Annotated in this window: 90 protein-coding genes; 32 read left to right on the top strand and 58 right to left on the bottom strand. The window is 70.1% G+C overall.

The window, feature by feature from the left end:
- Positions 1–116: 116 nt before the first annotated feature.
- The 5 genes from HMPREF3165_RS08755 to HMPREF3165_RS08735 all read right to left on the bottom strand — a co-directional run bounded on the left by HMPREF3165_RS08755 (position 117) and on the right by HMPREF3165_RS08735 (position 4,860).
- A complete protein-coding gene (locus HMPREF3165_RS08755; protein ID WP_070512528.1) occupies positions 117–758 on the bottom strand; it encodes a histidine phosphatase family protein in 642 nt (213 codons plus the stop codon).
- On the bottom strand, positions 755–1,174 hold the full coding sequence (rsfS, locus tag HMPREF3165_RS08750) for a ribosome silencing factor (RefSeq protein WP_004565156.1): 420 nt from the start codon (positions 1,172–1,174) through the stop codon (positions 755–757). The genes HMPREF3165_RS08755 and rsfS overlap by 4 nt, the downstream gene beginning before the upstream one ends.
- Before the next feature lie 66 nt (positions 1,175–1,240).
- Entirely contained in the window at positions 1,241–2,929 is a 1,689-nt protein-coding gene (locus HMPREF3165_RS08745) for a hypothetical protein (RefSeq protein WP_070512525.1), read from the bottom strand.
- Complete coding sequence (gene nadD, locus HMPREF3165_RS08740) at positions 2,919–3,602, bottom strand: nicotinate-nucleotide adenylyltransferase (protein ID WP_004565158.1); 684 nt, start codon at positions 3,600–3,602, stop codon at positions 2,919–2,921. The genes HMPREF3165_RS08745 and nadD overlap by 11 nt, the downstream gene beginning before the upstream one ends.
- Positions 3,603–3,780: 178 nt before the next feature.
- The gene (locus HMPREF3165_RS08735) at positions 3,781–4,860 is read right to left on the bottom strand and encodes an ROK family protein (protein ID WP_070512522.1); all 1,080 of its coding nucleotides are present in this window, start codon (positions 4,858–4,860) and stop codon (positions 3,781–3,783) included.
- A 283-nt stretch (positions 4,861–5,143) separates the two neighbouring features.
- Here HMPREF3165_RS08735 and HMPREF3165_RS08730 point away from each other — a divergent pair, with 283 nt between their 5' ends.
- From HMPREF3165_RS08730 to HMPREF3165_RS08685, 10 genes are all read left to right on the top strand, one after another.
- Positions 5,144–5,920 carry a DeoR/GlpR family DNA-binding transcription regulator gene (locus HMPREF3165_RS08730; RefSeq protein WP_070512521.1) on the top strand — a complete coding sequence of 259 codons (777 nt, stop codon included), beginning with the start codon at positions 5,144–5,146 and terminating at the stop codon, positions 5,918–5,920.
- 112 nt (positions 5,921–6,032) lie between these two features.
- The gene (locus HMPREF3165_RS08725) at positions 6,033–7,325 is read left to right on the top strand and encodes a glycosyltransferase family protein (protein ID WP_070512518.1); all 1,293 of its coding nucleotides are present in this window, start codon (positions 6,033–6,035) and stop codon (positions 7,323–7,325) included.
- Positions 7,322–8,617: a glycosyltransferase gene (locus tag HMPREF3165_RS08720; RefSeq protein WP_070512515.1), complete on the top strand. Its 1,296-nt coding sequence runs from the start codon at positions 7,322–7,324 to the stop codon at positions 8,615–8,617. The genes HMPREF3165_RS08725 and HMPREF3165_RS08720 overlap by 4 nt, the downstream gene beginning before the upstream one ends.
- Positions 8,617–9,786: a glycosyltransferase family 4 protein gene (locus tag HMPREF3165_RS08715; RefSeq protein ID WP_070512512.1), complete on the top strand. Its 1,170-nt coding sequence runs from the start codon at positions 8,617–8,619 to the stop codon at positions 9,784–9,786. Before HMPREF3165_RS08720 ends, HMPREF3165_RS08715 begins: the two co-directional genes overlap by 1 nt.
- Before the next feature lie 50 nt (positions 9,787–9,836).
- A complete protein-coding gene (locus tag HMPREF3165_RS08710; protein ID WP_070512510.1) occupies positions 9,837–11,612 on the top strand; it encodes an ABC transporter ATP-binding protein in 1,776 nt (591 codons plus the stop codon).
- Positions 11,609–12,826 (top strand): aminoglycoside phosphotransferase family protein, encoded by a 1,218-nt coding sequence (locus tag HMPREF3165_RS08705; protein ID WP_070512507.1) that lies wholly within the window; start codon positions 11,609–11,611, stop codon positions 12,824–12,826. Before HMPREF3165_RS08710 ends, HMPREF3165_RS08705 begins: the two co-directional genes overlap by 4 nt.
- A gap of 32 nt (positions 12,827–12,858) precedes the next feature.
- Complete coding sequence (locus tag HMPREF3165_RS08700) at positions 12,859–13,920, top strand: phosphotransferase (protein ID WP_070512505.1); 1,062 nt, start codon at positions 12,859–12,861, stop codon at positions 13,918–13,920.
- A complete protein-coding gene (locus tag HMPREF3165_RS08695) occupies positions 13,917–15,245 on the top strand; it encodes a UDP-glucose dehydrogenase family protein (RefSeq protein ID WP_070512503.1) in 1,329 nt (442 codons plus the stop codon). Before HMPREF3165_RS08700 ends, HMPREF3165_RS08695 begins: the two co-directional genes overlap by 4 nt.
- Before the next feature lie 74 nt (positions 15,246–15,319).
- Positions 15,320–16,849 (top strand): sensor histidine kinase, encoded by a 1,530-nt coding sequence (locus tag HMPREF3165_RS08690; protein WP_070512500.1) that lies wholly within the window; start codon positions 15,320–15,322, stop codon positions 16,847–16,849.
- Positions 16,846–17,505 (top strand): response regulator transcription factor, encoded by a 660-nt coding sequence (locus HMPREF3165_RS08685; RefSeq protein WP_070512497.1) that lies wholly within the window; start codon positions 16,846–16,848, stop codon positions 17,503–17,505. Before HMPREF3165_RS08690 ends, HMPREF3165_RS08685 begins: the two co-directional genes overlap by 4 nt.
- Positions 17,506–17,538: 33 nt before the next feature.
- On the opposite strand, the gene HMPREF3165_RS08680 is transcribed toward HMPREF3165_RS08685, so the two are convergent.
- From HMPREF3165_RS08680 to HMPREF3165_RS08650, 7 genes are all read right to left on the bottom strand, one after another.
- Complete coding sequence (locus tag HMPREF3165_RS08680) at positions 17,539–18,036, bottom strand: ubiquitin carboxyl-hydrolase (RefSeq protein WP_070512494.1); 498 nt, start codon at positions 18,034–18,036, stop codon at positions 17,539–17,541.
- A 182-nt stretch (positions 18,037–18,218) separates the two neighbouring features.
- A complete protein-coding gene (locus tag HMPREF3165_RS08675) occupies positions 18,219–19,514 on the bottom strand; it encodes a glutamate-5-semialdehyde dehydrogenase (protein ID WP_070512492.1) in 1,296 nt (431 codons plus the stop codon).
- 34 nt (positions 19,515–19,548) lie between these two features.
- Entirely contained in the window at positions 19,549–20,718 is a 1,170-nt protein-coding gene (gene proB, locus HMPREF3165_RS08670) for a glutamate 5-kinase (RefSeq protein ID WP_070512490.1), read from the bottom strand.
- An 11-nt stretch (positions 20,719–20,729) separates the two neighbouring features.
- Entirely contained in the window at positions 20,730–22,337 is a 1,608-nt protein-coding gene (gene obgE / locus HMPREF3165_RS08665) for a GTPase ObgE (RefSeq protein WP_070512488.1), read from the bottom strand.
- A gap of 86 nt (positions 22,338–22,423) precedes the next feature.
- A complete protein-coding gene (gene rpmA / locus HMPREF3165_RS08660) occupies positions 22,424–22,681 on the bottom strand; it encodes a 50S ribosomal protein L27 (RefSeq protein ID WP_003785909.1) in 258 nt (85 codons plus the stop codon).
- Positions 22,682–22,750: 69 nt separating this feature from the next.
- On the bottom strand, positions 22,751–23,071 hold the full coding sequence (rplU, locus tag HMPREF3165_RS08655; RefSeq protein WP_004565174.1) for a 50S ribosomal protein L21: 321 nt from the start codon (positions 23,069–23,071) through the stop codon (positions 22,751–22,753).
- A gap of 176 nt (positions 23,072–23,247) precedes the next feature.
- The gene (locus tag HMPREF3165_RS08650; protein ID WP_070512485.1) at positions 23,248–26,520 is read right to left on the bottom strand and encodes an Rne/Rng family ribonuclease; all 3,273 of its coding nucleotides are present in this window, start codon (positions 26,518–26,520) and stop codon (positions 23,248–23,250) included.
- 619 nt (positions 26,521–27,139) lie between these two features.
- Here HMPREF3165_RS08650 and HMPREF3165_RS08645 point away from each other — a divergent pair.
- From HMPREF3165_RS08645 to HMPREF3165_RS08625, 5 genes are all read left to right on the top strand, one after another.
- Complete coding sequence (locus tag HMPREF3165_RS08645; protein ID WP_004565176.1) at positions 27,140–28,699, top strand: cytochrome ubiquinol oxidase subunit I; 1,560 nt, start codon at positions 27,140–27,142, stop codon at positions 28,697–28,699.
- 21 nt (positions 28,700–28,720) lie between these two features.
- Entirely contained in the window at positions 28,721–29,854 is a 1,134-nt protein-coding gene (gene cydB, locus HMPREF3165_RS08640; protein ID WP_004565177.1) for a cytochrome d ubiquinol oxidase subunit II, read from the top strand.
- 66 nt (positions 29,855–29,920) lie between these two features.
- Positions 29,921–31,708, top strand: coding sequence for a thiol reductant ABC exporter subunit CydD (gene cydD, locus HMPREF3165_RS08635; RefSeq protein ID WP_070512482.1), 1,788 nt, complete (start codon positions 29,921–29,923; stop codon positions 31,706–31,708).
- On the top strand, positions 31,705–33,618 hold the full coding sequence (gene cydC / locus HMPREF3165_RS08630; RefSeq protein ID WP_070512481.1) for a thiol reductant ABC exporter subunit CydC: 1,914 nt from the start codon (positions 31,705–31,707) through the stop codon (positions 33,616–33,618). Before cydD ends, cydC begins: the two co-directional genes overlap by 4 nt.
- Positions 33,619–33,632: 14 nt before the next feature.
- Positions 33,633–35,726: a GAF domain-containing sensor histidine kinase gene (locus HMPREF3165_RS08625; RefSeq protein ID WP_004565180.1), complete on the top strand. Its 2,094-nt coding sequence runs from the start codon at positions 33,633–33,635 to the stop codon at positions 35,724–35,726.
- A 47-nt stretch (positions 35,727–35,773) separates the two neighbouring features.
- Here HMPREF3165_RS08625 and HMPREF3165_RS08620 read toward each other — a convergent pair whose 3' ends face one another.
- From HMPREF3165_RS08620 to coaD, 6 genes are all read right to left on the bottom strand, one after another.
- Positions 35,774–36,433, bottom strand: a complete 660-nt coding sequence (locus tag HMPREF3165_RS08620; RefSeq protein WP_020991587.1) for a response regulator — start codon at positions 36,431–36,433, stop codon at positions 35,774–35,776.
- 90 nt (positions 36,434–36,523) lie between these two features.
- Complete coding sequence (gene mutM, locus HMPREF3165_RS08615) at positions 36,524–37,600, bottom strand: bifunctional DNA-formamidopyrimidine glycosylase/DNA-(apurinic or apyrimidinic site) lyase (protein ID WP_004565182.1); 1,077 nt, start codon at positions 37,598–37,600, stop codon at positions 36,524–36,526.
- Entirely contained in the window at positions 37,600–38,394 is a 795-nt protein-coding gene (gene rnc / locus HMPREF3165_RS08610; RefSeq protein WP_004565183.1) for a ribonuclease III, read from the bottom strand. The genes mutM and rnc overlap by 1 nt, the downstream gene beginning before the upstream one ends.
- The gene (locus tag HMPREF3165_RS08605; protein WP_004565184.1) at positions 38,394–38,984 is read right to left on the bottom strand and encodes a YceD family protein; all 591 of its coding nucleotides are present in this window, start codon (positions 38,982–38,984) and stop codon (positions 38,394–38,396) included. Before HMPREF3165_RS08605 ends, rnc begins: the two co-directional genes overlap by 1 nt.
- Positions 38,985–39,172: 188 nt before the next feature.
- Positions 39,173–39,724, bottom strand: a complete 552-nt coding sequence (locus HMPREF3165_RS08600; protein WP_009406330.1) for an ATP synthase subunit B family protein — start codon at positions 39,722–39,724, stop codon at positions 39,173–39,175.
- The gene (gene coaD / locus HMPREF3165_RS08595; protein WP_004565186.1) at positions 39,721–40,308 is read right to left on the bottom strand and encodes a pantetheine-phosphate adenylyltransferase; all 588 of its coding nucleotides are present in this window, start codon (positions 40,306–40,308) and stop codon (positions 39,721–39,723) included. Before coaD ends, HMPREF3165_RS08600 begins: the two co-directional genes overlap by 4 nt.
- A gap of 114 nt (positions 40,309–40,422) precedes the next feature.
- On the opposite strand from coaD, the gene HMPREF3165_RS08590 reads away from it, so the two are divergent.
- Positions 40,423–41,430, top strand: a complete 1,008-nt coding sequence (locus HMPREF3165_RS08590) for a LacI family DNA-binding transcriptional regulator (protein ID WP_004565187.1) — start codon at positions 40,423–40,425, stop codon at positions 41,428–41,430.
- 112 nt (positions 41,431–41,542) lie between these two features.
- Here HMPREF3165_RS08590 and fucP read toward each other — a convergent pair whose 3' ends face one another.
- The 4 genes from fucP to HMPREF3165_RS08570 form a co-directional block, all read right to left on the bottom strand.
- Positions 41,543–42,889 (bottom strand): L-fucose:H+ symporter permease, encoded by a 1,347-nt coding sequence (gene fucP / locus HMPREF3165_RS08585; protein ID WP_020991589.1) that lies wholly within the window; start codon positions 42,887–42,889, stop codon positions 41,543–41,545.
- The gene (locus HMPREF3165_RS08580) at positions 42,889–43,317 is read right to left on the bottom strand and encodes an RbsD/FucU family protein (protein ID WP_003781586.1); all 429 of its coding nucleotides are present in this window, start codon (positions 43,315–43,317) and stop codon (positions 42,889–42,891) included. Before HMPREF3165_RS08580 ends, fucP begins: the two co-directional genes overlap by 1 nt.
- Before the next feature lie 64 nt (positions 43,318–43,381).
- Positions 43,382–44,851 carry a rhamnulokinase gene (locus HMPREF3165_RS08575; RefSeq protein WP_004565189.1) on the bottom strand — a complete coding sequence of 490 codons (1,470 nt, stop codon included), beginning with the start codon at positions 44,849–44,851 and terminating at the stop codon, positions 43,382–43,384.
- Between the two features lie 12 nt (positions 44,852–44,863).
- A complete protein-coding gene (locus HMPREF3165_RS08570) occupies positions 44,864–46,639 on the bottom strand; it encodes an L-fucose isomerase (protein ID WP_004565190.1) in 1,776 nt (591 codons plus the stop codon).
- A gap of 208 nt (positions 46,640–46,847) precedes the next feature.
- Here HMPREF3165_RS08570 and HMPREF3165_RS08565 point away from each other — a divergent pair, with 208 nt between their 5' ends.
- Positions 46,848–47,516 carry a class II aldolase/adducin family protein gene (locus tag HMPREF3165_RS08565; protein ID WP_004565191.1) on the top strand — a complete coding sequence of 223 codons (669 nt, stop codon included), beginning with the start codon at positions 46,848–46,850 and terminating at the stop codon, positions 47,514–47,516.
- A gap of 50 nt (positions 47,517–47,566) precedes the next feature.
- Positions 47,567–48,127: a 16S rRNA (guanine(966)-N(2))-methyltransferase RsmD gene (gene rsmD, locus HMPREF3165_RS08560; RefSeq protein WP_083303262.1), complete on the top strand. Its 561-nt coding sequence runs from the start codon at positions 47,567–47,569 to the stop codon at positions 48,125–48,127.
- A gap of 34 nt (positions 48,128–48,161) precedes the next feature.
- Here the strand turns inward: rsmD and HMPREF3165_RS08555 are convergent, their stop codons facing one another.
- Positions 48,162–50,420 carry an ATP-dependent DNA helicase RecG gene (locus HMPREF3165_RS08555; protein WP_070512704.1) on the bottom strand — a complete coding sequence of 753 codons (2,259 nt, stop codon included), beginning with the start codon at positions 50,418–50,420 and terminating at the stop codon, positions 48,162–48,164.
- Between the two features lie 164 nt (positions 50,421–50,584).
- Complete coding sequence (locus tag HMPREF3165_RS08550; RefSeq protein ID WP_070512478.1) at positions 50,585–52,537, bottom strand: DAK2 domain-containing protein; 1,953 nt, start codon at positions 52,535–52,537, stop codon at positions 50,585–50,587.
- Between the two features lie 516 nt (positions 52,538–53,053).
- Here HMPREF3165_RS08550 and rpmB point away from each other — a divergent pair.
- Complete coding sequence (gene rpmB / locus HMPREF3165_RS08545; protein ID WP_003785965.1) at positions 53,054–53,245, top strand: 50S ribosomal protein L28; 192 nt, start codon at positions 53,054–53,056, stop codon at positions 53,243–53,245.
- A 108-nt stretch (positions 53,246–53,353) separates the two neighbouring features.
- Here rpmB and HMPREF3165_RS08540 read toward each other — a convergent pair whose 3' ends face one another.
- The 7 genes from HMPREF3165_RS08540 to leuC all read right to left on the bottom strand — a co-directional run bounded on the left by HMPREF3165_RS08540 (position 53,354) and on the right by leuC (position 61,445).
- On the bottom strand, positions 53,354–54,463 hold the full coding sequence (locus HMPREF3165_RS08540) for a thiamine-phosphate kinase (protein ID WP_070512475.1): 1,110 nt from the start codon (positions 54,461–54,463) through the stop codon (positions 53,354–53,356).
- A complete protein-coding gene (locus HMPREF3165_RS08535) occupies positions 54,450–55,616 on the bottom strand; it encodes a D-alanine--D-alanine ligase family protein (RefSeq protein WP_070512473.1) in 1,167 nt (388 codons plus the stop codon). Before HMPREF3165_RS08535 ends, HMPREF3165_RS08540 begins: the two co-directional genes overlap by 14 nt.
- A gap of 85 nt (positions 55,617–55,701) precedes the next feature.
- The gene (locus tag HMPREF3165_RS08530) at positions 55,702–56,757 is read right to left on the bottom strand and encodes an NAD(P)H-dependent glycerol-3-phosphate dehydrogenase (protein WP_070512470.1); all 1,056 of its coding nucleotides are present in this window, start codon (positions 56,755–56,757) and stop codon (positions 55,702–55,704) included.
- Positions 56,754–57,521 (bottom strand): lysophospholipid acyltransferase family protein, encoded by a 768-nt coding sequence (locus tag HMPREF3165_RS08525; protein ID WP_070512468.1) that lies wholly within the window; start codon positions 57,519–57,521, stop codon positions 56,754–56,756. The genes HMPREF3165_RS08530 and HMPREF3165_RS08525 overlap by 4 nt, the downstream gene beginning before the upstream one ends.
- A gap of 126 nt (positions 57,522–57,647) precedes the next feature.
- Positions 57,648–58,970 (bottom strand): UDP-N-acetylglucosamine 1-carboxyvinyltransferase, encoded by a 1,323-nt coding sequence (gene murA, locus HMPREF3165_RS08520; RefSeq protein WP_009747258.1) that lies wholly within the window; start codon positions 58,968–58,970, stop codon positions 57,648–57,650.
- Positions 58,971–59,216: 246 nt separating this feature from the next.
- Positions 59,217–59,870, bottom strand: coding sequence for a 3-isopropylmalate dehydratase small subunit (gene leuD / locus HMPREF3165_RS08515; RefSeq protein ID WP_004565201.1), 654 nt, complete (start codon positions 59,868–59,870; stop codon positions 59,217–59,219).
- A gap of 81 nt (positions 59,871–59,951) precedes the next feature.
- Positions 59,952–61,445: a 3-isopropylmalate dehydratase large subunit gene (leuC, locus tag HMPREF3165_RS08510; RefSeq protein ID WP_009405579.1), complete on the bottom strand. Its 1,494-nt coding sequence runs from the start codon at positions 61,443–61,445 to the stop codon at positions 59,952–59,954.
- A gap of 202 nt (positions 61,446–61,647) precedes the next feature.
- Here leuC and HMPREF3165_RS08505 point away from each other — a divergent pair, with 202 nt between their 5' ends.
- Complete coding sequence (locus HMPREF3165_RS08505) at positions 61,648–62,397, top strand: IclR family transcriptional regulator (RefSeq protein ID WP_004565203.1); 750 nt, start codon at positions 61,648–61,650, stop codon at positions 62,395–62,397.
- A gap of 62 nt (positions 62,398–62,459) precedes the next feature.
- On the opposite strand, the gene HMPREF3165_RS08500 is transcribed toward HMPREF3165_RS08505, so the two are convergent.
- The 3 genes from HMPREF3165_RS08500 to HMPREF3165_RS08490 all read right to left on the bottom strand — a co-directional run bounded on the left by HMPREF3165_RS08500 (position 62,460) and on the right by HMPREF3165_RS08490 (position 64,998).
- Positions 62,460–63,602: a glycosyltransferase gene (locus tag HMPREF3165_RS08500; RefSeq protein WP_070512465.1), complete on the bottom strand. Its 1,143-nt coding sequence runs from the start codon at positions 63,600–63,602 to the stop codon at positions 62,460–62,462.
- Positions 63,603–63,685: 83 nt separating this feature from the next.
- The gene (gene nrdR, locus HMPREF3165_RS08495; RefSeq protein WP_020991593.1) at positions 63,686–64,141 is read right to left on the bottom strand and encodes a transcriptional regulator NrdR; all 456 of its coding nucleotides are present in this window, start codon (positions 64,139–64,141) and stop codon (positions 63,686–63,688) included.
- A 107-nt stretch (positions 64,142–64,248) separates the two neighbouring features.
- Positions 64,249–64,998, bottom strand: coding sequence for a LysM peptidoglycan-binding domain-containing protein (locus HMPREF3165_RS08490; RefSeq protein WP_070512463.1), 750 nt, complete (start codon positions 64,996–64,998; stop codon positions 64,249–64,251).
- A gap of 213 nt (positions 64,999–65,211) precedes the next feature.
- Between HMPREF3165_RS08490 and lexA the strand changes: the two genes are divergently transcribed.
- The gene (gene lexA / locus HMPREF3165_RS08485; RefSeq protein WP_020991594.1) at positions 65,212–66,000 is read left to right on the top strand and encodes a transcriptional repressor LexA; all 789 of its coding nucleotides are present in this window, start codon (positions 65,212–65,214) and stop codon (positions 65,998–66,000) included.
- Positions 66,001–66,073: 73 nt separating this feature from the next.
- Here lexA and HMPREF3165_RS08480 read toward each other — a convergent pair whose 3' ends face one another.
- The 5 genes from HMPREF3165_RS08480 to HMPREF3165_RS08460 form a co-directional block, all read right to left on the bottom strand.
- The gene (locus HMPREF3165_RS08480; protein WP_004565208.1) at positions 66,074–67,075 is read right to left on the bottom strand and encodes an L-lactate dehydrogenase; all 1,002 of its coding nucleotides are present in this window, start codon (positions 67,073–67,075) and stop codon (positions 66,074–66,076) included.
- A gap of 118 nt (positions 67,076–67,193) precedes the next feature.
- The gene (locus tag HMPREF3165_RS08475) at positions 67,194–69,254 is read right to left on the bottom strand and encodes an ATP-dependent DNA helicase (protein WP_070512458.1); all 2,061 of its coding nucleotides are present in this window, start codon (positions 69,252–69,254) and stop codon (positions 67,194–67,196) included.
- An 8-nt stretch (positions 69,255–69,262) separates the two neighbouring features.
- Complete coding sequence (gene hflX, locus HMPREF3165_RS08470; protein WP_070512455.1) at positions 69,263–70,894, bottom strand: GTPase HflX; 1,632 nt, start codon at positions 70,892–70,894, stop codon at positions 69,263–69,265.
- A gap of 78 nt (positions 70,895–70,972) precedes the next feature.
- Positions 70,973–71,518, bottom strand: coding sequence for a hypothetical protein (locus HMPREF3165_RS08465; RefSeq protein ID WP_070512452.1), 546 nt, complete (start codon positions 71,516–71,518; stop codon positions 70,973–70,975).
- 165 nt (positions 71,519–71,683) lie between these two features.
- Positions 71,684–72,574, bottom strand: a complete 891-nt coding sequence (locus HMPREF3165_RS08460) for a hypothetical protein (RefSeq protein ID WP_070512450.1) — start codon at positions 72,572–72,574, stop codon at positions 71,684–71,686.
- Between the two features lie 168 nt (positions 72,575–72,742).
- On the opposite strand from HMPREF3165_RS08460, the gene HMPREF3165_RS08455 reads away from it, so the two are divergent.
- Complete coding sequence (locus tag HMPREF3165_RS08455) at positions 72,743–73,360, top strand: class I SAM-dependent methyltransferase (RefSeq protein WP_070512447.1); 618 nt, start codon at positions 72,743–72,745, stop codon at positions 73,358–73,360.
- Between the two features lie 37 nt (positions 73,361–73,397).
- Here HMPREF3165_RS08455 and HMPREF3165_RS08450 read toward each other — a convergent pair whose 3' ends face one another.
- From HMPREF3165_RS08450 to miaB, 7 genes are all read right to left on the bottom strand, one after another.
- Positions 73,398–74,897 carry an MFS transporter gene (locus HMPREF3165_RS08450; RefSeq protein WP_070512444.1) on the bottom strand — a complete coding sequence of 500 codons (1,500 nt, stop codon included), beginning with the start codon at positions 74,895–74,897 and terminating at the stop codon, positions 73,398–73,400.
- A gap of 28 nt (positions 74,898–74,925) precedes the next feature.
- Positions 74,926–76,329, bottom strand: a complete 1,404-nt coding sequence (gene brnQ / locus HMPREF3165_RS08445; protein ID WP_070512441.1) for a branched-chain amino acid transport system II carrier protein — start codon at positions 76,327–76,329, stop codon at positions 74,926–74,928.
- 82 nt (positions 76,330–76,411) lie between these two features.
- Positions 76,412–77,362 (bottom strand): diaminopimelate epimerase, encoded by a 951-nt coding sequence (locus HMPREF3165_RS08440; protein ID WP_070512438.1) that lies wholly within the window; start codon positions 77,360–77,362, stop codon positions 76,412–76,414.
- A 10-nt stretch (positions 77,363–77,372) separates the two neighbouring features.
- The gene (miaA, locus tag HMPREF3165_RS08435) at positions 77,373–78,368 is read right to left on the bottom strand and encodes a tRNA (adenosine(37)-N6)-dimethylallyltransferase MiaA (RefSeq protein WP_070512435.1); all 996 of its coding nucleotides are present in this window, start codon (positions 78,366–78,368) and stop codon (positions 77,373–77,375) included.
- A gap of 5 nt (positions 78,369–78,373) precedes the next feature.
- Positions 78,374–79,162, bottom strand: coding sequence for a type III secretion system chaperone family protein (locus tag HMPREF3165_RS08430; protein WP_070512433.1), 789 nt, complete (start codon positions 79,160–79,162; stop codon positions 78,374–78,376).
- Positions 79,162–79,632 (bottom strand): YbjN domain-containing protein, encoded by a 471-nt coding sequence (locus tag HMPREF3165_RS08425; protein WP_004565218.1) that lies wholly within the window; start codon positions 79,630–79,632, stop codon positions 79,162–79,164. The genes HMPREF3165_RS08430 and HMPREF3165_RS08425 overlap by 1 nt, the downstream gene beginning before the upstream one ends.
- A gap of 85 nt (positions 79,633–79,717) precedes the next feature.
- Positions 79,718–81,379 carry a tRNA (N6-isopentenyl adenosine(37)-C2)-methylthiotransferase MiaB gene (miaB, locus tag HMPREF3165_RS08420; protein ID WP_070512430.1) on the bottom strand — a complete coding sequence of 554 codons (1,662 nt, stop codon included), beginning with the start codon at positions 81,377–81,379 and terminating at the stop codon, positions 79,718–79,720.
- A gap of 175 nt (positions 81,380–81,554) precedes the next feature.
- Here miaB and gcvP point away from each other — a divergent pair, with 175 nt between their 5' ends.
- Genes gcvP through gcvH form a run of 3 tightly spaced genes read left to right on the top strand, consistent with a single transcriptional unit; the run spans position 81,555 to position 86,204 of the window.
- The gene (gcvP, locus tag HMPREF3165_RS08415) at positions 81,555–84,476 is read left to right on the top strand and encodes an aminomethyl-transferring glycine dehydrogenase (protein WP_070512428.1); all 2,922 of its coding nucleotides are present in this window, start codon (positions 81,555–81,557) and stop codon (positions 84,474–84,476) included.
- A 30-nt stretch (positions 84,477–84,506) separates the two neighbouring features.
- The gene (locus tag HMPREF3165_RS08410) at positions 84,507–85,772 is read left to right on the top strand and encodes a glycine cleavage system aminomethyltransferase GcvT (protein ID WP_070512425.1); all 1,266 of its coding nucleotides are present in this window, start codon (positions 84,507–84,509) and stop codon (positions 85,770–85,772) included.
- Positions 85,773–85,817: 45 nt separating this feature from the next.
- Positions 85,818–86,204, top strand: coding sequence for a glycine cleavage system protein GcvH (gene gcvH / locus HMPREF3165_RS08405; protein ID WP_070512422.1), 387 nt, complete (start codon positions 85,818–85,820; stop codon positions 86,202–86,204).
- Positions 86,205–86,208: 4 nt separating this feature from the next.
- Here the strand turns inward: gcvH and HMPREF3165_RS08400 are convergent, their stop codons facing one another.
- Together HMPREF3165_RS08400 and HMPREF3165_RS08395 are read right to left on the bottom strand one after the other, a co-directional pair.
- Positions 86,209–87,732: an NAD(P)/FAD-dependent oxidoreductase gene (locus HMPREF3165_RS08400; RefSeq protein WP_070512420.1), complete on the bottom strand. Its 1,524-nt coding sequence runs from the start codon at positions 87,730–87,732 to the stop codon at positions 86,209–86,211.
- Between the two features lie 98 nt (positions 87,733–87,830).
- Positions 87,831–88,973 carry an ROK family transcriptional regulator gene (locus HMPREF3165_RS08395; protein ID WP_070512417.1) on the bottom strand — a complete coding sequence of 381 codons (1,143 nt, stop codon included), beginning with the start codon at positions 88,971–88,973 and terminating at the stop codon, positions 87,831–87,833.
- 190 nt (positions 88,974–89,163) lie between these two features.
- Between HMPREF3165_RS08395 and HMPREF3165_RS08390 the strand changes: the two genes are divergently transcribed.
- The 4 genes from HMPREF3165_RS08390 to HMPREF3165_RS08375 all read left to right on the top strand — a co-directional run bounded on the left by HMPREF3165_RS08390 (position 89,164) and on the right by HMPREF3165_RS08375 (position 94,738).
- Positions 89,164–91,344: an alpha-galactosidase gene (locus tag HMPREF3165_RS08390; protein ID WP_070512414.1), complete on the top strand. Its 2,181-nt coding sequence runs from the start codon at positions 89,164–89,166 to the stop codon at positions 91,342–91,344.
- Between the two features lie 112 nt (positions 91,345–91,456).
- Positions 91,457–92,368: a carbohydrate ABC transporter permease gene (locus HMPREF3165_RS08385; RefSeq protein ID WP_070512411.1), complete on the top strand. Its 912-nt coding sequence runs from the start codon at positions 91,457–91,459 to the stop codon at positions 92,366–92,368.
- Between the two features lie 13 nt (positions 92,369–92,381).
- Positions 92,382–93,335 (top strand): carbohydrate ABC transporter permease, encoded by a 954-nt coding sequence (locus HMPREF3165_RS08380; RefSeq protein WP_004565229.1) that lies wholly within the window; start codon positions 92,382–92,384, stop codon positions 93,333–93,335.
- An 8-nt stretch (positions 93,336–93,343) separates the two neighbouring features.
- Positions 93,344–94,738: an ABC transporter substrate-binding protein gene (locus tag HMPREF3165_RS08375; protein WP_083303261.1), complete on the top strand. Its 1,395-nt coding sequence runs from the start codon at positions 93,344–93,346 to the stop codon at positions 94,736–94,738.
- Positions 94,739–94,803: 65 nt separating this feature from the next.
- Here the strand turns inward: HMPREF3165_RS08375 and HMPREF3165_RS08370 are convergent, their stop codons facing one another.
- Positions 94,804–96,531: a formate--tetrahydrofolate ligase gene (locus HMPREF3165_RS08370; protein WP_070512408.1), complete on the bottom strand. Its 1,728-nt coding sequence runs from the start codon at positions 96,529–96,531 to the stop codon at positions 94,804–94,806.
- A 162-nt stretch (positions 96,532–96,693) separates the two neighbouring features.
- Between HMPREF3165_RS08370 and HMPREF3165_RS08365 the strand changes: the two genes are divergently transcribed.
- Positions 96,694–97,962: a hypothetical protein gene (locus tag HMPREF3165_RS08365; RefSeq protein WP_256275240.1), complete on the top strand. Its 1,269-nt coding sequence runs from the start codon at positions 96,694–96,696 to the stop codon at positions 97,960–97,962.
- Positions 97,963–97,982: 20 nt separating this feature from the next.
- On the opposite strand, the gene HMPREF3165_RS08360 is transcribed toward HMPREF3165_RS08365, so the two are convergent.
- The 6 genes from HMPREF3165_RS08360 to pgsA all read right to left on the bottom strand — a co-directional run bounded on the left by HMPREF3165_RS08360 (position 97,983) and on the right by pgsA (position 102,070).
- Positions 97,983–98,474, bottom strand: a complete 492-nt coding sequence (locus HMPREF3165_RS08360; protein WP_070512404.1) for a regulatory protein RecX — start codon at positions 98,472–98,474, stop codon at positions 97,983–97,985.
- Positions 98,474–99,715, bottom strand: coding sequence for a recombinase RecA (gene recA / locus HMPREF3165_RS08355; RefSeq protein ID WP_070512401.1), 1,242 nt, complete (start codon positions 99,713–99,715; stop codon positions 98,474–98,476). The genes HMPREF3165_RS08360 and recA overlap by 1 nt, the downstream gene beginning before the upstream one ends.
- Before the next feature lie 267 nt (positions 99,716–99,982).
- A complete protein-coding gene (locus HMPREF3165_RS08350) occupies positions 99,983–100,204 on the bottom strand; it encodes a DUF3046 domain-containing protein (RefSeq protein ID WP_081296298.1) in 222 nt (73 codons plus the stop codon).
- A gap of 126 nt (positions 100,205–100,330) precedes the next feature.
- Positions 100,331–100,741 carry a helix-turn-helix domain-containing protein gene (locus HMPREF3165_RS08345; RefSeq protein ID WP_004565236.1) on the bottom strand — a complete coding sequence of 137 codons (411 nt, stop codon included), beginning with the start codon at positions 100,739–100,741 and terminating at the stop codon, positions 100,331–100,333.
- 161 nt (positions 100,742–100,902) lie between these two features.
- Positions 100,903–101,424 (bottom strand): CinA family protein, encoded by a 522-nt coding sequence (locus HMPREF3165_RS08340; protein WP_070512399.1) that lies wholly within the window; start codon positions 101,422–101,424, stop codon positions 100,903–100,905.
- A gap of 22 nt (positions 101,425–101,446) precedes the next feature.
- On the bottom strand, positions 101,447–102,070 hold the full coding sequence (pgsA, locus tag HMPREF3165_RS08335; protein ID WP_141110842.1) for a CDP-diacylglycerol--glycerol-3-phosphate 3-phosphatidyltransferase: 624 nt from the start codon (positions 102,068–102,070) through the stop codon (positions 101,447–101,449).
- 240 nt (positions 102,071–102,310) lie between these two features.
- Here pgsA and HMPREF3165_RS08330 point away from each other — a divergent pair, with 240 nt between their 5' ends.
- The gene (locus tag HMPREF3165_RS08330) at positions 102,311–103,654 is read left to right on the top strand and encodes a CapA family protein (protein ID WP_070512396.1); all 1,344 of its coding nucleotides are present in this window, start codon (positions 102,311–102,313) and stop codon (positions 103,652–103,654) included.
- On the opposite strand, the gene HMPREF3165_RS08325 is transcribed toward HMPREF3165_RS08330, so the two are convergent.
- The 3 genes from HMPREF3165_RS08325 to HMPREF3165_RS08315 form a co-directional block, all read right to left on the bottom strand.
- Positions 103,643–106,558 carry an FtsK/SpoIIIE family DNA translocase gene (locus HMPREF3165_RS08325; RefSeq protein WP_070512393.1) on the bottom strand — a complete coding sequence of 972 codons (2,916 nt, stop codon included), beginning with the start codon at positions 106,556–106,558 and terminating at the stop codon, positions 103,643–103,645. The genes HMPREF3165_RS08330 and HMPREF3165_RS08325 overlap by 12 nt on opposite strands.
- Before the next feature lie 146 nt (positions 106,559–106,704).
- Positions 106,705–107,640, bottom strand: a complete 936-nt coding sequence (locus HMPREF3165_RS08320; RefSeq protein ID WP_070512390.1) for a PfkB family carbohydrate kinase — start codon at positions 107,638–107,640, stop codon at positions 106,705–106,707.
- Positions 107,641–107,658: 18 nt separating this feature from the next.
- Positions 107,659–109,293 (bottom strand): ribonuclease J, encoded by a 1,635-nt coding sequence (locus HMPREF3165_RS08315; RefSeq protein WP_070512699.1) that lies wholly within the window; start codon positions 109,291–109,293, stop codon positions 107,659–107,661.
- 173 nt (positions 109,294–109,466) lie between these two features.
- Here HMPREF3165_RS08315 and HMPREF3165_RS08310 point away from each other — a divergent pair, with 173 nt between their 5' ends.
- Positions 109,467–110,309, top strand: a complete 843-nt coding sequence (locus HMPREF3165_RS08310; RefSeq protein ID WP_370991903.1) for a polysaccharide deacetylase family protein — start codon at positions 109,467–109,469, stop codon at positions 110,307–110,309.
- Positions 110,310–110,421 lie beyond the last annotated feature (112 nt).

Genomic DNA, 110,421 nt, shown 5'->3' with positions numbered 1-110,421 from the left:
GCTACCAACTGCGCCATAGCCCCGTTCGGGCGTCGCTCGCGTGCGGCGACGCGGATAACTGTATGAAGTTCGGACCCGTCAGGGCAAATCCGCACCACGTGCGCTACCTCACCTGCTCAGCCCAGGATTCTGCCCAGCGGACTGGAGTCCACCGGTGGTCCGGCATTCCACGCCACCACTGCCCAGCCCGGAGGCCGTTTGTTGGTCCGCAGGAGTGCGTGGCAGCAGTTGCTCATGCCACGCAGGCCGAACCACTGCTGGGCGTCCATCCCCAGCAGGTAGGTGGCCCCCAGGTTGGTAGCCGCTCCGTGGGAGACGGCCACGATGACGTCGTCCTTCTGGGAACCTGCGACGATGGCCTTGAGCGCCTCCCCCACTCTCTCGGCGGTTTGGCGGCGCCCCTCGATCCGGAACTGGGGGAGGTCTCCCCCGGCCCGCCAGGTGGCGTAGTGCTCCGGCCACTGCTCCTTGATGTCAGCGGCCTTGAGGCCCTCCCAGTCCCCGAAGGACTTCTCCGCCAGACCCTCATCGATCTCGACGCTCAGTCCGGTCAGCGACGCCAGCGCCTCGGCCGTGTCCCGCGCCCGAATCAGCGGAGAGGAGACGATGCGAGTGGGCCCCAGGGCCGCGATGTCCTCGGCGGCACGCCGAGCCTGGTCACGACCGGTCTCATTAAGAGGGACGTCAACCCGGCCCTGAATACGCCCTTGACTGTTGTAGTCGGTCTGACCGTGGCGCCACAGAATGAGATCCGTCATGACGCGGTGGTCTCCCGACCGCCGAGGGAATCACCGTCCTGGCTGCCCTCATGTGCCAGGTCCGCCGGCAGCTCGATGGCGGGGCAGTCCTTCCACAGGCGTTCGAGCGAGTAGAACTCCCGGTCCTCGTTCTGCAGGACGTGAACGACGACGTCGCCGTAGTCCACCAGGACCCAGTGGGCGTCGGCGAAGCCCTCCCGAGTACGGCGCTTGGCCCCGGCTCGGTGCATGGCCTCATCGACTGCATCGACGATGGCGTGGACGTGGCGGTCGTTCGCCCCAGAGGCCAGCAGGAAGACATCGGTGAGTCCCAGTCGCTCGGAGACGTCGATGGCGGCGAGGTGCTCAGCCTTCTTATCGGCCGCCGCGCGAGCGGCAGCGATCGCCAGGCCGGTGGCGTGTTCAGTGGCGGACACGGATCTCCTTCGGGAGGGTCAGTCGGACATCATGTGGCAGCGGCGACTGTACCGTGCCCACCTCCGTCAAACGAGCTGACGGATCCACTCCCCCGCACCGACGCTGGCTGCCATGGCGCTCGTACCACCGCCGAGCTTGCCGTTGGAGATCAGCAGCGCCAGGACAACAGCGATGATAATCAGCAGCAGGACGATGATGAGCGCGGCCATGAGGATCTTGCCGGTGCGCGAGGAGGCGCCGGGCTGCTCCATCGGCAGGACGTGATCCGGGGTGGGAACCCTTCCGGTCACCTCGTTGACGGGAGCCAGGTAAGGCTCCTCAGGGACCTCGGCAGCCGGGGCCGCCACGGAGTCCCACTCGGAGGCCCCCATCGGACCGTTGCCGTTCTCGGCCTCGTCGCTGTAGAAGGCGTAGGGGCTGACGGCCTCGCCGGAGACGGCTGCGGTCTCTGCCGTCCCGTCGACGATCGCCTCCTGGAAGCTACCCGCCTGCGGGGGCTGATGCAGCGACCTCCACTGCGGGGCCCCGGGCGCACCGAACTCGGAGTCCTGTGCCCCCTGAGTCGAGGGCGCCGACGTCGACACCACCATGGTCTGTGCCTCAATGTCGACCTCGACCTCGGCGTCGTCCTGCACCATCGGTTCCTCGATGGAGGGAGCGCCGTAGACATCCTGCACGTCGGCGGCCTCCTGGGCGGACGGCGAGCTGTCCACGGGCTGGACCGAGCTGAGCTCTCCCGTGGAGGCGTTCACGGTGCGCACACCCTGAGCAGCGGCCGGAATCCGCACGATGGGTCGGCGCACCGAGCCGGCGGAGGACGCCGAGCCGGCGCTGACCCCGCTGCGGGAGGTCTCGGCGCTCCGCATGGCCCCGGCCTGCCCGTAGGCGGCGACGTCGGCAGCACCGGGGGCGGTTGCGGAGATGGCGGGAACAGCGGAGGCGGCGCTCACGGCCTCGACCGCCGAGGAGGACTGCGAGGAGGCGTCCGCGTCGTCCTGAGCCACCGGCTCGAGACCCTCCCGGTAGTCGTAGGGGCTGGTGGCGGGCTCCTCGGTCTCAGCGCCGCCACTCACCTCGACGGCGCCCTGAGGCTCATTGTCCTGTGGGCTCTCCGGCTCCTCCGCCTCGGCGACGGAGCCTCCTTCAAGACGGTCCTTGAGTGAGAAGCGGGTGGGGACCGGCGCCGGCTCGGAGCTGGCGTTCGCGGCCCAGTGAGCGTCGTAGTCAAGGGTGGCCACCGGCAGGTCGACGGCCTCCATCAGGCCCGTCTCGATCTCGGAGATCGCCACGGCCTCGGCCGCCGACAGCGAGCGCCAGCTCGGAGCAGAGGCGGCCGACCCCTCGGGGACGGACATGCTCAGGGGCGGGTTCTGCCCGCCCTGCTCGAGATAGTCACCCCCGTCCAGGGCGGTGGGCTCGGCCGGCTCCACCGGCGCGGACTCGGCCTCGTCACCGGAGGTGGCGGAGGAACGGGAGGTGACCGACGAGGGATCGGCAAGAGGATCCTGGAGCGCCTGCGCCTGCTCAGGGGTGATCTCGCCCGCCTCGACGGCAGCCCTGAGCGCCTTGGCCTCCTCGCGCAGACGCCGCATCTCACGCCGGGTCAGGAGCGGCTGCTGACCGGTCAGGATCGCCTCGCGCTCCGCGGCGCGCTCCGCCTGCCGGATCGCACGACGACTACCGCGTGGAGCGTGCTCATCTGGCGTCGGCTCCTCGGACGTGGGGGCATTGACGCCGGTCTGCTCAGTGCTCACCGTCGTTCTCCTTCCTCAGGGACTGCTCGCGGGCCACTCTCGCCGTCATCGACGTCGCCGACGCCGGCCGCAAGGCCATACGATAGAGCCCGTACTTGCGTATGTACTGCACGACACCGTCAGGGACCAGGTACCACACCGGAGACCCCTCCCCGACCCGCTGGCGGCAGTCAGTCGACGAGATCGCCATGGCCGGCACCTCGACCAGCGAGATCCGGTCACGGGGAACCCCGGAGTCACTGAGTACGTGCCCGGGACGCGTCACCCCCACCAGATGAGCCAGGTCGAAGATCCCCTCACTGTCCTTCCAGGTGAGGATCTGCGCCAGCGCGTCGGCTCCAGTGATGAAGTACAGCTCCGCGCCCGGGTACTCGGCCGCGATGTCATGCAGGGTGTCGATCGTGTAAGTCGTCCCACCTCGGTCGATATCGACCCGGGAGACCGTGAACCTCGGGTTGGAGGCCGTGGCGATCACCGTCATGAGGTACCGGTGCTCAGCCGGGGAGACCTTGCGCTCCTTCTTGAAGGGCTGGGCCCAGGTGGGCACGAAGATGACCTCGTCGAGAGCGAAGACGTTCTGCACCTCACTGGCTGCGACCAGGTGCCCATGGTGGATCGGATCAAAGGTTCCACCCATGATGCCGATGCGAAGCGGACGAGCAGACAGGGTCACGCGCTGCGCCTCGCTTCTCTCCTGGGGGACACGTTTGGTTCTCCTCAACCGGCTTGGACAACTACAGTTGGCGAACATACTGCCACGGCCTGCCCCCATTGTGGGTCTCCGCAACGCCATAAGCGAGTTATCAGCCAAGGGCGCAGAGACGCGAGGCGACATTCGGGCTGCTGTCAGGCTACTTCCAGTCGGCCAGTGCGCGCCCCGCCGCCCCCAGCGCCGGCGCGGTCGCCCCGAGCCGGGCCGCCACCAGTCGCGGTGCCGGCAGGTCGCCCACGAGATCCGCCACTCGGCCTCGCAGAGGCTCCAGGAACGCAGCCTCGTCCGCCCGCATCAGCTCGGAGTTGACGACGACGTCGAGGGGGCCGAGCAGGCCCACACCCTGAGCAATGAGCTCAGCCAGGCAGTCCAGGCCGGTGTCCCAGACGCGGCGCGCCTCCCGGTCCCCCGAGGCGATCGCGCCCAGGAGGGACTCCAGCCCCGTGGCGCACTGGGCGAATGACTCATCGGAAGCGTCCTCGCAGCCGCCCGGCTCCGGCGCGGCGGAGCCGAGGGAGCCGGCAGAGTCATCGAGCATGCCGGCGGTGTGCCGCCTGACCATTGCGCACACGGAGGCGACATCCTCCAGGCGGGCCCTCTCCCCGCTCCAGTCCGGATCGGGAACCAGGATCCGACCGACCTGACCGGCCCAGCCCTCACCGAGCACCGGGGCGCCGCCCAGCAGGACGGCGGAGGAGATCCGCTCACCGACCGCCAGATAGAGGCAGTTCCTCCCGGCCGCACCCCACTGGCTCTCGGCCCAGGCGCCGCAACCGGCATCCTGATAGAGCCTCACCTCAAGGCCTCCGGAGAGTCCGGGTGACCCGGAGGCCTGAGACGACAGCGACCGTCTCACCAGACTCACCAACGGGGCGTCCTGCAACCCAAGAGTCTCGCTGCGGCGCACACGCCCCTCGTCCTCGTCGACAACACCGGGCACACTGACCCCGACGACGAGGGCCGCCGCCCCGGACACCTCACCACTGAGGTCATCGGCGAGGCCCGCGCACAAGGACTGGATCGCGCTCCCGATCTCCTGGGCCAGCCGATCGGCGTCTGCACGGCACTGTCTGGGGACCGGCCGCTCCACGGAGGAGATGACACTCCCCCGGCCGTCAGCGACAACCGCGGTGACGGCGTCGGCACTGACATCGACCCCTATGGCGACGACGCCCTCCCCACGGCGGAGGGGCTCGGCAAGGTCAGCGGGACAACCCATATCTTCTCTGTTCTCGGAGGCGGGATGGCGAGCCCACGGGGTCACCACTCCACACAATGACGTGATTGATGTCGACGACAGTAGCAAGGTTTACATCGCGATGTGTCGCCCTCAGGAGGCAACTGGGGACATCCCTGAACTATGCTGACATCGGTACACCGACTACCTGCCGCACGGTCACTAGAATACGGCAAGTGGTTGATGCACAAATCAACCGTGCACCCCCTCCCAGCCCATCCCCTCTCCGTCCCGCACCACCCCCTTGACCCCCAGGAGGATCGAGATGTCTCGGCATGATCGCCATTCGGCCATCCTCGACATCGTCATGGACGAGGGCAGCGTCCATATCGACGACATCATCACGCGGCTGGGGGTCTCAGCGGCCACCGCGCGACGCGACCTCGACCACCTGGCTGACCAGCAGCTGGTCAGCCGTACCCGCGGCGGCGCCATTGCCAACCCCACCTCCACCGAGCCTCCTCTGCGCTACCGCACCTCCAAGATGGCCGATGAGAAGACCCGTATCGCCAAGGCGGCGGCTGCTCTGGTGCACCCGGGCGACTCCATCGGTCTCAACGGCGGCACCACGACCACCGAGGTGGCTCGCGAGATCGCGCTCCTACCGGAGCTGACCGATCCGGAGGTGCCGGTCACCCTGGTCACCAATGCCGTCAACATCGCCAACGAGATGGCCGTGCGCCAGTGCGTGCGCGTTGTCGTCACCGGGGGGATCGCACGAGCCCGTTCCTTCGAGCTCACCGGTCCTCTGGCCTCTCTCATCCTTCCCTCGATCAGTGTGGGCACGCTCTTCCTGGGAGTCGAGGGACTTGATGAGAGAGGCGCCTACGCCCAGCACGACGGGGAGGCGGCCATCAACGCCGCACTGGTCGAGGCCGCCGAGCACGTCGTCATCGTGTGTGACAGCTCCAAGCTCGGCAGGACGGCCTTCGCCCTCATCTGCCCCACCTCCGGGATCGACACGGTCATCACCGACGACGGCGCCTGCGCCGACCAGGTCGAGGCCCTGCGGCGAGCCGGAGTCCAGGTGCAACTGGTCTAGCATCCGACAAACCTGAGAGCTTTCTCATCCGCCCCTAATCGTCATCTTCTTCTGGCCGGTCAGGATCGTTTCAGAACGATCCAGAACCGACACCGGGAGAAGAGAGACGATCATGACGAGCGCTCCCCTACGCGTGGCCCTCTACAGCCACGATGCCAAGGGGTTGGGACACCTTCGCCGCAACCTCGCTCTGGCCCACCACCTGGCCCGAGCACTACCGGGGCTCACCGGCCGTGACGTCACCGGCCTGGTCATCACCGGTTTGCCCCCGGGCCAGGAGTACCGCCTCCCCGACGGCTTCGACTGGCTGGTGCTGCCGGGGATCAAGAAGTCCGAAGGCATCTACCAGCCCCAGCGCCTGCGCATCACCCACGAGGACCTGGGCGAGGTCCGTAGCGCTCTGCTGAACGGCGTCCTGGGCACCTTCGCCCCGGATCTGCTCATCATCGACCGACACGCCTACGGGGTGCACCAGGAGCTGCGCGAGCCCCTGACTCACCTGCGCCGCACTCACCCCGGCGCGCGCGTGGTGCTCGGTCTGCGCGAGGTCCTGGACACCCCCGCAACCGTGCAGCGCGAATGGGATGAGCTCGGCGAGGCCGACACTCTGCGCCGGCTCATCGACGAGGTCTGGGTCTACGGGGACGCCGCGGTCCACGACCTGAGCGCCACCGGCGAGGCCCCGCCTGCGCTGGAGGAGCGGATGCACTACACCGGTTACCTCGCCCACGGTCGCGACATCGCCGAGCCCAGGGACGGTTCCGAGGCCTCACCCGCTCTGGCCGGTAACGCCCTGGACCCCGTGCCCTTCATCCTGACGACCGCCGGTGGCGGCTGCGACGGCATCAACCTGCTGCGTGCCGCCGCGCAGGTACGCGTCCCTGACGGCTACCGGCATGTCGTGGTCACCGGCCCCCAGCTCGACGCCGCCCTGTTCCACCAGGTCGCTCAGGCGGCCGGTCCCCGCACCGTGGTACGCCGGTCCTGGCCCGGCATGAGTCGCCACATCCAGCAGGCCGCTGCGGTCATCGCGATGGCCGGCTACAACACGGTCACCGAGATCCTCGCCTCCGAGACCCCGGCCCTCCTCATCCCGCGCGAGACGCCTCGCCTGGAGCAGTTCATCCGGGCCTCCGGCCTGAAGAAGGCAGGCGCCGTCGACCTGCTGAGATTCACGGATCTGAGTGCCGCAGCGCTGGAGGACCGGCTCTCCGAGCTGCTGGGTGACCAGGAGGCCTCCCGTCGCCAGCTGACGGGGCGACGTCGTCTGCGTCTGAACGGCCTGGCCACGGTCCCCCTGCTGGCCGCCGAGCTCATGGATCACCGACATGACGCACCCACCACGAGCCCGACCTACCTCACCAGCCACGCCACCAGCCTCACCAGGATGGAGATCCCCGCATGAATCCCCCACTCGACACCCACCAGCCCCACCAGGGCGCCCCCCGTATCGGATACGTCCTCAAGGTCTACCCCCGCTTCTCGGAGACCTTCATCGTCACCGAGATCCTGGCCCGCGAGGCCCAGGGCGAGGACCTGAGCATCTATGCACTGCGCCCCACCACGGATGCGCGCTTCCACCCCGAGATCGCCCGGGTCGCCGCCCGCGTCAACTGGGTGGGCCGACCGAACCGGGCCATCGACCTGTGGAGCCAGCTCACCGAGGGCCTGACTTGCCAGGAGGACCGCAAGCGCTTCGCCGCCATCATGCCGGTCCTGGCCGAGCTGCCCGGTGACGTGGTGGCCCAGGGCGTGGAGCTGGCGCGTCAGGCACGCCGGGACTCCATCACCCACCTGCACGCGCACTTCGCGTCCCTGGCGGGGCGGGTGGCGTGGATCGCCTCGGCCCTCACCGGCATCCCCTACACCGTGACCACCCATGCCAAGGACATCTTCCACGAGTCGGTGGACCCGGTGTGGCTGCGCCGGATCTGCGCCGATGCCCAGCGGGTCATCGCCATCAGCCGTTACAACGAGGACTACCTGGGAACTGTGCTGGCGGGCACGGGGGCCAAGGTGTCGCTGCGTTACAACGCCCTGGAGCTGGATCGCTTCTCCTACCGTGCCCCGCAGCCGGTGTCCGCCACGAGGGCAGAGCCGCTGCGGGTGTGCGCCGTGGGTCGCCTGGTGCCCAAGAAGGGCTTCGCCGACCTGGTCGAGGCGGTGAGGATCCTGGTGAGCTCGGGGATCGATGTCGAGGTGGAGCTGGCCGGTGACGGCGATGAGCGTGAGCGCCTGACCGAGCAGATCGAGCGCCTGGGACTGGCCGACAGGATCCGTCTGCTGGGTCCGCTCACGCAGGCGGAGGTGCGCGAGCTGCTGGCGCGCTCGGACGTGTTCGCGGCGCCGTGCATCGAGGCGGCCGATGGCAATATCGACGGTCTGCCCACGGTGGTCCTGGAGGCGATGGCCTGCGGGACGCCGGTGGTGGCCACGGCGGTGTCGGGACTTCCGGAGGTGGTTCACGACGGCGTCACCGGGATTCTTCTTCCTCCGGGTGACCCGGCCTCGCTGGCCGTGGCCCTGCGCGGGATCGCACAGGGCGAGGTGGACATCGTCGCGCTGTCGCGCGGTGCGCGGGCACTGATTGAGGAGCAGTTCGACTCTCGGGCCCAGGCCGCGGTGCTGGCCGCCTGGCAGTCGGGTCCCGTCCCGGCTTCCGGCGTGCGCCTGGCCGATCAGGAAGGAGCCGCCTGATGCGCATCGCCTACATCTGCTGCGACCCGGGCATCCCGGTGTTCGGGACCAAGGGCGCCTCGGTGCACATTCAGGAGGTCGTTCGCGAGCTGCGGGCCGCCGGCCACGAGGTGGTGCTCTACGCCCTGCGCTCAGGCGAGCACGTGCCCGCCGACCTGGCCGATCTCGAGCTGCACCTGGAGGCGGTCGCCGACGTCGCCCCCGCTGAGCGGGAGCAGGCGCAGGTGCGTGCCGCCCAGAGGATTGCTTCGCGGGTCATCACCGACGGCGCTGACCTGGTTTACGAGCGCTACTCCCTGTTCTCCACGGCTCTGGCCGACATCACGGCGGCCACCGAGGTGCCGGGGGTCCTGGAGGTCAACGCTCCGCTGATTGACGAGCAGCATCGTCACCGCTCGCTGGTGGACGCCTCCGGTGCTGAGCAGGCGCTGCGCCGTCAGGTCGGGGCGGCGCGGGTCACGGTGTGCGTCTCGGACCCGGTGGCCGACTGGGTTCGCCGTCGCACCGCCGATATGCCGGACGCGGAGGCTGTTGCCGCCAGGGTCCACACGGTTCCCAACGGTGTGAGCGTGCGCCGCATCCAGCCTCAGCCGGCGGACCCCGAGCGGGTGGTCGTCACCTTCGTGGGGACGCTCAAGCCCTGGCACGGGGTGGCCGACCTCATCACGGCGGCGGCCCTGGCGCGTCAGCGGTGGAGCCTGCGGATCATCGGCGACGGACCCGAGATGGAGACGCTCCGTGCGCAGGCCGAGCGCCTGGGGGTGGAGGCGGACTTCCGTGGGGCGGTCGCCCCTGAGGAGATTCCCACTCACATGGCGGGTTCAGCGATCGGGGTGGCTCCCTATCCGGATCTGGGGGGTCTGGAGCAGCAGTACTTCTCCCCCATGAAGGTCCTGGAGTACCTGGCCGCGGGGCTGGCGGTCGTGGCCTCCGACGTCGGTCAGATCCCCCAGCTGCTTGAGGAGGGATCGCAGCGCCACGGCGTGCTCGTGGCGCCCTCGGACCCCACGGCGCTGGCCGCGGCCCTGGATGATCTGGCGGCCTCCCCCCAGCGGCGGGCCCGGATGGGGCGTCATGGTCGTCTTCTGGCTGAGGAGCGCCACTCCTGGAATCGGGTCGTCACCCGGATCCTGGGGCTGGCCGGCATCGCTGAGGGTGGTGGGCGGTAATGGCTCCGCTTCCTCGTCGTCACGGGCGCAGTCGAATGCGCCACTCCCCCATGCGACAGACCCTGCGGCTGGTGGGCCCTGATGCCGCACCGCAGTGGCGCCTCATGGCCGGCGGCACCGCGGTGCTTCTGGCGGAGGTGGTCTTCCGGGTGCTGGAGCCCTGGCCGCTGAAGGTCACCATCGACTCACTGGTGGCGGCGCTGGGCCGCCACACGGGCAGCGCCCCCGCCACGGTCTCCTCCCTGGTGGGTCTCGGTATCGCCCTGCTGGCGATCGTGGCCGGGCGGGCGGTGTGCAACTACCTGGCCACCGTGGCCTTCGCCCTGGTGGGCTCGCGCACCGCGGCCTCCCTGCGCAGCCGGGCCTTCCACCACGTCCAGGGCCTGTCCCAGCAGTTCCACGCCCGCAACCGCAGCGCGGACACGGTTCAGCGACTCATCGCCGACGTCAACCGCATGCAGGAGGTGGCTGTCACCGCCGGCCTGCCGATGGCCGCCAACACCTTGACCCTGCTGGTCATGGTCGTGGTCATGGTGTTCCTGGACCCGCTGCTGGCCATGATCGTGCTCCTGGCGGTGGTGGCCTTCATGCTCGCCTCCTCGGGCAACTCGCGGCGGATCTCCGCGGCCTCCCTGCGCAGCCGCAAGTCCGAGGGGAACCTGGCCAACACCGCCCAGGAGGCGCTCGGCGCCATCAAGGTGGTCCAGGCCTACGGTCTGGAGCCACTGCTGCATGAGCGTTTCACAGGCGCCAACACGGTGTCCCTCAGTGAGGGGGTGCGCTCGCGCCGTATCGCCGCGCGCCTGGAGCGCTCCACGGACGTCATCGTCGGCGTGGCCACCGCCGTGGTCATGGTCGGCGGGGGCATCCGGGTCCTGAACGGCGCCATGTCCCCGGGGGATCTGGTGCTCTTCACGACCTACCTGCGCACCACCATGAAGCCGCTTCGGGACATGGCCAAGTACACCGGCCGCATCGCACGGGCGACGGCCTCGGGTGAGCGGGTGGCCGACCTCATGGCGGTCAAGCCCGACATCGTCTCCCCTGCTGACGCCATCGTGCTGGACCGGGTCCACGGCATGATCCACTTCGACCACGTGCACGCCGCCTACGAGGGCCGCCCGGTGCTGCACGGGGTGAACCTGACAGTGGTCCCCGGAGAGCACGTGGCCCTCGTGGGGCCGTCGGGCTCGGGCAAGTCCACCCTGGTGTCCCTGGTAGTGCGGGCCCTGGATCCGACGTCGGGCACGGTGAGCCTGGACGGGCACAGCCTGAACGAGCTCGATCTGCGCTTCCTGCGCTCGCAGGCCTCGGTCCTGCACCAGGAGGCGGTGCTGCTGACCGGCACGATCCGGGAGAACATCCGTCTGGGCCGGCCCAATGCCTCCGACGAGGAGGTGGAGGCGGCCGCACGTGCGGCCCACGCCCACGAGTTCATCACCCAGATGCCCGGCGGCTACGACACGACCGTGGGCGAGCGAGGAGGCACCCTCTCCGGCGGCCAGCGCCAGCGCATCGCCATCGCTCGGGCGCTACTGCGTGACTCGCCGATCGTCATCCTGGATGAGGCGACCACCGGACTGGATCCGGCCTCGACGTCGGCAGTGCTGGAGGCGATCGATGAGCTGGTGGCCGGACGCACGACCCTGACCGTCACCCACGACCCGCAGGCCGCCATGCGCGCCGACCGGGTGGTGTGGATCCAGGACGGGCGCATCCACCTGGAGGGCAGCCCTCAGGACCTCATGGACTCCTCGGCCGACTTCCGTCGGTGGGCGAACAGCCACCTGGCGGACTCCTTCACCCTGGTGGGGAGCGGATCATGACTCCTTCGCTCATCAACGCGACGACCACGGCCGACGCCGTCGCCGCGGTCCTCGACGCCGATCGGCTCAGTAAGCTCCTCGGGCGCCCGGTGCGGGCCGCCAGGCTGCGCATCAAGCCTGAGGTCTCGGTCCTGGTCTCTCTGACGGACCGGAGCACCGGGCTCACCGCGGGCTGGGCCCGCCTGCTCTGGCCGGTCTCGCACTCCAAGGCCGCTCAGGCCGAGCGCCTGGCCGCCTCCCTGGGGCTGCAGCCCCCCGTCACCCGGTCCCTGGACGAGGGCCTGCTGCTGCAGTGCGGTGCGGTCCTCACCGACCCCAAGCTGGCTGAGCCTCTCGCCCAGGCCACGGAGCTGGGGGTGCTGGGCAGCTGGGAGGCCCGGGACGTGCTGCGCTACAACCCCTCACGGCGCCTGGTCCTCCGGGACGGCTCCACGGTTCTGCGGCTGCGAACCGGTGGCAGGGGACCTGCCGACGACGTCCACCGCACCCTGTCCGGGCTCCTCCCGGTCCCCGGTCTGCTCGACTCACAGGCCGTGGCCCAGTGCGAGGGCCGCGTCAGCGTGCAGCAGTGGTGCGGAGACACGAACCTGGCTGACGTCTATGCGGACAACGTTGATGGTCCGGCCACTGCTCAGGGCCTGAAGGAGGCCACCAGGCGTGTGGGGGCTCTGCTGGCCGAACTGCACTCCTGCGCCGGGCAGCTGCCGGCGGACCTCATCGACCGGCTGCCGCATCAGCCTGCCGGCTCCCGGGAGCTGGCCGAGGTCCACGCTCGTCAGCTCGATGTCCTGGCCCCTGAGCTGGCACGCCGGGTACGGGCGGTGAGCGACATGCTGCCCTCCCACCTCCCCGGGACACCGGTTCTCACCCACGGTGATGCCTCCCCCGACCAGGTGCTCTACGAGTACTCGACCGGGCGGATCTGGCTGACCGACTTCGACCGGGTGTGCCTGGCGCCGGCGGCGACGGACCTGGGCTCCTACCTGGCGGAGGCACCGTCCTGTCAGCGGCATGCGCTGCTGGAGGGTTACGCCGTGCACCGGCTGGTACCGAGCGACGAGGAACTGGGGTGGGCGATCGCACTGTCCCGGCTGGCGCGACTGGCCGACCCCCTGCGACGGGCCCACCCGTCCTGGCGTGAGCGCATCAGCGCGGACCTGGCCGCCATCGAGCGCATCGCCCGGTCGCCGGAGAAGGAGGCCAGCTGGGCATGACGGACACGACGAGCACAACACCAAGGACTGAGATGACACAGACGACGGAGGCGGCCGACATGCTCAGCACGCTGCGGGCCATCCCCGGGCTGCGACGGGCCTGGCCCGCCGGCCGGGAATCGGAGCCGGCGAGCGTGAGCATCGAGTGCGTCGACGGCCAGGGCCGCCTGCGCGCCGGGCACGTCACCGTGGGGGGCGCCCCCGACCTGCTGCCCTACGCCAGTGACCCGGCCCTGCCGGCCCTGTCCAGGCAGCTGACCGGGAGACTCGTCGTCCACCGCGCCGGCCGCCGCGCCGTCGTCATGGAGACCTCCCGGGTCCGCAAGATCGTGCGGCCCCACAAGGCCGCCTCCCTGGTGCGGGCCCACACGACCGCCGCCTCGGTGCTGCGGGTCACCGGTCTGCGCACCCCCAGGATCCTCGGCAACGGGGACGACGTCGTTGACCTCGAGCTGCTGCCGGGCCGCAGTCTCGACGAGCTCGGTGACGCCGGCCTGCCCGGGTGGAAGCGGTTCACGGAGGCCTGGTCGCTCCTGGGCGATCGTGAGGCGGACCTGCCCGTCCACGGGCCGCATCAGGAGGCCCAGGTGCTGCAGCGCTGGCTGGCCTCCGCCCGCCGCTGCGGCCTCATCGACCAGCAGGATCTTCTGCACGAGCAGGTGGTGGACACCTGCCTGAGCCTGACAGAGGCGAGCGGGGTGCACGTCATCACCCACCGCGACCTCCACGACGGCCAGCTCCTGTGGGACGGAACCGACCTGTCCCTGCTCGACCTGGACACCGCGGCCATGGCCGAGGCGGCCCTCGACCTGGGCAACCTCTGGGCCCACGCGGATCTCATGGCGGTTCGCAGCCGGATCGGCCCCGAGGCCCACGCCCGGGTCCGCGGGCTGCTCGACGACCTGGCCCGCGCACTGCCCGTGACGGAGCAGCGCCTGGAGACCTACTACCGCTCCTCAGCGCTGCGGCTCGTCTTCGTCCACGCCTTCCGGCCCGCCGCCCACCGGTGGCTGCCGATCTGGGTGCGCCACTGCCTGGGAGACGCCTCTCCCTTCATGTCCCTGGACCTCACCAACGATTGGAACGACTCATGACCACCCCTCTTAAGCTCACCGTCATCGGCTGCGGATACCTCGGTGCCGTCCATGCCGCTGCCATGGCCCACCTGGGACATCACGTCCTGGGGATCGATACGCGACCCGAGCAGGTCGAGGCCCTCTCCCAGGGCCGCGCCCCCTTCTATGAGCCCGGGCTGCCCGAGCTGCTGGTCACCGGGGCCCAGCAGGGAGACCTGCGCTTCACCTCAACGCCGACGCCGGCCGAGCTGGCCGAGGCCGACGTCCACTTCATCGCCGTGGGGACCCCGCAGTCCACCACTGGCGGGGAGGCCGACCTGAGCCAGCTGTGGAGCGTGGTCGACATGCTTCACGATGCCCTGCCCGAGGGTGGGCGCAGCCTGGTGGTGGGCAAGTCCACCGTCCCGGTGGGTACCGCCCAGCAGGTGGCCGAGCGCCTGGCAGGACGCGCCCTGGTGCTGTGGAACCCCGAGTTCCTGCGTGAGGGCTTCGCCGTGGCCGACACCCTCCACCCCGACCGCATCGTCTACGGGGTCCCTGCCGATCCCGCCGACGCCCAGGAGGTCCAGGCCGTGCTCGACGCCGTCTACCAGGACCTGTTGGAGGAGGGCATCCCCCGGATCGTCACCGACTACCCCACCGCCGAGCTAGTCAAGACCGCGGCGAACTCCTTCCTGGCCACCAAGATCAGCTTCATCAACGCCATGGCCCACCTGTGCGACACCGCCGGGGCCGACGTCACCGTCGTGGCCGACGCCATCGGCCACGACCCGCGCATCGGCAGGCGCTTCCTCCAGGCCGGCGTCGGCTTCGGCGGAGGCTGCCTGCCCAAGGACATCCGGGCGCTGCGGGCCAGCGCCGACCTCCACGGCGCCGTGCACCTGGCGGACCTGCTGGGCCGGGTCGACTCCATCAACCGCGAGCAGCGCGACCGGATCGTCGAGCTGGCCCGCACCCACGTGGGCGGCGACCTGTCCGGTCGGGCGATCACCATCCTGGGGGCGGCCTTCAAGCCCCTGAGCGACGACGTACGCGACTCCCCCGCCCTGGACGTCGCCTCCCGTCTGGCCGACCTCGGGGCCGAGGTCACCGTCTGCGACCCACAGGCCCTGCCCGTGGTGGCCCGCTCCCACCCCCACCTCACCCTGGAGGACGACCCCCGCGCCGCGCTCAAGGGAGCCGAGCTCGTCCTGCTGCTGACCGAGTGGGACCAGTTCGTGGCCCTCGACCCCGCTGAGGCCGCCACCGGCGTCGCCGAGCGCGTCATCATCGACGGACGCAACGCCCTGGACCCGGTGGCCTGGCGCGAGGCCGGGTGGACCTACGCGGGAGTGGGACGCTGAATCGGGCCGCTCCCGGCTCCGCCCGCGCCCGGATCCATGGGGCGGAGCCCAGTGGATCCGGGCACAATGGCGAGGTGACCTCACTGCTGCCCACTCGTACCGTCACCATCGGAACCCGCGTCATGTGGGCGATCGTGCTGGTGTCGAGCATCGCGCTAGTCATGTGCGGGGCGATCGTGTGGGCGCTGGGGCTCTCCAGCGTGTCGGCCGATGCCACCAACCGGCTCGAGCACAGCCGCGACCGGATCCGCCAGCTGGCCGCCGACAGGCAGGACCCCTCCAGCGGTCAGCCCCTGGAGGACGTCTCCGCGGTTCTGCGCACCCACATCCAGCGCACTGCCGAGGGGCGCGGTGAGGCCGAGCTCGGCTTCGTGGGCACCGACGCCGGCACGGAGCTGACCTGGGTCTCCGCGGACAACGTCTCCTTCCGCCCCGAGCAGGACAAGGAGCTGCTCACTCGGGTCTCCTCCCAGGCCGCCGCCTCGGAGTCCGTCATCGAGACGGTGCGCACCCCCACCTCGAGCTACCGGGTCCTCGTTGTCCCGTTGCAGGGCGGCGCCCAGCGCGGCGCACTCGTGCACGTCATCGACCTCAAGGTCGCCGAGTCCCAGCTCCGGCGCACCATGGCCTTCTACGCGGCCGCAGCCGTGTTCACCGTCGCCCTGGTGACGGGGCTGGCCTGGTTCGCCGTCGAGCGGCTCCTGCGCCCCATCGAGCAGCTGCGCCGAGCCACCGAGTCCATCGGCGAGGAGGACCTGACCACCCGGGTACCGGTCAAGGGCCGGGATGACCTGACGGCCCTGGCTGCGGCCGTCAACCGGATGCTCGACCGGGTCCAGACCTCGGTGGAGGCCCAGCGCAACCTGCTGGACGACGTCGGCCACGAGCTGCGCACCCCGATCGCCGTGGTCCGCGGTCACCTCGAGCTCACCGACCCCGCGGACCCCGAGGACGTGCGCCAGACCCAGCTGCTGGCCCTTGACGAGCTCGACCGGATGGGAATGCTCGTGGGCGACCTGATCCTGCTGGCCAAGAGCGTCCAGAGCGACTTCGTCACCCCAGTGGACACGGATGTCGCCGAGCTGACCGAGCTGGTCTTCGACAAGTCCCTCGCCCTGGGTGAGCGCCGCTGGAAGATCGAGTCGGCGGCCTTCACCCGGGCCATGGTCGACCCCACCCGGATCACCCAGGCCTGGCTCCAGCTGGTGGCCAACGCGGTGAGGTACTCCGAGCACTGCTCCACCGTGTCCCTGGGCTCGGCCGTTCGCGACGGCCACCTGCAGATGTGGGTCAGGGACGAGGGCATCGGGATCGCCCCCGAGGACATCGACCTGGTGCGCCAGCGCTTCAAGCGCACCGCCGGCGCTCAGAAGCTCGCCTCCGGAACGGGACTGGGGCTCAGTATCGTCGAGACGATCGTCGCAGCTCACGGCGGGAGGCTGGACATACTCTCTGAGGTGGGCCGAGGATCGGTGTTCACCATGGTGATCCCTCTCAGGCCCCCCGCCGCCGTGGCCTCCTCCCGAGGCGACGCCCTCGCACCTGCCGGGGACTCGCTCCCCGCTCAGCCCCCGACAGCCTCCCGAAGGAGTCACTCACCATGAGCCGCATCCTCATCGTTGAGGACGAGCCCCGCATCGTCGCCTTCCTCACCAAGGGCCTCAAGGCGGCCGGGTTCACCCCCCACACCACCGCCGAGGGCGGGCGGGCCGTGGCCCTGGCGGTCCAGGAGGACTTCGACCTCATCATCCTGGATGTGGGCCTGCCCGACATCGACGGCTTCGAGGTGCTCCAGCAGCTGCGCGGCCAAGGAGTGGGAACGCCGGTCATCATGCTCACGGCGCGCTCCTCGGTGGCCGATCGCGTCGCCGGTCTGGAGGGCGGCGCGGACGACTACATGCCCAAGCCCTTCTCCTTCGAAGAGCTCCTGGCCCGCATTCGGGTACGGCTGCGCCCGGATGCCACCGGCCCCGACCAGATGCGCCTGACTCACCGCGACATGGTTCTGGACCTGCGCACCCGCACCCTGACGCTGGAGGGGAGGACCGTGGAGCTCTCCGCCCGGGAGTTCGCCCTGGCCGAGACCTTCATGCGCCACCCCGGTCAGGTTCTCAGCCGCGAACAGCTGCTGAGCGCCGTGTGGGGGCTGGACTTCGACCCCGGCTCCAACGTGGTGGAGGTCTATGTCTCCTACCTGCGCAACAAGCTGGGAAGGCAGCGGGTGGAGACCGTGCGCGGCATGGGCTACCGGCTCATCTGATCCGCGGCGCCGGCCGTCTCGTCAGCCGTCCGCTCAGTCATCGTCGCGGTCGTCGTCATCGGGTTCCTTCACACCGTTCCTGGCCGGCTTCTTGTCGTCGTCATCATCGTCCACCTCGGTGCGTCCGGGGGCGGCCGGTGCGGCGGTCCCGGCCGGGACAGCCGGTGCGGCGGGGGCCGGCTGGCGATGGCCGTGGTCGACGGCGACAGGCGGGTCGGGCTCCACCGCCTGAGGCGCGTGGCCCTGCGTCGAGGAGTCCGATGAGGTCCAGGAGTCCGCCGCGGAGCCGCCGGACTCGTGCTGGGTGGAGCTGGCACCACCGCCGGCAGTCGACCTCTGCGTGGCCGTCACAGAGGACTGGGACGAGGTGACCCGTGGGGTTGCTGTCAGGACGATTCCCGGCTCCTTGGCGGACTCGGCGGGGTGGGAGAAGACCATGCGGGTGACTGCGAGCAGGAGACCCGCGGTCACGATGACAACGGTGGTGGCCACGACGCGGCCACGTCCGAAACGATGCAGCAGACTCGCCATTCCAGCGTCCCCCTTCTGCCCGGCTCTGGCGTGACGGGACCTGCCCGACTTTTGTCGACCGTAACATGAATAAGAGGACAAAGCACCGGAGCACGACGCCGGGGAGTGACAGAACTGATCCGCGGGCTTGTCGCAATCAGCACAACTCCGCGGCGCCCGGCATCACTCGCGGGCGCGAGGGGTCAGGGACGGATGTGGCCGTCTCCCTCGACGATCCAGGTCGTCGTCGTCAGCTCGCTCAATCCCATGGGGCCGCGGGCGTGGAGCTTCTGGGTGGAGATGCCCAGCTCGGCCCCCAGCCCCAGCTGTCCGCCGTCGGTGAAGCGGGTCGAGGCGTTGACCATGACGGCCGCCGAGTCCATGCCGGCGATGAAGTCGTTGATGACGCTCACGTCCTGGGCGAGGACCGCCTCGGTGTGCCCGGTGGTGTGGGCGCGGATGTGGTCGATGGCCTCCTCCAGGCTCTTCACGACGCGCACGGCCAGGTCCAGCGAGCCGTACTCGGTGTCCCAGTCGGCCTCAGTGGCCTGGGTCAGGAGGACATCACGTCCAGCGGTCGTCGCAGCCTCGGTCAGGATCCGGTGGGCGGTGGGGTCAGCGTGCAGGACGGTGTCCTTGTCCCACAGGGCGCGGGCGGCGGCCGGCAGGTAGGTGGCGGCGACATCGGCGTGGACCAGGAGCGTCTCGGCGGCGTTGCACACGCCGACGCGCTGGGTCTTGGCGTTGACGATGATGTCCACCGCGGCCTCCAGGTCGGCGCTGGCGTCGACGTAGACGTGGCAGTTGCCCGATCCGGTCTCGATGACGGGGACGGTGGACTGCTCGACAACGGTGCGGATGAGCCCGGCCCCTCCCCGCGGCACCAGGGCGTCGACCAGGCCGTGGGCGCGCATGAGGGCGCGGGCCCCGTCCCGACCGGCGGCATCGACGCTGGTGACGAGGTCTGCGGGCAGTCCCTGCGCCTCCAGGGCGCTGCGCAGGGCCGCGACGATGGCGGCGTTGGAGTCCTGGGCGGCACTGCCCCCGCGCAGGATGATGGCGTTGCCGGACTTGACGGCCAGGGCGGCGGTGTCGACGGTGACGTTGGGGCGGGCCTCGTAGATCATGCCGACGACGCCCAGTGGCACCCGGACCCGGCGCACTCGCAGCCCGTTGGGCATGACCGAGCCGTCAACGACCTGGCCCACGGGGTCGGGCAGGGCGGCCACCTCGCGCAGGGAGTCGGCGATGGCCGACAGCCGCCCACTGTCCAGGGCCAGGCGGTCAAGGAGGCCGGGCTTCATCCCGCCTTGGCGTCCGCGCTCCAGGTCGGCGGCGTTGGCCGCAAGGATCGCTTCGCCGTGCTCGATCAGGCTGTGGGCCATGGCCTCCAGGGCGGCGTCCTTGACAGCGCGTGGGGCCCTGGCCAGGCTCCGTTGCGCCACCCGGGCGGAGCGGGCGGTTGCGGTGACGAGCTCGTGGGCCTCAACGTCGTTCATGGGGACACCTTAGAAGACGAGGCCGATGGTGTCCTCAGACTCCGGCGATGCGGGGCAGCTCAGCCAGATCGTCGCGGTGGATCACGGGAGCCACGTGGTCGGGGGCGGGGGCGCCCTCGGCCCGGGCCGCCAGGACCTCGCGCAGCTCGGCTGCGGCGTAGCGGCATATCCCCCGGGCCAGGACGCCCTCGGGGCCGACGACGTCCACGACGGAACCCGACTCGAAGTCACCCTCGAGGCCGGTCAGGCCCGGCAGCAGGAGCGACTTCTTCCCCACGGTCAGGGCCCGGGCCGCCCCGGCGTCGATGAGAACGCGCCCGTCGGGCTGGGAGGCGTGGGCCATCCACAGCCGGCGGCTGGGGCGGTGGGGACCGGTGGGCTCGAACCAGGTGCCCAGGTCGGTAGGAACCTGTTCCTGGCCCAGGAGCGCTGCGGCGTCGTCGGCCCGGGCGATGAGGGTGGTGGTGCCCGAGGCGCAGGCGATGGTGGCGGCCTGGAGCTTGGTGGTCATGCCACCGGTTCCCACGAAGGAACCGCGCCCGGAGACACTGACCCCCGCCAGGTCCGCCGAGGAGCGCACGTGGCGGATGGGAGTGGCGCCGGGGGTTCCGGGGCGCGCGGTCCACAGGCCGTCGACGTCGGTGAGTAGCACCAGGACGTCGGCGGTCACCAGGTGGGCCACGAGGGCGGCGAGGCGGTCGTTGTCGCCGAGGCTGAACTCGCTGGTGGCCACCGCGTCGTTCTCGTTGATGATGGGGACGGCTCCCAGTGAGAGCAGGGAGTCGAAGGTGGCGCGCACCGTGCGGTAGTGGCTGCGGATGGCGACGTCGTGGGCGGTCAGCAGGACCTGGGCGGTCACCAGTCCGTAGGCGCTCATCGCGGTCTCCCAGCGGGCGGCGAGCCGCCCCTGTCCCACGGAGGCGGCCGCCTGCAGGAGGCTGAGCTCGTCGGGGCGCCGGCTCAGTCCCAGGGGCACCAGCCCTGAGGCGACGGCCCCGGAGGAGACCAGGACGACGTCGTGGCCGCGACTGCGCATACCGGCGATGAGGCCGGCGAGGATATCGATGCGGTTGAGATCGAGCCCGCCGTCGGCGCGCGTCAGGGAGGAGGAACCGACCTTGACCACGACGCGGGCCCCCTCAGGCAGGCGTTCCGGGCGTTCCTGTCCGTGGTCTAAGTCGGCACCGGTTGCTGCTGGAGTCATGGGTTCGCGCCTCAGTCCTCGTCGTCCCCGTGCCAGGAGGCGGCGTCGGTCCACAGGCCCTCGGCGGCCTCGTCGCGCAGCTGCTGGCGCGCGGCCTCCTTGGCATCCATCATCTCGTGGTACTGGCTGCGCCGCTCCACGTTGGTCCGACGCCGACTGGTCTCCAGGCGCAGGTCGGTGCCTCTGGCGCCCAGCAGCTCGGGCCCGGTGGTCATCGTGGGCTCCCAGGTGAAGAGCACTCCCCCATCGACCTCGCCGATGAGGACGGTGTCGCCGGCGTGGGCGCCGGCCTTGACAAGCTCGTCCTCGACCCCGGCCGCGGCCAGGCGGTCGGCGAGGTAGCCGACGGCCTCGTCATTGGTGAAGTCGGTCTGACGCACCCAGCGCTCGGGGCGCTGCCCGCGGACCTGGTAGACCTGCCCCTCGCTGGGATGGGCCAGCAGACGCACCTGGGCGACGCTCTCCTTCTCCCGGCGCCCGACCGCCGCGGGCCGGATGACGGGGCGCGGCTCACCCGAACCGTCAGTCGCACCGGGCTCGCCGTCACGCTGGGACGTGGCCGGAGCGGCCTTCCGGGCCCGCTCGACGTCACTGGCCAGGGCGAAGGACAGGGGGCGCAGCCCCGTGTGCGCGACCGCGGAGATGATGTGGACAGGCAGTCCCCGGGCCTCGATGTCGGCGCGCACGAACTCGGCGAGCTCGGCGGCGTCGGGGACATCGACCTTGTTGAGCACCACGATGCGGGGGCGCTCCATGAGGGGGACCCGGCCGGTGAGGGAGGGGTTGTCCTCCTGCTCGCCGAGGCGCTCGGAGTAGGCGGCGAGCTCGGCCTCAATGGTGTCCAGGTCGGAGAGGGGGTCGCGGCCCGGCTCGAGGGTGGCGCAGTCCAGGACGTGGACGATGACGGCGCAGCGCTCGATGTGCCGCAGGAAGTCAAGTCCCAGACCTTTGCCCTGGGAGGCTCCGGGGATGAGTCCGGGGACGTCGGCGATGGTGTAGCGCACGTCGCCGGCCTCGACGACCCCGAGGTTGGGTACGAGGGTCGTGAAGGGGTAGTCGGCGATCTTGGGGCGGGCGGCGCTCATGGCGGCGATGAGGGAGGACTTGCCGGCGCTGGGGTAGCCCACCAGGGCGACGTCGGCAATGGTCTTGAGCTCCAAGGTGATGTCCTGGGCCTGACCGGGTTCTCCCAGGAGGTGGAAGCCGGGGGCCTTGCGCTTGGAGGAGGCCAGGGAGAAGTTGCCGCGTCCGCCGGTGCCGCCCTGGGCGACGACGACGCTGGTGCCCTCCCCCACGAGGTCGGCGATGACCTGACCGCGCGAGTCCTTGACGACGGTGCCCTCGGGAACGGGCAGGACGAGGTTCTTGCCGTCGGTACCGCGGCGCCAGTCCCCCATGCCGGGGGTGCCGTTGCCGGCCCGCTGGTGCGGGGAGCGGTGGTAGCTCAGCAGGGTCGTCACCCGGGGGTCGACGGTCAGGACGACGTCACCGCCATGACCGCCGTCGCCGCCGTCGGGCCCGGCCAGGGGCTTGAACTTCTCACGGTGCACGGAGGTGCAACCGTTGCCGCCGTCGCCGCCGGCCACGTGGAGGACCACTCGGTCAATGAAGCTGGGCATGGGGTCTCCTGTGAGTCCGGGATAGCGCGAGAGGGCGGACGGCAGGTGCCGTCCGCCCTCTCGCGACGTGGTGATGTGCTCGGGGCTCAGGCCTCGGGGAGCACGACGTTGACGACCCGGCGACCGCGGAAGGTGCCGAACTCGACGTTACCGGCGGCGGTGGCGAACAGGGTGTCGTCGTTGCCGCGGCCGACGTTGCGGCCCGGGTGGAAGTGGGTGCCGCGCTGACGGACGATGATCTCGCCGGCCTTGACGAACTGGCCGCCGAAGCGCTTGACGCCGAGGCGCTGCGCGTTGGAGTCGCGGCCGTTACGGGAGGAACCAAGACCCTTCTTGTGTGCCATGGTTGAAGGCTTCTTTCTTCTCGAGCGTGTGCGTTCAGGATGCCCGCGTACTGGCTGACGCCGGGGCGGTCACTTGATGGCGGTGACCTTGACGGCCGTCAGCTGAGCGCGGTGGCCCTGGCGCTTGCGGAAGCCGGTCTTGTTCTTGAACTTGAGGATGTTGATCTTGGGGCCCTTCTCGTCGCCGATGATCTCGGCGGTGACGGAGGACTTGGCCAGATCGGCGGCAGAGGTGGTCACCTTGTCGCCGTCCACCAGCATGACGGGGGCGAGGGTGACCTCGTCGCCGATCTCACCAGCAAGCTTGTCGACAACCACGACGTCGCCGACGGAGACCTTCTCCTGACGGCCGCCGGCCTTGACGATCGCGTAGACCACTTGAATGCTCATCTCTGTAGATTCTTCGAAAGGCTCTCACTCGCTGCAAGACCGGGATCGGCCTCGCCGGGAGGGCCCTGTCTGGGCAATGGCGCAAGAAGCACCGGCAGATAACTCTAGGCGATCATGTCGCCAGCACCAACCTCCGATCCGCCCCGCCCCCTGTGTTCTTGGGCACGGAGACGTCGTCAGGCCGACACCTCCGGGGTGTCTGAAGAATTCTCCGGTGAGGGCGCGGCGCTCTTGGCCGTGGCCCGCCGTCGCGTCCTCCTCGCCGGCTTGTCCTCGGCCGGCTCCGACGGCGCCTCGCCGGGCTGCGGCTCAGCGGGGTCCTCGGAGGTCGCGGCAGCCTTCTTCTCGGCCTTCTTGCCGGTCTTCCTCCCCGACTTCTTGTCCGCCTTGTCGCCCTTCTTCTCACTGGACTTCTTCGCCGGCTTCTTGTCAGCCGCCTTCCTCGACCGGCTCTTGACCGGCTTGTCCTCGACCGGGACATCCGGAGCATCCTGGCCATCGGCGGGCTGCCCGTTCTCCGCGGTCTGCGCGGCAGCGTCGGCGGTGTCACTCACGCCGGCCTCCGGGGCCTCAACGGCCCCCTGATCCTCATGAGACTCCGGCCCCTCCTGCTGGCTGTCCTTGTGAGCCTGCTCGGCGGCGGCCGCGATCTGGGCCAGAGCGCCGCGCACTGCCGCCCGGGCCTCGTCGTCGGCTCCGGGCTCCGGCGATGCGGCGACGTCGCGGCCTGCCGATGCCTTGCCGCGACCGGAGCCCTTGGGGCTCTTGGAGCCCTTGGTCTCCTGAGAGTCCTGCTTAGTCTCCTTCTTGCCCCCGCCGGCAGCCTGCTCCTCACGGTTCTTGCGTCCGCGCGAGCGCCCGCCCCCGCGTGAGGCGGAGGCCGACATGTCGACCTGCTGGTTCTCCACGGGCTCGTCGTGAACGATGAAGCCCCTGCCCTTGCAGTGCTCGCAAGTGGTGGAGAAGGCCTCGACCAGGCCCTGCCCCACCCGTTTGCGGGTCATCTGGACCAGCCCCAGCGAGGTGACCTCGGTGACCTGGTGGCGTGTCCGGTCGCGCCCCAGGCACTCCACGAGCCGGCGCAGCACGAGGTCCCGGTTGGACTCCAGGACCATGTCGACGAAGTCGATGACAACCATGCCGCCGATGTCGCGCAGGCGCAGCTGGCGGACGATCTCCTCGGCGGCCTCCAGGTTGTTGCGGGTGACGGTCTCCTCCAGCGTGCCCCCCGCGCCGGTGAAGCGCCCGGTATTGACGTCGATGACGGTCATCGCCTCGGTGCGGTCGATGACCAGGGTGCCGCCGCTGGGGAGCCAGACCTTGCGATCGAAGCCCTTGGCGAGCTGCTCGTCGACGCGGTGGGCGGCGAAGACGTCCTCGGGCCCGACCCAGTGCTCGAGGCGCTCGGACAGATCCGGGCTGACCTCGTCGATGTACTGCGAGACCGTGGACCAGGTGTTGTCCCCGGAGACGATGAGCTTGCGGAAGTCCTCGTTGAAAACGTCGCGGATGACCCTCACGGCGAGCTCGGGCTCGCCCTTGAGCAGGACGGGGGCCTTGCCGCTGCCCTTCATGACGGAGGACGCCTTCTTGTCAATGGCCTCCCACTGGGCCACGAGGCGCTCGACGTCGGCGGTCAGCTGCTCCTGGGTGGCCCCCTCCGCGGCGGTGCGCACGATGACTCCGGCCGAGTCGGGCACGATCCGCTTGAGGATCTTCTTCAGGCGGCTGCGCTCGGTATCCGGCAGCTTGCGCGAGATGCCCGTCATGGTGCCGCCGGGAACCAGGACCAGGTATCGGCCCGCCAGGGTGATCTGGCTGGTGAGGCGGGCGCCCTTGTGGCCGATGGGGTCCTTCGTGACCTGGACCAGGACGGTGTCGCCGCTGGAGAGGGCGTCCTCGATGCGGCGGGGCCTGCCCTCCAGGCCGGCGGCGTCCCAGTTGACCTCGCCGGCATAGAGGACAGCGTTGCGCCCCTTGCCCAGGTCCACGAAGGCGGCCTCCATGGAGGGAAGGACGTTCTGAACCCGGCCGACGTAGACGTTGCCGACCATGGAGGTCTGGGTGTGCCGGGAGACGTAGTGCTCCACGAGGAGCCCGTCCTCCAGGACGGCGATCTGGTTGAGGCCGTCGGACTCGCGCACAATCATCTGCCGGTCCACGGACTCGCGACGGGCCAGGAACTCCGCCTCGGTGACGATGGGACGACGGCGCCCGGCCGCCCTGCCCTCGCGACGGCGCTGGCGCTTGGCCTCCAAGCGGGTGGACCCCTTGAGGGCGGTCACCTCGTCACGCAGGTCGCCACCCTCCGAGCGAGTACGGGAGCGACGTCGCCGGCGGCGCGATCCGGACACGGTGCTCGTGGCGGCCTCCGCGGCGGCATCGGAGGAGGTCTCGCGCGAGGGAGCCTCATCGGCGCTGTCATCCTCCGCCGCCTGCGACTCATCATCGGCGTCGGTGCGCGCCGGGTCCTCGCCACGCGAGCGCGAGCGACGACCGCGCCCGCCACGGCGCCGCTTGCGGCGGGACCCGCCCTCGCGGGTGTCCTCCGAAGAATCGGCCCGGGCCTCATCGGCTCCATCGGCACTGTCAGAGCCATCAGCCTCCGAGGCCTGGGCGGACTCGGCGTCGGCCTCGTCGCGGGAGGAGTCCTCGCGGCGCTCCTGCGGGGCCCCGGTACCGGCGGCGGCCCGCCGACGCCGGCGGCCGCGACCGCCACTGCGGTCGGCTCGGGAGGACTCGGCCTCAGCATCCTCGTCATGTCCCCGGGAACCGGTCCGCGCGTCGGCGTCCTCCTCATCCGTCCCGTCCTTGGCGCCCTGGTGACGCGAGGCGGTCGGCGCCTCCTGGGGAGCGGCGCTCGCCGCGGTGACCCGACGGCGCCGACGGGCCCGGCTGGGGTCGGGGGCCTGGAACAGGAGCGAGGCGGCAGGAAGCCGGGGGACCTGGAGGTCCTCCTCCTCATCGAGGCCCGCGCCGGCGGGCTCGTCGCCCTCGTGGGGCTCGGCCTCCTCGTCGTCGGTCTCGTCGGTCTCGGCCGACTCCTCGACCTGGTCCTCGAGTTCCTCCTGCGCGGCTTCGCCGCTCGATGCGTCCTCGGTCATGCCCGGCTCGTCAGGCTCGTCGGCCTCGACGGCGACACGGGCCTCGGCGGCGGGAGCCTCCTCAGGAGCGGCGGAGGCCGCGACAACCTTCCGGCGCCGACGCGGCGGGACCGGATCAGCCGCAGGAGCTGCCGGGGCCTGCTGCACACCGGGTTCCTCAAGGCCGGAGGTGGTGACGGTCTCCGACCTCTCCGCCGAACCGGGCTGCTCGGCAACGGGGGCCTGTGCGGGGGCGGCCGAGGCCGCGGTGACCCTGCGGCGGCGGCGCGGAGCCGGGGAGCTCACGGCCTCACCGTCGCCGTGCTCGAAGGATTCTGTTGATTCTGATGTGGTGCGACGTGCCATGGGGCTTGCACTCTCCGGGGCCGACGCCGTCGCCGTACCCTCGACGCGTCAGCGCGGTTGTGCTCCCAGGGGAGCAGCGAAAAAGTCTTGAGCGCGCCCGGGAGGACGCACGCCTTGCCTCTCATCCACACAGACCGGGCTCGCAGCGGCGCAACTCAGGCGGCGCAAGGTCCTCGGACAGGGTCGGTCGGAAGGCGTGGCTCCGGGTACTGGTACGAGGCACCCGATGCCGGCTCGAAGTATCCCACACAAACGCCGATAAGCGCTTGTGCGACTCGTGGTGCCCCCGGTCTCTGTGCACGTTGACCTCATCACGCACCCAGCAACCATCCACCCCTCAGCCAGACACGCGGAAGCCCTGCCGTCGTGTGGTGGACTTTCGGCCCACTCTCGCGGCATGCACACCGCTCAACGTTCAGTCGTTGAACTACCACGACAACACCTCTCCAGCGATGTGCTCACAAGAAAAGAACCGGTCGGACCGCATGTCTCAGGAGCGTCACGCCCCACACGTTTCACGACATGGCGTCATCGATGACCTACACTGACCCTATTGACTTGTAGAACGCTCTACAGGGTTTCCTATCGATCTCATCGTCATCTCCGAAAGGTGGCACTGATGGCCATCTCTCCCATGGCGCTGGACTCTCTGGATCTGGCGCGCTGGCAGTTCGGTATCACCACCGTCTACCACTTCATCCTGGTTCCGCTGACCATCGGACTGTCCCCGCTGGTGGCTCTCATGGAGACGCTCTGGCGCAGGACCGGCAACAAGCAGTGGCTCGTGGCCACCAAGTTCTTCGGCAAGATCCTGCTCATCAACTTCGCGCTCGGTGTGGCCACCGGCATCGTTCAGGAGTTCCAGTTCGGCATGAACTGGTCGGAGTACTCCAGGTTCGTCGGCAACATCTTCGGCGCCCCACTCGCCTTCGAGGCCCTGCTGGCCTTCTTCATGGAGTCCGTCTTCCTGGGCCTGTGGATCTTCGGATGGGACCGCCTGTCCCCCAGGCTGCACAACCTGTGCATGTGGGCCGTGGCTGCCGGCACGAACTTCTCCGCCTTCTTCATCCTCACCGCCAACTCCTGGATGCAGCACCCGGTGGGCGCCGTCGTCAACCCCAGGACGGGGCGCGCCGAGCTCGACGGGGTGAGCGGCTTCCTCAAGCTCCTGTCCAACGAGCTGGTGTGGACCACCGTGCTGCACGTCATCTCCTCGGCCCTGCTGGTGGCCGCGGCCGTCGTCATGGGCGTGTCCGTGTGGTGGATGGTCAAGGCCGCCCAGGCCAAGCAGGACTTCGAGGCGCGTGAGCTGTGGCGGCGGGTCGCTCGTTTCGGGGCCGTCACCATGGTGGCCGCGGGTCTGGTCACCGCCGGCACCGGCCATATGCAGGGTCAGCTGGTCGCCGAGTACCAGCCGGCCAAGATGGCCGCTGCCGAGGGCCTGTGCCACACCGAGGCCGGAGCCCCCTTCACCGTGGCCGCCTTCGGGGACTGCAAGAACGAGGACGGCATGGTGCGGTTCATCTCGGTTCCCGGTGTCTACTCCTTCATGGCCACCAACGACTTCAACGCCAAGATCACCGGGCTCAAGGAGGCCGGTGACACCTACGCCAAGCAGTACGGCACCACCGATGCGCGCGGCAACGCCGTCGACTACAGCCCCAACATCATGGTGAACTTCTGGTCCTTCCGCCTCATGATCGGACTGGGCATGGCCTCGATGGCCCTGGGGGCCCTGGCCCTGTGGCTGACCCGCTCCAACCGACTCATCTCCCGTCCGGTTCTGGGCAAGGCGGCGCTGGCGACCATGTGGCTGCCCTTCATCGCCTGCTCCTTCGGGTGGATCTTCCGTGAGATGGGCCGCCAGCCCTGGGTCATCGTCCCCAACCTGTCCGACCCGGTCTCCCAGGTCTACATGCTCACCGCCGACGGCGTCTCCTCCGTGGTCTCCTCGGGCACTGTGCTGGCCTCCATGGTCATCTTCACCCTGCTGTACGCCGCACTCGGCGTGGTCTGGTTCGTGCTGCTGCGCCGCTACATCCGTGAAGGCGTGCGTACCCCGGTGCCGGACAAGTCCGGCACGTCCGAGCAGACCGACCAGGACGGCAAGGGCACGGACTCCAGCGACGGCTCCGTTGACTCCTCCGAGGCCGCCCCGGCCCTGTCCTTCGCCTACTGAGCCGAGGAAGGTAGAAATTCCATGACACTGAGCATCCTCTGGTTCATCCTCATCGCCGTCCTGTGGATCGGCTACCTCACCCTGGAGGGCTTCGACTTCGGCGTCGGCATGATTCTGAAGATCCTGGGCCGCGACGAGCGCGAACGGCGCGCAACGCTGTCCACCATCGGCCCCCACTGGGACGGTAACGAGGTGTGGCTGCTGACCGCCGGCGGGGCGACCTTCGCCGCCTTCCCCGAGTGGTACTCCACCCTGTTCTCCGGGGCCTACATCGTCCTGTTCATCATTCTGCTGTGCCTCATCGTGCGCGTGTGCGCCATCGAGTGGCGTCCCAAGGTCAACTCCCAGACCTGGCGCGACCGCTGGGACTGGGTCCACACGATCAGCGCCTGGCTGCCCTCCATCCTGTGGGGCGTGGCCTTCGCCAACCTGGTTCAGGGCATGCACATCGAGGTCGTCCAGACCTCCAACGGCGCCGTCGTCCCGGCCGCCCAGGTGCCGGCCGACTCCCTGGTGCCCGGCGCCGCCCACCAGATCACCGGGGGCCTGCTCACGATGGTGACTCCCTTCACCCTGCTGGGCGGAGCCGTCACCTGCCTGCTCTTCCTCAACCACGGTGCGCTCTTCGTGGCCCTCAAGACCACTGGTGACCTGTCGCAGCGCGCGCTGCGGATGTCACACCGCCTCGCCCCGGCGGCCACCGCGGTCACCGCCGCCTGGGCGCTGTGGGCGCAGCTGGCCTACTCAGGTAACGTTCTGTCCTGGATTCCGCTGGTCATCGCCGCGGCCGGACTCATCGGCTCCCTGCTCATGGGACGCTCCGGGAACGAGGGGCGGGCCTTCGCCCTGCACTTCGTGGGGATCGCCTTCGCCGTCGTCTTCATCTTCGCCGCGATGGCCCCCAACGTCATGCGCTCCTCGGTGGACCCGGCCTACTCGCTGACGATCCAGCAGGCCGCGAGCGCCGACACGACACTGCTCATCATGAGCGTTGCCGCAGCCGTGTTCGTCCCCGGGGTCCTGGCCTACACGATCTGGAGCTACAAGGTCTTCGCCTCGCGCATCAGCGTTGAGAGCATCAACCCCGACCAGGGCGGGCTGCACCCCACGCTGGTGCGCGACTCGACCCAGCCCGAGGCCCATTTCGGGTACTGACAGACAGCGCGACGCATCGGCCGGGGGTCTCCGGGCCCTTGGACCTACTCCCCTATCCTTGAGCAGGTGAAGCCACTCGATCCCCGGCTGATGCGTTACGCACGCTCCGCCCGCCGATACATCGCCGCCACCGCCGTCACCGGAATGGTGACCGCCGTGCTGGTGGTGGTTCAGGCCTTCCTCATCTCCGGTGCGGTCTCCTCGGTCATCTCCGAGGGGGCCGCACCGTCTGCCGTCAGGGCACTGGCGGTGGCTCTGGGCGGGGTCCTGGCGGCCAGGGCCCTGGTGGTCCTGCTCCAGGAGGTTCACGCCCACCGGTCCGCCACGGAGACCATCGTTGAGCTGCGCCGGCTGGTTCTGGAGCACGCGGCCCAACTGGGCCCCCGCTGGCAGGCGCTTCACGGGACGCAGACGGCCACTCTTCTGACTCGCGCGCTGGACGACCTCGAGCCCTACTTCACCCGCTACCTTCCCCAGCTGTTGCTGGCCTCGACGGTGACACCGGCCACGGTGCTGGTGCTCCTCACCCAGGACTGGTCGGCCGCGGTGGCCGTGGTGTGCACCTTGCCCCTCATTCCGATCTTCATGATCCTCATCGGCAGGATGACCCAGTCCGTCTCCCAGGAGCGTCTCAAGACCATGCAGGTCCTGGGCGATCAGGTGCTCGATCTCATCTCGGGCCTGCCCACGCTCAAGGCCCTCGGGCGCGAGCGGGGACCGGTCGAGCAGGTGCGCTCCTTGAGCCGCTCCTACCGGCGCACCACCATGTCGACCTTGCGGGTCGCCTTCCTGTCGGGGGCGGTCCTGGAGTTCATCACGACGCTGTCGGTGGCGATCATCGCCGTCCAGATCGGGTTCCGGCTCGTGGCCGGACGCATGGATCTGTTCACTGGCCTGCTCGTCCTCATGGTGGCCCCTGAGGTCTATCAGCCGCTGCGGCAGGTGGGTTTCCAGTTCCACGCCTCGGCCAACGGGGTGGCGGCGGCGAACGCGGTCTTCGAGGTTCTTCAGACCCCGGTGCCCGAGCACGGCGACCTGCCGGCCCCTGACCTGCGCTCGTCGACGATCGAGCTCGATGAGGTGTCCGTCGCCTCCCGGGGCGCGTGGGCCCCCGCCGGGCTCAGTGCCTCGATCCGGCCGGGCAGCCTGGTGGCGCTGACCGGCCCGTCAGGTGCGGGCAAGACGACGACGACGCAGGTCCTCCTCGGCCTGCTGCCCCCCGGCCGGGGGCGGGTGAGGATCGTGCCGGACGGCGGCGCCCCCAGCGGCGTCGTCGACCTCGCCCAGATCGATCCGGCCACCTGGTGGGAGCAGATCGCCTGGGTGCCCCAGCGCCCCACCATCACCCCGGGCACGGTGCTGGACAACGTCCTGGATCATGCCGAGCCAGGCGCCTCCACAGCGGAGGGGGTCCCCGACGTACTGGTCGAGGCGGCCCGGGCCACGGGCTTCGATGAGGTCGTCGACGGCCTGCCGCAGGGCTGGCAGACCCCGGTGGGCAGCGCAGGAGTGGGTTTATCCGTGGGACAGCGCCAGCGTCTGGCCCTGACCCGCGCCCTGTGCTCGACGGCGCCCCTGGTGGTCATGGATGAGCCGACCGCACACCTGGACGCGGCCAGTGAGGCCCACGTCCTGGACGCCGTCCGTGCGCTGCACGCCTCGGGGCGCACGGTGGTGGTCATTGCGCACCGTCCTGCGCTCATGGCCCTGGCCGAGCAGACCATCGCCGTGACGAGCCAACCGGTACCGCCGGCGGACATCGCACCTGACCGGACACCTGACCGGGTACCTGACCGGGTACCTGACCGGGCATCTGCCCATGAGGCGGCGACGGCGCAGGAGGAGGCCCTGTGAGCACGGCAAGCACATTGATCCCTGAGCCCCCTGAGACCCCCGTGAACCCCGCACATCCGACTGCCTCCGCCCTCTCCCCCGCGCTGTCCGCTGATGAGCGACGCTCCCTGCGCCGGGCGGTGGGACTGCTGAACCTGGACCGATCACGCTTCATCCTGGCCGTAGTCGCCGGGACGGCGGGTATGGCCTCGGCCGTGTCCCTGTCCGGGGTGGCGGCCTGGCTCATTGCGCGGGCCTCACAGATGCCCGACGTCGTCGCACTGGGGGTGGCGCCGGTGGCGGTGCGGCTCTTCGGCATCTCACGCTCCGTGCTGCGCTACTGCGAGAGGCTCGTCTCCCATGACACCGCCCTGAGAGGCATGGGCGCTCTGCGCACCCGCCTCTACGAGTCCCTGGCCTCAGCCCGCACCGACACGGTTGCGGGCCTGCGCCGCGGCGACGTCCTGGCGCGAGTGGGCAGCGACATCGACGCGGTCGGGGATCTCGTGGTGCGCGCCTATCTGCCGGCGGCTGTCGCCGCCGTCCTGGGCGCAGCCACATGTCTCGGCGTCGGCGTGGTCTACTGGCCGGCGGGCCTCATCCTGCTGGCCTGTCTGCTGCTGTCGGGACTGGTGGGCCCGTTGGCCACCATCCGTTCGGCGAGAATCGCCGAGCAGGCCCGTCAGAGGCAGGCCACTGAGCTGTCCGCGGAGGTGCTGGCGGTCCTGGAGGGGGCCCCCGAGCTGTCCGTCTCCGGGCGTCTGGCCGGCTCGATGCGCCAGGTCGCCTCCCGGGAGGAGAGCCTGACCCGTCTGCGGGACCGGGCCGCGGTACCGGCCGCGATCGCGGCGGCCGTGGACATGGCCGCCATGGGCCTGGCGGTCCTGGGAAACCTGGTGGTGGGGGTGAGCGCCGTGTCCTCCGGGCAGCTGGCCCCGGTCTGGCTGGCAGTGATCGTCCTGGTTCCACTGGCCGCCTTCGAGGCCACCTCAGCGCTCGGCCCGGCCAGCGTGCAGCTGGTCAGGTCGGCCGGCGCCGCCTGCCGCATCGTGGAGCTCATCGAGGCCGCAGAGGCCAGTGCCGCCAGCGGCTCCGCGACGTCCTCCGCGCCTCTGGAGCTGCCCGAGCCCTCTGCCCAGGGCCCGTACCTCAAGGCACGGGGTCTGGCGGTGGGCTGGCCGGGCGGCCCGGTGGTGGCCGAGGGCATCGACCTGGATCTGCGGGTCGGTCGCCGAGTGGCGATCGTGGGGCCGTCGGGGATCGGCAAGTCGACACTGCTGGCCACGCTGGCGGGGCTGCTGGAGCCTCGGGGCGGCACACTGACGCTCGACGGCGTCCCCCCGTGGCAGGCGGTCCACTCAGAGGTGGCGGCCCGGGTGTGCCTGACCGCGGAGGACGCGCACGTCTTCCACACCAGCGTCCTGGAGAACCTGCGCGTGGCGCGCGGGGACGTCACCCCCGCCGAGGCCGGCGAGCTGCTGAGGCGGGCCGGCCTGGGGAGGTGGCTCGAGGCTCTTCCCGAGGGAGTTGAGACCATCATCGGCACCGATGCCACCACATTGTCAGGTGGGGAGCGGCGTCGGCTCCTGCTCGCCCGGGCCCTGGCGGCTCCGGCTCCCCTGATGCTGCTGGACGAGCCCGGTGAGCATCTCGATGCCCTCACCGCGGACCGGCTCGTGACCGACCTGCTGACAGCGGGCGACCAGGGCCGCGGCACTCTCCTGGTCACCCATCGTCTCAGCGCCCTGGAGCACGCCGACGAGGTCCTCGTCATGGGACACCGGCCGCAGGCCACCGGCGAGCAGGCCCCGGCGACTATCCTGCACCGAGGCAGCCACCGCGAGCTCCAGGACGTCTCCGAGACCTACCGGTGGTCGCTCTCCCAGGAGGATCAGGACAGGCAGCAGGACCACGTATCCGGTACGAGCTGAACGAGCTGAGCACGATGACGACACCCCACCCGCAGCACGCAGCAGACACTCTCGGCGAGAGTCTTGGCTTCCCCGGTGTGCCCGAGGACGCCCCGGAGGAGCTCGACGGCCCCCCGGCGCGACGTGAGGAGGCGCTGGCGACCTCTTCGGAGGACAACGCCGCGGCGGGGCGTCTGGCCTACGCCGTCCACGCCGACCAGCTGGTCTCCACCCGTGGCCGCCGGGTGTCGGCCCTTCAGCCGAGCCTGGACGAGGCGACTGTCGCCCTCATCCAGGCGGCCCTGAGCCTGACCAGCTCCCTGCGGGTCCCCGACGCGCTGCGCCGTCTGGTGGAGTCGGCCTGCTCCATCACGGGTGCCTCGTGGGGAACCATCGCCGTGCTCAACCACGCGGACATGGATGTTGACCCGGCCGGCCCCCTCTCGCCCGATCCCTCCGGCGCGAGCTCGGGCACCGGTCTGTGCAGCGGGGTGCCCACGGCAACCCTCGATGAGCTCGCCCAGATGGCCGGCGCCCCCGATACCGCCGGTACTTCGCACGCCTCCTCTGAGTCCCTGCTCAGCGGGCTCGAGGGCACCGGGATGGTCATCGACAACGACCTGGGCAGGGCATCGGCCTTCACCGGTGCCATCGAGGGTGAGGAGACCGGCAGTCTGCTCTCGGCCCCGCTGCGCCTTCACGGCCAGGTCTACGGACATCTCTACCTGTGTGACAAGCCGGGGGGCTTCACCCGCTCGGACGCCGACGCCGTCCTGACCCTGGCCCAGGCCGCAGCCGTCGCCGTGGAGAACGCCCGCCTGTACCGCGAGGCCCGTGACCGCGAGCAGTGGATGGTGGTCTCCCAGGAGCTGACGACGCTACTGCTCTCGGGCGCCGAGGAGGATGACGCGCTGACGCTCATCGCCCACCGTGTCCGCCAGGTCGCTCACGCCGACACGGCCGCCCTCATCCTGCCCAGCATCGGGGAGCGCTGGATCTGCGAGATCGCCGACGGCGAGCACGCCAGGGAGCTGATCGGCACCTTCTTCCCGCCCGAGGGTCGGGCCCTGACCACCCTGGCCCATCAGACCGGCCTGGTCGTGGACTCCCTGGAGGACGCCTGGGGCGACGGCGACCTGATGGTCCCCCAGCTGGCCCAGTTCGGGCCGGCCCTCTACGCCCCCATGATCCACCGGGGGCGGGGCGTGGGGGTGATGCTGCTGCTGCGCTCCCCCGGCGCGGCACCCTTCACCGCCCAGGACCTGGAGATCGCCGAGCTCGTGGCGGGACAGGCCACCATGGCCTTCGAGCTGGCCGACGCCCAGCACGCCGAGGAGATGGCCACGCTGCTCGATGAGCGGGCCCGGATCGGCCGAGACCTGCACGACCTGGCCATCCAGCAGCTCTTCGCCACCGGGATGCAGATCTCCGCGGCCCGGGAACGGCTGGCCTCCAGCGCGCAGGCGGACCTGGATGCGGTGTGCTCCGTGCTGAGCACCGCCCTGGAGGCGGTGGACGACTCCGTGGGCCAGATCCGCTCCATCGTGCGTTCCCTGCGCGATCGCGATGAGGAGGTCGGGGTGATCGAGCGGCTGCGGCGCGAGGCCTCCCTGGCCCGCAACGCCCTGGGCTACGCCCCCTCGCTGCTGCTGAGCGTCGACGGCCGGGGTCTGGCCCAGGTGGACCGCGACGAGGAGGACCGGCTCATCGCCTCGGTCGACGCCGCCGTGGCACCGGATATTGCCGACGACATGGTCGCCGTCGTGCGTGAGGGACTGAGCAACGTGGCCCGTCACGCCCACGCCTCCTCGGTGACGGTGGACGTCAAGATCGAGGGGGTGCAGCCGGGCTCGGAGCAGTGCTGCGGCCCCGGCGACGACGAGGGTCACGCCTCGGGAGACGCCGAGCCCTTCCGGGGCAGCCCGGTGGTGGAGATCGTCTGCCGTGACGACGGCGTCGGGGTGAATCCCTCAGTGACGCGCCGTTCGGGGACGGCCAACATGGCCGAGCGGGCCCGCCGCCACGGCGGCAGCTTCGTCATTGGTCCACGGGCCCGCTCCGACGGCGAGCGGCGCGGCACCTGCTTCACCTGGCGAGTACCCCTGGACGGGGGCGGCCGGGTGCGCTGAGCCCACGTGCGCCCCTCAGTGGCGGGCTCAGCGCGCAGAAGGACCCGTCAGCTGTTGCGCCAGCCTGAGGCCCGCTGACCGGCGACCCAGGCGGCGACCTGGGTGCGTCGCTGCAGACCCATCTTGGCCAGCAGGGAGGTGATGTGGTTCTTGACCGTCTTCTCGGCGACTCCGAGCCGCTCACCGATCTCCCGGTTGGACAGGCCGTCGCCGATGAGGTCGAGGACCTTGCGCTCGGCGTTGGTCAGGTCGGCGGTGGGGTCGTCGTGGTCCGCCCGGCGGCGCGTCACGGTGCGCTCGTCGAGCAGGACGCGCCCGGAGGCGACGGCCCGCACAACGTCGCTGATCTCGGCACCGTGGACCGTCTTGAGCAGGTAGGCCCGGGCACCTGCCGCCAGGGCCTCGGCCAGGGCCTCGTCGTCGTCGAAGGAGGTCAGCACGATCGGCAGGGCCTGGGGCACGGAGTCCCTCAGCTCCTGCATGAGCTCGATGCCGGTGCCGTCGGGCAGCTGGAGGTCGACGAGGATGACATCGGGGCGGACCAGCTCGGCCCGACGCACCGCCTCGGCCCGGGATCCCGCCTCGGCGACGACGTCGAGCCCATCAGCGCGGTCAATGATCTCGGCGATGCCGCGACGGACGATCTCGTGGTCGTCCACGATCATGACGCGGACGATCTCCGACGATGGGGTGTGTGCCATACTCATGACATTACCAGGGTATGGAAACCTACGTCACAACCCTGGCAGCTCCGCGGTGATGCTGTCGTGGAGGCTGCCTGCGAGCACTGGCGGCGCCTAGCGGTGCCGGCGCGGACGGGTCTGGCAACGGGGACAGTAGGTGTGAGAACGCCCTCCCAGAGTCTCACGCACCATGGTGGCCTTGCAGCGGCGGCACTCCAGTCCTTGGCGCCCGTAGGCGCCCAGCTCGCGGGCGAAGAACCCGGCGGCACCCTCGACATCGACGTAGAGGGCGTCGAAGCTCGTGCCACCGACCTCAAGGGCCCGGCGCATGACCTCGGCGGTGGACTCGAGGATCCGTGCCACCACCCGTGGGCCGAGACCGGTTCCCGGGCGCAGGCCGTGCACCCCGGCCTCCCACAGGCCCTCGTCGGCGTAGATGTTGCCGATGCCCGAGACGAGTCCCTGGTCGAGCAGCTGGGTCTTGATGGCGCGCCTCGAGGCGCGTACCCGGGCGACGACGCCGGTGGGGCCGGTCAGCTCCAGGGCCGGGTCGAGCAGGTCACGGGCGATATGGGTGGCGTCGGCGGGCAGCAGCGGCCGCGGGTCGCCCATCCCGCCGGGAGCGCCGTCAGCGGTGGGGGTCAGGTCGACGACGTGCAGGCCACCGAGCATGCGCTGGTCGACCAGGTCGAGGACCGCCGCGCCGGCACCGTCGTCACCATCGGCGCCGTTGTCGCCGCCGAGGCCGGTGCTGAGGTGGAGGCGCACTCGCAGGTGGTGGGCGGAGGTGGAGATGTCCCGCACGTAGCGGGGCTGCTCGGTAGCACTCAGGTCCGCTGGGCGCCCGCCGGGCAGAGTGTCCGGATCGGCCAGGAAGGCCGCGGCACGGTGGGACTCCGGGGCAGCGTCAGGAGCGGTCGCGGCGGTGGTGCCGCGCACGAGCAGCTGGCCGCTCATGCCCAGGTGGGCCGACAGGGCGCGTCCGTCATCCAGGGGCAACCACAGGAACTTCCCGCGGCGGACGGCCGCGGTCAGGGTGCGCCCGGTGAGCTGGTCGACGAAGGCCTGCGCTCCCCCGTCCTGGCGGCGCAGCGGACGCGGATCGAGGACCTCGACGCGGGTGACGGTGCGTCCGGCCACGTGCCGGGCGAGACCGGCGCGCACCACCTCGACCTCGGGCAGCTCTGGCATCAGATCGTCTGGGAGCCCTGCCCGGTGAGCAGGTCAGCGCGCAGGGCCTCGTTGACTCCGGGCAGGTTGAGGCCGCCGTCGCCCCGGGCGGCCAGGATGGCGGCGTAGGCGGCCTCGGCGGCGTCATGCTCGGCAACCTTCTTCGAGCTGCCGGTGCCCTGCCCCAGGACCTCGCCGTCAACGATGGCGCTGGCGGTGAAGACCCGCTGGTGATCGGGGCCGGTTCCGGTGACCTCGTAGGCGGGGTTGCCGAGCTGGTGGACGGCGGTAAGCTCCTGGAGGCTCGTCTTCCAGTCCAGGCCCGCGCCGCGGGTGCGGGCCGAGTCCAGGAAGCGGGAGACGAGCCGGGTGACGACAGTGCGGGTCTCCTCCAGACCATGGGTGAGGTAGGTGGCGCCGATGAGGGCCTCGACCGTGTCGGACAGGATGGAGTCCTTGTCCCGCCCGCCCGAGAGCGCCTCGCCCTTGCCGAGCTTGATGAACTCCCCCAGTCCCAGGTCGCGGGCGACGGCGGCCAGGGCCGGCTCGGAGACGGTGGCCGCACGCATTTTGGCGAGCTGGCCCTCGGGGACCTCCGGGTGGGTGCGGTAGAGGTACTCGGTGACGATGATGCCCAGGACGGAGTCGCCCAGGAACTCCAGGCGCTCGTTGGTGGGCAGGCCGCCGTTCTCGTGGGCGTAGGAGCGGTGGGTCAGGGCCAGGTCGAGCAGGTGGGCGTCGATGCTCGGCCCCCAGCGGTAGACGAGGGCCTCGGTGTCGGTGCGCGCGGGCGGGGCGCTGCGGCGCTTGGCCATCAGGCCTGTTCCTCCCCGCTCGTGGGCGCGTCCTGCTCGCCCTCCTGACCGGTCTCGGTCTCCAGCAGGCCGGCCAGGGCGGACCAGCGCGGGTCAAGGACCTCGTGGTGGTGGTCGGCGGGCAGGTCCTCGAGCCGCTTGCCGCAGTCGGGGCACAGTCCGGGGCAGTCGGGGCGGCACAGGGGCTGGAAGGGCAGCGTGGGCACCAGGGCGTCGCGCAGTGCCGGCTCGAGGTCCAGGGTGGTCTCCCCCACCGCCAGGAGGTCCTCTGCCTCCTCATCGCCTTCGGCCCGCTGGGCCTCGATGACCTCGGGGAAGAGGTAGAGCTCGTCGATCCTCACGCTGCGGTCCTCATCGAGGTCGCGCAGGCAGCGCACGCACTCGCCGTGGACGTGCAGGTCGGCGTCGGCCTGCGCCAGGACGCCGTCGTCCATGGAGGTCAGGGTGACGTCGAGGGCGAGGTCGCTGCCCTCGGGCACGCCGATGACCTCCGTGCCCAGGTCGGCGGGGGCGGGGGTACGGATCTGCAGGTTCTTGACCGAGCCGGTGGCACGGGGCAGGTCGACGATATCGACGACGAGTCCTGACATGGGTTCCTCCACAGCGGGTTGACCGCGCCGCATCCAGCGATGACCGAGAGGGGCCCCAGCGGCATGATGTCCGCGTGATGCCCAGGTCATGTACCAGGTGATGCACATGGTGCTGGGCGGCTGGTGGGCGGGGTGATGGACGAGGTGTCTGGCGCGAGCGTACCCGGTGGGGCTGCGGCGCCTCTGGTTCAGTGGGCGGAGGGGTCCACGGACCAGCCCGAGCGGCGGCGCACGGGCTCCTGGATCTCCACCGGCTGGCCCGCGCCGTCGCCCAGGCGGCCGGCCAGGACCTCGCGGCCGGCGCGGATCTGCTCGGCGACCTTGGCGACCTCGGCCTCCAGGGAGGCCAGGGTGCGGTCGGAGTACTCATCGGCCCCATGACGCAGGGAGGCGGCCTTGTCCTCCGCCGCGGCCACGATGCTGTCGGCCCGGTCATTGGCCATGCGCACGATGTTCTCCCCGGCCACGAGCCGCTCGGACTCCTCCTGGGCGTACTGGACGAGCCGTTCGGACTCGGCCCGTCCCTCAGCCAGGACGGCGTCGGCATCGGCGACGATCTTCTCGGCACGGCGAACGGCGCTCGGGACCGCGTCACGAGCCCGGTCGATGAGGTGCAGGGCGTTCTCCCGGTTGACGATCGCCGAGGCGCTCATCGGCATGGATCGGGCGCTGCTGATGAGCTCGTCGAGCTCATCGAGGATGCGCAGCAGGTCTTCTCCGGCATCGCGGCTGGTCGTCACGGTAGGTCCTCTCGAGTGTGGTCGGCGCCGACGAAGCGGCTTGGCGGGGTCCCGGGCGGGACGAGTCCAGAGTCGACGCCGTCGTGGGCTGCAGACCCGGGGGCCTGAGCCAGCCGGACCGCCAAGGCGTGGGCCACAGCGGGCGGGACGAGGGCGGAGACGTCCCGGCCATAGCCGGCGACGTCCTTGACGAGGGAGGAGGAGATGTGCGCGTAGGCGGCGGAGGCGGGCAGGAAGACCGTTTCGGGCGCCCCCAGGTCGCGGTTGAGCAGGGCCATGGGCAGCTCGGCGTCCAGGTCGCTGCCGCTGCGCAGGCCCTTGATGATGGCGTTCGCGCCGTGCTGAGTGCAGTAGTCGGCCAGGAGCCCGGGGACGATGTCCACCTCAACACCGGGCAGGTGGGAGGTGGCCTCCCTGGCCAGGTGGAGGCGTTCGTGGGCGTCGAGCAGATGGCGTCCGGCCTTGGCGGCGTTGTGGGCGATTCCGATGACGACGACGTCGAAGAGCGTGGTCGCGCGGGCGGCGATGTCGACGTGCCCCAGGGTGAGGGGATCGAAGCTTCCGGGGTAGACGGCCAGGCTCATACGGTCACGCTACTGGCTGGGCCCGCCGCGGTGCGGGACGCGCGCCGCACCGCCCACGCCAGCACGCCAACGCGGCGCCCCGGGATCCTGGGGCGGCGCTGCTATATTTTCCTTGTGTCCACACGCGTGACCCTCAGTGACGTGGCCGAGGCCGTCGGAGTCTCAGCGCAGACCGTCTCCCGCGTACTCAACAACCACCCGTCGGTCCGTCCCGAGACACGTCAGAAGGTTCTGGCGGCCGTTCAGGCGCTGGGTTATGAGCCGAACCTCGCCGCCCGGTTACTGGCCTCGGGATCCTCCGGAGCCGTGGGCATCCTGCTGACGGCCGGGCTGTCGCACGGGATGGCCTCCACCTTCTCCGCGATCGCCAGGGCGGTGCGCGAGCGGGGGGACACCTTCGTCCTGGCCACCGCCGAGGGCGGCGACCCGGAGTCCGTGCGACAGGCACTGGCTCACCTGCACGGTCACCGCGTGGCGACCATCGTGGTCCTGGCCCAGCGCGCCGACGTCCTGACCATCCTCTCGTCCCAGCGCCACCGCGGTCCGGTCGTGGTCATCATCTCGGGGCAGCACGAGTTCTCCGAGCTGGCCACCGTCTCCATCGACCAGGCCCTGGGAGCCAGGCTGGCCACGGAGCATCTTCTGGATCAGGGGCGCAACCGCCTGCTGCACGTCACCGGGGACCTGTCCTGGCAGGACGCCTCGGAGCGCCTGGCCGCCTACCAGGCGGCGTGCGCACAGGCCGGGGTTCCCGGCCGCTGGGTGGGCACGGACGCCTGGACGGGAGAGGCCGGGGCCAAGGTCGCCAGGCGCCTGCTCGACAGCGGTCTGCCCGACGCCGTCTTCGCCGCCAACGATGACATCGCCCTGGGGTTGTGCCATGAGCTGCTCGCCGCCGGCGTGAGGATCCCCGACGACGTCGCCGTCGTCGGCTTCGATGACATCCCCCTGGCACGTTGGGCGACCCCGTCCCTGTCCAGCGTCACGCAGGACTTCGACGCCCTGGGAAGGACCGCACTGAGCCTGTCCGATGAGCTCATGGAGGGTGGCGCCCCTCGCAAGGTCACCCTGACCCCACAGCTGGTGATTCGAGACTCCTCGCCCGGTCGGTCGTCCGGGTGACATCGTCATGAAGTGCGGGTGGGGGCTCCCTGTGCTCCAGGCAGCCCCCACCTGTACCAGCAGGGTCTTTCGGCGCGGTTGTCTTCGGCACCGCCCTGCTGAGACCGAACGCTCAGGTTCCAGACACGGCGACCGTCGCGGCGTCCTCGCGGTCCGCACGCAGCGTGTAGAACCCGTAGGCGGCGACGATGCTCAGGCAGACACCCACCGTCACATAGGAGAACGACGCTGAGGTGCGGTCCATGATCCACCCTTGAACCAGAGGCATCGTAGCGCCACCGATAATGGCCATGACCAGACCGGCGGCCCCGAACTTAGTGTCCTCCCCCAATCCCTTGAGCGCCTCACCGTAGATGGTGGGGAACAGCAGCGAGATGCTGGCCGACATCATCGCCACTGCAACGGCTCCAGCGATATTGACACTCACCATAGCGAACAGCGACAGACCGACACCGAACAGGCACATGACGATCATGAGCTTGCGGGCATCGAATCGTCCCATAAGCCCCACCATGAGAAAACGGAAGACCAGGAAGACGATGAGACTCGCCTGCAACCAGTATCCGGCGACCTTGTCCGACACCCCCAGAGCATCTGTGACGTAGTGAAGGGTAAAGGTCCAGATGCAAGTCTGAGCCGCAATGTTGAAGAACTGGGCCACCACCCCGAAGCTGTAGCGCTTATTGCCCAGCAGTCGCGCGAGCCGTCCACCCGATGAAGCCGTTTGCCCCGAGGTGGCCACAGGCGCTTCGGTCACCTTGACGAAGGCGATCGACGCCGCCAGAGCGATGTAGAACAGACTGAGTGCCACGAAGGGCCCCATGACGGCCTGCAGCTCGGAGGAGCGGGTGGACAGCAGCTCGGCCTCACTCATGGACGCTCGCTGCTCCGCCGTCGCGGGATTGACGTAGGGCAGGATGAGCGTCGTCGCAATCAGCACCCCAAGGTTGGATCCAATGGGGTTGAAGGCCTGAGCGAAGTTGAGACGCCGCGTGGCATTGTGCTCCGGCCCCATCGACATGACGAAGGGGTTGGCGCTGGTCTCCAGAATGGACAGCCCTGAGGCCAGGGTGAATAACGCGGCCAGGAACATCGAGTAGGTCATGACGTGGGACGCAGGGATGAACAAAAGTCCCCCCGCGGCGGCCAGGCCGAGTCCGATGAGGACCCCTCCCTTGTATCCCAGACGACTGTTGATGAAGGCCGCCGGGATCGCCAGGCAGAAGTAAGCCCCATAGTAGGCCGACTGCACCAAGGAGGACTGGGCATTGTTCATGGAGAAGACCGAACGGAAGACCTTGACCAGCGGTGCGGTCATGTCTCCAGCCATTCCCCACGCCGCGAAGCAGGAGACCAGCAGACAGAAGGGCAGCACCATGCCGGGATACAGGAACCCCCGCTTGGCCGTCCCCTCCCGGACGGGGGCCTCCTCAGCCACGGACTCACGGATCGCAGTCATCACAGCACGCCCTTCTTGAGAATGAGATTGCCGTAGAGGGCGGTCTCCCCGGTGAGGACGACGGCGTAGACGCTGGGGGTGTAGTCGTAGAAGGCCATGCGCTCAATCGTCTTGACGCTCACCGGTCCGGCATCCTTCTCGGCCTCGTTCCAGATCTGCTCGTAGACGTCCCACACCGGAGGCCGAGGGTCGTCGCCCACCGTCTCCATGAGGGCCACCTGGTAGCTGCTGTAGCGGTCCAGGGGCATGAGCGTGAGGATGGACCGCAGCAGGTCGGGGATCCCCAAGCCGTCGGCCCGCACTGTAGTGGGGTGGAGGTGATGCCCGGGGAAGTTCGCATCGGCCAGGAGAATCTCATCCCCATGGCCCATCTCGAGCAGGATCTTGACGAGTTCCGGTGACAGGTTGGCGGGAATGTTGCGGAGCATCGTTGCTCCTTTCGTGTGGTGGGTGTTCAGTTCAATGTGTGGTTGTGCTCGACGTGCCTGGCGGTCAGTCGGCGGTGGCGTTGCCCAGCCGTTCCCGCATGGCGTCGAAGGCGCCGGGATCGGCGATGGTCCCGGAGGCCTCGACCTCCACGGAGCCGATGCTGCGGCGCAGCACCTCACCGCGAGCACTCGGGTCGAGGACGTCGGCGGCCTCGAGCTGGGCGAGGATGTTGCCCAGGGCACTGGCCTCCGGCGTGCCCACGATGACCTGGCGGTGGCAGGCCGCCGCCGTCATGGCCGGCAGGAGGCTGTTGCGAGCCCCGCCTCCCACCAGGTGGATCGGTGCCGCCGGGTCCAGCTGGTCGCCGACGACGCCCTGCAGCCCCTGGGCGTAGGCGGCGTGGGCGCAGGCGAGCGACTCGAGGATGAGCCGGACCGTCTGCGCCGGCCCCTCGGGAGCCACCTTGTAGTGACTGCGGCACCACTGGGCGATCTTGGCCGGCATGTCGCCGGGACTGGCGAAGAGCTCATCATCGGGGTCGATGACGACCCCGATGGAGGCGCAGTCTCCCGCCGCCTCGACCAGTGCACCGGTGTCGGGCTCGTTCCAGGCTCGCTGGCACTCCTGGAGCAGCCAGAAGCCGGTGAGGTTGCGCAGCAGCCGGATGCCTCCGTCGGTGCGCACCTCGTTGGTCAGTCCGGCCCGCAGCGCCGCTGCGTCCAGGACGGGGCTGGGAACCGCCGCCCCGATGAGGCTCCAGGATCCCGAGGAGATGAACAGGCGCACCTCGTCACCGGCCAGACCGAGCGCATGGACGGCGCAGGCGGTGTCGTGCCCGCCGGGACGCACGATGGTGATCCCCTCCGGGGTCGTCCCGGCCACCGTGGCGTCGTCGACGAGCGGGGGCATCCACCCCTCAGGAATCCCGGTGGCCTGAAGCACGCGAGCCGACCACTCTCGCGCCCCCGGTGAGGCGAGCCCGGTGGTCGAGGCGATCGCCCGCCCCGCCTGCGCGGGGGCTCCGAGCAGGTGGGCCACGAGGTCGGGCAGGGGCAGGAAGCGATCCACCCGATCGATGAGGTCGGGCTCCTGCCTCAGGTCCGCGTAGAGCTGATAGACCGTGTTGATCTGCTGGGGCAGGATGCCGGTCTCCCGCCAGGCGGCCTCCACAGGGAGGGCCCGGTCCAGGTCCACGGCCCAGCGGGCCATGCGCCGGTCCCGGTAGGCACGAGGGGCGCGCAGCAGCTCTCCGTGGGCGTCGAGCAGGCCGTAGTCGACCCCCCAGGTGTCGATGCCGATGGAGTCGGGGACCCGCCCCAGGCGCTGCGTCGCCATGGCGATGCTCCGACGAACACCATCCATGATGCGCTCGAGATCCCAGGTGAGGGTGCCGTGGTCGTCCACCACCTGGTGGTGGAGGCGGAAGACCTCCTCGGTGCTGATGACCCCCTGCCGGTAGGTCCCCAGGACCGCTCGCACGGAGCTGGAGCCGAGGTCGAGGGCAAGGGCGTGGTGCTCGTCGGTGCTCGTCATGGCGGCGACCCGTCAGCGGTAGAGAGGACCGAAAGTGGCGCAGGCCCGGAAGTCGGCGCTCTCGGGCTCGGCGGTACCGAAGGGCACCCAGGCCTTGGGGCGCAGGATCCTCTCGCGCTCGACGTTGTGCATGTAGACGGGGATGCGCAGCATCGAGGCCAGGGTGATGAGGTCGGCGCCGAAGTGCCCGTAGCCGGTGGCCGTGTGGTTGGCGCCCCAGTTGGCCATCCAGTCGTAGACGGAGGTGAAGGCGCCCTGGCCGGTCAGGCGCGGGACGAAGAAGGTCGTCGGCCAGGTCGGGTCGGTGCGGTTAACGATCTGGTCGCGCACGTCGTCGGGCAGCTCCACGGTCCAGCCCTCGGAGATCTGGAGGACCGGTCCCTGGCCGGCCACGAAGTTCAGGCGGGTCGCGGTGACGGGCATGCCGCCGGCGGTGGTGAAATGCGTGGAGAAGCCGCCTCCGGGGAAGTACTCGCGGGTGGCGGCGTGGAAGGTGGAGGCCTTCAGATCCGCCTCGATGTCCGCCTCGGTGATCTCCCACCAGTGCTTGATGATGGGGTTGCCCTCGGCGTCCTTCTCCTCACCGGTGGCGTTGAGCGTGGTGGCCCCGGAGTTGCGCAGGTCGATGAAGCCGTTCTCGGCGCGTCCCTCGAGCTTGTAACCGGTGACCCGCTCAACGGCCTCGGGGCTCCAGTAGGTGCGCACATCGCTGAAGAGCTGGGGACGGTGGGTCAGGACGGAGTTGAAGAGCATGGCCACGGCGTTGCCGGCGTCGCCCTCCGTGGCGAAGACCTTCTCGGGCCGCTTGCCGTTCCAGTCGAAGGTGGTGTTGAGGAAGGTCTCGAGGATGTCGCCGTTGGGCTTGTAGTCCGTCCACTGACGCTGCCCCTGGAAGCCCGCCGCGATGGCGTCGTGGCCCTCGGCCTCCTCGACGAAGCCCAACTCGGCCAGGGCGGGGTTGCCCTCCATGAGGTCGCGGCCGATGAGGAGCATCTTGATGCAGTAGTCGAACTGCTCGTCGTACTCCTCCTGGGTGAAGCGGTTGGCCTCGGGGTTGCGGTTCTCCCCGATGGTGAGGTGCTCCCGGGCCCAGGCCAGGGCGGTCTCGTACTCCTGGTGGTCGTAGATGCCGTGCGCGATACGGCGGTCGATCTCGATCATGTCGATGTACTCGGCGCGCATACCCAGGTAGTCGACGAAGAACTGCTCAGGGACGCGGCAGCCCGCGATCCCCATGGAGACGGTCCCGATCGAGAGGTAGCTGCGCCCCTTCATGAGGCCGACCCCCAGGGCGGCGCGCACGTAGCGCAGGATGTTCTCGACGACGTCGTCGGTCAGGCCCGAGTCGTCGGCGTCCTGCACGTCGTGACCGTAGATGCCGAAGCAGGGGATGCCCAGCATGTTGTAAGCGGCGGCCGCGGCGGCCAGGGTCACGGCCCCGGGGCGCTCAGTGCCGTTGAAGCCCCAGATGGCGTGCGGGATGGAGGGGTCGAGGTCAAGGACCTCGGTGATGTAGTTCCAGGAGGCGGTGACGGTCAGGTCGGCACACACGTTCTCGGTGCGGAACTGCTCCTTGCAGCGGTTGGCCTCGGCCACGCCACCGATCGCGGTCTCGGAGACCACGCAGCGCACCGGGCTGCCGTCGGGGTAAGTCAGGCGCGAGGAGATGAGCTCGGCGACATCCTTGGCCAGCTGAGCGGTCTTGTCCTCGAGGGACTCCCTCACGCCACGACGACGTCCGTCAATGAGGGGACGGATTCCGATGGCGGGGTAGGACGCAGCGGACATGGCAAGTTTCCTTTCACTGGGCGACGATGACCAGGACCCACATCAATGTGAGCGCAAACATATGATGCCCCTGACCGAACGGTCATGTCAAGCATGAAAACAGAAACGCGAAATCGTAGACATGAGAGCGCCAACATGAGACGATGCCTCGGTACCACTTCTGACGCAACGGGGCGCGCAGCGGTACGCCCCGGGGAAAGAGCCCATCATGCTTCTCAACGACGCTCGACAGCAGATCGCCGATGCCTGCTCCCACTTGTCCGACGACGGCCTGGTCGTCGGCACCGCCGGTAACTTGTCCGTTCGGGAGGGGGACCTGGTCGCCATCACCCCCTCGGGGCTGCCCTACCAGGAGATGCGCCCCGACCTGGTCGCCGTGGTCGAGTACGCCACCGGCAAGCAGGTCGAGGGGCCGCTCAAGCCCGCCAGCGAGCTGGACCTGCACCTGACCGCGCTGCGGGCGACCGGACAGATGTCGGTCGTGCACACCCACTCCTATGCGGCCACTACCGTGGCCAGCCTCGAGGGCGTGAGCGCGCTCCCGGCCGTGCACTACTACATCTGCATGTTCGGCGGCAGCGACGTGCGGGTGGCCGACTACGCCATCTACGGTTCCCCCGAGCTGGCCGCCAATGTCGCCAAGGCCCTCAAGGGACGCACCGCGGCCCTCATGAGCAACCACGGATCCGTGGTGACCGGCCCGGACCTGGCCTCCACCTACGTCCTGGCCCAGGAGCTGGAGTGGGTCTGCGAGCTCTATCTGCGCACGCTCGCCGTCGGCACCCCCAAGATCCTCACCGACGAGCAGATCGAGGCGGTCGCGTGCAAGATCCGGGACACCGGCTACGGTCAGCACGCCCCGGCCGAGGAGGGCTGAGCGCCGCGGCCACAGGGGACGCGGCCTGCCGGCCGGGTAGGGTCTTCCCCATGACGAGGATCGTGGCCGGAACCGTGGGCGGACGCAGGATCGAGGTGCCCCGGTCCGGGACGCGCCCCACCTCCGAGCGCGTCCGCGAGGCTCTTTTCGCCCGCCTCGACCACTACGGGGTGCTCGACGACGCTCGGGTGCTGGACCTGTGCGCAGGCTCGGGGGCCCTGGGCCTGGAGGCCGCGAGCCGGGGAGCCGACGAGGTCACGCTCGTGGACTCCTCGCGCGGTGCGTCGCAGACCTGCCGACGCAACATCCACTCACTGGGCCTGAGTGGGGTATCGGCGGTGACCGCGAAGGCGGCCGCCTTCCTGGCCGGCCCGGCGGGCGCTCCGGCGGACCTGGTACTGATCGATCCTCCCTACGAGCTGAGCGAGGAGGAGCTCACCGCGATCCTCACTGCCCTGGTCCGCAGCGAGGATCCATGGCTGGCGCCGCGCGCCGTCGTCGTCGTCGAGCGCTCGACGCGCTCACCGGAACCCACCTGGCCGGCGGGGCTGGAGCGCTTCGCGGACAAGCGGTACGGCGAGACCACGGTCTGGTTCGCCGAACCGGCCTGAGCCGGGGACACTCCTCGACCCTCACCCTGGTGCCTCAAGCTCTTTCGAGGAAGGCCTGGGACTCCTCATCGAGGCGCTCGACGATCGCTGCGGCCAGGGCCCGGTGGTCGCTCAGCTGAGGATCGGCGGCCACGATCCGCTCGGCCTGACGCCTCGCGGTGGCAATGAGGCGGGCATCGCGGGTCACGCGCAGCAGGTCCAGCCCGGAGGTGCGCCCCGACTGCGAGGCCCCCAGGACGTCACCTTCGCTGCGCAGCTCGAGGTCGGCCTCGGCCAGCGCGAATCCGTCCGTAGTGGAGGCGAAGGCCTTGAGCCGGTGGAAGGCGATGGAGCCGACCTGTGCACCGGTGACCGCCACGCACAGGGACGGCCTGCTGCCACGCCCGACCCGCCCGCGCAGCTGGTGGAGCTGGGACAGTCCGAAGCGCTCGGCGTCCAGGATGACCATCATGGAGGCCTCGGGTACGTCCACCCCCACCTCGATGACAGTGGTGGACACCAGGACCGGGGTGTTGCCCGAGGCGAAGTCGGCCATGGCGGCCGCCTTGTCCTCACCACTCATGCGTCCAGTGAGAACCCCGACGCCGATGCCCCCCAGAGCGGGCTCGCCGGCCAGTCGCTGCCTCCAGTCCTCGACGGCGGCCAGCGGGCGGTCGGGATGCGAGCCGTCCCCCTCCTCCGCGAGCGCCTCCTGCTTCGGCCCGTCATCGGTCTCGACAGCCGCCGCGCCGTCCATCGGCGCCTGCCGGGGCTCGTCGTCGACCTCGATCCGTGGGCACACGACGTAGACCCGCCCCCCGGAGGCGACCTCCTTGGCGGCACGCCGCCAGATGCCCTCCACCCAGGAGGTGCGCGACCACGGGACGAGGTGGGTGGGTACGGCGCTGCGCCCGGCGGGCAGCTCGTCCAGGACGGAGGTGGCCAGGTCTCCGAAGACCGTCATGGCGATGGTGCGCGGAATCGGGGTGGCGGTCATGACCAGGAGGTGGGGCGTGTGGGTCTGTCCGGTGGCCGGGTCGGTCAGACCGCCGCGCTCGCGCAGGGCGTCGCGCTGGGCGACGCCGAAGCGGTGCTGCTCGTCGACGACGACCAGGCCGAGGAAGGGGATCTGCACCGTGTCGGACAGCAGGGCGTGGGTCCCCACGACGATCGCCGGCTCACCGGCGGCCAGCTCAGTGAGGATCCGACGGCGCTGAGCGGCGGGGGTGGAGCCGGTCAGCAGGTGGACGCGGGTGGCGCGTTCGGCGCCGCCAAGCATCCCGAGGCGGGCCATGGGCCCCAGGACCGCCTCCAGTGAGGAGTGGTGCTGGGCGGCGAGGACCTCGGTGGGGGCCAGGAGGGCGGCCTGCCCGCCGCCTCCGACCACCTGGAGCATGGCGCGCAGGGCCACGAGGGTCTTTCCACTTCCCACGTCGCCCTGAAGAAGGCGTTGCATGGGAACGGTGCGGGCCAGGTCGGCGGAGATCTCCTCACCGACCCGCTTCTGCCCGGCGGTCAGGTCGTAGGGCAGGCGGGCGTCGAGGTCCGCTCTCAGGGAGCCCTCCGCCTCCGGTACGGGCCAGGCGACCGCGGTGCATGTCGCCTCATGATGGGCTCGACGCTGGGCCAGGGCGACCTGCAGGATGAGGGCCTCCTCGTGGCGCAGCCGTTTCCGGGCGGCTTTCCACTGCCCGGAGTCCTCGGGCCGGTGCACCCAGCGGTAGGCGGTGTAGGCGTCGACCAGCTCCGCCTCGCGCCGCAGCTCCTCGGGGAGGGGGTCGGCGACGTCGCCCGGCTCCAGCTGGTCCAGGACGCTGCGCACCGCCTTGGCCACCAGCCAGGACGGGAGGGCCTCCGTGCCGGGGTAGATGGGCATGGGTCGGGCCAGCAGGGCCGCGCGCTCGTCCTCATCGAGCTCGTCGAGGACGTACAGGCGCGGGTTGGACAGCTGCTTGCGTCCACGGTGGAGTCCCACCTTGCCGCTGAGCAGGACGGTGGTTCCGGGGGCCAGCTGGGCGGCTCGGGCGCGCATCTGGCCGGCCGCACCGAACTGGACGAGGTCCATGGTGGAGGCGCCGTCGGTGACGGTGGCCTCCATAAGGGCCGGGACCCGTCCGGAGCGGGTGCGCCGGGAGGAGGCGCGCACGACCTGGGCCTGGATGGTGGCTTGCTCACCCTCGACGAGGGTGCGCATATCGGTCAGCTCCCCCCAGGTGTCGTAGCGCCGGGGCAGCAGGCGCAGCAGATCCGCCCCGGTCTCCACCCCCTGCTTGGCGAGCTGTGCGGCCGTGCGCTTGCCCACGAGCCGGGTCACGGGACGCTCGAGCAGGCCGACGCTGCCAGGACGGGGCGTGCAGGGTGAGCGATCAGACGAGCCGGACACGGCCCCACCCTATGACGAAGAAGCCTGGGAGCCCTTCATGACCCGAGGCGCTTGCATATGCGGGCACCTCGAGATATGGCAGCGCGCAGAGAGGGCTACTCGATGGCGATGAGGACGTCGGGGTGCTCCTGGCCGCCGGCATGGACAGCGACCTCCACATCCTCGCCGACCACGTGCCCCCGGGCCCCCACCGCCGCGCTGGCGGCCAGGGCACCGACGTCGCGGCCGGCATTGCGGCCGGTGATGACGGTGAGCAGCTCATCGGAGGGCCGCAGCGCCGAGGCCACGGCGCGAGCCACGGCCTCACCGTCGGCCTGGGCTCCGTTGAGGGCGATGGTGCGCAACCCCGCGGCGGCGCTCCAGGCGCGGCGGGCCAGCTCGGCCAGCTCTGCCTCCTCGCCCCTGCCGGCAAGGGCCACCGCGGCGGCCAGGACCCGGGCCTCGTCGTCGGTGTCGCATACGAGGAGTTGAATGCCCTCGGCCTCATAACGCTCCGAGGACACCCCGGCGCGGGCTGTCTCTCGAGCGGCGCCCGTCTTGCGGGTGGTACCCACCGGAGGGCGGACGGTGGAGACGGCGGAGCGGGCCGCCAGGAAGCGGGCGGCGTCGTGGGCCGCCTCGGTGCAGGCGGCGTCACAGGGCAGCACGATGACCTGGGAGGACCCCAGGTCCGCTGCGGCACGGGCGATCCCCTCCCGGTCCGGGTTGAGGACGACGGCGGCGTCGGAGCGGGCGAGCTGCTCGATGAGCCCGGGAGCCCGGGTGCAGGCGATGACACCGACACCGGACTGCCGTGAGCGCACGGCCAGATGCGGGGCCTGCGCCGGTGCGGGACGGGGAGCGGCCGCCTGGGAGGGGTGCATGCGCACCGACTGCGCCTTGCGCTCGGCCCGGCGCGCAGCCAGACGCTCGAAGGAGACCACGTGCCCCGTGGGGTCGGAGTCGAACGCCTCCCACGGAGAGGGCGGCTCGTCCGTGGGGCTCACCAGGGCTGTGGGGTGGAGGTGGTGGATGCAGATCTGCCGGGCACGGCCCGCGTGCGGCAGTGCGGCACGCGGGGTGTCGGTGTGGACGTGGACCTGGTAGAGGCCCACCCCCAGGGCGTCCGGGGTGCCGACGACGCCCACGGAGTCGCCGATGCTCTCCAGATCCCGACGCAGCTGACCGGCCTGGACCGCGGTCGCCTCCAGCAGGTACATCACCTCGAACTCGCCGGTGGACATGCCCAAGGGCTCGGGACCGACGCTGTGCGGAACCCCGCCGGCGGCCAGATCGGTGAGCATCTGGCGGGCGACGGCGGTGTAGGGGGCGTGCTCGTCGGCGTCCTCGTGGCCCTGGCGCAGCTCTGGGGCCTCAGTCGCCCCGCGGCCGGCGTCCTGCATCGCGTCGATGGTGTCCGACAGACAGGTCAGCAGCAGCATGAAGGCCGCTCCCCCGGCATCCACCGGGCCGTGTCCGAGGCCGGAGGTCTCCACAACGGACTCCTGGGCGCCGAAGGCGGCGGCGGAGGCGATGAGGCTCAGGGTGGCGGGCGAGCTCGCCGTCGCCTCCTCCAGGGCGGAGCGGGCCGCCGTGGCCGCGTCCCGGGCGACTGACAGCAGGGTCCCCGAGACCGGGCGTGAGACCGCGGCCCAGGTGGTGTCCGCCATGGCCTCGTAGACGTGGACAAGCTCGACGGGACGCAGGCCGGTGGGGTCAGGGGCCTCGGCGCAGACGTCTGCGAAGGCGGCCAGGGCCTGGGAGATCAGAAGACCCGAGTTCCCTCGGGCTCCCCGGACGGCGCCGTCGGCTGCAGCGCGGGCCACCTGGGCGGCGTCAGCGGCCCGCCCCAGTCGGTGGAGGGCGTCGGAGGCCGAGCGCAGGGTGAGCAGGACGTTGGTTCCGGTATCCGCGTCCGGCACGGGGAAGACATTGAGGACATCCACCAGGTCCCGGGTCTGGTCGGCAACGATCTCCGCCAGCGCGATCCAGCGGCGTACTGCGGCCCCCTGCAGCACATGGGTCCCTGAGACAGGGGTAACGGGGCGATGTCCTTGAGACTGCGCCATCTTCGCCTCCCCTGGATCCTGGCTACGACCAGCACCATCTGTGTCACGCTGTGAACACCTTCTGTTCCATTGCATGATCTGCATATGTGCAGGCGTTCAGCGAGCCTGGTTCATGGCTGGGCCGAGCCTTTGGTTTGATATGTGGTTTCAGAGTACCGTCCCAGGCACATTCCTCCCACCGGAGCGAGGCGCACGGACAAGGACCGTGCTCTCAGCGACGCAGAGCCGAAAGGGCACTCAGGCCACCGGCACGCTGGTCAGGCCGCTACCACCACACCCACCTGAGACACACGTTCTTTGATCAGTGAGATACAACACACTATCGACTCACTCTACCCTTACTCCTCGGGTTCCATACAGAGCAGCATGTGCCCGAACGCACGCTAAGGCGGCTTGGGGCGCCGCACACGGGTCCGCTATTGTGTTCGGGTTGCCCGGCGCCCCGCGCCTGGGCGGTAAGACCTGGCGCCAGGCATCGGCCTGAGCGTTGAAGCATTGAAGATCAGGAGTGAGACCGTGGCTGCTGTGTGCGACGTTTGCGGCAAGGGCCCCATCTTCGGCAAGAGCGTCTCGCACTCCCACGTGCGGACCAACCGCCGGTGGAACCCCAACATCCAGCGTGTGCGTGCTCTCGTCAATGGCGCCCCCAAGCGCCTCAACGTGTGCACGTCCTGCCTCAAGGCCGGGAAGGTGACGCGCAACATCTGAGCGCATCATCTCGAGTCCTTCGAGCACGAGGCCGCCGCTGCGCAAGCAGTCGGCGGCCTTTGTCGTACCCCATGTCGTTCCCCGTGTCCTTCAACGGGTGACGCCCCGTCATGCGTGGGAGAAGTGGTCCCAGCCGGTATGCTCCCGCGCGGGTTCTCCTGCCAGCAGGACACCCGGTCGGTGCCCCAGTACCCGGGCCGGTGAGGACTGCGGACTCAGGACCCGGCCGATCACCCGGGCGCCGTCGGGCAGCTGGTCATGGGCGTGCGCCGGGACGGTGGCGAGCAGTCCGTGGTCCTCTCCCCCGGTGAGCAGCCAGCTGCGAGCCAGGGCGTGAGCGGCCGATCCGTCACAGCCGCTCACGAGCGCAGCCACCGGCTCGAGGAAGGACGCGTCCGGCAGGTCGCCAGGATCGTCGAGGTCGATGACGACGTCGCTGGCGCGGGCGATCCGACCGGCATCCCGCAGCAGCCCGTCGGAGACGTCCAGCATGGAGGTGGCGCCGGCCCGTGCCAGGTCGCGGCCCGCGGCCAGGGGCGGGGCGGGGGCGCGGAAGGCCTCGATGCAGGCCCACGCCTGTGGGTGCTCCTGGCCTGAATGAACCACGGCTCCCGAACCTGATGCGCAGTCAGAGCCCGCACTGAGCAGGGCGAGTCCCGCTGCGCTGCGCCCCAGGGTTCCGACGTGCACCACGGCGTCGCCGGGCCGGGCTCCGCTTCGCAGAACCGGGGCTCTGCCCTCGAGGTCGCCCAGGACCGTGACGGACACGATCAGCGAGTCACCGCCACTGAGGTCACCGCCCACGACGCCCGCCCCGCAGGGCTCACAGCCCTGGGCCAGTCCTCGGGCGAAGTCCCGTACCCAGCCGACCGGGGTGGACGCGGGCATGACCAGGCCGACGACCAGCGCGACGGGCCTGGCCCCCATGGCGGCGGCGTCGGCCAGGTTCTGGGCCGCGGCCCTAGCCCCGACGTCGCGGCCTGTGGACCACTGGGTGCGGAAGTGACGCCCCTCGACCAGGACGTCGGTGCTCACGGCCGTGCGCGAGTCTGGGAAGGACAGGACCGCGCAGTCGTCCCCCGTGCCGACGGGGGTCTGCGGGCCGCGGGGCAGGAGGGGGGTGATGACGGCGAGGAGCTCCTCCTCGCTGAGGTCACCGACCCGTGCGCCCTGCCCCGCTGCCTCTGCGCCGGCCGGGGCCGGCTCAGCGGTTGACATCGGTGGAGCGGGCCACGGCCAGCTCAATGAGCTCGGAGACCAGCTCGGTGTAGCCCAGGCCGGAGACCTGCCACATGTAGGGGTACATGGAGAAGGGGGTGAATCCGGGCATCGTGTTGATCTCGTTGACGACTGCCTCACCAGCATCGGTGAGGAAGAAGTCGACCCGGGCCAGTCCCTCGCAGCCGAGCGCCTCGAAGGCCCGGGCGGCGGTGTCCATGAGGAGATCGCGCGCCTCGGGGCTGATGCGCGCCGGGCACACCATGGCCACGGCGTCGTGGGCCAGGTACTTGGTCTCGTAGTCGTAGAACTCGCCTGCGCCCTGGGAGGCGTCCATGGCGATCTCGCCGGGCTCGGCCACCCGGGGGGCGTCGTCGCCGCGGCCCTGAAGGACGGCGACCTCGACCTCGCGTCCCACGATGCCGCTCTCCACGAGGACCTTGGGGTCGACCGCGCGGGCCGCCTCGATGGCCCCGGCCAGGTCCTCGGGGCGGTCGACCTTGCTGATGCCCAGGGAGGAGCCGGCGCGGGCGGGCTTGACGAACAGGGGGTAGGTCAGGGACCGGCAGGCCTCCAGGATCGCCTCGGGGTCGCGCTTCCAGGCATGGGGGCCGACGACGACGTGCGGCGCCGTGGCGATGCCCGCGGCCCCCAGGAGCACCTTGGTGACCTGCTTGTCCATGCCCGCGGCACTGGCCAGCACCCCGCAGCCGACGTAGGGAATGCCCATCATCTCCAGCATGCCCTGGATGGTCCCGTCCTCGCCGTAGGGCCCGTGCAGCAGCGGCAAGACGACATCGACCCGCCCCAGGATCTCAGGCCCCGTGGGGCCGAGCACCGTGAGCTCGCCGCCTCCCAGGGGTGCGGTGAGTCTCCCCCGTCCCAGGCCCTCGGCGGTGATGGTCACCGGGGGGCGGTTGTCGCTGAGCTCGAGGGCGGCCGGATCGTCCTCGACGAGCAGCCACTGGCCCTCGGGGGTGATGCCCACCGGAAGGACCTCGTAGCGGTCGCGGTCGATGGCTGACAGGACACCGGCGGCGGTGGCGCAGGAGATCGTGTGCTCACCGCTGCGTCCGCCGAAGACGACGGCAACACGCACGGTGGACTTGTCAGAACTGGGCACGGAGGGGCCGGTTTCCTGGAGGGCTGTCATAGGTCCCACGCTACCGCGCTGCGCCCGACATACTGATAATGCACAACGAACCCGGGATAAAGCAGGCCTCCACACCCCTGGGAGGCTAGGCCTGCGACGGTGCCGCGTGCACGCCCTCGGACTTGCGGGGACGAGCCAATAGCGCGTCAGTGACCTGCGCAACGCTGGCGGCGCCCTCGACGACGGTGACGACCCCGGCGGTGATGGGCATGTCCACGCCGTGGGCCCGGGCCAGGTCCAGGACGGCGCGGGCCGACTTGGCGCCCTCGGCCACGCCTCGGGAGGCCGCAGCGGCCTCGGCCACGCTCATCCCCTCGCCGAGGTGGCGGCCGAAGGTCTGGTTGCGGCTCAAGGGCGAGGAGCAGGTGGCCACCAGGTCCCCCATGCCGGCCAGCCCGGAGAAGGTCTCCGGGCGAGCCCCGAGCTTGAGGCCCAGCCGGGTGATCTCCACCAGGCCCCGGGTGATGATCGTGGCCTTGGAGTTGTCCCCCAGGCCCCGGCCCGCGGCCGCGCCGACGGCCAGGGCGATGACGTTCTTGACCGCCCCGCACAGCTCGACGCCCAGGACGTCGGTGTTGGTGTAGGGACGGAAGGTGCCGGTGGCGCACAGTGAGGCGATCCGGGCGGCGACCTGCTCGTCGTCGGCGGCCACGACGGTGGCGGTGGGCTGGCCCGCAGCGATCTCGTCGGCGAGGTTGGGGCCGGAGACGACCACAACGCGGGAGGAGTCGATGCCCAGGGCCTCAGCCAGGACCTCGCTCATGCGCAGCCCGGTACCCAGCTCGATGCCCTTCATGAGGGAGACGGCCACGGCGTCGTCGGCCAGGGCGCCCCTGAGGGGCTCCAGGACCCTCCGGGCCTCCTGGGAGGGCACGGCCACGACGACGATGCTCGCCCCCGTGACGGCCTGGGCCAGGTCGGTGGTCGCATTCAGGCCCTGCGGCAGGCGGTGACCGGGGACGTAGCGCTCGTTGGTGCCGGCATTGATCTCCTCGGCCACCTCCCGGCGTCGGGCCCAGATCGTCGTGGGCGTACCGGCCTGGGCCAGGAGGCTGGCGAAGGTGGTGCCCCAGGCTCCTGAACCGATGACGGCCGCGGCCGGGCGCAGCGGCGCACTCGATGCGGGTTCGACGCCGTTCACTGCCCCTCCTCCCGAGTGTCGGCCTCAGGCAACGGGTCGGGGCGGCGCACGCCGATCTTCCCCTTACCGGGGTCGCCGTCGTAGTGCATGTCGAAGGGACGGGGGGCCTTCTCCCCGCGGAGCTCCTCCACCAGGGAGGTGATGGCACGCATGATCTCGGCGGTGCAGGCGCGCACGGCCTCGCGGTCCTGGGTGTCCTGCCCGAAGTGGGACAGGTCCATGAGCTCACCGATGGTGACGCGCACGTCCTTGCGGGGGAAGGGGTGGAAGGAACGCCCGTAAGTGTCCAGGATCTCGTGGGCCCCCCACTGCCCCATGGGCAGGACGGGGGCGCCACTGGTCATGGCCAGCCGGGCCGCCCCGGTCTTGGCCACCATCGGCCACTTGAGGGGGTCGCGGGAGAGCGTGCCCTCGGGGAAGATCATGATGGCGCCGCCGTCGGCCAGGACCTCACTGGCGGCCTTGAGGGCCGTGGCCGCGTTCTGGGTGCCCCGCTGGACCGGGATCTGGCCGCCGGCCCGCAGGATGGAGCCGAGCACCGGTACCTTGAACAGGGTGGACTTGGCCAGCGAGTAGACGGGGACATCGGCATCGACCAGGGCTCGCATGGCCGTGAGCGAGTCGAGGTCGGTCAGGTGGTTGGCCACGGCGATGAAGCCGCCCTCGCGGGGGATGTTCTCCAGACCGCTCACTGTCTGCCGGGAGACCATCTTGAGGAACGGGATGATCGCCCCGCGCGCGGCGAAGCGGTAGAACGGGGTCATGGGGCGTGTTGCAGGCACGGGTGAACTCTATCGGCTTCAGCGCTCTGAACGCGGCCGTCCGAGCCGGGCCCGCGGCCCGCACGGGTGCCCCGGCCTCGCGAGCCCACGGGCTGGGGCCGGCCCGCCTCAGGCCAGGCGGGTGACGGCGGCGTTGAGGGACTCCAACTTGGACATGAAGTGCTCGTAGCCGCGGTCGATGAGGTTGACGCCCTCGACCCGGCTGGTGCCCTCGGCGGTCAGGGCCGCGATGAGGTGAGAGAAGCCGCCGCGCAGGTCGGGCACGACGATGTCGGCACCGGTCAGCGGAGTGGGCCCGGAGATGACCGCGGAGTGGTAGAAGTTGCGCTGGCCGAAGCGGCACTCGGTACCGCCCAGGCACTCGCGGTAGACCTGGATGGTGGCCCCCATCTTGCACAGGGCACCGGTGAAGCCGAAGCGGTTCTCGTAGACGGTCTCGTGGACGATGGACAGGCCCTGGGCCTGGGTGAGCGCCACGACGAGGGGCTGCTGCCAGTCGGTCATGAAGCCGGGGTGGACGTTGGTCTCCACCACGATCGACTTCAGGTCACCGCCGGGGTGGTAGAAGCGGATGCCCTCATCGGTGACGTCGAAGGCGCCCCCCACCTTGCGGAAGGTGTTGAGGAAGGTGGTCATGTGGCTCTGGTGGGCTCCACGCACGAACACGTCCCCGCGAGTGGCCAGGGCGGCCGAGGCCCAGGAGGCGGCCTCAATGCGGTCCGGCAGGGCCGAGTGGGTGTAGCCGCACAGCTCGTCGACGCCCTCGACGTGGATGGTGCGGTCGGTGTCCACCGAGATGATGGCGCCCATCTTCTGCAGGACGTCGACCAGGTCCATGATCTCGGGCTCGACGGCGGCATTGCGCAGCTCGGTCAGTCCGTGCGCGCGCACAGCGGTGAGCAGGGTCTGCTCGGTGGCTCCGACCGAGGGGTAGGGAAGCTCGATGACGGTTCCCTTGAGACCGTGTGGCGCGGTGAGCCGGATGCCCTGGGCCTGCTTGTCGACCGCGGCGCCGAACTGGCGCAGGATCTCCAGGTGGAAGTCGATGGGGCGGTCACCGATACGGCACCCGCCCAGGTCGGGGATGAAGGCCTCCCCCAGGCGGTGCAGGAGCGGACCGCAGAAGAGGATCGGGATGCGCGAGGAGCCGGCGTGCGCGTCAATGTCGGCCATGTGGGCCGACTCGACCTTGGACGGGTCCAGCTGGAGGATGCCTTCGCGCTGGTCGTAGTCGATGCTCACTCCATGCAGGCTCAGCAGCCCCGAGACCACGTCGACGTCACGAATGAGCGGGACGTTGCGCAGCACTGAGGGAGTCGACCCCAGCAGCGCCGCCACCATCGCCTTGGGAACCAGGTTCTTGGCTCCGCGGACGGTGATCTCACCAGTCAGCGGGCGACCACCCTCGACCTGGAGCAGACCGTCGACCATGCACACCTCCATGCGTCATCTGGGCGTGCCGCGCGCGTGAGCCGCTCACCCATCCCCGCGCAGGCGCGCGAGGCCATCCCAGCATAAGCGCACCGAAGGGGCTCCCAGGACCTTTTTCAGGGCCGTATCAGGTGGCCTTCGACTCACAGAAAGTGCCGATTAATCCCACCTGAGACCGTGCCAATACCGATGAAACTCGCAGGACGAGCTTGTCCGCACTCCCGTTGCCGGCTCTCCCGGTTCCACTCAGGGCCGGGGCATATCCGCGGCCCGCGCCGAGACGACCTCCTGGGCCGGCAGGTGCTTGGCCGGCAGGGTGCGCGGCTTGAAGGCCGGACGGGCCTCCTCGTAGGCGCGGATGGCGTCCTCCTGGGTGAGGGTCAGGGAGATGTCGTCGAGCCCCTCCATGAGAATCCAGCGGACGTAGTCATCGATGGAGAAGGCACACCGGAAGGAACCGGCCTCGACCGTGCGGTTCTCCAGGTCCACCGTCACCTCGGTGCCCGGCTCAGTCTCGAGGATCTTCCACAGCTGCTCGCAGTCCTCCTGGGAGACCACGCCGGCCACCAGTCCCTGCTTGCCGGCGTTGCCGCGGAAGATGTCGGCGAAGCGGGGGGCCAGGACGACCTTGAAGCCGTAGTCCTTGAGCGCCCACACGGCATGCTCCCGCGAGGAGCCCGTGCCGAAGTCGGGACCGGCGACGAGCACCGAGGCCCGCTTGTAGGCCTCCTGGTTGAGGATGAAGTCGGGCTCACCGGCCCGCCAGGAGGCGAACAGGGCATCGTCGAAGCCCGTGCGGGTGATGCGCTTGAGATACACCGCCGGGATGATCTGGTCGGTGTCGACGGCGCTGCGCCGCAACGGGGCGCCGATGCCGGTGTGTCGGATGAACTTGTCCACGGTCGTTGAGCTCCTTGCCTCTACTCGGCCCCTACCGGGCCTGTCCTCGCCTGTATGCCTTCATCTCCTGCGCGCCGGCCCCTACTGGACGGTTGCCTCAGGCGCAGCGGAGACCGGCGCAATCGCCGGGACCGTCGGGATATCACCCGAGTCCTGCGTGGCCTCGGGACGCGGCGGCAGGTCTCCCGGGGCCGACAGCGCCCCTCGCACGGCGGTGGCCGCGGCGACGACGGGCGAGACGAGGTGGGTTCGCCCACCCTTTCCTTGACGCCCCTCGAAGTTGCGGTTGGAGGTGGAGGCCGCACGCTCCCCGGAGGAGAGCTTGTCGGGGTTCATGGCCAGGCACATGGAGCAACCGGCGTTGCGCCACTCGGCACCGAAGCTCGTGAAGACCCGGTCCAGGCCCTCGGCCTCGGCCTGCAGACGCACTCGGGCCGAGGCCGGCACCACGAGCATGCGCAGCCCCTCGGCCTTCTTGCGCCCGCGCACCACCTCGGCGGCGGCCCGCAGGTCCTCGATACGGCCGTTGGTGCACGAGCCGATGAAGACGGTGTCGACCTTGATGTCGCGCAGAGGCGTTCCCGGAACGAGGTCCATGTACTCCAGGGCCCGTTCGGCGGCCAGCCGCTCGGTGGCGTCGGCGATGTCCTCGGGGTCGGGGACCCGGGCGGACAGCGGCAGGCCCTGTCCGGGATTGGTTCCCCAGGTGACGAAGGGCTCGATGTCCTCGGCCTGCAGCACCACCTCGGTGTCGAAGACGGCGTCGGGATCGGTGCGCAGGCTGGACCAGTACTCCACGGCGGCGTCCCAGTCCTCGCCGACGGGGGCGTGAGGACGGCCCTTGAGGTAGTCGAAGGTGGTCTGATCCGGGGCGATCATGCCGGCGCGGGCCCCACCCTCGATGCTCATGTTGCAGATCGTCATCCGGGCCTCCATCGAGAGCTGCTCGATGGCCCGCCCGCGGTACTCAATGACGTGCCCCTGGGCGCCGTTGGTGCCGATCTTGGCGATGATGGCCAGGATGATGTCCTTGGCCCCGCTGCCCGAGGGCAGGTCCCCGTCAATGGTGACGCTCATCGTCTTGAAGGGGGCGATGGGCAGGGTCTGGGTGGCCAGGACGTGCTCGACCTGGGAGGTACCGATACCGAAGGCGAGGGCCCCGAAGGCGCCGTGAGTGGAGGTGTGGGAGTCGCCGCAGACCACGGTCATGCCGGGCTGGGTCAGGCCCAGCTGCGGACCGACGGCGTGGACGATCCCCTGGTCGGCGTCCCCCAGGGAGTGCAGCCGCACCCCGAACTCGGCGCAGTTGGCACGCAGGGTCTCGATCTGAGCGCGGCTGGTGACGTCGGCGATCGGCAGGTCGATGTCCACAGTGGGGGTGTTGTGGTCCTCGGTGGCGATCGTCAGGTCGGGACGACGCACCGGGCGTCCGGCCAGTCGCAGCCCCTCGAAGGCCTGGGGGCTGGTGACCTCGTGGACCAGGTGAAGGTCGATGTACAGCAGGTCGGGGGCGCCATCGCTACCCTTGGACACCACATGATCGCGCCAGACCTTCTCGGCGAGAGTCATTCCCATCGACTTCATCCTCTCAGCAACAGTGTTCCCGATCCGCCCGCACTCAGCAGCGCCCGACGACGCCACTGACTCGCGCAGACCGCACGAGGCGGCCGCGCCGCATCCGAGGCCATAGCCTTGGCCTGAAGGATGCTGACACTGCGCCGCTTCCCTGGCGGACCCTAACTTGAAATCTCATACCTTGAAATGCCAGTATCAGATTATGGACAGCCCCTCAGAGAACTCCCCGGAGAACGACAGCAGCGGCGTCGGCGTCATCGACAAGGCGGCCCTCGTGATGAGCGCACTGGAGTCGGGGCCGGCGACCCTGGCCCAGCTCGTGTCCACCACGCACCTGGCCCGCCCCACGGCTCACCGCATCGCGGTCGCCCTGGAGTTCCACCGCCTGGTCACCCGCGACTCCCAGGGACGCTTCATTCTGGGCCCCAGGCTCACCGAGCTGGCCAGCGCCGCAGGAGAGGACCATCTCCTGTCCGCCGCCGGGCCGGTGCTGGCGGCTCTGCGCGACAAGACCCACGAGTCGGCGCAGCTCTACCGCCGCCAGGGGGACGTGCGCATCTGCGTGGCCAATGCCGAGCGCCCGATCGGGCTGCGTGACTCCATTCCCGTGGGCGCCACCATGTCCATGCAGGGCGGCTCGGCGGCCCAGGTGCTTCTCGCCTGGGAGGAGCCCGACCGCCTGCACCGGGGCCTGGTAGGAGCCCGCTTCACCGCCACCATGCTCTCAGCGGTCCGACGTCGGGGGTGGGCTCAGTCAGTTGGGGAGCGCGAGCCCGGGGTCGCCTCCGTCTCGGCGCCGGTACGCGGTCCCGGAGGCAAGGTCGTGGCCGCGATCTCGATCTCAGGACCCATCGAGCGGATGGGGCGTCAGCCCGGCCGGGTTCACGGACACGTGGTCATGGCCGCGGCGCGTCGGCTCTCCGAGGTGCTCACCGACACCAGTACCGTCTGACGGAGGTCGCACCTCATTCCCACCCTCGCGGCGACTGCGGCACCCCACCGCCCCTCAGGCCCTCAGGCACCGACCAGGGCGATGGCGCGCCGGTAGGCCTCGACGTTCATCTGTGCCACGGCGCCCCATTCGGCCAAGGGGGCGACCTCGTAGTTGTGGGTCTTGATGCGCTCGAGCAGCTCGTCGTCCCCCAGGAGAGTGGCGAGCTCGCGGCCCAGATCGGCGTCGTCGTCAGCGAGGAGGCCATCGACGCCGTCGGTGATGAAGTCGCGCACCCCGCTGGAGCGCATAGCGACGACGGCCAGCCCCGCACTGCGGGCCTCCAGGGTGGAGATGCCGAAGGACTCGGCGGGCGAGGTCTGCAGGTAGATGTCTGCACGTGTGAAGGCCTGGGCGAGCTCAGTGCGCTCGACGCGCCCCACGAGCTCGATGCGGTCGGCCAGGCCGGACTCGGCGACCTCCCGGGTGAGTCGCTCACGCAGCGGGCCGTCCCCGTAGATCTTGAGGATCGCATCGGTGCCGGGGGTGCTCCTGACCGCCTGAGCGAAGGCGCGCACGACCTGCAGGGGGCGCTTACGCTCGACCCACCGCAGGGAGGCCACGACCGTGACCGGCCGGTGAGGCCGTCGTTCCTGGGGGCCGGGGCGCTCCAGGTGCCAGTCCTCGACGGTGATGCCATTGGGTAGAACGGTGACGGGGTCGCCAGCACCGGCGCGGCGGACCTGGGCGGCGAGCATGGAGGACACGGCCGTCAGGTCGGCGCCGCCGCGCTGCCACAGGCGCACGGGGCTGACGGGCCCCAATGCTCCGGACACGCGCGCCCAGGGTCCCAGGACGCAGTGGAAGGTGACGGCCAGCGGGAGCCGCGCTCGTCGGGCGGCGGCGATGCCGGACCAGGCGAAGGGCGAGACGACGCCGACGTGGGCGTGAACGACGTCGGGGCGCAGGCGGGACAGGAGGTCGTCGAGCTCGCGGCCGGCTCGAGGATGAACGGGCAGCTCACTGGGCAGATGCGCGGTGGTGCGGTAGACGGGGAAACCATCGACCCTTTCGACGCTGCGGCCACGACCGTCACCGACCGGCGTGGCGGTGACGACGGCGGGCTCGTGGCCGGCCAGCTTCAGGTTGCGGGCGAGATCCCGCACCTGAGTCTCGATGCCGCCCAGCCTGGGCGCATAGCAGTCGGAGACGATGAGGACGCGCATGGCTTCAAGTCTGCCACGTCCTTCTTCGGCGCAAGCCCCTGACAGGTACCTCACGCCTCGCAGACTCTCGTCGGCAGACGAGGTCAGCAGGTCGCCTCGGCGCTGCGCAGTTCGGCGATGGCCTTCTCGAAGTCCTCCAGGGAGTCGAAGGAGGAGTAGACCGAGGCGAAGCGCAGGTAGGCGATCTGATCCAGCTCACGCAGGGGGCCCAGGATCGCCAGCCCGACGTCGTGGGAGTCGACGAGCGCCTGGCCTCCGGCGCGGATGGCCTCCTCAACCTGGTGCGCCAGGAGCGCGAGCTGATCGTCGGACACGGGGCGCCCCTGGCAGGCGCGCCTGACCCCGACCACGACCTTGTCCCGGCGGAAGGGCTCGACGACGCCGGAGCGCTTGCGGACCGACAGGCTGGCGGTCTCCAATGTGGTGAATCGACGCCCGCACTGCTGACACTCACGACGACGACGGATGGAGGTGCCGTCCTCAGCGGTCCGGGAGTCGACAACGCGCGAGCCGTCATGACGGCAGAAGGGGCAGTGCACGCCTACAACCTCCGAACTCACTGGACTACGTGTCAGTCCATCGGAGAGTAAACGCCCGGCGGGCCGCCCCGCAAGCCCGCCTCAAGGTGCGATCCGTGCACGAGTTCTCACGCCGCAGGGATCTCCAGCGTCTGCCCGGCACGGATGGTCGTTCCCTTCAGGTCGTTGAGCTCGGCGATCCGGGCCACCATCCCCGGGACGTCCGCGGTCCCGCTCGCCTCGGCGATGTCCCACAGGGACTGACCGGGACGAACCACCGTGGTGGTGGTATCCGCCTGCACCTGCGCAACCGCCGTAGCGGGGCCCGCCCAGGCCATGCCCGCCAGGGCCCCGATGGCCAGTCCGCTGCATGCGAGCACGAGGGCCGCGGCGACGACCGCAAGACCGCCACGAAGAAGCCGCAGTCCACCTGGGGAGCGCACCTCCGTCTCCACCGCCTCCCGCGGGCGGGACGGGACGGGCTCCCCCTTGCCGGGACGCTGAGCGGCGCCGCCTCTCCGACCCTCCTCCTGCAGGGCGCTACGTCGCAGCCCAGCGGCACGCACCGCCGGGTGCTGCGGGGCCAGCCTCTCCAGCTCCGAGCGACGACCCCGCAGTGCAGCAGGCGCCGCGGGGCGACGCATTGGCAGCGCTGCCGGCAGCGCCGGGACACGAGCGGATGCGACCCCGGGGCGCTGCGCGCCCTCGACACTACGCCCCACAGGAGCCTCGGGGACGAAGTCGTCAGTGACCAGCCTCAACCGAGGCCGACGGGAGGACTGCCCGCCGGCCCGGCCACTGGCCGGCCCGGCGACGGGCTCATCACTCCGAGCCCGAGAAGCCTGACGGGACGGGAGCGGGATGGCGATGGCACTCACGGCAACCTCCTGAACACATGTTCGACGAACGTTTGTTCGATACATTAGCGCCTGAGAGGCAACACGTCCAGCATGTCTTCGAACATGTGTTTGAATCGTGGTCGCGTCGCCGGTAGGCTGGTCATGTCCAAGACGATCACGGACCACCGACATCTATTCCGCGCCCTTGACGCCCCCGGGCCTGAGGGCCGTCCGGCAGGGAGGGCCAGGACTATGAGCACCACAGCACGCCAGGGCGACTCATCGACCCCGATGCCGCACGCCGGAGCCGGCGGTGCTGAGCAGATCAGCGCAGCAGCGGTCACGGAGGTCATCAACGACCTCGACAAGCGCGCCCGCGCAGTCTATGAGGCCGTCCGCGCGGCCATCGCCACCCACGGCTACCCGCCCTCACTGCGTGAGATCGGCGAGCAGGTGGGCCTGACCAGCCCCTCCTCCGTCAAGCACCAGCTGGACAAGCTCGAGCGCCTGGGCCTGGTGCGCCGAGACCCGAATCGGCCTCGGGCGATGGAGGTCGTCTGCGCCGACAGCGCACCGAGCGGCCGCGCGGCCACCCCCGGCAGCGCTCACGTTACCTCACTCGACTCCCCCAGCGTCCCCGGCGTCGAGGACGGGGAGGCGGTCGCCGTTCCGCTGGTGGGACGCATCGCCGCCGGGGCCCCGATCCTGGCGGAGCAGGAGGTCACCGATGTCATGGCCCTGCCCCGCCGCCTGACCGGCGAGGGCGAGCTCTTCATGCTGGAGGTGCACGGGGACTCGATGATCGAGGCCGCCATCTGTGACGGTGACTGGGTGGTGGTGCGCTCCCAGCCCGACGCGGCCAACGGCGAGATCGTGGCGGCCATGATCGAGGACGTCGACGGCGCCTCGGCCACAGTCAAGGTGCTCTCGCGACGCGACGGCCACCAGTGGCTGCTCCCCCGCAACTCCAGCTACGCCCCGATCGACGGAGACCAGGCCACGATCATGGGCAAGGTGGTGACGGTGCTGCGCGCCCTGTAGGCACGCCAGGCCCGCATGACGGAAGGACCGCCCCGTTGACCGGGGCGGTCCTTCCGTGTTTCAGACCGGTGGCTCAGTAGCCCAGGCCGCGTGCGACCTCGCGCAGGTGGTCGGCGGAGGCGGTCAGACGCTCCTTCTCCTCGGGGGTCAGGGGCAGCTCGAGGCGGCGCCCGGCGCCCTCACGTCCCACGATCGTGGGGACGGCCATGCACACGTCGGAGATGCCGTGCCAGTTGTCCAGCAGCGGGGAGATGGTGAGCACCCGCTGCTCGTCGTTGAGGACGGCGCCGATGATGCGCTGCACGGCCAGGCCGACGGCGTAGTTGGTGGCGCCCTTGCCCTCGATGATGCGGTAGGCGGAGCGGACCACGTCGTGGGCGATGCGCTCACGCTTGGACTCGTCGAACACGCCGCCGTCGAGGGTGGTGCCCCACTGGGTGATCGGCACACCGCCGATCTCGGTGGAGGACCACAGGGGCACCTCGGAGTCGCCGTGCTCGCCGGCGATGTAGCCGTGGATGTTCTGGACGGCCGTGCCGGTCTCCAGGGAGATGAGGTACCGCATCCGGGCGGTGTCCAGCACCGTGCCGGAGCCGAAGACCTGGTTCTCGGGCAGACCGGTGATCTTCTTGGCGCAGTAGGTGACCACGTCCACCGGGTTGGCCACGAGGACGAAGATGGCGTTGGGAGCGACCTCGACCAGCTTGGGGAGGATCTTCTCCATGATGCCGACGGTGGCGCCGGCCAGCTCGAGGCGGGACTGGCCGGGCTTCTGCTTGGCGCCGGCGGTGATGGCGATGACGTCCGCGTCGCGGCAGATCTCGGGGTCGTCGGAGCCGGAGACGGAGCCGGCGGAGGTGAACTGGATTCCCTGGGCGATGTCGAGGGCCTCGGCCTCGACCTTCTCCTTGACGATGTCCTGCAGCACGACCTCGCGGGCAACGCCCTTGGTCACGCAGGCGTAGGCGAGGGTGGAGCCGACGGCCCCGGCACCGATGACAGCGACTTTGGAGGGGCGGCCGGAACGGTTGGTGGGGTAGGAGCCTTCAGCGGTAGTGGTGATGTGGTCTGACACGTTCTTCTCCTCAATGGGATCTGCTGGGCAGGACCGCAGGGGCGCGAGCACCCGCTCGCGCCAAGCCTACGTGCATATCCTCCCGAGGGGCACATACCCAAAGGCCCAGCCGACGGGTTCACTCCTCCCCCGGGGCATCGGAACGGAGAGCAAGACGCCTCAGAGCGGCACGGACCACATCGGGCTTCGTCGTCGGCCACAGGGCGGGCATGGAGCGGGTGAGAAATCCCCCGTAGCGCGCCGTGCGCAGACGCGAGTCCAGGACGGCGACGACGCCGCGGTCCTGGCTGCGGCGGATGAGACGCCCCGCCCCCTGGGCCAGGAGCAGGGCCGCGTGGGTGGCCGACACGCTCATGAAGCCATTGCCGCCGGAGGCCACGACGGCGTCGGTGCGGGCCTGGGCGACCGGGTCGTCGGGCCGGGGGAAGGGGATGCGGTCGATGACGACGAGGCGGCAGGTGCGCCCGGGCACGTCCACGCCCTGCCACAGCGAGAGGGTGCCCACCAGGCAGGCCGCCTCGTCCTCGGCGAAGGCCCGCACCAGGGTGGGCAGCTGGTCGTCGCCCTGGGCGTAGACGGGCAGGTCGGTGGCTCCGCGCAGCACCTCGGCGGCCTCCTGGGCGGCGCGCCGGGAGGAGAACAGGCCCAGCATGCCGCCTTCGGAGGCCTCGACCAGGGCGAGCATCTCATCCAGGGCCGCCTCGGAGATGCCGGAGCCGGGGCGGGGCAGGTGGGCGGCCACATAGAGGATGCCCTGACGGGGGTAGTCGAAGGGGGAGCCGACGTCGAGGCCTCTCCAGGGCTGCTCGGCCAGGGTCAGACCCAGGGAGCGGGCCATGGGATCGAAGCTGTCCCCCAGGGCGAGGGTCGCCGACGTCATGACGCTGGCGCGGCCGTTGAGCAGGTGGCCGGCCACCGATCCGGCGACCTCGATGGGGGCCAGGAGGAGGCGCGGGGGCTCGGCGCCCATGCGGGGACGCTCGATCCAGGCCACGTCGCGTCCCTGGGCCACCAAGTCCGAGGTCATGCGGTCCAGGGCGTCGACCAGGTCCGCGACAGCGGTGCGGGCGACCGCCAGGCCCCCGGCGGCCTCGCTGGAGCGGTCGCGCCCCAGGGCGCGGGCCTGGTCGCGCACGTCGGAGGCGACCTGGCGGGCGGCGCCGTCCAGGAGCACGAGCGCGTCGTGCAGGGCGGTGGGCAGGGGCGCCTCCAGGCGGCCGTCGGGCAACTCGGCCAGCGCGAGCTGGAGGGTCTGGCCCGCGGACTCCAGCTCGCTGACCAGCACGGAGGCGTGCTTGCGGGCGGTGGCGGCGGTGCGCGCCACGGCGGCCGCCGACAGGGCGATGGTGCCCTGGGAGCGGATGCGGTCGGCCAGCTCGTGGGCCTCGTCGACGATGAGGACCTGGTGGTCGGGCAGGACCCCGGGGTTGCCGGCCACGACCACGCCGAGCATGGCGTGGTTGGTCACCACGAGATCGGCCCGGGAGGCGGCGGCGCGCGCCAGCTCGGGGAAGCACTCGGACTTCAGGGGGCAGGACTGTCCCAGGCACTCGGCCCGGGAGACGGAGACCTGGGCCCATGCGCGCTGGGAGACGCCGGGGACAAGATCGTCGCGGTCACCGGTGTCCGTCCTGGCCGCCCACTCGCGCAGGCGGACCACCTGCTCGCCCAGGCTCGCGTCGCTCCCGTGCCCGGCGGCCGGCTGGGCGATGGCGTCCCCGACGCCGAAGAGCGCGGCCTCGTCCTCCTCCGGCGGGTAGCCGCCGTCCAGGCGGTGGCGGCACAGGTAGTTCTGCCACCCCTTGAGCAGGGCCACCTCGGGGCGGGTGCCGGTGACCTGCTCGACGGCGTCGGCGGCCAGGGGCGCGTCCTTGGTGAGGATCTGCCGTTGCAGGGCCAGGGTGGCGGTGGAGACCACGACCCGGGCACCGGCCTGCACGGCATGGACCATGGCGGGCACCAGGTAGCCCAATGACTTCCCCGTCCCAGTGCCGGCCTGCACCAGGAGGTGGGTGCCGTCGGCCAGGGTCTGGGCGGCCTCCCGGGCCATGGTGGTCTGCCCCTGGCGGGGGCTGCCGCCCATGGTGCGCACCGCGGTATCCAGGACGTCCAGGACCCTGCGGTCGCCGGCGCCGTCAGTGTCAGGCCGGTCCGTGCGGCTCGGCTCGCTCGGGGTCACGGCGCCTCTCAGTCGACGGTGACGCCTGCGGAGGCGCCCTCGATCTCGGCCGCCAGGGCGGCACCGACGCGCGCGACGACGTGAGTGCCCGCCTCGACGTAGTCGACTGTGTCGATCTCGCCCTCGGCGTGGACCCGGGAGACGAGGTCCCCACGGGAGTAGGGCACCACGACGTCGATGCTCACCTGCGGGTGGGGCAGCATCTGCTCGATGCGGGCGCGCAGCTCCTCGATCCCCTGCCCGGTGCGGGCCGAGACCGCGACCGCCCTGGGCAGGCCGGTGCGCAGCGCAGCCAGGGTGACGGCGTCGGCGAGGTCGGTCTTGTTCAGGACGATGAGCTCGGGCACGTCCAGGGCGCCGGGGATCTCAGACAGGACGGTGCGCACGGCGGCCACCTGGCTGAGGGGGTCGGGGTGGGCGGCGTCGACGACGTGCAGCACGAGGTCGGCCCCGGCGACCTCCTCCAGGGTGGAGCGGAAGGCCTCAATGAGCTCGTGGGGCAGGTTGCGCACGAAACCGACGGTGTCGGTGAGGGTGTAGGTGCGTCCTTCGGAGGTCTCGGCCCGCCGGACGGTGGGGTCGAGGGTGGCGAACAGGGCGTCCTCAACCATGATGCCGGCCTCGGTGAGGCGGTTCATGAGGGAGGACTTGCCGGCGTTGGTGTAGCCGGCGATCGCCACCGAGGGGATGGCCCCGCGTCGGCGCGAGCCCCGTTTCGTTTCGCGTGAGGGCGCCATGGCTTGGATCTCGCGGCGCAGGCGGGCCATGCGCTGGCGGATGCGGCGCCGGTCGAGCTCGATCTTGGTCTCTCCGGGGCCGCGCGAGCCGATGCCCTGACCGGCGGCCACGCGGCCTCCGGCCTGTCGGGACATGGACTCGCCCCATCCGCGCAGACGCGGCAGGAGGTACTCGAGCTGGGCGAGCTCGACCTGGGCCTTGCCCTCGCGGGACTTGGCGTGCTGGGCGAAGATGTCCAGGATGAGGGCGGTACGGTCGACGACCTTGACGCCGACGACGTCCTCCAGGGCTCGGCGCTGGGAGGGGGCGAGCTCGCCGTCGACGATCACCGTGTCGGCGCCGGCCGCGGCCACGACGTCAGCCAGCTCACGCGCCTTGCCGCTGCCCAGGTAGGTGGCGGGATCGGGGTGGTCGCGCTTCTGGATGAGGGCGTCGAGGACCTCGCTGCCGGCGGTCTGGGCCAGGGCGGCCAGCTCTCGCAGGGAGGTGTCGGCGTCCTGGGTGTCGCGCACCTGGCCGCTGCCGCCCGGTGCGCCAGTGGCCGGGCCGTGGGGCCGGGGCAGCTCCAGGCCGACCAGGACGACCTTCTCCAGGCGGACCTGGCGGTACTCGACCTCGCTGACGTCCTCCAGCTCGGTGGACAGTCCGGCCACACGGCGGCGGGCGGCGCGGGCCTCCCGCTCCAGGGCGCCGTCGTCGAGGCCGTCCGCGTAGCCACCGGCGTGCTCGTGCTGGGCGGCGGTGGAGGCCAGGGCGGTTCCGGTCCGGGAGAGGACCCGGGCCACAACGTCATGGACGTCGTGAACGTCACGACCCTCGTGGACGTCGCGGTTGTCGCGGAGGTCTGCCGCATCCTCGGGGGTGGAAGGGGTGCTGGGGGTCGTGGAGTGGTGATGGGTCACAAATTGTCCTTCGTCGTATGCCTGCGCCCCTCCGATGGGGCGCGATGGTTCTGGCGGGGAGCGGCGCCGGCCGCCGTTTCAGCGCATACGAAGGATCCACATGGGGGCGATGGTACTGCCCGCGGGCGCGTGGGGCCACCCGCCGACTCGGGCGGCGCGTCGGGCCAGCAGCGGGGTGCGGAGAAGCCCCACGGCGAGCAAGATGAGTGTCGGCCACAGCCGGTCCGTCTCGACACCGGATGCCGTAGGGGCGACGAAGACCGCGGCCAGCGTGGTGCGGCGGCGGTAGGCCTTCAGTTCCCGCGCCGGATGGGCCCCGCAGACAAGCGCGACGACCGGCCAGCCGATACCGCCTGCGGTGAGCGCCCAGCCGATCTGGGTCGGGGCCATGTCCAGGACATCGTGGGCGCTGGGAGCAACCAGGTAGTCCAGGGTCAGGAAAAAGGCGCACACCCACATCAGGGTGGCGATGCCCGCGCGCCGGCCGACCGCCAGGCACAGGGTCCCTGCAGGCAGGACGCGGGAGCAGGACCAGAGCACCAGTGCGGTCCCGCCGGCGACTCCGGGCCAGAACCAGGGGCTGGAGACGCGAAGCGCCCCGATGATCGCCACACCTGTGGCCATGGCCCGGGCGGCCAGGCACCGCAGGTTCTCCCCGAGGACGTAGACCTCGATGTTCGGGGCGAGGGCTCCGAGGACGGTGCCGGAGGCGCCTCCCGTTGGCTTCTCCGATGTGCTACCGGACCTTCCGACACGGGGTCGGATGGTAGCGGAGACATCGTCATCACATCAGGCTACCCGCCTCGATACAACCGCTGTGCGGCGTTCCAGCCACCGCCGCACCACCATGAAGACAGTTCCGGCAAGCGCAGCGTGCACAAGGCTGATCCCGGCCACCTCGGGCGTGGCGAACTCGATCCCGACCCCGGAGTCGATCCAGCCAAGACCACCCATAAGCACGCGGTTGATGGTGAGAAACGTGAAATGGAAGGCGATCGCAGAGGTGAGCGCACCCGGTAGTGGGATCCGTCGGGCCGCAACCAGTGTGAGGCCGAAGACGAACAGCAAAACTATGTAGAAAAAGGGGTCGTTACCGCTCGGCGCCAGAGAGAAGCCCGTCGTTCCACCCCCTAGAACGAGCGTTGACGTCATTCGAATCAGATTGCTGAACGCCGTACTGAGGCAGAAGAGAACCGTGATCGTCATGGTGGCCGCGAGCGGGCCCCAACTTTCCCGTAGAGTCGACCACCCGTAGCCGCGCAGCGCGATCTCCTCCGGCAATGCCTCGTACAGTAGCAGGACGACCGCGTTGACTGCGAGGAAGGTTGCGAGCGCCACCGGTTCGAGGTGATCGAACCGGGCCCAGCCGATCAAGAACACGGGTGTCCACACAACAGCCCCGGTCACGACAGCGACGGCCACCCCGGTCGCGGCCGCGGCGGGCCAGTGACGTGATAGGCCCATCCCTGCGAGAGTCCTGCGGTCAAGGAGACGACGACAAGCCACGATCGCGGGAACAACGAACAATGTGACCAGAACTGCCTGAGACACGCGAATGATTGCAGGTCCGGTCTCAGTCCTGGATCCGACAGCCTGTGCGATCGCTATCGAAAGAGTCACCCCCAACGTCAAGATTGCCCAGCCGCTGAGCGCCTTTGCGAGAGCCCTGTATCGGCTCATGACAACATCCCTCTCCTACCGTCCGCACCCCTATGGAGACGCGATCGTATTATCAAAAAGCCGCGTCTCGCAAAATCGGCACTCCTCGCCTGGCAAGGGGCAGCGGACTGATGACCGTCTTGGTTTCCTCCCTCTGTCGACGAGCAGAGCCCGGGTAGCCTGGACCGCGTGAGCGAGCACTACTTCACCGCCTCCCCCGCCGTCGAGGCCGAGGAGCGCACCCACCGCTTCTCGATCCGCGGCGTCGAGCGCACGGTGGTCACGGCCTCGGGCGTCTTCAGCGCCGACCGCCTCGACAAGGGCACCCAGGTCCTCCTCGATCACGTCCCCGATCCGGCCCAGACCGGTACGTTCCTCGACCTGGGCTGCGGATGGGGGCCGATCACGCTGGCCCTGGCCGGGGCCGCTCCGCAGGCGCAGGTCCTGGCCACCGATGTCAACGAACGCTCCCTGGCCCTGACCGCACGCAACGCCACTGCCGCAGGCCTGGACAACGTGCGGACCGCCCCGGCCGACGCGCTGCTGGCCGAGCTGCGCCAGAGCTCGACGCCGGTGGATCTCATCTGGTCCAACCCTCCGGTGCGCATCGGCAAGGAGGCCCTGCACGCCCTGCTGCAGGACTGGTTGGCGCTGCTGTCCGACGACGGCGAGGCCTGGCTGGTGGTGCTCAAGAACCTGGGAGCCGACTCCCTGGCGACCTGGTTGAGTAACCAGGGCTGGGACGTGAACCGAATGGCCTCCTCGAAGGGCTTCAGGGTCCTGCGAGTGCGCCGCCGGCACGACTAACACGCCGCCGGGCCGTGCCCGGACGGGGCCCGCCCGACTACCGGCGTCGTCGCCTCGCCAGGCGCAGGTCGATGACGGCGACCCCGGCGGCGACGGCGATGGTGGCCACGACGGCCAGCAGGCCGGCTTGGGCGGCGGCCTCCCAGCCCGAGGAGTGCGAGACGCGGAAGGTCAGGCCCGTGATGACGGCGATGCCGATGGAGGCGCCGATGCGCTCACCGGTCTGGAGGATGCCTCCCGCGGCCCCGGCGTACTCCAGGGGGACGTCGGCCAGGGAGAGGGTCTGGTTCGGGGAGACCACGAGGCCCTGCCCCACTCCGAGCACCAGCAGCGTGAGGGTCAGCCACCAGGGGCTCCACCCAGCGCGCGCGTGCATGTGCATGATGCCGATGCTCCCCAGTAGCCCGGCCATGCCCAGCACCATGCCGCCGAGCACCATGACCCGTCCCACCCGGATCACCCGGCGGCCGGCGACGGCGGCAGTGATCGATCCCGCCAGGGCGGAGGGGACTCCGATGAGGCCACTGGCCAGGGCGGTGGATCCCAGGCCGGCCTGGACGTACTGGGCCACGATGATCCACACGCTGGTGTAGCCCAGGAAGTACACGGCGATGGCCAGGCTGCCGTAGGCGAAGGAGGGGATGGCCAGCAGGCTGAGGTCGACCATGGGGGCCCCGCCCCTGGACCGGTAGCGCTTCTCCCAGGCCACCCAGGCGCCGATGACGCCGATGCCGGCGGCCTCCAGACCCCAGATCCAGGTGCCGGCCGAGGCCTCCATGAAGGGGATCATGATGAGCAGCGTGCCGACGGCGAGCATCCCCATCCCCACCGGGTCGAGATCGACACCGCTGCGGTGGGCGGCCCCGGCGCTCCCCGCAGCATCGGGGCTGTCCGTCTGTTCCGTCTGACCTGTGTCGCTTCCCCGGCGCCAGGAGGAGGCCGGCAGGTAGCGGCGCGCGGCCCACACGCCGGCCAGGGTGAGGGGGACGTTGATGAGGAAGGAGGCGCGCCAGCCCCAGTCGTCCCCGAGCCAGCCGATGAACCCGCCGCTGAGCACGGGCCCCAGCGCTACCGAGACCCCGATGACGGCGCCGAAGAGCCCGAAGGCACGTCCTCGGGCCTCACCGGAGTAGTACTGCTGGATCATGCCGGTCACCTGCGGGTTGAGCAGCCCTGAGCCGATTCCCATGACGACCCGGGCCAGGTTGAGGGTGACGACGTCGGGAGCCAGGCCAGAGGCGAGCGAACCGGCACCGAACAGGAGCATGCCGATGACGAAGAGCCGCCCCCGCCCCATGACGTCGCCGGCGCGGCCGGCCGGGACGAGGACGACCCCGAAGACGAGGGCGTAACCGGAGACGACGAGCTGGAGCCCGGCGGTGCCGGCGCTCAGGCTGTGGGAGACCGCCGGCAGGATGACATTGACCGAGGAGACGGCCAGCAGCGTGACGAAGGCGGGGATGAGAAGTGTCGGCAGAAGCCGCTCATGGTTCGGAGGCGGCGTCTGGGCTGGGTCGCGGGGGCGAGTCGTGGGCACGTCGTGAGGCTACCGCGTGCCGGACCGCTCACAGCTGTGAGGCCGCGGCGTGCTCGACGTCCTGCTGGACCCGGCTGGGAGGCTCCCCGGGGGCGGGCGTGGACCAGGCTCCGGAGCGGATGTCCAGGAGGATGCCGATCAGCAGGGCGAGGAGTGCCGGAGGGATCCATCCGGTGGAGTCGCTCCACAGGCCGGTTCTCGCCAGCAGCCTGCTGGGGCCATCCCAGCCGGCGGCGGTGATGGCAGGCACGGATCCGAGAATCCCGGCTGTGCTCACGCACCACAGGTAGGCGGCCTTGAGCCGTCCCGGTGCCACGGCGTCGACCAGGGTCACGGCGACCAGGGCGATGGCCAGGGGGTAGAGCAGGAACAGCAAGGGTCCCGCGATCTTGAGGATGGCACTCAGGCCCAGGTTGGCCAGGGTGAAGGAAACGATCGCGCAGGCAGCGAGCTGCCGGTTGAAGGAGACGGCCGGCCAGGCGGTGTAGGCGTAGCCGGCCCAGGAGGCCATCAGGCCCACGGCGGTGGTCAGGCAGGCCAGGATGACGATGGCGGCGAAGATGACCACTCCCGAGGTCCCCAGCGTCGAGGAGGCCGCATTGCGCAGCAGCGCGGTGCCGTCCTTGGTGTCGACGGTGATCTGCCCGCGGGTACGCGTCCCCAGGACGGCCAGGCCGACGTACACCAGCCCCAGGAGCACAGCGGCGATACCACCGGACAGGACCGTGCCGCGCACCAGGGCGCGGGGAGAGGTCAGGCCGCGTTCGCGCAGAGAGGTGATGACGACGATGCCGAAGACGGTGGCCGCCAGGACGTCCATGGTGAGGTAGCCCTGAGTCAGCCCATTGGTCAGGGGATCACTCGCGTAGGGCTCGATGGCCTCGCGCTCCACCCTGGGGGACATCGCGATGGTGACCCCGCACAGCAGGGCCAGTAGGGCCAGCAGGGCGGGAGTGAGCCAGCGCCCGACGCGGTCGGCCAGGCGGCTCGGGCTGCGGGCGATGCTGAAGGACACCCCCATGAACACCGTCACGTGCACCAGCAGAGCCAGGCGGGAGTCCTGAATCCCCAGCAGCTCGAGTACCGGGCGGGTCGCCAGCTCGTAGGCGACCGTGGTGACACGGGCGATGGCGTACAGCGGGCCGATCGCCAGGTAGACCGCCAGCGGCATGACGGTGCCGAATCGGGGTCCCACTCTGCGGGCCAGGCCCAGGATCCCCTCACCGGAGGTGGAGACGGCGACAACGGTGATGAGTGGCATGAGCACCCCGGTGGCGAGGAAGCCCACCATGACCGGAATGAAGGACCTGCCCGAGGCGGCGCCCAGCAGGGGCGGAAAGATGAGGTTGCCCGCTCCGAAGAACAGGGCGAAGAGCATCAGGCCGGTCGGCAGGATGGTGCTGACGGCGGCGCGTGTGGATGGCTGGCTCATAGTGGTGGTCGGTTTCTCTTCTCGGATGTGGCGTCGGTGCGACGTCCGGGAGCAGTGCGGATGGCGGCGGGGCTGAGGGGCCTCAGGCGACGGTGATCCGCCCGGTGATCGTGGCCGGGCCGGTCAGCAGCACGCTGCTGTCCTCGCCCAGGGGGTCGGCGCCCACGTGGACCCCGATCTCTCCGCCGGGAACGAGCAGTCGGTAGTCCTCGGGAGCACCCGGACCGGTCCAGGCGTGCAGGGCGACGGCGACGGCGCAGCACCCCGCTCCGTAGGAGAGGGACTCCCCCACGCCGCGCTCCAGGACACGCATACGGGCGATACCCACCGATGACTGGGTGTCGGGGTCGACCTCCTCCCCCAGCGGCACGACGAGCTCGAGGTTGGTGCCGGCCTCGGGGGCGGGGTCGTAGGCGACCGGGGCCGCGGAGTCGGTGAGCCCGGCGAAGGCGGCCGCCTCGAGCTCGCCCTCCTCCCCCAGGGCGACGACGGTGTGGGGGCCGGAGATCTCCACGCTCAGGGCGGCCCGCGGCCCGTCCAAGCCGGGGACGACGACGGCCGTGTCCCAGTCCTCGTCCTCGGCCTCCTCGGGGCTGGCCAGGCGGGCCGGCCCCATGTCCACGGTCCACAGCTCGCCCAGGCGAGTGATGGTGCGGGCCCCGCCGCGTGTGCCGATGGTGACCGACTCGCCATCGGCGATGGGGCACAGTCCCTCATGGTCCAGGACGTGGGCGAACAGGCGTGCGGCGTTGCCGCTCATCTCGGCCACGGTTCCGTCGGCGCGGTAGTAGTCCATGAACCACTCGGCCTCGGGCACGGAGGCGGCGAAGGATCCGCCGCCGGGCAGGGCGGTGGTCCGTACGACGCGCACGAAGCCGTCGGCGCCGATGCCGCGGTGGCGGTCGCAGACCGCCGCGATGTCGGCGCCGCTGATGGCGACCTCGCAGCCGGGGTCGACCAGCATGAGGAAGTCGTTGAGGGTCGCGTGGCCCTTGATGAGCTCACGACCGCGAAGTCCTGTCGAGTGCGGCATGGTCCCTAGCCTAAGCGACGCCGCGACCCGCGCAGACGAGCTCCCATGCCTGCCGGGTCAACCGGGAGCGCTCGGAGTCGGTGCACTGCCCGGTCTCGGTGAGGGCGACGTCGATCCAGTGCAGCCGTGGGTCGCGCCGGAACCACTTGATTTGGCGGGAGGCGAGCTGGCGGGTGGCCAGGGCGGTGGAGTCGACCGCCTCGGGCACACTCATGGTCCCGTCGATGACCGCGAGCGCCTGGGCGTAGCCGATGGCGCGTGGGGCGGTCTCCCCCTCCCGGATGCCCTGGTCGATGAGGGCCTCCACCTCCTCGACGAGGCCGCCGTCGAACATGGCGCGGGCCCGCTCGTTGATGCGCTTATCCAGGAGCCGGCGCTCGCAGCGCAGGGCGATGTGGACAGTGGGGGCGATGTCCTCGTAGCGGGGCAGGGAGGCGGAGAAGGGACGGCCGGTGATCTCGATGACCTCCAGGGCCCGCACGATCCTGCGGGTGTTGGAGGCCTCCATGCGCTCGGCGGCGACCGGGTCGAGGCGGGCCAGCTCGGCGTGGAGGGCGGCGGTCCCCTCCTGCTCGGCGCGCTCGCTCAGGCGGCTGCGCACGGCCGGGTCGGTGCTGGGGAAGTCGAGGTCGTCGGTCAGGGCCCGCACGTACAGGCCGGAGCCTCCGGCGATGATCGGCAGGTGGCGCCGTGACTCGACGGCGTCGATGTCTCCGCGGGCGCTGCGCTGGAAGGCTGCCACGGATGCCCTGTCCCTGACGGTGAGGACGTCGATCTGGTGGTGGGGGACGCGGGCCCGCTCGGCGGGGCTGGGTTTGGCGGTGCCGATGTCCATGCCGCGGTAGAGCAGGGAGGCGTCGGCGTTGATGATCTCGGCGCGGGTCGCCGGTTCGTCGGCCTGAATCTTCTCGGCGAGGTCGAGGACGAGGGCGGACTTGCCGGTGGCGGTGGGCCCCACGACGACGAGTCTGGGCAGACAGGGGGCGCTCGGGGACGCTGGGCTCATGGGGCTCAGATCTCCGGCAGGAGAGGACCCACCAGGCTGAGGGCCTGGGTGCAGGCGGACAGCGCCGTGTCCAGGTGGAGGCGCAGCTGGGCGTCGGTGGCGCCGGCGGACAGGTCGGTGAGGTAGGTGGCGCGCACCAGCGGACCGATGGGGGTGTCGATAACGCCGACGGTGGGGAAGAACTTGTCCCGGTTCCAGTCGTTGACGCTGGCGGCGATCTCGTCCCTCTGGGAGGCGGGGGCGGCCTCCTCCCAGTCCCCCGAGACCAGGAGCCAGCCGTCATGCCCCTCAGGAATCTCGATGACGAAGGGGAAGGAGTCCCAGGTGCCCAGGAGGCAGGGGTGCTCGCGGTCCTCAGTCAGCTGGACGTTGTACTCCATGGGGCCGGTGAGCATGGACTCGATCCGGGCCAGGGTCAGCTCCTGGGGCTCCTCGTCGGCCGGCTCCAGGTCCGAGGAGCGGTCGGCGCCCCGTCCTTCCACTGCCGGCTCCTCCTCCGACCGGCCTGATGTGCTCGACCAGCTGCGTGAGGCGTCCAGGGTCTGCGCCGAGGCGGTCGTCCTGGCCGGCTCCGATGGACCACTGGAGTCGGTCGGAGTGGTTGAGTCGGCTGATTGGCCTGAGGCTGCGGGTTCCACGTGACCTGTGACGTACGGCGAGATGGTCGGGGGCTCGTCGGATCGGCTCTGGGAGTCAACCGGCCCGCTGCTGCGCCGGTGGTCCAGCGCCCGCACGTCCCACTCCTTGCCCAGGAGACGCGCGATGAAGTCGGTGAGGCGTTGCAGTCTGGGCATCACGGCTCCAGGCTTCCGCGCAGCTCGTCGGGGAACTGCTCCTCGGCCTCGTGCATGAGGGCGACGATGAGCCGGCAGCCACCGAAGACGAAGTCCTCGAGCTGTCGGTCCGTCATTCCCGCCTCGAGGGGGTAGGTGTACTCACCGTGAAGACGCACGACTCCGCCGTCGGCGACGGTGAGGTAGGCCTTGGGGCCGATGCGGGTGGTGTTCCAGTCCTCGACCAGGGCGCGCAGCTGGGTCAGGTGCTCGGTGTCGGCGATGCGGTGCCAGATTCCGCGCATCTGGACGGCCCTGGTGTCCTGGAAGATGGCGTGGACGGTGACGTAGCGCCAGGGGATGCCGATGTCGCCCTCGTCGTCGATGAAGTAGCGCAGTCCCAGTCGTTTGACGCACTCGTGGATACGGTCGACGTCCACGGGCCTGGGGACCGTGGCGGCGGCAGCAGAGCTGGCGTCGAAGCTGGGCATGCTTCCCAGCCTAGCGGGGCCTGCGGGCTGCTCCCCAGCGCAGCCCGGCCCGCTCCACCGTCAGCGCAATCAGCCGTGGTCCACCTCAGGCCGGTGCGCCCACGCGCAGGGTGGGCAGTCCCAGGCTCACCGGGGCGGTGTCGGGCTCGGGAGTGGCGCAGGCCTCGGCCTGGCGGCGCTCCCAGGCGTCCCCGGCTCGGGTGCGTCGCACCTGGAACAGGGCGGGGCCGTCGTCGAGCCAGAGGCGGTCACCGGGCTTGAGGGCCTCGTTGGCGGCCGCGGCGCGCGGGTCCAGCTCGCGTCCGCAGCGGGCGGAGTCGGCGATGAGGTTGTGGGGGGCGCCGTGGGTGACGCGCACGGTGACCATGTCGCCGGGGCGCGGGGCCCCGCCGGCGTAGTCGTCCTCGGTCAGACCCTCGGGCAGGGCGACGTGAACGAGGCGGTTGTCGGCGGCGCGCCCGGAGATGCGGGCGGTGACCGCATCCCGGCGCCCCTCGCCCTCGGCGACGAGCACCTCCACGACGCGCCCCTCCTGGCGCTCGTTCTCCTCGTGGGCGATACGGCGCACGAGCGCGTCGAGCCGCCGGTAACGGTCCTTGACGACCTCGGTGGGGACCTGGTCGTCGCGGTCGGCGGCGGGGGTGCCCGGGCGCGGGGAGTACTCGAAGGTGTAGGCCGAGGCGAAGCGGGCCTGCTCGACGACGTCGAGGGTGGCCTGGAAGTCCTCCTCGGTCTCGCCGGGGAAGCCGACGATGATGTCGGTGGTGATGGCGGCCTCGGGCATGACGGCGCGGACCTTGTCCAGGATGCCCAGGAAGCGCTGGGTGCGGTAGGAGCGGCGCATGGCGCGCAGCACCCGGTCCGAGCCGGACTGCAGGGGCATGTGCAGGCTGGGCATGACGGCCTCGGTGGTGGCCATGGCCTCGATGACGTCGTCGGTGAAGGCGGCGGGGTGGGGGCTGGTGAAGCGCACGCGCTCGATGCCCTCGACTGAGCCGGCCGCCCGCAGCAGCTTGGCGAAGGCACCGCGGTCCCCGAAGCCGACCCCGTAGGAGTTGACGTTCTGCCCCAGGAGGGTCACCTCGATGGCGCCCTGCGCGGCGACGGCCTCGACCTCGGCCAGGACGTCGCCGGGGCGGCGGTCGCGCTGCTTGCCGCGCAGGGAGGGCACGATGCAGAAGGTGCAGGTGTTGTTGCAGCCCACGGCGATGGAGACCCAGGCGGCGTAGGAGGACTCGCGGCGGGTGGGCAGGGTGGAGGGGAAAACCTTGAGGGACTCCTCGAGCTCGACGGCGGCCGCGGAGTTGTGCCGGGCGCGCTCGAGCAGGGCGGGCAGGACGTCGAGGTTGTGGGTGCCGAAGACGACGTCGACCCAGGGGGCCCGCTCGACGATCCCCTCCCCCATCTGCTGGGCCAGGCACCCGGCCACGGCGATCTGCATGCCGGGGCGCTCGCGCTTGACGGCGGCGAGCTGGCCCAGGTTGCCGAAGAGCCGGGTGGCGGCGTTCTCACGCACCGAGCAGGTGTTGATGATGACGACGTCGGCCCCGCCGTCACCGGCGTCGGTGGCGCGGGCGGCGGCCTCGGGCACGTCCTCGACGCGCAGGTATCCGGCTCTCTCCAGCAGTCCCGCCATGTGCTCGGAGTCGTGGACGTTCATCTGGCAGCCGAGCGTGCGCACGTGGTAGGTGCGCGGCAGGCCGCCTCGGGCGTCGAGAACGGGGGCGGAGGTGGTCAGCGTGGTCATCGCCGAGCAGTGTAGGTGGCGGCGGGGCCCCGCCCCAGCCCTGGCGCAGCGTCGTGACCAGATGCACGGCTGATGGCCCTCGACCTGGGCCTCACGGAGCGCCGCTTCCATTCTGCTGCGCGGATGCGGACTCCTTCACTAGGATGTGACGCGCCACACGATGAGAGGGAGGGTTATGACGGCGCCCCACACACCCACGCGCTTCCTGGACCGGCACCTGGGCACGACGGGAGCGGACCTGGACACGGTCCTGACCCGCATCGGTGCTCGGAGCCTGGAGGACCTGGCCGTCCGGGTGGTCCCCGCCACCCTGCCCGTGCTCGACCCCCCGCAGCAGCCCGAGCGACCCGATGCCGTCGTCGGCGGGCTGAGCGAGGACGAGGCCGTCGGCGCGCTCAGGTCCCTGGCCGCTCTCAACGACCCGCACACCGAGATGATCGGGCGTGGTTACCACCCCACCGTCACCCCCGCCGTCATCGTGCGCGACGTCCTGTCCAACCCCGCTTGGACCACCGCCTACACCCCCTACCAGGCGGAGATCAGCCAGGGGCGCCTGGAGGCCCAGCTGCTGTTCCAGACCGTCGTGGCCGATCTCACCGGCCTGCCGGTGGCCTGCACCTCCCTGCTGGACGAGGCCACGGCCGTGGCCGAGGCCGTCCTGCTCATGACGCGCGCGCACCGCGGCCCCGGCGCTCCCGTGCTCCTCGACTCCGGCCTGCACCCCCAGCTCATCGAGGTGGCCTCGGCCCGGGCCGAGGCCCTGGGCATCGACGTCGAGGTCGTCTGCATCTCCACGATCACCGAAGACGGCGCTCCCCTGACCGGGGCGGTCCTGGCCCACACCACCAGCCGCGGACTCGTCCAGGACCTCTCCGGTGCCATCGCGGCCGTCCACGCCCGCGGCGGCCTGGTGGCAGTCGATGCCGACCCGCTGGCCCTGACGCTGCTGACCGAGCCGGGCGCCGTCGGCGCGGACATCGCCGTCGGTACCGCGCAGCGCCTGGGGGTGCCCCTGTTCTTCGGAGGCCCCCACCCGGGCTTCATGTCCGTCACCGAGGCGCTGCGGCGCCAGTTGCCGGGACGCATCGTCGGCGTCTCCCGGGACACCGAGGGCCGTGAGGCCTACCGCCTGGCCCTGCAGACCCGCGAGCAGCACATTCGCCGGGAGAAGGCCACCTCGAATATCTGCACCGCGCAGGCCCTGCTGGCGGTCGTCGCGGCCTTCTACGCGGTCTACCACGGTCCCGAGGGCCTGGTATCCATCGCCGAGCACGTGCACCGCCGGGCCGAGCACCTGGCCGTCGGCGCCTGCGCGCTCGGGCTCGGCCTCGAGCACGAGGAGTTCTTCGACACGGTGAGCGTGCGCCTGCCCGGCGCCGCCCGCCGGGCCATCGAGCGCGCTGAGGCGCTGGGCTACAACCTGCGCCTGCTCGATGCCGACCACGTGGGCGTGAGCGTCAACGAGACCACCACCGATGACGACGTCACCACGGTCCTGCGGGCGCTCGCCGACGCCCTGCCCCGCGCCGCGCAGGATCCCGCCCCGGGCACCGACGGCGCCTCCCGGTTCCCTCTGCCCGCGTCACTGGCGCGCACGAGCACCTTCCTGACCCACCCGAGCTTCCACCGCCACCGCAGCGAGACCGCCCTCGTGCGCTACATCCGGCGGCTGGCGGACCGTGACCTCGCCCTCGACCGGACGATGATTCCGCTGGGCTCGTGCACCCTCAAGCTCAACGCGGCCGTGCAGTCGGCCGTGTGGCTCAGCCCAGGGCTCGCCGGCATCCACCCCTACGCCCCCACGTCCCAGACGCGCGGCTGGCGCCTGCTGCTGGACGGTCTCGCCGACCGGCTGGCGCGGCTGACCGGCTACGACCGGTGCAGCCTGCAGCCGGCCTCCGGCGCCCAGGGCGAGCTCGCCGGCCTGCTGGCGGTGCGCGGCTACCTCCGGGCCACCGGGCAGCAGCAACGCGACCTCGTCCTGGTACCCGCCAGCGCCCACGGCACGAACGCCGCCTCGGCCGCCGGCGCCGGCTTCAGCGTCACGGTGGTCGCCACCGCCGAGGACGGCTCCATCGACGTCGACCATCTGCGCGAGCTCCTGGCCGAGTACGGTCAGCGCGTCGCGGCCATCATGCTCACGTACCCGTCCACCCACGGCGTCTTCGAGCCGCAGGTCACTGAGGTGACCGCCCTCGTCCACGACGCCGGCGGCCAGGTCTACATCGACGGCGCCAACCTCAACGCCCTCACGGGGCTGCTGCGCCCGGGCGACCTCGGTGGCGATGTGTCCCACCTCAACCTGCACAAGACCTTCGCCATCCCTCACGGCGGCGGCGGTCCGGGCGTGGGCCCCGTCGTCGTCAAGGAGCACCTGGCCCCCTACCTTCCGGCCGGCCCCGCCGGATCGGCCCTCCCGACGGACGAGGACCATGACCGGGGCTTCGGCGGAGCAGCGGCCATGGGGGCCCGCTTCGGCTCGGCGGGGGTCATGCCGCTGGCCTGGACGTACCTGGCCACGCTCACCGACGCCGATCTGCGCCGGGCCACCCTCACGGCGCTGGCCCACGCGAGCTACCTCTCGCAGGCGCTCGCCGACGTCTTCCCCACCCTGTACACCCACCGCGGGCACGTGGCACACGAGTGCGTCCTCGACCTGCGTGCGCTCACCGCCGCCACCGGCGTGACCGCCGAGGACGTAGCCAAGAGGCTCATCGACTACGGGTTCCACGCGCCGACCCTCTCCTTCCCCGTGGCCGGCACGCTCATGGTCGAGCCCACCGAGTCCGAGCCCCTGGCCGAGCTGGACCGCTTCATCGCGGCCATGCGCTCGATCCGTGCCGAGATCGACGAGGTCGCCTCGGGGGCCGTGGCGCTGGAGGACTCGGTGCTGCGCCGCTCGCCGCACACGCTGGCGGCCGTCACGGCCGAGCCCTGGCAGCGGCCCTACTCGCGCGCCACCGCGGCCTTCCCACTGGCGGGCATGGAGACGGACAAGTACTTCCCCCCGGTCTCGCGGGTGGACAACGCGTGGGGCGACCGCCACCTGATGTGCACCTGCCCGCCACCCGATGCCTTCGAGGCGCACGAGGCCTGAGCCGAGACCACGTCTGACGAGGAGACAGCGATGAGCAAGCACACCGAGACCGGCGCAGCCGTCCTGCGCACCACGCCCCTGCACCGCGTGCACACGGCCCTGGGCGCGTCCTTCACCGACTTCGGCGGCTGGCAGATGCCGTTGCGCTACACCTCTGACCTGGCCGAGCACCACGCGGTGCGCCGCAGCGCGGGGATCTTCGACCTGTCCCACATGGGTGAAGTCAAGGTCGCCGGCCCCGAGGCGGGGGCCGCCCTGGACCACGCGCTCGTGGGTGCCCTGTCGGCCGTGGCGGTGGGGCGCGCCCGCTACACGATGATCGTCTCGCCCTCCGGCGGGGTCATCGACGACCTCATCGTCTACCACGTGGGCGACGAGGAGTACCTCGTGGTGCCCAACGCCGGCAACCGCGAGCGCGTCGCCGCCGAGCTGGTCGCCCGTTGCGCGGGCTTCGACTGCACGGTCGAGGACATCTCTCTGCGCACCTGCCTCATCGCCGTCCAGGGGCCGCGGGCGCAGGAGGTGCTCGTCGGCGTCGTCGAGTCCGGTGCCGCCATGCCCGGCGCCCTCAGGCCCCTTGAGGGCTCGGAGGAGAAAGACTGCGGACCGGACGTGCTGTGCGGTCCCACGCTCTTGGAGCGCCTGCGCTTCTACGCTGCCGTCAGGGCGACGGCGGCGGGGCACTCGGTGCTGCTGGCCCGTACCGGCTACACGGGTGAGGACGGCTTCGAGCTGTTCTGCGGCGCGGAGGACGCCGTGGACCTGTGGACGGTCATCACCAGTGCCGCGGCGGCCCTGGAGCCCACCGTCATCGACAGCGAGCCGGTGCCGGCGCTGACCCCCTGCGGGCTGGCGGCGCGCGACTCCCTGCGACTGGAGGCCGGGATGCCCTTGTACGGGCACGAGCTCCACGAGGGGATGACGCCCTACGACGCCGGCCTGGGCGCGGTGGTGCGGCTCGACAAGGGCGCTTTCGTCGGACGTGACGCCCTGGCCGCCCGGGCCGAGCAGGAGGGCGCCGAGGGAACCTCGGTGCTGGTTCCTCTGATCGCTGAGGGGCGGCGTGCGGCCCGGGCCGGTGCGCCGGTGCTGGGCGACGACGGCGAGGTGCTCGGTACGGTGACCTCCGGCCTGCTGTCACCCACTCTGGGTCACCCCGTGGCCCTGGCGCTCCTGCGTCCCTGGAATGAGGACGCCCCCGCCTGGCCCGTGGGCACGGCGCTCGTCGCCGACGTGCGCGGCAGGCCGCTGGAGGTCACGGTCGTCGACTCCCCCTTCTACAAGCGGACCCGATAAGGCGTCCCGCACCACCCACCACCTCCTGACAGGAAGGACCCCATCATGGCTCAGAGCGTGCGCGCCCACCTGCGCTACAGCATCGACCACGAGTGGCTGGAGGACGGTGAGCCCGCACGCGTGGGCATCACCACCGTCGCCGCCGACGCCCTCGGTGAGGTCGTCTTCGTCGACCTGCCCGAGGTCGGCGCCCAGGTCGAGGCGGGCGAGCCCTGCGGCGAGCTCGAGTCGACCAAGTCCGTCTCGGACCTCGTCTCGCCCGTGAGTGGCACCGTCGTCGCCGTCAACGAGGCGGTCGTCGACGAGCCGGGCACCATCAACGAGGACCCCTACGGAGCCGGCTGGCTGTTCACGGTGACGGTCAGCACTGAGGGAGATCTGCTCAGCGCCCAGGACTACGCAGACAAGTTCGACGCCGTCGTCGACGGCTGAGCACTCAGGACCCGCTGTCGGCGGCCTTGCGGCGGGCGGCGAGGTCGGCGTCGTGACGGGCCGCCGTGGCGAAGGCCGCGCCGGGCTCGGCGATGGAGCCGAAGGAGGCCAGGTCGCGACGGAAGACGACGGCGGCCAGCCAGTCCATCATGATGCGCACCTTCCGGTTGAGGGTCGGCATCGCGTAGACGTGGTAGCCGCGGTGAGCGGTCCAGGCGGTGAAGCCGCGCAGGTCCCGGCCCATGATGCGGGCGACGCCCTTGCCGATGCCCAGGGAGGCCACGGTGCCCAGGTTCGCGTGCGCGTAGGACTTCAGAGGCACACCGTTCTCGTCCCCGGCGGCGAGGACGGCCACGAGGTTGTCGGCCAGCAGCTTGGCCTGACGCACCGCGTGCTGGGCGGTGGGGGCGCAGGTGGCCTCGGGGTCCTCGGAGGTCAGGTCCGGGACGGCGGCGCAGTCGCCGGCGGCCCAGGCTCCCTCGACCGGCGCACCGTCGCGCGCCACCTGGAGGGTGGGCAGCGCGGTGACACGGCCGCGGGCGTCGATGGGCAGGTCGGAGGCGGTCTGTAGCACCGGGGCGGCCTTGACGCCGGCGGTCCACACGATGGTGTCGGCGTCGAACTCGGTGCCGTCGGACAGGACGACGTGGCCGTCGACGCAGGAGTTGAGGAAGGTGTTGAGCCGCACGTCGATGCCGCGCTCGCGCAGCTGCTGCAGCCCGTAGCCGGAGAGCTCCTCGGTGAGCTCGGGCAGGATGCGGCGCGAGCCCTCGACGAGGACGAAGCGGACGTCGCGCTGCTCGATGGAAGGGATGGTGCGCACGGTCGCGCGTGCCATGTCCTCCAGCTCGGCGATGGCCTCGACGCCCGCGAAGCCTCCTCCGACGAAGACGAAGGTGAGCAGGCGCCTGCGGCGCTCGGTGTCCCACGTGGAGGCGGCGTCCTCGATGCGGGTGAGGACCCGGTTGCGCAGGGCGGTGGCCTCCTCGACCTGCTTGAAGCCCATGGCCTGCTCCGCCAAGCCGGGGATCGGCAGGGTGCGGGCCTCGGCGCCCAGGGCGATGACGAGGTGGTCGTAGGTCAGGGTGTAGGGCTCGACCCGCTCGTGCGTGGACTGGGGGGTCGGGGGACGCACGGTGACGGTGCGGCCCGCGTGGTCGATGGCGGTGACGGCGCCGGTGATGATGGTGACGCCGTCGAGGTTACGGCGGTGGGGGGCGACGACGTGGCGCGGCTGGATGGAGCCGGCCGCGACCTCCGGCAGGAAGGGCTGGTAGGTCATGTAGGCGCGCGAGTCGATGATGGCGATCTCGACCTGGTCGAGGTTGAGCTGGGCGCGCAGGGCCCGGGCGACGCAGAAGCCGACGTAGCCGCCACCGGCGATGACGACGCGGGGCGGACGGCGGCTGCCCGTGCCGGCGGCGACGTCGGGGACGTCGTGGCGGGCCGGACGTACGGCCAGTGCGAGGGCGGCTCCGGCGGCCAGGAGGCCGGCGGTCGACAGGGCAATGGTGGTGCGACGACTCATGGGCACAATCTAAGGGCACCCTTATTCCAGGATCTCGCTAGGACCTATTTCCTAGACATGGTTCCTGTCACAGTGCCGTGCCCGACCAAGAGCCGCCTTCACCGGCCGCCTGCGACCACCGTCCACTGATCCAGGGCCAGAGCGGCCGCCCCTCGCGCCCACTCGTCGAACTCGAAGGGACGCAGCAGGACGGGCACGGGCGCCGCAGCCCAGTGCCGCAGACCGCCCACTTCCTCATCAAAGACCTCGCGGTAGGTCTCCACCACGGCGACCCCCTCCCCGGAGACGACGACGAGCTCGGGATCGACGTAGGCGATGAGAGTCCCCACGACCCTTCCGATCGCCAGCACCGCACGCCGTAGGACGTCGTCGACGCCGTTGTGGCGACGCATGTCGGGACTCAGGAGCAGATCGAGACTCAGCTCGCCGGCCTCACACTCCAGGTGCTCGGCGGCCGCCCGCAGGATCCCGGGGGTCGAGGCGAGGGCCCGAGCGCACCCGGGGTGCCCGATCTCGCAGCTGGGCCCCGAGGGATCCACCGGCAGGTGCCCGACGCTGCCGGCCGCCCCCTGCGCACCGGAGACGACCTCACCGGCCACCACGACCCCGCAGCCGATCCCGGCGCCGAGGGTGACCATGGCGAAGGGGTCCTTCCCGTGGCCGGCCCCGAACCACGCCTCGGCGTAGGCGAAGGCGCGCACGTCGTTGGCCGCGACGCAGGGCAGCCCGGTGGCCTCGGCGACCATGGCGGCCAGAGGCACATCGCGCCATCCCAGGAAGCTGGCCACCACCACAGTCCGTCTCCCGACGACGGCCGCCCCCAGGGAGATTCCGATGGCGTCGGGCCGTCGCCCGCTGCGCTCGGCCAGCTGCGCCACCACCGAGGCGATGAGGGCCGTCACGGAGCCGGCATCGGTGTCGGTCAACGGCCGAGAGTCACTGAGGAGGACCTCGCCCAGCGGATCGGTCAGGACGGCGTAGAGGCGGTCATCTGTGAGCTTGATACCTGCAACGGTGGCACTGCTCGGGACGACGGCCAGCAGGCGGGTGGGTCGTCCCGGCCCGGCCACCTCCACCGGCGGCTGCTCCTCGATGAGTCCCGCCTCGATGAGGGGGCGCACCGTGCGTGTCGTCGTCGCCGCGGACAGCCCCAGGCGCTCGGCGAGGTCGCCGCGACTCATGGGGCCGGCGGAGATCAGGGCGAGCAGCGCCCTGGCGCCGAGGCTGCGTCCACCGCCCATCGTCGACTCCCACTCCCATCGTCGTCAGCTGCCACTGGGGCCGCACGGCCTGTGACCTGGAACGACGTTCACCGCCGTCCACGTCGTACCGACACTGTAGAGCAAACCCTTGCAAAATCTAGCATTGTCAATTATTTTCATCTTACAAGGAATCGCTTCCGGTTCCTCCCCCTCCCCTGGAAGGACGATGATGACCCTCCATCTGCGATGCGCCGACACCTCCGTGGTCCTCGACCTGCCCGACGACCGTTTCCCGGTGGTGCGCCACTGGGGCCCTGACCTGGGTGACGTCAGCGGTGACGACCTGTCCGACGCGGCCCTGGCCGCCGAGACGTCCTTGGGTACCAACACCGCCTGGATCACCAACGACCTGCCGATCCTGCCCCTGGCTCACCTGGGCTGGAACTCACGTCCCGCCGTGGCGCTCTCACGCACCGACGGCTCGGCCTTCTCGCCCCACCCCACCGCCTTCACCCACGAGGAGGACTCCGAGGACACCCCGGCCGGGACCGCCCTCGTTGTGCGCTCCAGCGGAACCGACACCGCCCACGAGCTGACCCTGGGCACTGAGCTGCGCCTGGAGGCCTGCGGCCTGGTACGTCTGCGCGCCTGGGTCCGCAATGACCGCCCCGAGTCCGACGGCGAGCATGGGGCCGACCTCGTCGTCGGCGAGCTCACGCCGGTACTGCCGCTGCCAGACAGCGCCGACGAGCTGCTGGACACCACCGGCCACCACGTCCAGGAGCGCCGGCTCGTGCGCACCCCCTTCACCCCGGGTACCCGCCTGCGCGAGTCCTGGGAGGGACGCCCGGGGCACGACGCCGTCACCTGGCTGGCAGCCGGCTCCACCGGCTTCGGATGGCGCAGCGGGCGCGTCCATGGCGTTCACGCGGCCTGGTCCGGCAACGTCCGTCACCTGGCGATGAACCCGGCCTCGGGCCGCAAGCTCCTGGGAGCCGGAGAGCTGCTCCTGCCGGGCGAGGTCTCGCTGGCCCCGGGGCAGACCTACACCTCTCCGTGGACGGTCTTCTCCTGGGGCGAGGGCCTGGACGCCCTGGCCCAGCGCAGCCATGCCTGGCTGCGCTCGCGCCCGTCCCATCCCACCCGTCCCCGCCCGGTGCTGCTCAACACCTGGGAGGCCGTCTACTTCGACCATGACCTGGACAAGCTCAAGGCCCTGGCCGACGCCGCCGCCCAGGTCGGTATCGAGCGCTACGTCCTGGACGACGGCTGGTTCGGCTCCCGCCGCGACGACACCTCGGGACTGGGTGACTGGCAGGTCTCCCCGGAGGCCTGGCCGAACGGTCTGGAGCCGCTCGTGGAGCACGTCCACGCCCTGGGCATGGAGTTCGGCCTGTGGTTCGAGCCGGAGATGGTCAACGTCGACTCCGACGTGGCTCGCGCCCACCCGGAGTGGATCCTGTCCGACGGCGCCGGCGGAGCGCCCGAGCACCGCCACCAGCGGGTCCTGGACCTGTCCGCTCCCGGAGCCTGGGACTACTTGTTCGATGCCATCTCCACCCTCGTGGAGCGCCTGGACATCGCCTATCTCAAGTGGGACCACAACTCCCCTCTGCTGGCCACGGGGCATGAGGTCTCCGACCCCACCGCGGGGCGCCTGGGGGCGGCCGCCGTCCACGACCAGACCCTGGCCGTCTACCGTCTCCTGGATGCGCTCCATGAGCGCTTCCCCTCCCTGGAGATCGAGTCCTGCGCCGGTGGTGGCGGCCGCATCGACCTGGGGATCATGGAGCGCACTCAGCGGGTGTGGGCCTCGGACTGCATCGACGCTCACGACCGCCAGAACATCCAGCGCGGTACCACGCTGCTGCTTCCTCCCGAGATGGTGGGCACCCACGTCGGCTCGGGGCGGGCCCACACCACCTTGCGCGACCTCGATCTCGACTTCCGGGCCGGTACCGCCCTGTGGGGCCATATGGGTGTGGAGTGGGACCTCACCGAGGCCGACGACGCCACCCGCGAGCGCCTGGCCTCCATCATCGCGCTGCACAAGGAGCTGCGCGGTCTGCTGCACTCGGGGGTGACGGTCCATGCGGATCTGCCCGACGACGACGTGCTGCGCATTGAGGGGGTCGTCGCCCCCGATGGCTCCGACGCCCTGTTCGAGATCGCCTCGCTGGGCCAGCTCCTGGCCTGGCCCACGGCGCCGCGTCCGCTCCCCGGCCTGGACCCCTCGCGTCGCTACCACGTGCGCCTGGCGGCGCCGGCCTACCCCGAGCTGCGCCTAGCGGCGGGCTGGATGGCCCAGGGCGTCACCCTGCCGGGCTCCTACCTGACCACCACGGGGCTGGCGCTGCCGGTGCTGCACCCCGACCACCTCGTCCTGCTGCGCGTGAGCGCCGTCGACTGAGGGATCGGCGACCCTCCGAGTCGCTGATCCGTTCTCTCTTCTTCTACCCGTCCCTACCCCGCCCGTCCGTCTTCGACCCGTTTTCTCTCATCACCGTCGATTTGGAGACCCGATGTCAACCTCGACCCCGGTCGCACGACCATCGCGTCGGCAACGCAAGCCACGCTCCGACCTCAAGCTCGGCCTCGCCTTCATCCTCCCGGCGACGATCGGCCTCGTCGCCTTCTACATCTGGCCCCTCGTCCGAGGCATCTGGCTGTCCTTCACCGAGTACAACCTCCTGACTCCCGAGGAGTTCACCGGCCTGGACAACTACAAGCGCATGGCCCAGGACGACACCTTCTGGAACGCCGTCGTCGTCACCGTGGAGTACGTGGTCATCAACATCGGTCTGCAGACGATCCTGGCGCTCCTCATCGCCGTCCTCATGCAGCGCCTGACCCAGTCCACCTTCGTGCGCTCCATCGTGCTGACGCCCTACCTGGTCTCCAACGTGGTCGCCGCCATGCTGTGGCTGTGGATCCTGGACAACACGCTGGGCATCACCAACCAGCTCCTGGAGTCCCTGACGGGCTCAGCCGTCGACTTCTTCTCCTCGTCGATGGCCATCCCCACCATCGCCATCATCAACGTGTGGCGGCACGTGGGCTACACGGCCCTGCTCATCTTCGCGGGTCTGCAGTCGATCCCGAACACGGTCTATGAGGCGGGCAAGATGGACGGCGCCAGCGAGTGGCGGATGTTCTGGCGGATCACCGTCCCGCTGTTGCGTCCCATCCTGGCGCTGGTGCTCATCATGACGATGATCGGTTCCTTCCAGGTCTTCGACACCGTCTCTGTGGCCACCCAGGGCGGCCCCGTCAACGCCACCCGCGTGCTGCAGTACTACATCTACGACATGGCCTTCGGGCGCTTCCAGTTCGGATACGCCTCCGCCATGGCGGTGGGGCTGCTCCTCGTCCTGGCGGCGATCACGATCCTGCAGTACCGCATGACCCGTGCGGGCGAGACGGACCTGGACTGAAGGAGGACCACCCATGACCACGACAACCGCACCCGTGTCCTCCGCAAAGTCCCCCAAGGCATCCGCTGCGGCGTCCTCCGAGGCCTCGGGCCGCCGGTTCACCGTCGGCAAGGCCCTGGCCTGGGCGGCGATGATCCTCATCATGCTGTTCACGCTCCTGCCCTTCTACTGGGTCCTGCGTACGGCACTGTCCTCCAACGCGGGCATCACCGCCCACCCCACCAGCCTGCTGCCGGTGGACATCAACCTGCGCGGCTTCGCCCGTGTCTTCGGCATGCAGTCCACTGAGGAGGCACTGGCCGACGGCGGCAGCGGCGCAGCCATCAACTTCTGGCTCTACCTGCGCAACTCAGTCATCATCTCCACACTGGTCACCGTGGGGCAGGTGTTCTTCTCAGCGATGGCCGCCTACTCCTTCTCCCGCCTGCGCTGGAGGGGACGTGACACGGTCTTCGCCGTGTTCCTGGGCGCCCTCATGGTCCCCTCGATCTTCACGCTCCTGCCCAACTTCGTGCTGGTCAAGCAGCTCCACCTCATCGACACCTTCCTCGGAGTGGCGCTGCCGACCATGTTCATGACGCCCTTCGCGGTGTTCTTCCTCAAACAGTTCTTCATGAACGTCCCGCGCGAGCTGGAGGAGGCCGCCCTGCTCGACGGAGCCTCCAAGGTCCGGGTGTTCTTCACCCTCATCCTGCCCATGGCCAAGGCCCCGATCTCGACGCTGGCGATCCTGACCTACATCACGGCCTGGAATGACTACTTCTGGCCCCTGCTGGTCTCCTACACGGACTCCTCGCGGGTACTCACGGTGGCTCTGGCCGTCTTCCGCTCCCAGGCCCCTCAGACCGGTCCCGACTGGGCCGGGCTCATGGCCGCCACGCTCGTGGCCGCCCTCCCGATGCTCCTGCTGTTCATGGCCTTCGCCCGGCGCATCGTCAACTCCATCGGCTTTACCGGAATCAAGTGAGGCACCAGATGACGACTCAACCGATCAGCCCTCTTCGCTCCTCACTGTCGCGCCGAGGCCTCCTGTGCGGCTTGGCCTCGGGCGCGGCCGCCCTGACCCTGGCCGCCTGCTCCGGCGGCTCCAGGAAGTCGGGAGCCGGCGCCGTCGAGTACTGGATGTGGGACGCCAGCCAGCTGCCCGCCTATGAGGCCTGCGCCAAGGCCTTCGAGGCCAAGACCGGCATCAAGGTCAACATCACCCAGATCGCCTGGGGTGACTACTGGACCAAGCTGACGGCCGGCTTCATCGCCGGGACGGGTCCGGACGCCTTCACCGACCACATCTCCAAGTTCGCCCAGTTCGTGGACCTGGAGGTCCTGGTTCCACTGGAGAAGCAGGCCGCCTGGGCGGGCGTCGATGAGTCCGCCTTCCAGGAGGGCCTCATCGACCTGTGGAAGGGGGAGGACGGCCACCAGTACGGCTGCCCCAAGGACTGGGACACCGTGGCGGTCTTCTACAACCGGGACATGCTCGCCCAGGCGGGCCTGTCCGAGGCGGACCTGGCCGACTGGTCCTGGAACCCCGCTGACGGCGGAACCTTCGAGAAGGTCCTGGCCCGCCTGACCGTGGACAAGAACGGCGTGCGCGGAGATGAGCCCGGTTTCGATAAGAACCGCGTGGCCGTCTACGGCCTGGGTATCCAGGACGCCGGTACCGGGGACGGCCAGACCCAGTGGAGCCCCTTCACCGGCTCAGCCGGCGACTGGTTCTACACGAACAAGGAAACCTGGGGTGACCACTACCGCTACGACGAGAAGGTCTTCCAGGACACGATGGACTGGTACTTCGGCCTGGTGGACAAGGGATACATGCCTCCGCGCGGCGCCTTCTCCTCCACGACCAGCACCGATGTCCAGCTCGGCAGCGGCAAGATCGCCATGTGCTTCAACGGGTCGTGGATGTTCGGCACCTACGCCAAGCTCGACGTCAAGGTCGGGATCGCGGCGAACCCCGTGGGCCCCAACGGAAAGTCGGTCTCCCTGTTCAACGGGCTGGGCGACTCGATCTCCAAGCAGTCGGCCAATATCGACAACGCCTCCAAGTGGGTGGCCTTCCTGGGAACCGCTGAGGCACAGGACATCGTGGCCTCTCACGGAATCGTCTTCCCGGCGATCGCCTCCTCCACGAAGAAGGCCGTCAAGGTCTTCGAGGAGACGGGGCTTCCCACCAAGCCCTTCACCCAGCACCTGGAGGACAGGTCCACGTTCTTCTTCCCACTGACCTACTTCGGAGCGGATGTGGGCGCCATCATGAAGCCGGCGACGGACGACCTGTGGGCCAACCGGGTGCCGGCCTCAACGCTGACGAAGTACAACGAGCAGGTCAACCTCCTGTTCAAGACGTCCAAGCACAAGAAGAGCTGACAGCTCGGTTGCTCGTGACCACCACGGGCCGGACCCGGTACATCGCCGGACCCGGCCCGTGGTCGTCAGCGCAGCCCCACGATCTGCCCGGTGTCGAGGTCGACGTCGATGCGCTCGGCGGCGGGCCGGCTCGGCAGCCCCGGCATGGTCGACAGGCTGCCGCAGATCGCGTAGACGTAGCCGGCCCCCGCGGCCAGGCGCACCTCGCGCACCGGCAGGCGCCACCCGGTGGGCACGCCCTTGAGGCCGGGCTCGGCCGATAGGGACAGCGGGGTCTTGGCGACGATGACGGGCAGGTGGCCGAAGCCTGCCTGCTCGTAGGCCTCCAGCAACCTGCTGGCGGCAGGGGTGTAGTCCACGCCGTCGGCACCGTAGAGGTCGGCGAGCTTGGAGATCTTGGTGCGCAGGTCGTCCTGCGGCTCATAGGCGGGTCGGCTGCTGGCCGGCTCTCCTGCCTCCTGGCAGGCCTCGACGACGGCTCCGGCCAGGTCGAGGCAGCCCTCGCCTCCCATGGTGACGGGGTGGCAGACCACGACCCGGGCTCCGGCGTCGCCGGCGATACGCGTCACCTCCTCGATCTCGGCATCGTGGTCGGTGGGGAAGACGTTGACGGCCACGACCGGGGTGATGCCGAAGCCCCGCACGATCTGCAGGTGCTTGAGCAGGTTGGCGGCGCCGTCGCGCACGTCATCGACGTTCTCCTGGAGCATCTCCTCGGGCAGGTCCTTGCCGCTGACGAGGCGGTGGCGTCCGCTGTGGGCCTTGAGCGCCCTGATGGTGACCACGACGACGGCGACGCTCGGGTGCATCCCGGAGACGGCGCACTTGAGGTCGATGAAGCGCTCCAGGCCCATGTCGGATCCGAAGCCGGCCTCGGTGAGGATGTAGCCGCCGTCGCGGGCTCCTGCCGCGGCGACGCGGTCGGCGATGACCGAGGAGCATCCGGTGGCGATGTTGCCGAAGGGGCCGGTGTGGACCAGGACGGGGGTGCCCTCGCCGGTGCGCAGGAGGTTGGGCTCGAGCGCGTCGCGCAGGACGGCGCACATGGCCCCGGCCGCCTTGAGGTCCTCCGCGCTGATCCACTCGCCGCCGCGGCTTCGGCCGATGACGATGCGCCCCAGGCGCCTGCGCAGGTCGGACAGGTCCGTGGCCAGCGACATGATGACCATGAGCTCGCTGGCCGGGGTGATGTCGAAGGAGGCCTGCCGGGTGACTCCATCGATCTTGGCCCCCAGGCCGGAGACGATATGGCGCAGGGCGCGGTCGTTGACATCCAGGACCCGGGGCCAGGTGATGGTGCGCTCGTCAATGTCGAGCTCATTGCCGTGGTGCAGGTGGTTGTCGATCATCGCCGACAGGAGGTTGTGGGCGGCGGTGATGGCGTGGAAGTCGCCGGTCAGGTGCAGGTTCATCCGCTCGGCCTGCAGGATGTGGGCGCCACCGGATCCTCCGGCTCCGCCCTTGATGCCGAAGGTGGGGCCCATGGCCGACTGGCGCAGAGTCAGGACTGCCTGCTGGCCCAAGCGGCTGAGCCCCTGCGCCAGTCCGATGGCCGTGGTGGTCTTGCCCTCCCCGAAAGGCGTCGGCGTGATCGCAGTGACGACGACGTAGTGAGGGCTACTCGCCCCACCGCCGCTCACGTGCTGGCTGGATTCCAGCGCCCGCAGGTCGATCTTGGCGACGTCGCGGCCATAGGGAATGACGTATTCGGCAGCTATTCCCGCTGATGCCGCCAGCGCGTGGAGATCGATCGGAGCGTCGGAGCCGTCAGTGGCCGCAATCACCTGGGTCATGGATGAAGCCTAGTCTGAACCTGCTCCCGGCTTCTGTCTTTCGCCATGGAGCCGCCAATCAGTGGAACATTGGTTGCTCCCAACAAAGAGTCATACCTTCAGCACACCGAACCTCATTCGACTAGTCTGTCGGTTACCCATCGGTCAACCATGGAGGTTGTTGTGAACCGTCGGATCGTCCTCTCCGCCCTCGCCGCATCGGCGTCACTGTGCCTTGCTGTGACGGGGTGCTCCGGCACATCGGGAACATCGCAGACCGCCGCCAGCAGTTCTGCGACTGCGTCGCCCGCGGGCCCTGTCGGCACCGTCGATCCGCCGTCGGATATCGAGGGCCTCAACAAGCTCGGCCTGTCGAAGGCCACGATGAGTATCAAAACCGCTCCCGGACTGAGCAACTATGACGAGAAGGGCCTCACCTACGTCGACCCGATTACGGATCCGGCCGCCGACCTCTCGGTCCATCATGTGACCTGGGACGGTAAGGAGACCTGGAAGGCGAGCGTACCGGTCCCCAGCGGCGCCGATCCCGCCTCGCTGAGTCCTGTGATGAGCTTCGATGATGCGCTCGGCGTCGTCTCTTACTGGTTCACCACCGACCAGGTCGATCCGAAGGACTCCACCCTCCGCCTCCACCCGGTCGTCGGCAAGCTTCACTGGTTCAACACCAGCACGGGACAACAGGGCTCTGACCCCTTCGCCGAGGACGGCAACACCTACTCGTCGCACAGCCAGCTGGTCGGAGGGCTTCAGCTGGGCAACGACGGAGGAATGAGCGCGGTGAAGGTCGTGGACTCCTCGCAGGCCCTTGTGAGTCACTCCGCGCAGGAGCTGGGACTGAGCGGCGGCAGTCGGGGCGAGTTCTACTCATGGAAGGGGCAGGTGCGTTTCAGAGGCACTGAGCCCGCCGACCCCGCAGATCTCCTCAAGCTCAACACCTCCAAACCCATCCCCGACCTCAGCGCCGACGCCCGAATCTGGACCACGCCCACCAGAATCCTGGTTCTGGACCAGTCGGACAGCCGCTTGCAGTCTGTGACCGACAGTGGGGCGCAGGTCCTGGATCTCAAGGGATGCACCATTCCACCCAAGAGCAACCTCACGGTCGGCAGCGGCGACACCTATGACCACCTCGGGCAACTGCGCATCGCCCAGGACGGGACCACGGAGTGCCTCTCCAAGACCATCGGAAACCCCGCCGACACCATCAGCACCACCCTGAGCGATGGCAGCATCATCGTTCGTTCCACCGCCGATGAGGGAAAGACCTTCTCCTTCCGCTATATCAGCGCCGACGGCTCCACGAAAGTCGATCTGCCGAAGAAACCGGTCCCCAGCGCCCACGACAAGCACCTCGTGTACTCCACCTCCGCCGACGGCATCTCAACAGTGACCGCCTTCAGCGAGAAGGACCTCAAGCCCTCGGGCTCCTGAGCCATGGGCTCCCCTCGGGGCTACTCCTCGGCGAGGGCCTTGGCGATGGCCCGCATGGTCACGTCCCGGCTGTAGCCCTTGCGCCCCAGCACGGCCGCGGTGCGACGCCGGCGCACCTCCCAGGGCAGGTGGCCGGTGGCGGAGAGCTTCTTGCGAGCCAGCGCCAGCGCCGCTGAGTCCTCGTCCTCGGAGCTGATCTGCTCGAGGGCCTCGGCGACGTCCGACTCACCCAGCCCCTTGCGCCGGAGTTCCTCGGCGATGGCTCGCCTGGCCGCCCCCTTCTCCGCGAAGCGGGTGCGCGCGAGGCGGGCCGCGTAGGCGGTGTCGTCAATGACTCCGGCGGCCTCCAGACGGTCGAGGACCTCGGAGGCTACACGGGGGTCCACCTCCTTGCGCTCGAGGAGCTCGGCCAGGGCGGCGCGAGGAGCCGCGCTGCGGTCGAGGCGGCGCAGGACGATCTCCCGCGCCGCCTCGACCGCCTGCGCATGGGCGTCAGGGATGAGCCAGGGCATCAGAACCCGCCGGCCTCCTCACCGAAGATGGTGTCCGATTCATCCGCCGACGCCTCCTTGGGAGTCTTCACGCTCTTGGAGGTCTTAGCAGTGGAGGTGGTCTTCTTCCCGCGCCCTCGGGCGCTCTTGACCGCGCTCGTGGCGGCGGTGTCAGCGCTCTCCACCGGGACGGCTGCCGCGGCCACGGCGGCCTCGGCAGCAGCGAGCTCCTCAGCCTCCCGGGCCTTGCGGCCGGGCTCACCGATGCCCAGGGCGGCGAGGATCTTCTCCTCGATCTCGGCAGCCAGCTGCGGGTTGTCCTTGAGGAAGTTGCGGGCATTCTCCTTGCCCTGACCGAGCTGGTCCTCCCCATAGGTGAACCAGGCCCCCGACTTGCGCACCACGCCGTTGTCCACTCCCAGGTCCAGCAGGCTGCCCTCGCGGGAGATGCCCTGGCCGTAGAGGATGTCGAACTCGGCCTGCTTGAAGGGCGGCGCCATCTTGTTCTTGACGACCTTGACCCGGGTGCGGTTGCCCACGGGCTGGTCCCCGTCCTTGAGGCCGCCGATGCGGCGCACGTCCAGGCGCACGGAGGCGTAGAACTTCAGGGCCTTCCCTCCGGTGGTGGTCTCCGGGTTGCCGAAGAACACACCGATCTTCTCGCGCAGCTGGTTGATGAAGATGGCGGTGGTGCCGGTGGAGGACAGCGCACCGGTGATCTTGCGCAGCGCCTGGCTCATGAGGCGGGCCTGGAGACCGACGTGGGAGTCCCCCATCTCTCCCTCGATCTCAGCCTTGGGGACCAGGGCCGCCACGGAGTCGATGACGATGATGTCCAGGCCGCCTGAGCGCACCAGCATGTCGGTGATCTCCAGGGCCTGCTCCCCGGTGTCCGGCTGTGAGACCAGGAGGTTGTCGATGTCGACGCCCAGGGCCTTGGCGTAGACCGGGTCGAGGGCGTGCTCGGCGTCGATGAAGGCCGCGTTCCCGCCGGCCCTCTGCGCGCTGGCCACGGCGTGCAGGGCGACGGTGGTCTTTCCGGAGGACTCGGGCCCGTAGACCTCAACGATGCGCCCCCTCGGGAGCCCTCCGACCCCCAGAGCCACGTCGAGGGCGACCGACCCCGTCGGGATGACGGAGACCGGAGGACGGGACTCGTCCCCCAGGCGCATGACGGATCCCTTACCGAAGCTCTTGTCGATCTGGGCGAGGGCTGTGGCCAGGGCCTTGGAACGGTCCTGGGTCTGGCTGGCAGCAGGCATTGTTCTACCTCGGTTCTCAGGGCGGCGCGCAGCCGCGGCGGACATGGCTGGTCAACTTCGGCGAGGTCCCCTCTCCGGGGCTCACCAACGACGGTATGCCTGACCACTGACATCTATCTCGGCCCCACATCAGCCCTGTGGACTCACGTGGCGTCGTCGTCGTTCGTGGAGAACAGTACCCGAACACCTGTTCGATCGTGACATCATCGTCACGCGCGTGTCGGCGGCTCCAAACATGTCCCCCGCATCCGCCCTCGTCACCTGGGCTCAGCGACGCGGATCCGAGCGGAAGATCCACCGCTCGGCATCCGAGCGCTCGGTCTCCTCGCACAGAAGACCCCAGACCCGCTCCGGGGCCACTCCGTCGTCGAGCGCCTGCACGCAGGTCACCCCCAGCCCCGGAAGAACCAGATCCTGAGCCAGGGACCGGCCGTAGGCCGGACCGAAGACCGCCTCGACGGCGTTCCAGAACTCCGAGTGCTTCACCACTCCCCCTTTGTCAACAGGCAACCCGGCGGCGAGTCCACTCGTCGTGGCCCCACCGCCGGGAAGGTCGGCTCACTGGTAACGATCTGCGCGCCACAAGAGCAGCGCACGCAGAGCGTCAGCGGATGGTCACCGCAGGGCGACCCCCTGCTGACGCACGAGCTCATCGGGAACCGTGTCCGGAATCATGACGCCCTCGGTCAGGGCGATGCGGTCGGAGACCTCACGCAGCACCATGGACAGGGGGGCGTCAAGCGCCTGGCAGATGGAGGCGAGCAGCTCGGAGGAGGCCTCCTTCTGACCGCGCTCGACCTCGGAGAGGTATCCCAGGGAGACACGGGCCTGCGAGGAGACCTCGCGCAGCGTGCGTCCCTGGTGCTGTCGGACGCCGCGCAGGACTTCTCCGATCTCGCGGCGCAGGACGACATTCTCGTGCTTCGGGGTGTCCACGGACACACCGTACCCTGCCCCGGGTCCCTGGCGCATCGGCATCCGGTTGTTGATCGGGCGAGTGGTGCGGGGGTGAGTCGTGTTGTTCATCGTCTAGCACAACCATTCACGTCGTGGATTCATTCCCGCCACGTGGGGCCAGCTCTCCGGCTCCGGTGACGTTGAGAACCACTCTACCGGAATTCCTGAGAGAAATCTGAAATACGTCTTAGTCTGCGGTCTGTAGTTGGTCAGTCGTCATTGAGAAGCAATCAGGGCTGCGGCCCACACTCGTCCTTCTGTAGGAAGCCGATGGCCAGCTCACACACGTCCATCACGGTGGCGCACCGGATCTGCGAGCGATCACCGCCCAGGTGCAGCTCGCGGTGCCTCTGTCCCCAAGGAGCGACGACGGCGACATGGACCGTTCCCGCCGGATGACCGTCTGCCGGCCCCGGCCCGGCCACCCCGGTGGTGGCCAGCCCCACATCGGCCCCGAGGAGCCGGCGTACTCCATCCGCCATCTGCAGGGCGACATCACGGTCCACCGGCCCGGTCCGCTCCAGGTGCGCAGCATCGACCCCGAGGAGCTGCGCCTTGATCCGGGTGGCATAGGCCACGACCGTTCCCACGAGCACACGGGAGGCACCGGGGACCTCCACCAGACTGGAGGAGACCTGCCCGCCCGTCAGCGACTCGGCGATCGCCAGAGTCACTCCGTGGTCGGCAGCGGCCTGCAGCAGAGCCGTCGCCACGCGGACACGGTCCTGGGCGCCCTGCGCATCCACGATCACAGCGGCATCCGCCTCGGGAAGGTCACTGGCCGCTCCGTCCGCTCTGACGGCTCAGCCGCATCGCCTCGCGAACATAGTCCAGGCCAGTCACCACCGTGACGATGAGTGCCGCAGCCACAATGACGTAGGCCGTCTTAGTCAGGAACGCGGCCGGGCCCGCGGGAAGCAGGAGCATGGACCACGGCGTGAGCAGCCCGACCAGCCCCACCATCTGCAGCGTCGTCTTGATCTTGCCGCCGCGCGAGGCCGCCATGACGGCACGGCGCAGCATGAAGAAGCGCAGAACCGTGATGCCGAGCTCGCGCACGACGATGAGGATGGTGACCCACCACCACAGTCGTTGGTTGATACTCAGCAGAACGAAGGCGGACAGGGTCAGCGCCTTGTCCGCGATCGGGTCGGCGATCTTGCCGAAGGAGGTCACCAGCCCCCACGAGCGCGCCAGCTGGCCGTCAAGGCGGTCCGTGAAGGCCGCCACGACAAAGACCACGACTGCGGCGAGCCTGGCCCGGTCCCCGGGCAGCAGAGAGAGCCAGATGAAGACGGGCACGAGCAGCAGGCGCAGCACCGTCAGGACGTTGGCGATGTTGAGCAGCGGCGCCTGCTCTGACGGCGCGGCGCCATCCGGGGCGGTCGGGGCGTTCATCAAGACCAGCCTAGTCGCGGACGAGCTCCCACCGACGCAGAAACCTCGATCCATCTTCTCAACGGCCTCGCATCCGAGCGGCTGCACCGTACGCGTCATGCTCCATCGCAGACGACACGCGACATAGGATCTGTTTTCACCCACGGTTCACGCTGCCATCCACATACATCCGCCTGGCACTGGTGAAGCCAGCACGAACTGTGCACACACCTTGAAGGTTCGCTTCTTACATTCATCACCATGCACTCATCCACCTCTCTACCATCACCTTCACCAGGCTCCGCATGTCTCACCCGCAGGTCACGGGGTCCTGGCCTGCTGACCGCCGTCGTTCTCACCGCATCCGTCGCCATGAACGGTTGCTCGACGAGTTCCGATCAGGCTGTGCCGGCTCAATCGCCGACTCCGTCCGCCTCCGCCAGCGTCGGCGGCTCGCAGGACGTGCACTTCACCGTGGGTTACGCCGGCGACGTCCTCATGCATATGCCGGTGATGGAGTCCACTCCGGCAGGCTCAGGGGATATCACCGCCAACATCGCCGCTGAGACCCCCTGGGTCGAGGGCCTGGATCTGGCCCTGTGCGGGATGGAGGTACCTGTCGCTCCGGACGGGGTCTACTCGGGCTACCCCGCCTTCGGCACCTCTACCGAGGTCGTGGCCGCCTTGGCGAGATCCGGATGGGACGGCTGCGCGACCGCCTCCAACCACGCTGCGGACCGGGGGGAGTCCGGCGTCGTGGCCACCTTGGACGCCCTGGACGCTCACGGGTTGGGCCACGCGGGCACCTACCGGAGCCAGCAGGACGCCTCGGTGCCCTTCGCGCTCTACGAGCTGGAGCGGGGCGGGCGCACCGTGACCGTCGCCCAGATCTCCACGACCATGGACCTCAACGGCCTGGAGGATCCCACCGGATACTCCGTGTCGCTCAACGACATCGGCGCCATCACGAAGGCGGCGAAGTCGGCCCGTGCGGCGGGTGCCGATCTCGTCGTCGTCCATTCCCAGCTCGGTGAGGAGTACGAGACCACGCCCAACGACAAGCAGGTCTCCTACGCCCAGTCCCTGGCCGACACCGGGCAGGTCGACATCTTCTTCGGCGCTCATCCCCATGTGCCTCAGCCCGCCGAGAAGCTCTCCGGAGGAGTCGGGGGCAAGGGGATGTGGGTGTCGTACTCGGCAGGCAACTACATCTCGAACCAGGATGAGGAGTGCTGCGCCCCGCTGTCCGACGTCGGTCAGCTGGTCTGGGCCGACGTCACCTCCCACGCCGACGGCTCGGTGAGCGTGGACAAGCTGAACTGGCACCCGTTCACCATGGATCTCGCCGGCGGCCACAAGATCAGGGACCTGGCGGCGCTTCACAACGGCGAGCAGCCTGCCGGCCTGGGGCTGAGCAAAGAGCAGATCGACCGGCGCTGGAGCCTGCTCACCTCTCAGGTCAAGGACGCCTCGACCATGGCCACCACACCGCCCAAGCCCACCGGACCGGCTCCGACGATTCCCAGTCGGGAAGAGGTCATCACACGGGCAGGGGCACACCCGGCCCCGCAGGGCGCGGCGTCGGCCTCCGCCTCACCACGATGAGCCGCGGCCTGTGAGCGACCAGGCGTCCTCGGAGTCCTCATCGGCGGAGGTGTCGTCCCAGGACTCCGACTCCGGCAGGCTGGAGGCGACCTCCAAGGGGTCCGTGCTGTAGCGGTTCGACGGCATGACCGCAGTACGGGGCTCATTCGCGGCCGGAGCCGACGGGGCCTCGGAATCGGGCTCGCCTTGAGACGCGTCAGGGGCCTCGGGACTCTCCGCGCTTCCCGGCGCACCGCCCTCGCCCTTGATCCAGGCCAGGGTCTCCTCGAGCTGCTCGGGCTGGACGAGGACGTCGCGGGCCTTGGATCCCTCCGAGGGGCCGACGACCTCACGGGACTCGAGCAGGTCCATGAGGCGTCCGGCCTTGGCGAAGCCGACGCGCAGCTTGCGCTGGAGCATGGAGGTGGAGCCGAACTGACTGGAGATGATGAGCTCGGCGGCCTGCAGTAGCAGGTCCATGTCATCACCGATCTCCTCGTCGATCTGCTTCTTGACCTCCGGGACGACGACGTCCTCGCGGTACTCGGGCGTCAGCTGGGACTTGACGTGCTCGACGACGGAGCGGATCTCGGACTCGGTGACCCACGAGCCCTGGATGCGCACTGGCGTGGAGGCGCCCGGGCCCAGGTAGAGGGCGTCACCCTGGCCGGTGAGCGTCTCGGCCCCGTTCTGGTCGAGGATGACCCGGGAGTCCAGCTGGGAGGCCGTGGCGAAGGCCAGGCGCGAGGGGACGTTGGACTTGATGAGGCCGGTGACCACCTGGGCGACGGGACGCTGGGTGGCCAGCACCAGGTGGATCCCGGCAGCGCGGGCCAGCTGGGTGATGCGCTGGATGGAGGCCTCCACGTCCTTGGGGGCGGTCATCATGAGGTCGGCGAGCTCGTCGACGACGACCAGGAGGTAGGGGTAGGGGCTCAGCTCTCGCTGGGATCCCGGCAGGGGCTGGACCTCGCCTGCGCGCACCGCCTTGTTGAAGTCGTCAATGTGCTTGAAGCCGAAGGAGGCCAGGTCGTCGTAGCGGGCGTCCATCTCGCGCACCACCCACTCCAGGGCCTCGGCCGCCTTCTTCGGGGAGGTGATGATCGGGGTGATGAGGTGGGGGATGCCCTCGTAGATGGTCAGCTCCACCCGCTTGGGGTCCACCAGCACCATGCGCACCTCCTCAGGCGTGGCGCGCATCATGATCGAGGTAATCATCGAGTTGACGAAGGAGGACTTACCCGAACCGGTCTGCCCGGCCACCAGCAGGTGCGGGGTCTTGGCCAGGTTGGTGACGACGTAGTCGCCCTCGACGTTCTTGCCCAGCCCGACCACCAGCGGGTGCGCCTGCTTGCGCGCGGCCTGGGAGCGCAGGACGTCGCCGAGCTTGACCATCTCCCGGTCGCTGTTGGGGATCTCGATGCCGATGGCGCTCTTACCCGGAATGGGGGTGAGCAGACGGATCTCGTCGGAGGCCACTGCGTAGGCGATGTTCTTCTCCAGCCCCGTGATCCGGGAGACGTTGACCCCCCGGCCCCGGTGAACCTCGTAGCGGGTGACCTGGGGGCCGCGCGTGTAGCCGGTGACCGTGGCGTCCACGTTGAACTCGGCGAAGACGTTCTGCAGGGACTCCACAATGGCGTCGTTGGCGGGGGTGCGGGTGGAGTGGCCCGGGCCGGGACCGAGCAGCGCGTCATCGGGCAGGGTGTAGGTCGATCCGTCAGGCAGAGCCATGTCGCTCATGGCGATCTGGTCGGCGAGGTCGGGCTCCTCCAGCGCGACCTCGGGGGTCTCCTCAGTGACGGCGTCGAAACCGGAGGGCGACTGCGGGGTCGGCTGCGGTGCGCTGCGCTTGGCGGATGAGGGTTTGCGCTGCCCTCCTGCGGCCGGGCCGGAGGCCACGGATCCACCCGCCGGGCCGGCGGGCCTGCTCCGGGTGGCGGAGGCGGCCGAGGATGCCGGGGAGGCGATGACATCAGTCTCCTCGCCCACGTCCGGGATGACGAAGTCCTCGCCCTCGGAGTGAGCCCCGTGATCGGCGCCCGGCTCGAAGAGCTCGGTGATCGTCGTCTGCTGGGCCTGCCGGTCGGCCGAGCGCTTACGGCGGCCACTGCCCCGTTTACGTGAGGCCGACTCCTCCACCTCCAGGGCGGAGCGGAAGGGCTCGTCGCCGTCATAGGAGTCCAGGAGCGCCGTCTGATCCGAGTCCGCGCCCGAGGCGCCGGCCCGCTCAGAACCTCCGCGGACCCGCCCCAGCAGGCGCCGGGCCAGGGAGTCACCCGATCCATCGGCGCCGTGGGAGGCTCCGTCACCGTCCGCGGCCCGGTACTGATCCAGTAGGTCACGGATCTCGGCAACGGTCTTGCCGGACAGGACCAGGGCGGAGAACGCGGTCAGGAGGAGGAACAGGATGAAGGCCCCCACGGAGGAGAACAGTGCCGCCAGCGGGTAGCCCACCAGCCACCCCAGCAGCCCTCCGGCCCTCTCCAGGCCGTCGATGTTGCCCTTGAGGACCGGGTTGCCGCTGCCGACCTGGATCATTCCGGTCAGAGCGGTCAGCAGCCCCAGGCAGCCCACGGAGACCCGTGCGTGCACCGCCCCCAGGCTGTGGACCCGCAGCATGGCGACGCCCAGCGCAGCCAGGAGCGGGGGCACAAAGACACCCAGGACGCCAACGGGACCCGCGGCGATGTGGTGCAGGAGATCGCCTGCGGCACCGGAGATCCCGAACCACTCGCGCAGTGCCTGCACCGCTGCGAGGGCCAGGATGAGGAAGGCCCAGCCGGTACGGCGGTAGCGTCCGCCCGAGGGCCCGGTTCCAGGCGCGGAGAAGGGTGCGGTTCCTGGAGCGGAACCGCCTCGATTACGTCCTCTGCCGGTTCCCGGTGAAGGCGCAGCTGTTCTCGTGGTGCGACGATTGGCCATGATGCCCTAGAAACTATCGGATTCTCGGTGTCATTGACCTTGCCACGCCGCCCGCCCCGGCCGGAGACACGTCACCTTCTCGGTGTCGCGGTCCGGTACGGGGACTCATCCCCTGAGGGCAGAGGCAGGCGCGCCCCGGGCCCCCGTCAGGACCTCTCATCGTCGGCGCGGAGGAACTCATCGATCTCCTCGCACAGCGGGGCCTGGGCAGGGCCGCTGCGGGCCACGGCGTGGGCGGCGGCCGCGTTGGCTCGCCTGGCCGCCTCGACGACGTCGAGCCCGCCCAGGAGGCCGGCGACCAGGACACCGGTGTGCGTGTCTCCCGCTCCCGTCGTGTCCACGACCTCACGCACGAAACCGGGTACCTCGATCGGCTCACCGCCTACCGGGTGGAGAACACAGCCGTTCATGCCGGTTCGGTGGACGATCAGTGCTTCAGGGCAGGCCTGCCGGATGGCACCGGTGCCGCCCAGTCGCTTCTCGAGGCGCCCCATCTCCAGGTCGTTCCCGGTCAGTATCGTCGCCCTCCTCAGCAGCGGAAGGAGCACCTGGTCGGGGATGTCGGGCTGGACCGGGCCGAGGTCGATCACCAGCCCGACGCCGTCGGGGATCGACAGGAGCCAGTCGGCCAGGATGCCGCGGCTCGTGTAGTGGGCCAGGTCGTAGCCCGTGGCGTAGACCCAGTCCCCGGCCCTGAGGTCGATGCTCTCGAGATCCTCACGCTGAGGCTCGCCCTCAACACCCGCGGTGGTGATGAAGGTGCGTCGGCCGGAGGGCTCGATGAGCGTGGTGCAGGTGCCGATGTCCCCGACGAGCTCCTCGACGAGCAGCTCGACCCGGTCCAGCCGCATCGACTCACGCACCCGCGCGGAGTTGGGCCCGGTTCCCAGGGTGGCGGCCAGGGCCGTGGGAACGCCCTGCCGGGCTGCGGCCGAGACCACGGTGTACCCGCCACCGACGACCGGACCCGACGACGCCCCGGTGATCGCCCCTCCCGGCGTCGGCACGCTGCTGACGTGGAGGGGGATGTCAATGAGGATGGATCCGGTGGATATGAAGCACGCGGGCCGGAAGAGAGTCATGCAGTAAGCGCCCTCCCGCTATGCCTCGATGACGACCGGGACGATCATGGGACGGCGCCTGAGGCGGCGCCCGATCCAGCGCCCCAGGGTGCGGCGCATGACCTGCTGGAGGGAGTAGGCGTCCGCCTTCCCGGTCTCCAGCGCAGCCGACAGGGCCTCGGTCACATCGGGAAGGATCTCCTCGAAGACCGAGTCGTCCTCCGCCACGCCCCGCGCCTGGATGTGGGGGCCGGCCAGGATCGTGCCGGTCGTGGTCTCCACCACGGCGTAGACCGAGACGAAGCCCTCCTCCGCAAGGATGCGGCGGTCCTTGAGCTCGGCCTCGTCGATCTCCCCCACCGAGGAGCCGTCGACGTAGATGTAGCCGCAGGGCACCTGGCCGGCGATACGGGCCACTCCACCCTCCAGGTCGACGGCCACGCCGTCCTCACACAGCATGACCCGTTCCGGGGCGATTCCCGTCTTGACGGCGAGCCCACCATTAGCCACCAGATGACGAATCTCACCGTGAATGGGCATGACGTTGCGGGGCTGGACGATGTTGTAGACGTGGAGCAGCTCCTCAGAGGAGGCGTGCCCGGAGACGTGGACCTTGGCGTTGCCCTGGTGGACCACGCGTGCCCCCAGCCTCATGAGCTGGTTGATGACCCGGAAGACGGAGTTCTCGTTGCCGGGGATGAGGGAGGAGGCGAAGATGACGGTGTCCCCGGGCTCGATGGTGACGCTGCGGTGCTCGGAGTGGGCCATCCGGGACAGGGCCGCCATGGGCTCTCCCTGAGAGCCGGTGACCATGAGGACTCTCTCGTGCGGGGGCAGCGAGATGATGTCCCGGGCATCGATGAGGACGCCGGCGGGGACCTTGAGGTAGCCGCGCTCGGCGGCGATCCCCATGTTGCGCACCATGGAGCGCCCCACGAGGGCGACCCGCCTGTCGTGCAGGGCGGCGGCGTCGAGGACCTGCTGGACGCGGTGGACGTGGCTGGCGAAGGAGGCCACGACGATCTGCCCGTCGGAGTCGGCGAAGACGTTGTCCAGGACCTGGCCGATCTCGCCCTCGTGGCCCACCATGCCCGGGACCTCGGCGTTGGTGGAGTCCACGCAGAACAGGTCCACGCCCTCCTCACCGAAACGGGCGAAGGAGCGCAGGTCCGTGATGCGCCCGTCGATGGGCAGGGAGTCCATCTTGAAGTCACCGGTGGCCAGCACGTTGCCGGCATCGGTGCGGATCATGACGGCCATGGCGTCGGGGATGGAGTGGTTGACGGCCACGAACTCCAGGTCGAAGGGGCCGTAGGAGACCTCCTCGTGCTCGATGACCTGGCGCAGCACCGGGCGGATACGGTGCTCCTTGAGCTTGGCCTCCACGAAGGCCAGCGTGAGCTCGCTTCCCACCAGGGGGATGTCGTCACGCAGGCGCAGCAGGTAGGGCACACCCCCGATGTGGTCCTCGTGCCCGTGAGTCAGGACCAGGGCGACGACGTCGTCGATGCGGTGCTCGATGGAGGAGAAGTCGGGAAGGATGAGGTCGACGCCCGGCTGGTCCTCCTCGGGGAAGAGCACACCGCAGTCAACGATGAGCAGCTTGCCGCCCAGCTCGAAGACGGTCATGTTGCGGCCGACCTCGCCCAGGCCCCCCAGGGGAGTGACGCGCATGGCGCCATCAGCGAGGGGGCCGGGGGTCTTCAGCGCGGGAAAGTTCGTCACGCGGGCATCCTACCGAGGATGTCTCGGATATCGATTGATACGGCGCGGGGCAGTTCGACGCCGTCGTGGTTCTGCAACGTTCCGACGGCGAGTTCAGGGACTTGCCGGGTTCGCTCTACGATATGCCGGTGACGACCACGAGCCTGCCGGATGACGGAGCCAGGGACACCGCTCCCTCTTCGTCAACCGAGTCACAGCCGAGTCCCGCTCCTCGTGAGAGCCGGCGAGGCCTCCTGGGAAGAGCCGCCCTCGCAACAACGGCGGGCGTGCTCGGCGCGGGCGCCGGCGCAGGAGCCACTCACTGGCGGGACACCCACCTCTCCCCCACCGCCAGAACCGCCCCTCGCCCGGCGGGCCCCGGCAGCGCGCTCGGCACGCGAGTGGTCTTCCAGACCGACGGGAAGTCCGGAAAGCTGGCGCTGACCTTCGACGACGGGCCGGACCCCCGTTGGACTCCACGGGTGCTCGACATGCTGGCGAGGCTGCACGTGCGGGCCACCTTCTTCGTTCTGGGCTCCGCGGTGCAGGCCCACCCCGAGCTGATCGCGCGACAGGTCGCCGAAGGACACGAGGTCGGGGTCCATAACTGGGTGCACACAGACGTCTACGGTGTGAGCTTCTCCGAGCTGAGCGACTCGGTGGACCGCACGTGTGAGGCGATCGAGGCGGCAGGCGCCCCATCTCCGCGCCTGTGGCGGCCTCCCTACGGCCGGGTTGACGCGCCGGCCATGATGGTTGCCTCGCTCAAGAAGATGGACCTGCTGCTGTGGAGCGTTCACACGCCAACGGCGGCCGCCGCCGACGCTGTCAAGGACGTTGCCGGCGCCGGATCGGTGGTGCTGTGCCACGACGGGCGCACGCAACCCTCCGAGGGCCTGTTCTCCGCCCTGGAAGGAGGTCTGCGCTCACTGCTGGAGCGAGGGCTCACCGTCACGACGGGCAGCGACCTGCTGGCCTCCGTCTGATGGACCACTGAAGAACCCTCACCCGCATGAGCGCGGTTCACCGCGGCGGCATGGGGCGAGCAGATGGGCGACTACACGAGGCGCCCGCTCCACCGTGCGGTGGAGCGGGCGC

This window comes from Actinomyces sp. HMSC08A09, assembly GCF_001807465.1.
Lineage (GTDB): Bacteria > Actinomycetota > Actinomycetes > Actinomycetales > Actinomycetaceae > Actinomyces > Actinomyces oris.
Note: the sequence above shows the minus strand (reverse complement) of the source record. Positions and strands in the feature narration are given on the sequence as shown.

Coding starts and splice junctions, on each gene's coding strand:
- HMPREF3165_RS08395 (WP_070512417.1), bottom strand. CDS start 88,973: ATGGGCGGTGGACGCAGCCTCGGCGCCAGGGCGCTGCTCGCCCTGATC.
- HMPREF3165_RS08700 (WP_070512505.1), top strand. CDS start 12,859: ATGACACAGACGACGGAGGCGGCCGACATGCTCAGCACGCTGCGGGCC.
- HMPREF3165_RS08715 (WP_070512512.1), top strand. CDS start 8,617: ATGCGCATCGCCTACATCTGCTGCGACCCGGGCATCCCGGTGTTCGGG.
- lexA (WP_020991594.1), top strand. CDS start 65,212: ATGAGCACCACAGCACGCCAGGGCGACTCATCGACCCCGATGCCGCAC.
- HMPREF3165_RS08390 (WP_070512414.1), top strand. CDS start 89,164: ATGACCCTCCATCTGCGATGCGCCGACACCTCCGTGGTCCTCGACCTG.
- HMPREF3165_RS08705 (WP_070512507.1), top strand. CDS start 11,609: ATGACTCCTTCGCTCATCAACGCGACGACCACGGCCGACGCCGTCGCC.
- HMPREF3165_RS08710 (WP_070512510.1), top strand. CDS start 9,837: ATGCGACAGACCCTGCGGCTGGTGGGCCCTGATGCCGCACCGCAGTGG.
- HMPREF3165_RS08735 (WP_070512522.1), bottom strand. CDS start 4,860: ATGGGTTGTCCCGCTGACCTTGCCGAGCCCCTCCGCCGTGGGGAGGGC.
- HMPREF3165_RS08400 (WP_070512420.1), bottom strand. CDS start 87,732: ATGAGTCGTCGCACCACCATTGCCCTGTCGACCGCCGGCCTCCTGGCC.
- HMPREF3165_RS08370 (WP_070512408.1), bottom strand. CDS start 96,531: ATGACCCAGGTGATTGCGGCCACTGACGGCTCCGACGCTCCGATCGAT.
- HMPREF3165_RS08505 (WP_004565203.1), top strand. CDS start 61,648: ATGGACAGCCCCTCAGAGAACTCCCCGGAGAACGACAGCAGCGGCGTC.
- HMPREF3165_RS08565 (WP_004565191.1), top strand. CDS start 46,848: ATGCTTCTCAACGACGCTCGACAGCAGATCGCCGATGCCTGCTCCCAC.
- miaB (WP_070512430.1), bottom strand. CDS start 81,379: ATGACCACGCTGACCACCTCCGCCCCCGTTCTCGACGCCCGAGGCGGC.
- HMPREF3165_RS08580 (WP_003781586.1), bottom strand. CDS start 43,317: ATGCTCCGCAACATTCCCGCCAACCTGTCACCGGAACTCGTCAAGATC.
- HMPREF3165_RS08540 (WP_070512475.1), bottom strand. CDS start 54,463: ATGTCAACCGCTGAGCCGGCCCCGGCCGGCGCAGAGGCAGCGGGGCAG.
- HMPREF3165_RS08625 (WP_004565180.1), top strand. CDS start 33,633: ATGACGACACCCCACCCGCAGCACGCAGCAGACACTCTCGGCGAGAGT.
- HMPREF3165_RS08375 (WP_083303261.1), top strand. CDS start 93,344: ATGACGACTCAACCGATCAGCCCTCTTCGCTCCTCACTGTCGCGCCGA.
- fucP (WP_020991589.1), bottom strand. CDS start 42,889: ATGACTGCGATCCGTGAGTCCGTGGCTGAGGAGGCCCCCGTCCGGGAG.
- HMPREF3165_RS08360 (WP_070512404.1), bottom strand. CDS start 98,474: ATGCCCTGGCTCATCCCTGACGCCCATGCGCAGGCGGTCGAGGCGGCG.
- HMPREF3165_RS08645 (WP_004565176.1), top strand. CDS start 27,140: ATGGCCATCTCTCCCATGGCGCTGGACTCTCTGGATCTGGCGCGCTGG.
- HMPREF3165_RS08380 (WP_004565229.1), top strand. CDS start 92,382: ATGACCACGACAACCGCACCCGTGTCCTCCGCAAAGTCCCCCAAGGCA.
- recA (WP_070512401.1), bottom strand. CDS start 99,715: ATGCCTGCTGCCAGCCAGACCCAGGACCGTTCCAAGGCCCTGGCCACA.
- HMPREF3165_RS08310 (WP_370991903.1), top strand. CDS start 109,467: ATGCCGGTGACGACCACGAGCCTGCCGGATGACGGAGCCAGGGACACC.
- HMPREF3165_RS08570 (WP_004565190.1), bottom strand. CDS start 46,639: ATGTCCGCTGCGTCCTACCCCGCCATCGGAATCCGTCCCCTCATTGAC.
- rnc (WP_004565183.1), bottom strand. CDS start 38,394: ATGGCCAAGCGCCGCAGCGCCCCGCCCGCGCGCACCGACACCGAGGCC.
- HMPREF3165_RS08535 (WP_070512473.1), bottom strand. CDS start 55,616: ATGACAGCCCTCCAGGAAACCGGCCCCTCCGTGCCCAGTTCTGACAAG.
- HMPREF3165_RS08695 (WP_070512503.1), top strand. CDS start 13,917: ATGACCACCCCTCTTAAGCTCACCGTCATCGGCTGCGGATACCTCGGT.
- HMPREF3165_RS08325 (WP_070512393.1), bottom strand. CDS start 106,558: ATGGCCAATCGTCGCACCACGAGAACAGCTGCGCCTTCACCGGGAACC.
- gcvP (WP_070512428.1), top strand. CDS start 81,555: ATGACGGCGCCCCACACACCCACGCGCTTCCTGGACCGGCACCTGGGC.
- HMPREF3165_RS08330 (WP_070512396.1), top strand. CDS start 102,311: ATGCACTCATCCACCTCTCTACCATCACCTTCACCAGGCTCCGCATGT.
- rpmA (WP_003785909.1), bottom strand. CDS start 22,681: ATGGCACACAAGAAGGGTCTTGGTTCCTCCCGTAACGGCCGCGACTCC.
- coaD (WP_004565186.1), bottom strand. CDS start 40,308: ATGAGCCTGGCCGTCTACCCCGGAAGCTTCGATCCCCTCACCCTGGGG.
- cydB (WP_004565177.1), top strand. CDS start 28,721: ATGACACTGAGCATCCTCTGGTTCATCCTCATCGCCGTCCTGTGGATC.
- HMPREF3165_RS08525 (WP_070512468.1), bottom strand. CDS start 57,521: ATGACCCCGTTCTACCGCTTCGCCGCGCGCGGGGCGATCATCCCGTTC.
- HMPREF3165_RS08345 (WP_004565236.1), bottom strand. CDS start 100,741: ATGAACAACACGACTCACCCCCGCACCACTCGCCCGATCAACAACCGG.
- rplU (WP_004565174.1), bottom strand. CDS start 23,071: ATGAGCATTCAAGTGGTCTACGCGATCGTCAAGGCCGGCGGCCGTCAG.
- HMPREF3165_RS08605 (WP_004565184.1), bottom strand. CDS start 38,984: ATGTCAGGACTCGTCGTCGATATCGTCGACCTGCCCCGTGCCACCGGC.
- HMPREF3165_RS08680 (WP_070512494.1), bottom strand. CDS start 18,036: ATGGCGAGTCTGCTGCATCGTTTCGGACGTGGCCGCGTCGTGGCCACC.
- HMPREF3165_RS08385 (WP_070512411.1), top strand. CDS start 91,457: ATGTCAACCTCGACCCCGGTCGCACGACCATCGCGTCGGCAACGCAAG.
- HMPREF3165_RS08465 (WP_070512452.1), bottom strand. CDS start 71,518: ATGGCCACAGGTGTGGCGATCATCGGGGCGCTTCGCGTCTCCAGCCCC.
- HMPREF3165_RS08685 (WP_070512497.1), top strand. CDS start 16,846: ATGAGCCGCATCCTCATCGTTGAGGACGAGCCCCGCATCGTCGCCTTC.
- HMPREF3165_RS08575 (WP_004565189.1), bottom strand. CDS start 44,851: ATGACGAGCACCGACGAGCACCACGCCCTTGCCCTCGACCTCGGCTCC.
- HMPREF3165_RS08425 (WP_004565218.1), bottom strand. CDS start 79,632: ATGCCCAGCTTCGACGCCAGCTCTGCTGCCGCCGCCACGGTCCCCAGG.
- murA (WP_009747258.1), bottom strand. CDS start 58,970: ATGGTCGACGGTCTGCTCCAGGTCGAGGGTGGTCGCCCGCTGACTGGT.
- rsmD (WP_083303262.1), top strand. CDS start 47,567: ATGACGAGGATCGTGGCCGGAACCGTGGGCGGACGCAGGATCGAGGTG.
- HMPREF3165_RS08675 (WP_070512492.1), bottom strand. CDS start 19,514: ATGAACGACGTTGAGGCCCACGAGCTCGTCACCGCAACCGCCCGCTCC.
- HMPREF3165_RS08730 (WP_070512521.1), top strand. CDS start 5,144: ATGTCTCGGCATGATCGCCATTCGGCCATCCTCGACATCGTCATGGAC.
- pgsA (WP_141110842.1), bottom strand. CDS start 102,070: ATGAACGCCCCGACCGCCCCGGATGGCGCCGCGCCGTCAGAGCAGGCG.
- obgE (WP_070512488.1), bottom strand. CDS start 22,337: ATGCCCAGCTTCATTGACCGAGTGGTCCTCCACGTGGCCGGCGGCGAC.
- miaA (WP_070512435.1), bottom strand. CDS start 78,368: ATGAGCCCAGCGTCCCCGAGCGCCCCCTGTCTGCCCAGACTCGTCGTC.
- HMPREF3165_RS08755 (WP_070512528.1), bottom strand. CDS start 758: ATGACGGATCTCATTCTGTGGCGCCACGGTCAGACCGACTACAACAGT.
- proB (WP_070512490.1), bottom strand. CDS start 20,718: ATGACTCCAGCAGCAACCGGTGCCGACTTAGACCACGGACAGGAACGC.
- HMPREF3165_RS08320 (WP_070512390.1), bottom strand. CDS start 107,640: ATGACTCTCTTCCGGCCCGCGTGCTTCATATCCACCGGATCCATCCTC.
- HMPREF3165_RS08550 (WP_070512478.1), bottom strand. CDS start 52,537: ATGGCGCAGTCTCAAGGACATCGCCCCGTTACCCCTGTCTCAGGGACC.
- HMPREF3165_RS08500 (WP_070512465.1), bottom strand. CDS start 63,602: ATGCGCGTCCTCATCGTCTCCGACTGCTATGCGCCCAGGCTGGGCGGC.
- leuC (WP_009405579.1), bottom strand. CDS start 61,445: ATGGGAATGACTCTCGCCGAGAAGGTCTGGCGCGATCATGTGGTGTCC.
- HMPREF3165_RS08720 (WP_070512515.1), top strand. CDS start 7,322: ATGAATCCCCCACTCGACACCCACCAGCCCCACCAGGGCGCCCCCCGT.
- HMPREF3165_RS08460 (WP_070512450.1), bottom strand. CDS start 72,574: ATGAGCCGATACAGGGCTCTCGCAAAGGCGCTCAGCGGCTGGGCAATC.
- HMPREF3165_RS08430 (WP_070512433.1), bottom strand. CDS start 79,162: ATGCCCAGACTGCAACGCCTCACCGACTTCATCGCGCGTCTCCTGGGC.
- HMPREF3165_RS08725 (WP_070512518.1), top strand. CDS start 6,033: ATGACGAGCGCTCCCCTACGCGTGGCCCTCTACAGCCACGATGCCAAG.
- HMPREF3165_RS08440 (WP_070512438.1), bottom strand. CDS start 77,362: ATGCCGCACTCGACAGGACTTCGCGGTCGTGAGCTCATCAAGGGCCAC.
- HMPREF3165_RS08650 (WP_070512485.1), bottom strand. CDS start 26,520: ATGGCACGTCGCACCACATCAGAATCAACAGAATCCTTCGAGCACGGC.
- brnQ (WP_070512441.1), bottom strand. CDS start 76,329: ATGAGCCAGCCATCCACACGCGCCGCCGTCAGCACCATCCTGCCGACC.
- mutM (WP_004565182.1), bottom strand. CDS start 37,600: ATGCCAGAGCTGCCCGAGGTCGAGGTGGTGCGCGCCGGTCTCGCCCGG.
- gcvH (WP_070512422.1), top strand. CDS start 85,818: ATGGCTCAGAGCGTGCGCGCCCACCTGCGCTACAGCATCGACCACGAG.
- HMPREF3165_RS08620 (WP_020991587.1), bottom strand. CDS start 36,433: ATGAGTATGGCACACACCCCATCGTCGGAGATCGTCCGCGTCATGATC.
- HMPREF3165_RS08315 (WP_070512699.1), bottom strand. CDS start 109,293: ATGCGCGTCACTCCCCTGGGGGGCCTGGGCGAGGTCGGCCGCAACATG.
- HMPREF3165_RS08410 (WP_070512425.1), top strand. CDS start 84,507: ATGAGCAAGCACACCGAGACCGGCGCAGCCGTCCTGCGCACCACGCCC.